The sequence below is a fragment of the Herbaspirillum huttiense genome, from assembly GCF_047300815.1.
GTDB classification, from domain to species: domain Bacteria; phylum Pseudomonadota; class Gammaproteobacteria; order Burkholderiales; family Burkholderiaceae_D; genus Herbaspirillum; species Herbaspirillum huttiense_A.
Genome location: NZ_CP178608.1, coordinates 568,384 through 680,954, shown reverse-complemented (window position 1 = coordinate 680,954; position 112,571 = coordinate 568,384). Strand labels below are relative to the sequence as shown.

Genomic DNA, 112,571 nt, shown 5'->3' with positions numbered 1-112,571 from the left:
GTCTTGCATTCCTGAATTACCTCCAACAAATCAATGATTTACGTGCGTGCGGCAGCCTGATGTGCAGGGCCGTGCGCCAAGGGATGCGGCACAAGTAGGGCATGTCCCTGCTTTTTCAAGGGCTTTTTGGCACTTTCCGGCGACTTTTTGCCTATTTCTGCGATTTCAAGAAAAAAATGTTACGCGCACTGACAGAAATTACGGGGTCTGACTTCAAGTTAATTCGAGCCCGACCTAAACTGAATTCGAGTTCCTGCCCCTTGGGGCTGACTCGTCCGGCAACATTCCGGCTTCCTCTCATCGCTTGTCGCGCCAACAAGGTGTCATCATGAAACTGCCACTGATTGCGGCCATTATCTTCGTCGCCCTGTACAGCCTGCTGGCAACCGCCTGGATCAGCTATACGCATCTGGTGAGCGAATACACGCTCTGAGCGACGCTACCCCCCGGTTTTTTTCTTGTATGAACGATTTGGTCGCACTGCACCAGGCAAGACCATTGCCCGACAGACAACATCAGCGACAGTAAAGGCGTTCAGCCCGCTATTCTAGCAGGCCGAGGGGGGCTGACCGCCCTGGATCGGCGGTCGATATGAAGCTTCCGGAAAAATCAGCGATCCGCGCCCAGCGCCTTGGCCCGCTCTGCGGCGATCGCCTGCTGGCGCGCCATCTCCTCGCGGGCGGCCGCATTGCTCATGGTCGGCCAGCCGGCCAGATGCTGCTCGACGATCTCCACCATGCCGTTGATCCAGGCCGGTGATTCATTCAGGCAAGGGATGAAGTGAAACTCCTTGCCGCCTGCGTGCAGGAAGTCTTCCTTCACTTCCATGGCGATTTCTTCCAGGGTTTCCAGGCAGTCGCTGGTGAAGCCGGGGCACATCACGTCGATGCGGCGCACGCCCTGGCGGCCCAGTTCCTGAGCGGTGGGCGCGGTGTAAGGCTGCAGCCATTCGGCCTTGCCGAAGCGCGACTGGAAGGTCACCTGGTATTGCTCGTCGGTCAGCCCCAGCGACTGCGCCAGCAGGCGGGCGGTCTTGTAGCACTCGCAATGGTAAGGGTCGCCCAGCATCAGTGTGCGCTTGGGCACGCCGTGGAAACTCATCAGCAGCTTGTCCGGCCGGCCGTGCAGGTCCCAGTGATCCAGCACCGACTGGCGCAGCGCCTGGATGTAGGCATCCTGGTCGTGATAGTTGCGGATCAGGCGCAGCTCGGGAATGTTGCGCACCTGGCGGTAATGATCGAAGACGGCATCGAAGATGGAGGCCGTGGTCGTGCCCGAATACTGCGGATAGGCCGGCAGCACCAGGATGCGCGTGCACCCCTGTTGCTTCAGCTGGTCCAGCACCTCGGGCAGCGACGGCGTGCCATAGCGCATGGCATGCACCACCTGCAACTGATGATGGCCGCGCCCGGCCAGCTGCACCGCCAGTGCAGCAGCCTGGCGCTGGGTATGCACGCGCAGCGGCGAGCCTTCCTCGGTCCAGATGCTGGCGTATTTCTCGGCCGACTTGGAGGAGCGGAAGGGCAGGATGATACCGTTGAGAATGAACCACCACACGGCGCGCGGGATTTCCACTACACGCGGGTCCGACAGGAACTGCTTGAGGTAGCGCCGCAATGCGCCCGCAGTGGGCGCATCGGGCGTGCCGAGATTGACCAGCACCACGGCGGTCGAGGCCGGGCTGCCATGGGTGTAGGGTGGTTCTTTGCGGAAGGGCATGGTCGTTGAGCTTGGGTTTCTTGATGTTCTTGGTGTGAAGGCGATCAGGAAGCCAGCAGCTCGCGCGCATGCTTGCGCGTGGTGGCCGTGATTTCCAGTCCGCCCAGCATGCGGGCGATTTCTTCCACGCGCGCCTTGGGGTCCAGCCCGTCGATATCGGAGAGGGTCTTGCCGCCCTCGCTGCGCTTCTTGACCTGATAGTGCTGGTTGGCCTGGCTGGCCACCTGCGGCAAGTGGGTCACGCACAGCACTTGCCGTTCCTGGCCGAGGCGCTTCAAGAGCCGTCCGACCACTTCGGCCACGGCACCGCCGATGCCACTGTCGACTTCATCGAAGATCAGGGTCGGCACCGTGGTGGCGGCCGAGGCGATCACCGAGATGGCCAGCGAGATGCGCGCCAGCTCACCGCCCGAGGCCACCTTGGCCAGGGCGCGCGGCGCCACGCCGGCGTGGCCGGCCACCAGGAATTCCACCTGCTCCAGTCCGTACGCGGCCGGTTCAACTTCATTGAGCGCGATCTCGAAGCGCCCACCGGCCATCGACAGATCCTGCATGGCGGCCGTGACTGCCTCGCCCAATGCGGCAGCGGCCTTGGCGCGGGCCTTGGAGAGTTTCTGCGCCTGAGTCAGATAAATTTCCTTGAGCTTGTCTTCCTGCGCGCGCAGGGCGTCGAGATCGCTGGCATCGGCCAGTTGCTTCAATTCTTCGGAGAGCTTGCGATATTCCTCCGGCAGCTCATCGGGCTGCACGTGGAATTTGCGGGCGGTCGAATGGATGGCTTCGAGGCGCTCTTCCACTTCCTGCAGGCGCGCGGGGTCGAGTTCCACGCGGCCGAGATAATCATTCAAGGCATAGACCGCTTCCTGCAGCTGGATCTGCGCCGGTTCCAGCGCATCGAGCACCGGCTTCAGAGCAGTATCGACATCGACCAGCTTGGTCAGCTTCTGCGTGATCGAGGAGAGCTGCGAGAGGATGGGCGACTCCGATTCCGAGATCACGCCCAGCGCCTCCTGCGCGCCACCGATGAGCGCGGCGGCATGCGACAGGCGGCTGTGCTCGGTACTGATGTCAGCCCATTCGCCGGGCTTGACAGCCAGCTTGTGCAGTTCGGCCACCTGCCACTCCAGGCGCTCGCGCTCCAGCAGCACATTGCGCGCATCCTGCTCGAACTGCTCACGCTGGCGCGCCAGGGCGCGCCAGGTTTTGTAAGCGGCAGCCACTTCACGGGCAGGCTCCAGCAGACCGGCCTGGCTGTCCAGCAACTGGCGCTGGGCATCGGCCTTCATGAGCGACTGGTGCGCGTGCTGGCCGTGGATGTCCACCAGCATCTCGCCGACTTCGCGCAATTGTGCAGCGGTGGCGGCGCTGCCGTTGATGTAGGCCTTGCTGCGGCCGGCATTGTCGATCACCCGGCGCAGCAGCACGCCGTCGTGCTCGCCGCTGAATTCGTGTTCGTCCAGCCAGGCCATCACTTCCGGCGTGGCGGTGAAGTCGGCGCTCACATCCGCCTTGGCCGCGCCCTCGCGCACCACGCTGGGATCGCCCCGTCCGCCCATGGCCAGCGCCAGGGCATCGATGAGGATGGATTTGCCGGCGCCGGTTTCGCCGGTGAAGACGGAAAATCCGCGCGCGAATTCGAGCTCGATGGCATCGACAATCACGAAGTCGCGAATCGTTAAGGTACGCAGCATGGTGGTCTCGCAGCGGGTTGGACGGACAGGCCATTAGGCTCAAGCGGGCCGGCACGCCATGGCCGGGCTTGATGCGCGCTTATTGTAATCGGCCTTCTATGGAGGGGTATTCATTCCAGTGCAGCTTCTCGCGCAGGGTATCGAAATAACTCCAGCCCTCGGGATGCAGGAAAGTGATCTTGTGCGCCGATCGGCGGATCACGATGCGGTCGCCATGCAGCACGCTGGTCAAGGACTGCATGTCGAAGTTGGCGCTGACCTCGCGCCCGGCCACCACCTGGATCACGATCTCGCAGGAATCCGACAGCGTGATGGGACGGTTCGACAGCGAATGCGGAGAAATCGGCACCATCACGATCCCGTGCAGGCTGGGATGCAGGATGGGGCCGCCGGCCGACAAGGCATAGGCGGTGGAACCGGTGGGCGTGGCCACGATGAGGCCATCAGAACGCTGGTTGTACATGAAGCGGCCATCGACCTCCACCCGCAGCTCGACCATGCCGGAGGTGGAGCCGCGCGCCACCACCACATCGTTCAAGGCCAGCGCGCGGAAGATCTCGCTGCCCTCGCGGTAGACCCGCGCTTCCAGCAGCGAACGCGACTCGGCTTCGACCTTGCCTTCCAGCATGTCGGCCAGAGCCGGTATCATGCGGTCTTGGGCGATATCGGTGATGAAACCCAGGCGGCCCTGGTTGATGCCGATCAGCGGCACGTTGTAGGGTGCCAGCTGGCGCGCAATGCCGAGCATGGTGCCGTCGCCGCCGACCACGATGGCCACGTCGGCGTGATGTCCGATCTGCTCGGGCGTCATGCTGTCATAGCCTTGAAGGGCGATGTTCTCGGCGGTCTCGGACTCGAAGACCACGGTGTGGCCGTGCGACTCCAGGAACACCGCGATGTCCGACAAGATCTGCGCGATGCCGACGGCCTGGAACTTGCCGACGATGGCGACGGTTTTGGGTACGGCTGCCTGAACGGGTAATTTGATGGGCCACATGCTGCGGATTAGACCATAATTTGAGATGACATTGTAATGAAACCAAGCGCTTCCTCCCTGCCCTCCTCGCTCGCCCCTTCCCCCATCGAGGCGGTCCTGTTCGATCTCGACGATACCTTGTGGGCCATCGAACCGGTGCTGGTGCGTGCCGAAGGCCTGCTCTACGACTGGCTGCGCGAGCATGCGCCCGCCGTGGTGGCGGCCCATACCATTGCCAGCCTGCGCGAACGCCGCATGGCCCTGATGCAGACCGATCCCATGTACCGCATCGACCTCTGGAAGCTGCGCCACACGGCGCTCTCCGAGGTCTTCCGTGAACATGACGTGGACCTGGCGCTGGTCGATCCGGCCATGGCCCTGTTCTCCGAAGCGCGCAGCACGGTGGCGCTGTTCGATGACGTCGAACCGGCGCTGCTGCGCATGAAGGGCCGACTCACCCTGGGTTCGGTCTCCAACGGTTTTGCCGACCTGGAGCGCATCGGCCTGGCCGGGCACTTCGGGGTCTCGATTGCGGCGCATCGCTTCGGCCGCGCCAAACCGGACCCGGCCATCTTCCACGCCGCCTGCGAGGCACTGCAGGTCGCCCCGGCGGCTACCGTCTATGTGGGCGACGATCCGCTGCTGGACGTGCAAGGTGCGCAGCGGGCCGGTTTGCGGGCGGTGTGGATGAACCGTTTCGACCGCACCCTGCCCGCAGGCATCACGCCCGACGCCATCTGCCGCGACCTGCATGAGCTGCACGACTGGCTGCAAGCGCAAGCCTGACCCTTTGTTCAATTTTTGGAAGAACTGACGCGGCCGTCACATTTACCGGATATGCCGCTAGAATATGCCCCATGCAACTCGATAACCGCGCCCGCACACTCCTGAAGGCCCTGGTCGAACGGTACATCGCCGACGGCCAGCCAGTGGGCTCGCGCGCCCTGTCGAAACTGTCGGGCCTGGAACTGTCGCCGGCGACCATCCGCAACATCATGGCCGATCTCGAAGAGATGGGCTTCGTCGCCAGCCCGCACACCTCGGCCGGCCGCGTACCCACGCCGCGCGGCTATCGCATGTTCGTCGACACGCTGCTGACCGTCGAGGCCATCGACGAGAGCGCCCTCGAAGGCCGCCTGCAGGCGCGCTTGCAGCACAGCGGTTCGCCCCAGAAGATCATCACCAACGCAGCCCAGGTGCTGTCTTCGCTGTCGCAGTTCGCCGGGGTGGTGATGACGCCCAAGCGCGAATCGATGTTCCAGCAGATCGAGTTCCTGCGGCTGTCGGAAAAGCGCATCCTGCTGGTCATCGTCGACCAGGGCGGCGACGTGCAGAACCGCATGCTCCTGACCGACGTCGACTACACCCCGAGCCAGCTGACCCAGGCCGCCAACTACATCAACCAGCATTACGCCGGCCAGTCCTTCGACCAGGTGCGCATCCACCTGCAGGGCGAACTGCGCCAGCTGCGCGACGACATGACCGTGCTCATGCAGGCCGCCGTCGAAGCCGGCAGCGACGCCATGAACGAAGAGGCCGACAACAACGTGGTCATCTCCGGCGAACGCAACCTGCTGTCGGTGACCGACCTGTCCTCCAACATGAATTCGCTGCGCCGCCTGTTCGACATGTTCGAGCAGAAGACCGGGCTCCTGCAGCTGCTCGATGTGTCCAGCAAGGCGACCGGCGTACAGATCTTCATCGGCGGCGAATCCCAGCTGGTGCCGATGGATGACATGAGCATCGTCACCGCCCCCTACGAGGTCAACGGCCGCATCGTCGGCACCCTGGGCGTGATCGGGCCGACCCGCATGGCCTACGAGCGCGTCATTCCCATCGTCGACATCACCGCCAAGCTGCTCTCCAGCGCGCTGAGCCAGCACTGAACGCGGCACTTCTGCCAGCACGCAAAAAAGCCACGTGGTAGCACACGTGGCTTTTTGCTTTTTCCTTCACGCTGCCTTGCTCAAACCGAGCCAGGAAGCGATGGCGGACTTACTTCTTCACTTTCTTGCAGTTTTTGCAATGACCGTAGAGCGCCAGGGCGTGGTCGGCGATCTCGAAACCGTGCTCCTGGGCAATCTTCAACTGGCGCTTTTCGATTTCAGCGTCGAAGAATTCCTCGACCTTGCCGCAATCCAGGCAGACCAGGTGATCGTGGTGCGAGCCTTCGTTGAGTTCGAAGACGGCCTTGCCGGTCTCGAAGTGATTGCGCTGGAGCAGGCCGGCCTGTTCGAACTGGGTCAGCACGCGGTAGACGGTGGCCAGGCCCACGTCAAGGTTGTCGGACAGCAATTGTTTGTAGACGTCTTCGGCGCTGAGGTGGCGCACGGAGGTGTTCTGGAAGATTTCGAGGATCTTCAGGCGCGGCAGGGTCGCCTTCAGGCCGCTGGCCTTCAGTTCGGATGGATTGTTCGGCATGGTAGAGTGGGTTCCCGGGGTTTACTGGTCTCGAACAGGCGCGGCGGTCCACTGGGAAGACCTGGCGGACCATTCCGGCGGGGCGGTGGGGAACACCCTTTTACACCCGGAACGCACTCATGCCTATTTAAGAAGTAAGTTCTAGCTTATCATATAGTGCTTTAGGCTCATGGCTCAACCCGGTTGAAATCTTTATGCGCATGCTTTCCCGAATGAAGTCCCGTCATCACACCACCGCCGTCGGCGTCCTGGCTGCACTGGCCGTCACGCTGGCCGGCTGCTCCTCGACCAAGGCACCGGAACAGGCAGCACCCACCGAGTCCTCGGGCGTGAAGGTGACCGGCAAGAGCAACAGCCTGTTCGGCTTCTTCAAGCCCTACCGCATCGACATCCAGCAAGGCAACTTCGTCTCCAAGGAAATGGTGGCGCAACTGCGTCCCGGCCTGACCCGCGACCAGGTGCGCTTCGTGCTGGGCACGCCGCTGCTGACCGACATGTTCCACGCCAATCGCTGGGACTACGATTTCCGCCTGGCCAAGGGCAACGGCGAGATCATGACCAGCCGCGTGTCGGTGTTCTTCAAGGATGACCTGCTGGATCACGTCGAAGGCGGCCAGAACCTGCCCACCGAAAGCGAATACCTGACCCTGATCACTGACGCCAAGGTCGGCGCCAAGGCCGGCATCAGCGACAAACCCAAGGACGACAGCGAGATCAAACCGGCCTCGCCGGTGGCGCCTTCCTCGGCCACCAGCAAGTAAGCCAGGCCCGACCTGTCCGTCGCACTTCTTCCTTCCGAGTTTTACATGACTGCATTGAATATCGCGGTGACCGGCGCCTCCGGGCGCATGGGCCGCATGCTGATCGAAGCCATCCTCAACGCCGAGGGCCTGCAACTCTCCGGCGCCCTGGATACGCCCGCCTCCCCCGCCATCGGGACGGACGCCGGCCTGTTCCTGGGCAAGACCACCGGCGTGGTCATCGAGTCCGACCTGGCGCGCGGCCTGGCCGGTGCTGACGTGCTCATCGACTTCACCCGTCCGGAAGGTACCTTGAAACACCTGGAATACTGCGCTGCCCACGGTGTGAAGGTCGTCATCGGCACCACCGGTTTCGAGCCCGAAGGCAAAGCCGCCATCGCCGAATTCGCCAAGCGCACCGCCGTCATGGCCGCGCCCAACATGAGCGTGGGTGTCAACGTCACCTTGAAGCTGCTGGAACTGGCCGCCAAGAATTTCTCGCACGGCTACGACATCGAGATCATCGAAGCCCACCACCGCCACAAGGTCGACGCTCCCTCGGGCACTGCGCTGAAGATGGGTGAAGTCATCGCCGATGCGCTGGGCAAGAAGCTCGACGACGTCGCCGTCTACGCCCGCGAAGGCGTCACCGGTGAACGCGATCCGTCCTCCATCGGCTTTGCCACCGTACGCGGCGGCGACATCATCGGCGACCACACGGTCCTGTTTGCCGGTATCGGCGAGCGCATCGAGATTTCGCACAAGTCCTCCAGCCGTGTCTCGTACGCCATGGGCAGCCTGCGTGCCGCACGCTTCCTGGCCGACAAGGACACCGGCCTGTATGACATGCAGGATGTGCTGGGCTTCAAGTAAGCCGAGCCCGCCGCCACAGGAAATGCCCGACGCTGCCGCGCCCCACCAGGTCCGGCAGCGAATTTTTTTGGGGGCCGCCGCTCCAAGCGACTCTCCCCCAGCCAACCGTCATTGACTCCCTGCCGCGTGCGCGCGGCGTCTTTCCCGAAAGCACCTACCATGGAACAGAATGTTGGATTTGCCCACTACTGGGCCCAAGGCGATGCCGTTTCCCACTCGGTGGCCTATCTGCTGTTGCTGATGTCGATTGCCAGCTGGTTCTACATCCTCTCCAAGGCCTGGGCCGCCTGGCGCATCCGCCGTGGCAGCAATGCCCTGGAACAATTCTGGCAAGCCCCCACCCTGGCCGACGCCACCGCCGCCATGCAGCGCCTGGACAGCGAACAGATCTACACCCCCATGGCCGAGCGTGCCGCCGAAGCGGCCGACATCGGCACCCGCCAGCAGGGCACGCCCTCGCTCAACGCCGCGACCGATCCGGGCGAGCTGATCACGCGCACCCTGCGCCGCGAAATCAACCGCGTCTCGGCGCGCCTGGAACGCGGCCTGACGCTCTTGGCCTCGGTCGGCTCGACCGCGCCCTTCGTGGGCCTGTTTGGTACCGTCTGGGGCATCTACCATGCGCTGGTGGCGGTCTCGGCCAGCGGCACGGTGCAGATCGACAAGGTCGCCGGCCCCGTGGGCGAGGCGCTGATCATGACCGCGCTGGGCCTGCTGGTAGCGATCCCTGCCGTGCTGGCCTACAACGCCTTCACCCGCATCAACCGCGTGGTGCTGGCCGAACTGGATGGCTTCGCACATGACCTGCATGCCTACCTGACCACCGGCGAGCGCGTCGGCGGCATGCGCAAATAATTTTTTCGACACCCGATCCGAGAGGAGTCCCACATGAGTTTCGGCGGATTCAACGACAACCAGAACTCGGCCCCGATGGCCGACATCAACGTCACCCCGATGGTGGACGTGATGCTGGTCCTGCTGGTGATCTTCATCATCACCGCGCCCATGTTCACCCACGCCCTGAAGCTGGACCTGCCCACGGCGCAGTCCAACCCGGCTCCGGAAAAGCCGGAGACCATCACCCTGGGCATCGATGCGGCCGGCAAGCTGTACTGGAACGACCAGCCGGTGAACGAAGCGGACATGGATGCGCGTCTGGCGGCTGCTGCGGCCAAGAAACCGCAGCCCGAGCTGCAACTGCGCGCCGACAAGTCGACCCGTTATGAAATGATCGCCGAAGTGATGTCAGCCGCGCAGGGTGCGGGGCTGACCAAGCTGGGCTTCGTCACCGACCCCAAGGGCGGCGGCAAGAGCAACAGACAAGCAAACTGAAAGAGAGCAGGCATGGCCACCGTACAACTGGCGGGCGACCGCATCACCGACTGGGACAGTTTCCATACCGAGAGCGCAGCCGCCTTCGGCTTCCCGGATTTCTACGGCCGCAACATGAATGCTTGGGTCGATTGCCTGTCCTACCTGCGCGATGACGCCGGCATGTGCAAGTTCAGGCTCAAGCCCGAGGAAGTGCTGACCATCGAGATCAGCCACAGCGCCGACCTGCACCAGCGCCTGCCAGACCTGGTGGAAGACGTGGAATTCTGCTGCACGGCCATCAATGACCGCTGCGAGGATTACGACGAGCCGCCGGTCATTGCGCTGGTGTGGAAGTGATCCTGGCGTTTTCCATTCATCTCCCCCATCGCTGCGGCGGCCCTGATTGATCTCTCAAAGAGATCAATCAATCAACCAAGCGATCGATCGTTCAATCGATCAATCAATCAACTCATCCCCATCATAAAACGGATACGGCCCATCGAATTCCCCGATGAAGGCCGTATGGCTGACCAGGCTCTGCGCAGCCGCATCCCACCAGTGCAACTGGAATCCCGGCGGCTCCATGACGAAGCAGGAAGGTGCCTGCGGATCCAGGTCCAGTTGCACCTGATGTGACACGCCCGGACAAGTCGTCGCCAGCGTCCCGCCAAAGCGGCGCTGGATGGAGCGATGCAGGTGGCCGCACAGGATGCGTTCAACCTGCGGGTGCTTGCGCACCACCGCTTCGAGTGCCTGCGGATCGGCCAGCCCCATGTCATCCATGTGCCCGATGCAGGTGGTAAAGGGCGGGTGATGCATGGCGATCACGGTCGGACGTTCCGGCTGCTGGGCCAGCACCTCATCCAGCCACAGCAGGCTGGCCGCCGCCAGTTCGCCGCCGCTGGCGCGCGGGATCACGGTATCGAGCGCAATGATGCGCACCGGATGATCCTCGATCACATACTCGATGCGCTCACCGCCCTGCTGCAGATAGGCGTGCTCCGGGAAGGCCGCGCGCAGCGCATTGCGCTCGTCATGGTTGCCCGGCAACAGGTAATACGGCATGGTCAGCGGCGCCAGCAAGTCACGCAAGCAGGCGTATTCGGAGGGCTTGCCGAAGTCCACCAGGTCGCCGGTGATGACCAGCGCGTCCGGCTTCTGCTTCAAGGCATTGACTTGCCGCACGCAGCGGCGCAGTGCGTCGGCGGTATCCACCACGCGATAGGATTTCTTGCCATCGGTCTTGATGTGCAGGTCGGAAATCTGTCCCAGGATCATGCGGTCTCCTTCTCGGCGCCCGGCGCCAGTTTTACCAGTGCCTCGGCCGGCACGCGGATGGCGATCTGCTGGCCGGCTTCCCACCAGCCACGGCGGCTGGTCTCGGCGATGACCGGCCGCTCCGTGCCGATCTCGATTTCAAAGCGGGTACGGTCACCCAGGAAAAACGTGTTGAGCAGCTTGCCGCGCACGCACTGGCCATCGGCTTCGGTGATGTCCACCACCTGCACATCCTCGGGACGGAACATGGCGCAAGCCTGCTGGCCCTGGCGGGCAGCATCGAGCCTGTCGAGTAGCGGCAGGCTGCCGGTGGGCAACAGCAATCTATCTCCCGAAACGATACCTTGCACGCGATTCATCGCGCCGATGAAATCAGCCACGAAGTCATTGGCAGGATGATAGTAGATCTCCTGGGGGGTGCCGATCTGCGAGATCTTGCCGCGCTCCATGACCACGATGCGGTCGCCCAGCGCCATGGCCTCGCCCTGGTCGTGGGTGACATAGATGGCGGTGATGCCGAGGCTGCGCAGCAGCTTGTTGAGGTCGCTGCGCACGGCTTCGCGCAGCTTGGCGTCCAGTGCCGTGAGCGGCTCGTCCAGCAGCAGCACGCGCGGCTCCATCGCCAGTGCGCGCGCCAGGGCCACACGCTGCTTCTGGCCGCCCGAGAGCTGGTCCACGCGGCGATGCGAAAGGCCTTGCAGGTGCACCATCTCCAGCAGCCGTTCGACGCGCTCGGCGCGTTCGCCGGCCGGGATCTTGCGGATCTTTATGCCATAGGCGATGTTCTCGCCCACGCTCATGTTGGGGAACAGCGCATAGTTCTGGAACACCATGCCCACGCCGCGCTTTTCGATGGGCAGCGCCGTCACGTCTTCGTCGCCGAAGAACACGCGTCCGCCTTCATCGGGAAACTCCAGCCCGGCGATCATGCGCAGCGTGGTGGTCTTGCCGCAGCCCGAGGGTCCCAGCAGGACCAGGGTTTCACCGGGATGGATATCGAGGTCCAGCGGCAGCAGCGCGCGGGTGCCATTGGCAAAGGATTTGGCGCATTGCTGCAGGCGGATGGAAACGGCTTCTTGCTTGGGCTTCATAGACTGACTTTCTTGCGTGTTGCCTGGGTCGCCCACTGCATGCCGATCAGGAGCGGAATGATCATGAAAAAGAAGATCAGCGTATAGGCCGATCCCACCTCCAGCCGCATCGATGCATAGGCATCGGCCAGGCCCACCGGCAGGGTCTGGGTCAGCGGCGTGTGAAGCATCCAGGTGATGTTGAATTCGCCGATGGAGAGTGTGACCACCATCAGCGCCCCGGCCAGGATGCCCGAGGCTGCATTGGGAATGACGATGCCGAAGAAGCGGCGCATCCGCCCCGCGCCCAGGCTGGCAGCGGCTTCTTCGAGCTGGGCCAGCTGCGAGGACTGCATCACCGCCAGCACCGGGCGCACCATGAAGGGCAGCGTGAAGATCACGTGGCCGACCAGGATGAAGAGAATGCTGGCGCGGAACCCGCGCAACTGGCCGTAAGCCATGATCAGCGCCAGTGCGGTGGCCAGGCCCGGCACGGCCACCGGCATCATGAGCAGCTCTTCGATCACGCGCGCCAGGCGGCTGTGGCCGCCGCGATAGCGCGCCAGCATGTAGGCCAGCGGCACGCCGGCCATCAGCGTCACCGCCAAGCAGGCCAGCGCGATGATGAGCGAGCGCCAGATGGTGGGCTGGTACATCTCCCATACCTGCGCCACCCAGCGCAAGGTGAGTCCGCTGGAGAGGCCGACGAAGAAATTCTCGGTCACGCCGGCCAGCATCGACAGCACCACCGGCACCACCAGGAAGGCGCACACCAGCAGCGTGAAACCCAGCTGTACGTAAAAACGGAAACGATTTTGCATGGCCCTTCCTTATGCCGCTGCGGCCACGCCGCTGCCGGTCAACGAACGCGCCAGTGCCAGCACCGCCCAGGTGATCAGGCCCAGCACGATGGACAGCGAGGCCGCCGTGGCGAAGTTGGCGTAGCCGGTAAATTCGTTGTAGATGGTCATGGGCAGCACATCGATATTGGCCGCCAGCGTGAAGGCGGTCCCGAAGGCACCGACGCTGGTGGCAAAGCAGATCGCGCCCGATGAAATGAGCGCCGGCAGCAGTGCGGGCAGCACCACGTGCAGCAGCACCTGCCAGGGCTTGGCCCCCAGCGAGCGTGCGGCTTCCTCCAGCGAGGGATCGAGTTTTTCAGCGGCAGCCACGACGGTAAGGATCACGCGCGGAATCGAGAAATACAGGTACCCCAGGAACAGCCCCGCCAGCGAATACGCAAACACCAGCGACTCGCCGAAGAGCCAGGTGGTGAAGGCGCCGATCAAGCCCTGGCGCCCCGCCAGCATGATGACCATGAAGCCGACCACCACGCCGGGAAACGCCAGCGGGAAGGTCAGCATGGCCAGCAATACCGACTGACCAGGAAAACGATTACGTTGCAGGAACAAGCCGACGAACACCGAGATGGCCAAGGTGGCGAACGTGACCACCGCCGACAGCGCCAGCGTGGACACCAGGCTGGTGAAGTAATGGCGGTTGGTCAGCACCGACAGGTAGGCCATCGCCCCGTCCGGCCCCGAGGCGCCCACGCCGACCAGCCGCACCATGGGCAGCAGCCAGAAGGCGCAGAACAGGGTCAGGCCGGGAACGGCGAACCACAGCCACACGCCATTGCCCGCCGTGCGAGGACGCGCAGGCGCTGGCTTGACCGGGACGGAGGGGATCATGCTCTTCATGCTTGCTCCTGCGATCTGCATTTAGCGCACTTCGGCCAGGTAGCGCTCGCCGAACTTGCGCTGGGCTTCAGCCATCTTGCCGTAGTCCACCGACTTGGCACGGGCGTATTCGGCAGCCGGCAGGAAGCGGGCTTCCGCTTCCTTGGACATGGCCGAGGCACGCACCGGACGCAGGTAGGCATTGGCCCAGATGGCCTGGCCCTGGTCGGACAGCAGGAAGTCCAGCACCTTCTTCGCTTCTGCCTGGTGCGGACCGTTCTTCACCAGCGAGACCACGTAGGGCACGGTGACGGTGCCTTCCGAAGGAATCACGAAGGCCACGTTGGCGTGGTCCTTGTACTTGGCGCGATAGGCGTCGAAGTCATAGCCCAGCAGGATGGGGATCTCACCCGAGATCAGGCGCGCGTAAGACGTCTGCTTGGGAACGATGGGCTGGTTCTTCTGCAGGTTCTTGAAGTAGGTGATGGCCGGCGAGAAATCGTCGAGGGTGCCGCCCATGGCCTGGTTGATCGCCACCGCACCGACATAGCCGACGAAGGCCGAGGCCGGGTCGAGGTAGCCGATGAGGCCCTTGTATTCGGGCTTCTGCAGGTCAGCCCAGGACTTGGGCACGGGCTTGCCCTTCAAGGCATCGACGTTGACCATGATGCCCATGGTGCCGGAGTGGATGGTGACCCAGTAGCCCTCAGGATCCTTCAGTCCGTTGGGAATGTCGTTCCAGTTGGCCGGCTTGTAGGCGGCCACCAGGTCCTTGTTCTTCGCTTCGATGCCGAAGGACACGCCCAGGTAGGTGAAATCGGCCACCGGGCTGGCCTTCTCGGCCGTCAGCTGGGCCAGGGCCTGGCCGCTGTTCTTGTTGTCGGGCGGCACGGTGATGCCGGTTTTGTCCTTGATGGCCTTGATCTGTGCGGCCCAGTCAGCCCATTCGGGCGGACAGTTGTAGCAGATCGCGGTCTGGGCCGAAGCGGCCAGGGAAGCCGACAGCAACAGCGCGCCGGCAGCGGTTTGAATAACACGTTTCAGGAACATGTCTGATCCTTTCCTAAGGGTTGAACAACGAGGGCACAACAAATTTTTTGACGACGTCAGCATCAACATCAGCATCAGCATCAGCAAGAGGCCGGTGCGGGCGGCGCTACCGATCCGCCTGCGCGCAGCGCATGCGGGAGGATGTGGCGCACCCCGGCGATGACCGGCACCGGTGCCTCCTCGACCGCCGCGGCGGCAGCCGCAGGCAGCGCACGCTCGATGGCATCGACCAGCGTGCGCAGGGCGACGTCGCCGATCTGCTCGGAGGGCTGCACCACGCTGGCCAGCACCGGCTCGATGAGCGCGCCCACGGGAATGCCGTCGAAGCCCATCACCGAGATGTCGCCGGGCACCTGCAAGCCCAGCGCGCGCAGGTCGCGCATGGCGCTCAGGGCCAGCAGGTCGTTGGAACAGAACAGGGCCGTAGGGCGATGCCGCGGATCGGCCATCATCTGCTGGTAATCGGTGGCGGCGGTGAGCGTGTGGCGCTCGACCTCGATGGCCGGCAGCGGCGCCAGGCCGGCCGCTTGCATGGCATCGAGATAGCCGCAGTAACGCTGCATGGCGCGGTCGGACGCATTGAAGCGGCCGGAGAGCATCTGGATGCGGCGATGCCCCAGCCCGATCAGGTGGGTGACGGCATCGCAGGCGGCGGCGCGGTTGTCCACCGACACCGAGGCGCGATGGCTCGCCGTCCCGGCATCGGCCGCCGCCAGCTGGTTGTAGGCCAGCACGAAGGGAATGCGCTCGCGTTCCAGCAGGTCCAGCGTGGCATTGGCGCCGGCGTCGGCCACCGTCAGGATCACGCCATCGACGCGATGGCCCAGCAGCAGCTCCACGGCCGCCGATTCATCCTCGGGCAGGTATTCGGTGGTGGTGAACATGACCGAGTAGTCCAGCGCGCGCGCGGCCAGCTCGATGCCTTGCAGGCACTGGGCGAAGACCGTGTTGGACAGGGTCGGCACGACCACCCCGACCGTGCGCGAATTGCCGGCCCGCAAGTTGCGGCCGGTGAAATTGGGGCGGAAGCCCAGCTCGGCAATGCTGCGGTGGATCTTCTCGGCGGTTTCCGCACTGACCGAGCCCGGCTTGTTGAGCAGGCGGGACACGGTGGCAATGGAGACGCCAGCCAGATGGGCAACTTGTTTGATGGACGGACGCACGGGGTTTCCGGGGCAAATGAAAACGATTTCATGATGCCGCCCGATTGTTACGCCCTCATGACCATCAAACCGTGCGGGATGTGAACAAAAACCTCACAAATGCTGGGTTCCGGCGACTTTCACTCTCCCTCCAAACGAAGCGGCCAAATTCAAGCCAACCTCAATAAAAAATTGCTTTTTCACAATTTTTCGAGAATTTACAAGAAGTCTTTCGAGATCACGCCACACCGCCGCTGCCGGTGGTTTCATACGACACGCCAGCCTTCATGCTGGCCGGCACACCATTCCAGTCCGTCGCCCCCTCGCTGGCGGGAACCGTGTAGCTGCTACTCCTGTGGCCGCCTGCTCTGGCCCAGGGGTCTTGGCCCGCCTCTTCGCCGAGGCGGGCTTTTTTTGGCCGGGGCTGCGCGGGGCCGGGCAAGGGCGGGCCGGAATGCCGCGCCGGGGCAGTGAGCCGGTATAATGCAGGGTTTCGAATTGCAATCCGAAGTGCAATCCCTTCCCAACCGAATTCCATCCGTACCAGCCCGTCATGCAAGATAAATACAGCCCAGCCGAAGTCGAACAGTCCGCACAGCAGCACTGGAACGCCATCGACGCCTACAAGACCGTCGAAAACGCCCGTGACAAGGAAGGCCGCGACAAGAAGAAGTTCTACGCCTGCTCGATGCTGCCCTATCCCTCCGGCAAGCTGCACATGGGCCACGTGCGCAACTACACCATCAACGACGTGATGTACCGCTATCTGCGCATGAACGGCTACAACGTCCTGATGCCCATGGGCTGGGACGCCTTCGGCATGCCCGCTGAAAACGCTGCCATGGCCAATGGCGTACCGCCGGCGCAGTGGACTTATTCCAATATCGAATATATGAAGTCGCAGATGCAGTCGATGGGCCTGGCCATCGACTGGTCGCGCGAGATGACGGCCTGCCGTCCCGAGTACTACAAGTGGAACCAGTGGATGTTCCTGAAGATGCTGGAGAAGGGCATCATCTACAAGAAGACCGGGACCGTGAACTGGGATCCGATCGACCAGACCGTGCTGGCCAACGAGCAGGTCATCGACGGCCGTGGCTGGCGCTCGGGTGCCGTGATCGAAAAGCGCGAGATCCCGATGTACTACGCCAAGATCACCGACTACGCCGACGAACTGCTGGAGCACGTCGAGACCAAGCTGCCCGGCTGGCCCGAGCGCGTGCGCCTGATGCAGGCCAACTGGATCGGCAAGTCCACCGGCGTGCGCTTCGCCTTCCCGCACCAGATCAAGGGCGCAGATGGCCAGCTGATCAACGACGGCAAGCTGTTCGTCTTCACCACCCGCGCTGACACCATCATGGGCGTGACCTTCTGCGCCGTGGCCCCGGAACACCCGCTGGCCACGCTGGCCGCAGAAAACAACCCGGCCCTGCAAGCCTTCATCGCAGAATGCAAGCAAGGCAGCGTGATCGAAGCCGACATGGCGACGATGGAAAAGAAGGGCATGGCCACGGGCCTCTACGTCACCCATCCGCTGACCGGCGAGCAGGTCGAAGTCTGGGTCGGCAACTATGTGCTCATCACCTACGGCGACGGCGCCGTGATGGGTGTGCCGGCGCATGACGAGCGCGACTTCGCCTTCGCCCGCAAATACGATCTGCCGATCAAGCAGGTCATCGCCGTGGAAGGCAAGACCTACTCCACCGAGGCCTGGGAAGAATGGTACGGCGACAAGGAAGCCGGCAAGACCATCGCTTCCGGCAAGTACGATGGCCTGGTTTATCAGGCCGCCGTCGATGCGGTTGCCGCCGACCTGGCAGCACAGGGCCTGGGCGAGAAGAAGGTGACCTTCCGCCTGCGCGACTGGGGCATCTCGCGCCAGCGCTACTGGGGCACCCCCATCCCCATCATCCACTGCCCGGATTGCGGCGACGTGCCGGTGCCCGAAAAGGACCTGCCGGTGGTGCTGCCGGAAGACTGCGTGCCGGACGGCAGCGGCAATCCGTTGAACAAGCATGAGCAATTCCTCAAGGTCGACTGCCCCTGCTGCGGCAAGCCGGCCCGCCGCGAAACCGATACCATGGACACCTTCGTCGATTCGTCTTGGTACTACATGCGCTATACCTCGCCGGGCAGCAACGAGGCGATGGTGGACTCCCGCAACGATTACTGGATGCCCATGGACCAGTACATCGGCGGCATCGAACACGCCGTGCTGCACCTGCTGTACGCGCGCTTCTGGACCAAGGTCATGCGCGACTTCGGCCTGGTCAAGTTCGACGAGCCCTTCACCAACCTGCTGACGCAAGGCATGGTCTTGAACGAGACCTACTATCGCGAAGACGCCGCCGGCAAGAAGACCTGGTACAACCCGGCCGATGTGGACCTGTCCTTCGACGACAAGGGCCGTCCGGTCTCGGCCGTGTTGAAGGAAGACGGCCAGCCGGTGATGATCGGCGGCACCGAGAAGATGTCCAAGTCCAAGAACAACGGCATTGACCCGCAAGCGCAGATCGACCAGTACGGTGCCGATACGGCCCGCCTGTTCACCATGTTCGCCTCGCCGCCGGAACAGACCCTGGAGTGGTCCGGTGCCGGTGTGGAAGGCGCCAACCGCTTCCTGCGCCGCGTCTGGGCCTTCGGCTACAACAACGCCGCGCGCATCACCGCCGCCGGCGCACTCGAAGCCGCCCAGCTTGACGATGGCCTGAAGACGCTGCGCCGCGAAGTGCACAAGGTCCTGCAGCAAGCCGACAACGACTTCAAGCGCATCCAGTACAACACCGTGGTCTCGGCCTGCATGAAGATGCTCAACACGCTGGAAGCGGCCAAGCCCGCGGCCGGTGCGGCCGGTGACGCGGTGATTGCGGAGTGCTTCTCGATCTTCCTGCGCGTGCTGAACCCGGTGGCCCCGCACATCACCCACGTGCTGTGGCAGCAGCTGGGCTATGCCCAGGCGCAGGGCGACATCCTCGACGCGGCCTGGCCGCAGGTCGATGCGGCCGCGCTGGAACAGAGCGAGCTCAAACTGGTGGTGCAGGTCAACGGCAAGCTGCGCGGTGAAGTGACCGTGCCGAAGGATGCCGACAAGGCCGCCATCGAAGCCGCTGCGCTGGCCAACGAAGACGTCAAGAAATTCCTGACCGGCGCACCGAAGAAGGTGATCGTGGTGCCGGGCAAGCTGGTCAACATCGTTGCCTGATCCGGCCCAACCTCAACGACGGAACTCCATGCACGCTCAAGTCCAACTCAAGCGTTTCTCGCAATGGCTGCTGCTGGTGGCGGCGGCCGTGATGCTCACGGCCTGCGGCTTCCACCTGCGCGGCGCAGCTGACCTGCCCTTCAAGACCATCTACCTGGGCTTTGGGCCCAATTCGGCGGTCGGGGTGGAACTCAAGCGCAACATCGAGGCCAGCGGTGCCAAGGTGGTGTCCGATACCAAGGACGCCGAAGCCAACCTGAAAGTGCTGGCCGATTCCCGCGACCGCCAGGTGCTGACCCTGAACACCAACGGCCGCGTGCGTGAATTCGCGCTGTTCCAGCGCTTTACCTTTTCGGTCACCGATGCCAAGGGCGTGACCGTGATCCCGCCGACGGCCATCACCCTGCGCCGCGTCATCACCTATGACGAGAACCAGGAACTGGCCAAGCAGGCCGAAGAAGTGCTGCTCTACCGCGACATGCAGTCCGACCTGGTGCAGCAGATCCTGCGCCGCCTGGCGGCCTCCAAGACGGCCATCAAGAACGAGAAGGAGGCGGCCGAGTCGGATTCCTGACCGGCTCGCGCCATCGCCATGCAACTGCGCCACGACTCCCTGGACGCCCATCTCGGCAAATCGCTGGCGTCACTCTACGTGATCGCCAGCGACGAGCACCTGCTGGCACTGGAAGCGGCCGACAAGATCCGCCGCAGTGCCCGCGCCAACGGCTATACCGAGCGCGAGGTGCTGGTGGTGGAGCGCAGCTTCAAGTGGGGCGAACTGCTGGCGGCCAACCAGTCGCAATCGCTGTTCGGCGACAAGAAGCTCATCGAACTGCGCATCCCCACCGGCAAGCCCGGCAAGGATGGCGGTCAGGCCCTGCAGGATTACGCCGCCCATCTCTCGCCCGACAATCTGACCATCATCAGCCTGCCCAAGCTGGACTGGGCCACGCAGAAGGCGGCCTGGGTCGGCGCCCTGCAGCAGGCGGCCGTCTACATCGACATCCCGCTGGTGGAACGCGCGCAGTTGCCGGCCTGGATCGGCAACCGCCTGGCGGCCCAGCAGCAGAGCGCCGACCGGCCCTGCCTGGATTTCATCGCCGACCGCGTGGAGGGCAACCTCCTGGCCGCGCACCAGGAAATCCAGAAGCTGGCGCTGCTGCATCCGCCCGGCAAGCTCAGTTTCGAACAGGTCCAGGACGCGGTGTTGAACGTAGCGCGTTATGACGTCTTCAAGCTCAACGAGGCCATGCTCTCGGGCGACATCGCGCGCCTGACGCGCATGATGGACGGCTTGAAGGGTGAAGGCGAGGCGCTGCCGCTGGTGCTGTGGGCGGTCACCGAAGAAATCCGCACCCTGCTCAAGCTCAAATCCGGCATGGCCCAGGGCAAGCCGGTGGGCGCGCTGTTGAAGGAATACCGCATCTGGGGCCCGCGCGAACGCCTGATGGAACCGGCCCTGCGCCGCATCAGCCTGGCCGCGCTGGAACAGGCGCTGCAGGAAGCGGCCCTGGTGGACCGCATGGTCAAGGGCCTGCGTGCCCGCAGCTTTGCCGGCGATCCGTGGGACGCCCTGCTGCAACTGGGCCTGAAGCTGGCACGTGGACGCTGATCCGGCCGCACGCAGCACGACGAACACCGTACAACGAACATCGAACCCGACGCGCTGAGCGCCCCGGAGAAAACTGCATGGAAAACATCGACCTCTACATGAACCGCATCGGCCAGCAGGCCCGTGCCGCCTCGCGCGCCATGGCGCGTGCCGATACCGCTGCCAAGAACCAGGCGCTGCTGCTGATCGCCGCCGCCATCCGCCGCGACGCTGACGTCCTGCGTGCAGCCAATGCACTGGACCTGGACGCGGCCCGCGCCAACGGCCTGGCCGAGGCCATGCTGGACCGCCTGACCTTGTCCGACAAGGCCATCGCCACCATGGCCGAGGGCCTGGAGCAAATCGCCTCCCTGCCCGACCCCATCGGCGAGATCAGCAACATGAAATATCGCCCCACCGGCATCCAGGTCGGCCAGATGCGCGTGCCGCTGGGCGTGATCGGGATCATTTATGAAGCCCGTCCGAACGTGACGGTCGATGCCGCCGGCCTGTGCATCAAGAGCGGCAACGCCACCATCCTGCGCGGCGGTTCCGAAGCCATCCACTGCAACCAGGCCCTGGCCAAGCTGGTCAAGGAAGGTCTGGCCGGTGCCGGCCTGCCGGAACAGGCGGTGCAGGTGGTGGAGACCACCGACCGCGCCGCCGTGGGTGCGCTCATCACCATGCAGGAATATGTGGACGTGATCGTCCCGCGCGGTGGCAAGGGCTTGATCGAGCGCCTCATGAAAGAAGCCAAGGTGCCGATGATCAAGCACCTCGACGGCATCTGCCACGTCTACATCGACGACCGTGCCGACACCCGCAAGGCGCTGGACGTGGCCTTCAATGCCAAGTGCCATCGCTACGGCACCTGCAACACCATGGAAACCCTGCTGGTGTCGCGCAACATCGCCGCCGCCATCCTGCCGCCGCTGTCCGAACTGTATCGCGTCAAGGAAGTGGAACTGCGCTGCGATCCGGAAGCCGCCGAGATCCTGGCCGGCTACCCGCTGCTCAAGGCGGCCACCGAAGAGGATTGGGACACCGAATACCTGGCCCCCATCCTGGCCGTGAAAGTGGTGGCCGACATGGAGGAGGCCATCGATCACATCAACCGCCATTCTTCGCAGCACACCGACAGCATCATCACCGAGGACTACACGCGCGCCATGCGTTTCCTGCGCGAGGTGGATTCGGCCTCGGTCATGGTCAATGCCTCGACCCGCTTTGCCGATGGCTTCGAATACGGCCTCGGTGCGGAGATCGGCATCTCCAACGACAAGCTGCATGCACGCGGCCCGGTGGGACTGGAAGGACTGACCTCGCTGAAATACGTGGTGCTGGGCCAGGGGCAGGTCCGCCAGTAAGACACCCGCGCGCCCCCCCCACGCCATCACGCACCACAAGGATAGCCATGCTCTGGATCAAAGCCCTGCACATCGTCTTCATCGCCTCCTGGTTCGCCGGCCTGTTCTACCTGCCGCGCATCTTCGTGAACCTGGCCCAGGAGACCGACCTGGTCGCGCGCGAACGCCTGCTGGGCATGGCGCGCCGCCTGTACCGCTTCACCGGCATGATCTCGCTGGTGGCGCTGGTGCTGGGCGTGTGGCTGCTGGCCCTGACCTGGTCGTTCTGGAAGGGGCCCGGCAATGGCTGGCTGCATGCCAAACTGTTCCTGGTGGTGCTGGTGATCGGCTACCAGCACGCCTGCGGCTCGCTGCTCAAGAAATTCGAACACGGCAAGAACGTACGCAGCCACCTCTGGTATCGCTGGTTCAACGAAGTGCCGGTGCTGCTGATGCTGGCCATCGTGATCCTGGTGGTGGTCAAGCCGTTCTGATCATTCTGCAACTATCCCAGCAAGTCTTCGTCCGCTGCATTCCACACTCATCCTTCCGGAGCCGGTCATGAGCAAAACCTGTGAGTACTTCTTCGCGCCGCATTCCCCCTTCGCCTACCTGGGCCACGATCGCTTCGTCGCCCTGGCCGAAAAATACCAGGTGCAGATCCTGCCCAAGCCCTTCGACCTGTCCAAGATCTTCGGTGTCTCCGGTGGCCTGCCGCTGGCCAAGCGCGCACCGCAGCGCCAGGCTTATCGCCTCAAGGAACTGGCGCGCTGGAGCGAATTCCTGGGCAAGCCCATGGTGCTGCAGCCGACTTATTTCCCGGTCAACAGCGACAATGCGGCGCGCCTGATCATCGCCACCCAGCTGGCCCACGGTACCGCCGCATCACTGCGCCTGACCGGCGCCATCATGCGCGCCGTGTGGGAAGAACAACGCAACATCGCCGACCACGATACCCTGGTGGCCATCGCCAATGCCCATGACCACGATGGCGCGGCCCTGCTGAAGTCGGCTGAAACGGCCAGCGTGCAGGCCGAATTCGACCGCTTCACCGATGAAGCCAATGCCGCCAGCGTCTTCGGTGCGCCGTGGTACGTCTACGAGGGCGAGGGCTACTGGGGCCAGGATCGCCTGGACTTCATCGAGCGCGCCTTCGCGAAAGGCTGAGCGGCCAGCGTACAATGACGCCGGACTGCGCAGCGAGACGCGCAGTCCGGCTTTTTTCATTTTTGTTACTTTGTTTTCCAACGGATAAAAGGTACTCCCATGCAAGCTCCCGACACCCACTACTCTTACTTCTGTCCCTGCCCGCGCGGCCTGGAAGCGGCCCTGGCCGAGGAACTCAACGAGATCGCCCAGCACGCCGGCCCTGCCGCCAACCTCAAGGTGCACAACCAGGTGCCCGGTGGCGTGCACTGCTCCGGCACCCTGCTGGCGGCCTACCAGATGAACCTGCACTCGCGCATCGCCAGCCGCGTGCTGCTGCGCATGGGCCATGGTTCCTACAAGAACGAGAACGACATCTACGACCTCACCCTGGCGCAAGCCTGGGAAGACTGGTTCAAGGTCTCCCACACCATCCGCGTGGACCTGACAGCCGTGAAGTCGCCGCTGCGCAGCCTGGAATTCAGCACCCTCAAGATCAAGGATGCGATCTGCGACCGCTTCCTGGACCAGTTCAAGCTGCGCCCCTCGGTGAACACGCGCACGCCTGACATGCGCATCGCCGGTTTCGTCGATGCCCACAATTTCACGGTCTATCTCGATACTTCCGGCGAGGCGCTCTTCAAGCGCGGCTGGCGCGAAGAAACCGGTGACGCACCGCTGCGCGAAAACCTGGCGGCCGGCCTCTTGCGCACCGCCGGCTGGAAGCCGGGCGTGCCGCTGTTCGATCCCATGTGCGGTTCCGGCACCATCCTGGCCGAGGCCGCGCAGATCATCGCCGGCGTACCGCCGGGTGCGCGCCGCCGCTTCGCCTTCGAGAAGTTCAGCAACTTCGATGCCGATGCCTGGTTCGCCATCAAGGGCGATTTCAAACCCAATCCGATTCCGACCACGCCCACGCTCTTCGGCAGCGACATTTCCGGCGACATGGTGGAACTGACCCGCAAGAACCTGGTGCGCGCCGGTGTACATTTCGAGGTGCCGTTGAAGCAGATCGAGGCGCAGGAAATCAAGCCGCCGGTCGATGCCGAGGGCAAGCCGCTGGTGGGCATCATCCTCTCCAATCCGCCCTACGGTGAGCGTATCGGCGTGCGCGGCGACCGTGCCTTGCCGACCGAGGAATTGTTCGCCCAGTTCTTCAGCGCCTTCTCCAGCACCCTGAAGCAGCGCTTCGCCGGCTGGAGCGTGTTCCTGTTCTCGGCCGACCTCGGCCTGCCCAAGCTGATGCGCCTCAAGGAAGCCCGCAAGACCCCGTTCTTCAACGGCGCCCTGGAATGCCGCCTGTTCCGCTTCGATATGGTGGCCGGCTACAACCGCCGCGAGGAAGCCAAGCCGGTCCCGCGCGACAGCGAGGACTGATCCCCTGCGGCGCGGGTGGATTGTCAACTTCTCCAAGACAATCCATCCCGCCGCCACCGGTTTATCCGGCCCGCATTCTTCCCTACAGTGTGGACTTGGCCACTGCCGTTGCACGCGCATAAAAAGCGCAGCGCTCGCTATCCGTCATGCACGTCATTGTGTTCCTGCCGGGCGATGGCGCTTTCAGCTGCCAATATCCCGCAGGATCAGCGAGCCACAAAGTTTCAAAACGCATCAAAGCGGCCAATGTTTTATATCCTTTATAGCGATTCACAAGGAAACGATCATGTCCACCGTGTCCACTCTCTCCAGCACCGTCGATAGCCTTGCCCTGCCCTCGCTGTTCGTCTCGCACGGCTCGCCCATGCTGGCCGTGGAACCGGGCCGCACCGGGCCGCTGCTGGCCAGTATCGGTGCGGCGCTGCCGCGTCCGCGTGGCATCGTGATGGTATCGCCGCACTGGGAGAGTTTCACCCCGCGCGTGGGCAACCAGGCCAAGCCGCGCGTGATCCATGACTTCGGCGGCTTCCCGCAGGCGCTCTATGAACTGGACTATCCCGCCCCCGGTGCACCGGCGCTGGCCGAGCATGTGGCGCAACGCCTGCGCGACGGCGGCCTGACGGCCAATACCGATGGCGGCTGGGGGCTGGACCACGGCGCCTGGGTGCCGCTGCGCTATCTCTATCCGCAAGCCGATGTGCCGGTGATCCAGCTCTCGCTGCAATCGCAGCAGCCACCTCAGTATCACTATCAGGTCGGCCGCCTGCTGGCCCCCCTGGCCAAGGAAGGCATCCTGCTGGTCGGCTCGGGCAGCTTCACGCACAACCTGCGCGAACTGCGCCGCAATGAGATCGAAGGTGGCGATGCGCCGCATACGCTGGAATTCCTGCGCTGGTTCCTGGACCGCATGCAGGCCGGTGACCTGCAGGCCTTGTTCGGCTACCGGACCACGGCCCCGCATGCGGTGCGCACGCATCCCAGCGACGAACACCTGCTGAGCCTGTTCTTCGCCATGGGCGCGGCCGATGACTGGACCCGACTGGTTCACCTCGACAGCGGTTCGACGTATCATAGCCTGCGCATGGACGCCTTCGCCTTCGGCACCGGCTCCCGCCTGCTGGCACAACTTCCGGCAGCTGCCTGAGCCACCGTCTTTCCGGAGGGCGCCAGCGCGGCGCCGTCTCGGGGAAAGACGATTTGAACAAACTGCGCGAAATCGAATGTTTCATCGCCGTGGCCGACCTCGGCAGCTTCGTCAAGGCGGCCGATGCGCTGGGCATTTCCAAGGCCGCCGTCTCGCGCACGGTACTGGAACTGGAAGCGCGCCTGGGTTCGCGCCTGATGCAGCGGACCACGCGCCGGCTCTCGCTGACCGAAGCCGGCAGCCTCTATCTGGAACGCTGCAAGCAGATAGTTGCAGCATTGGAAGAAGCCGATGAGTTGCTCCTGGCCGGCAGCGCCAAACCCGCCGGCCTGCTGCGCATCAATGCCCCGGTCACCTTCGGCATCCTGCACCTGGCGCCGCTCTGGCCGATCTTCCTGGAACGCCATCCGGAGGTGGAGCTCGACATCACCCTGTCGGACCGCATCGTGGACATCATCGACGAGGGCTACGACCTGGCCATCCGCATCGCCAGGCTCTCGGATTCGACGCTGGTCCATCGCAAGCTCACCAGCACCGCCCTGCCCGTCTGCGCCTCGCCGGCCTATCTGGAAGCGCATGGCACGCCGCGCCATCCGCACGACCTGGCGCAGCACCAGGTCATCAGCTACAGCTACAACCACGGCAAGGACGAGTGGCAGTTCAGCGGCCCGGAAGGCCCGGTGAGCGTGCGCGTGACGGCGCGTATGCACGTCAACAATGGCGACAGCTGCGTGCAGGCCGCACTGGGCGGCATCGGCATCACGCGCCAGCCGACCTTCATGATCGACCAGTACCTGCGCAGCGGGCAGCTGGTCCCGCTGCTCACCGATTACACCGTGCCGGACCTGGGCATCTATGCGGTCTACCCCAGCCGCGCCCACCTGCCGGCCAAAGTGCGCGCGATGCTGGACTTTCTTTCCGAGGCCTTCTCCCAGGTGCACTGGTCCGGACCGGCCGCGGCCTGATCGCCTGATCCCACGGCGGTAGCGCCACAGGCGTTCTCGCGGGACGCCCATCCTCTCCCGCAGACTGGCTTGAACGGCAGCCATGCATAATTTTCATGCATCCTCACCAAAGCTCGCTGGCTCGTCTTGACCTGCGTGCTCTTTACCGTGCGCGCTTGCTGAACCCCTGACGAACCGCTCCCCAGCTCGCTTTTTCTCCGGGCACCCGTGGCCTGACCCGCCATTGACACATCGACGTCTATAGTCGACATTGACCATATGGCGAACGCATTGTCCATATTGCGGACAAGAGTCAAATTCAGCAAAACAACATCAGGAGACCCCATGAGCACCGTTGGCACCCTTGGCACCCCCATGCCCGCCGATCTGAAGATGAAGCCCTACCAGCTCCCCAACCCGAAGGAAGCGCCGCTGGAAATCGTGGTCAATCCGGCCGTGCCGGAGGACGAACGCATCTGGGTGCCGCAGGCGGAGAACGTGTGGTTCCGTCCGCTGTGCCTCAATGTCTCGCAGGGCTACTGGACCAACCTGCTGCGCGTGCGCAAGTCGGGCGTGCTCTCGCGCCACCGCCATCCGGCGCCGGTGCACGGCATGGTGCTCAAGGGCCGCTGGCGCTATCTGGAACACAACTGGATCGCCGAACAGGGCAGCTATGTTTTCGAGCCGCCCGGCGAGACCCACACCCTCTACGTGCCCGAAGACGTGGAAGAGATGATCACGTACTTCCACATCACCGGCGTGATGTTCTATTGCGACCCCTGGGGCAAGTTCGAAGGCTACGAGGATGTCTTCACCAAGCTCGACATGTGCCGCAAGCACTATGAATCGGTGGGACTGGGCAGCGACTATGTCGATCGCTTCGTTCGCTGAGGATGACTGCAATGACTTATTCCCGCGCATCCCATGACTTTGGAGGCTGCGTGGCCGTGGTCACCGGCGGCCATGGCGGCATCGGCGCGGCCATCAGCGCACGGCTGGCCGCTGGCGGCGCGCAGGTGGTCGTCTGGGACCAGCAGCACGACGCGGCCTCGCCCTATCGGCAGGAAAGCCTCGACATCACCGACGCCGCTGCGGTCATGCAGGCCGCACAGCGACTGCTGGCCGATACCGGCCGCATCGATTTCCTCATCAACAACGCCGGTTACGCCGGCCCCACCGTCCCGCTGGACGAGTACGACGTCGGCCAATGGCATCGCATCGTGCAGGTCAACCTGCTGGGCGTCTTCCATGCCTGCCGCAGCGTGACGCCGGCCATGCGCGCAGCCGGGCGCGGACGCATCGTCAACATCGCCTCGCTGGCCGGCAAGGAAGGCACGCCCAATGCCTCGGCCTACAGCGCCGCCAAGGCGGGCGTACTGGCGCTGACCAAGTCCCTGGGCAAGGAGCTGGCCGAGACCGGCGTGCTGGTCAACGCCATTGCGCCGGCGGCCGTCAAGACCGCGCTGCTGGAGCAGATGTCGCCGGCCCATGTAGAGACCATGATCGCCAAGAGCCCCATGCATCGCCTGGGCACGGTCGACGAGGTCGCCGACATGTGCGCATGGCTGTGCTCCGGTTCCTGCAGCTTCAACACTGGCGCCGTGTTCGATCTTTCGGGCGGGCGCGCAACTTACTGAGCGGCTCGCCGCTCGGCCACCAGAATCATCCGGGCAAGCAAGGATCGCATGCCGGGGCAGGCACAAGCAGCCCAGGCAGCGCCGGAAGAGCAACACGCAAGGACGGACTCCACACCGTCCTTGCGACCGCATCCTTGCATGACGCTTCGAACCTGTCACCGACAGCGAGCTGCGCGACAGACGCAGCCGGTACGAAGCACGCCAATGGCAGCACATCATTCACACTGGAGACCTAACCCATGGAAGTCCAAAAGGAAAAGAGCCCCCGGCTCAAACGCATACAGCTCGTGGCACTGAGCTTCCTGATGCTGGCCGGCATCGTCAACTACCTGGACCGCAGCACGCTGTCCATTGCCAATCATTCGGTGAGCCAGGAGCTCAATCTCTCGGCCTCGCAGATGGGCCTGTTGCTGTCAGCCTTCTCGCTGGCCTACGCCTTCTCGCAATTGCCCATCGGCGCCATGCTCGACAAGTTCGGCGCGCGCGTGATGCTGGGCGCGGGCATGTTCGTGTGGTCGGTGGCGCAGCTGGCGGGCGGCTTCGTGAGCAGCCTGCAGCAGTTTCTGGTGGCGCGGGTGTTCCTCGGCCTGGGTGAGGCGCCACAATTCCCGGCCGGTGCCAAGGTGGTCTCGGAATGGTTTGCCATGCGCGAGCGCGGCGGGCCCACCGGCATCTTCGTGGCCTCCTCCACCATCGGTCCGGCCCTGGCGCCGCCCATCCTCACGATCCTGATGCTCTCCTTCGGCTGGCGCATGATGTTCGTCATCATGGGCGTGATGGGTATCGCGGTGTCGGTGGGCTGGTACCTGTTTTACCGGAATCGCAACGAAGTCCAGCTCACGCCTTCCGAAGTGCTGTATCTCGCCGATGACCACGACCAGGATCCCAACGCCAATGCCAAGCTGAGCTGGGCCGAATGGAAGAGCCTCTTCACCTACCGCACCACCTGGGGCATGCTGTTCGGCTTCATGGGCGTGATCTACATGGTGTGGCTGTACCTCACCTGGCTGCCGGCCTACCTGGAACATGAACGCCATCTCTCCATTGCCCGCACCGGCTGGGTGGTGGTGATCCCCTACATCTTCGGCACGCTCGGCATGCTCTCCTCGGGCTACATCGCCGATGGCCTGATGAAGCGCGGCATGCCTGCCATCCGCAGCCGCAAGTGGCCGATCTGCGCGGGCCTGATCGGCGCCGGTGCCTTCACCATTCCGGCCGCCTACACGCCCAGCACCACCATGGCCATCGTCTACATCTCGCTGGCCATGGCCTTCGTGAACATGGCTTCCGGTGGCGCATGGGCACTGGTGTCGGTAGCCATTCCGCGCCGCCTGGTGGCCTCCCTGGGCAGCATGCAGAACTTCGGCGGCTATCTCGGCGGCTCGCTGGCGCCGGTCATCACCGGCGTGGTGGTGGACCAGACCCACTCCTTCGTCAATGCTCTGCTCATCAGTGCCGCCGTGGCCTTTGCCGCCGCGCTGGTCTACATGTTCGTGGTGGACAAGCCGATCGAGGCCCACGCCGCTTGAGGCAAAACTTCACCCGCCAGTAGCCTGACCCGATGCCGCCGTCCGCGGGTAGCGGCATCCAGCCAGTCTCCTGCCACTCACCAGAAGGAATTTTCATGAGCTTCATTCCCGACCTGCTCGCGGGCAAGACCGCCCTCGTTACCGGCGGTACGCAAGGCATCGGCGCGGCCGTTGCGCGCCAGCTCGCCGCACTGGGCGCACGCGTCATCGCTGCCGGCCTGCCGCCGTTTGCGCATGCGCAATTCGAGGGCAGCGGCATCACCCTGGCGGAGATGAACGTGGCCAGCGAGGACAGCGTGCGCGCGGTGCTGAGCGGTCTCACGCAACTCGATATCGTAGTCAACTGCGCCGGCATCATCAAGCGCGGCGAGGAACTGGAAACGAATGTCTTCGAGCAGGTCATCGCCGTGAACCTCACCGGTACCATGCGCGTCTGCGCTGCCAGCCGCGCATTGCTCAAGCAATCCGGAGGCTGCATCGTCAATACCGCGTCCATGCTCAGCTTCTTCGGCGGCGGACTGGTGCCGGGTTACAGCGCCAGCAAGGGCGGCGTGGCGCAGCTGACCAAGTCGCTGGCCATCGCCTATGCGGCCGACGGCATCCGCGTCAATGCGGTGGCCCCCGGCTGGATCGCCACGCCGCTGACCCAGGCACTGCAGGATGACCCGGTGCGTGCCGGCCCCATCCTCGCGCGTACGCCGCTGGGCCGCTGGGGCAAGCCGGAAGACATCGGCAATGTCGTGGCCTTCCTGTGTTCGCCGGCGGCCTCCTTCATGACCGGCGCCATCGTGCCGGTCGATGGCGGCTATCTGGTGGCCTGAGGCCAACGCAATCTTTTCACGTGCAATGCCATTTGCCCGCGCCGGCTCCAGACGGCGCGGGATTTTTTGCAAAAGGGCTCGGCTATAATCTGGCCCGAATCCGGCAACCTGTTCCGACCCGCCATGTGGTCCGTTTTCTGGACCGTTTTCTGGCCCGATTCCCGTACTGATTCCTGCACCGCTCATGCCCGACCACGACCCACCACCCGACGACGCCAACAAGATTGCCGGCACGGCTGCCTTCTCCAAGTTCATGGCGGTGCTGCAGCTGATCGCCGACCAGGAGGCGCCGCTGTCCATCGCGCAGCTGGCGATGCTGTCGGGCTATCCGCGCCCCACGGTCTATCGCATCCTGGGCGCGCTCATGGCCGAGGGCATGGTGGTGGAGAATCCGCGCAGCAAGCAGTATGAAGTCGGCCCGCGCCTGATCCATCTGGCCAGCCGCGCCTGGGACCGCAGCGACATCCGCACCACGGCCATCGAGCCGCTGCGCCAGCTGCGCGACATCACCCGCGAGACCGTGCACCTGGCCGTGCCCAGCGACCACAGCATGGTCTACATCGAGAAACTGGAAAGCCCGCAAGCCGTGCGCATGGATTCGCGCATCGGGACCCGCGTGACCTTGTATTCGAGTTCCGTGGGCAAAGCCTACCTGGCCGGATTGGAACAAGCGCCGCGCGAACGCCTGATGCGCGCGCTGCACCTGGAAGCCTTCACGGCCAATACGCACACCACGCTGGCGGCCCTGCGCGCCGATGTCGAGGAGACCCGCACGCGCGGCTACGCCGAAGACCGCGAAGAGAACGAAGCCCAGATTTTTTGTTACGGCGCCGCCATCGTCGGTGCCGACGGCGTGCCGGTGGCGTGCGTGAGCGCGAGCATTCCGCTCTATCGCCGCCTGCCCGATGCGCAGCAGGCGTATGTGACACCGCTGCTGCAAGCCTGCGCGAGCATCTCGCGCAAGCTGGCCGGACCGGGCTGAGTCCGGTCCGTTTCTGCCCTCACTGCCCGTACTCCCTGCAGGCCATCAGGCCTCGGGCGGCAATTCCACCTTGTAGATTTCCTTGCCGTCGGTATTGTGCAGCGTGACGGTGAGGGTCTTGCTCCTGGCGTCGATCTTGCCGATGCCGAAGAACTGCAGCAGCTCTGCCGGTGAGCGGTTCTGCTTCATGTCCGCCGGGATGCTGACGAAGCGCACGTCCGGACCGAAGGTGCGATCGATCTCGCCCGGGCCGAAGGTCCCCGCATTGATGGGGCCGCCGACGAACTCCCAGAAGGGCTTGAAGTCGGTGAACTGCGCGCGCTCCGGTGCGTAGTGCGTGGCCGAGGCGTAGTGCACATCGGCCGTCACCCACACCACGTTCTTGATGTCGTGCTGCTTGATGAAGCGCAGCAGTTCGGCCACTTCCAGTTCGCGCCCGGAGGGCTTGCCATTGTCGGCATTGGCCCAGGCCTCGAAGGTTCCCTTGGGCACATCCGGGTTGAGGTCCGGCACCACGATGGAGAGCGGCATGTCGCTGGCGATGAGCTTCCAGGTCGAGCGCGAACGCAGCAGCGCCTGCTTGATCCAGCGCATCTGTTCGGGGCCGAGGAAGTCGGCGTCGTGGCCGCCCTTCTGGCGGTTGGGAGAATTGCGGCCGCGATAGCTGCGCTCGTCCAGCATGAACACTTCCAGCAGCGGACCGTGATTGAAGGCGCGATAGATGCGGAAAGGATCGGCGCTGTCGATGCGGAAGGGATTGTGTTCGAACATGGCCTGGCGCGCACGGGCGGCCAGCACGTCGATGTTGCGCTCGTCGTAGCGCTTTTCGGCCGCACCGATCACCTGGCCGGGATACCAGTTGTTGCGCACCTCGTGGTCATCCCACTGCACCAGGAAGGGCACCTCGGCGGCGAAGCGGCGCTTGTTGGCGTCCAGCATGTTGTAGGCGAAGTTGCCGCGATAATCGTCCAGCGTCTGCGCCACCTTGGACTTGGCTTCGGTGACCACGTTGCGCCACAGCGTGCCATCCTCCAGCTTCACTTCGGCCTGGATGGGACCATCGGCATAGATCTGGTCGCCCGAGTGGATGAAGAAATCCGGACGGAAGCGGCGCATGCTTTCATACACCCGGTAACCGCCCCACTGTTCGTTGATGCCCCAGCCCTGGCCGGCTTCATCGCCCGAGAAGGCGAAGGTGATGTCGCGCGCCTGGGCAGTCGTGGCGGCGGGCACCATGAGGCTGCCGGTCAGCGGTTCGCTCAGGGCCGATTCATGCACCAGGTCCTGGAAGCGCACGCGGTAGTAGAGACGCTGGCCGGCCGGCAGGCCGCGCAGGTCGACGCGGGCGGTGTAGTCTTCGCGCGCCAGTGCGGTGGGGCCGGCCATGCGCACGGGGTTGCTGAAATCCTCACGGGTGGAATACTCGACCAGCATGCGCGCATTGCGGTCGGCGCGGGCCCAGATCATGGCGCTGTCGCGGGTGACGTCGCCGCTCATGATGCCACCGGGGAATTGCGGGCGCAGGCGCTCCGAGGTGACGATGGCAGGGGCGGCCAGGGTGGTGGTGGCGGCCACTGTCGTGACGGCGCTGTCGCGCAGGAAGCGGCGGCGGCTGTGGTCGGCTGGCGGGTTGCGGTCTGGCATGGCGACTCCTGTGAGGGTGAGAGTGAGGGGAAACGGTGACGAAGATAACGGGGGCTTGCAATCTAGCAACCCAATATGACCGTCCGATGAAACCCTGCTGACCAATCCTGACCGCAGAAAAAACGCAGCGCTCTTCTTGTAAAAAATGCGGCCCTCGGGCCGCATGGTCTTGCCTCGTTCCGGTGAACGGTGTCGGCACCGAACCCTGCCTCACACCCTCTCAACGACCTCGGACTCTCGTGCAAGATCGTTCAACGGAAATCGGTCGACGCCGAGATCGTTTCCCATGCATCGATTTCCGCACCCATCTGCGCCAGCTTCTCGCGCACCAGCTTGACGGCATCGCTGCCCAGCAGGAGATGGACCGGTGCGTCGGCCTCGCCGGCCATGTCGAGAATCGCCTGCGCCGCCTTGGCCGGGTCGCCGAGCTGGTGTCCGCTCTTGGCCTGGCGTGCCGCGCGGATGGGATCGATCACGGCATCGTAATCGGCAATGCTGCGGGGCGAGCGCACCATGGAGCGCCCTGCCCAGTCGGTACGGAAGGAACCGGGCGCCACGGCGGTGACCTTGATGCCGAAGGCCGCCACTTCCTTGGCCAGGGTCTCGGAGATGCCTTCCAGGGCGAACTTGCTGCCGCAGTAATAGGCGATGCCCGGCATGGTGATGAATCCGCCCATGGAGGTGATGTTGATGATGTGGCCGCTGCGCCGTGCGCGCATGGAGGGCAGCACGGCCTTCATCATGGCCACGGCACCGAACACGTTGACATCGAACTGGTGCCGCATCTCTTCAAGCGAGGATTCTTCGAGCGCGCCTTCATGTCCGTAGCCGGCGTTGTTGACCAGCACATCCACCGGAGCCAGGTGCCCGACGACATCATCAATGGCGGAGAAATCGGTCACGTCGAGGACGATGGCCGTCGCGCGTCCGGGAGCAAGCTGCTCGAATTGATCTTTGGCGGCCTGGCTGCGCACCGTGCCTGTTACTGAATGGCCGGCCTGCAGGGCGGCATCGGCCAGCGCCCGGCCAAAGCCCGAGCTTACGCCCGTAATCAGGAAATGCAATGTCTTGGAATTTTTCATGAGAATCCTTGTAGTCCTTGATGGGGGCCTCTCCGGGAGGCTGGAGCAGCTTCCTGACGGAGAGGACGATGGCTGCCATCATAGACAGGCCCCCACGAATCCACCATGTCGGTTAGCATGCGGTGTTTGCCTAAAACTATGAGATCGCTCATGTCAGGAAGCACGAAGAAATCCGGGAAGAAAAATCCGAATGCCCATCAACGCATGGTGAAGCTGCTCACCGAGCTCGCCCCTGACGAGGGCTACAACCTGTCGCTGCTACCGGATGTGCGTTTCCTCAGGTCCAATCGCGCACTGAGTGAAACGCCGGTCCTCTACGAGCCGGGCATTGTCGTGGTCGTACAGGGACGCAAGCGCGGATTCCTGGGCGGGCAAACCTATCTCTATGATGCCCGGCACTACCTGGCGGTCTCGGTGCCTGTGCCCTTCACGATGGAAACCGATGCCAGCGCGAAGGCGCCCTTGCTGGCGATCTATTTCCGCCTGGATTTTCAACTGCTGGCGGAAGTGCTGGTGCAGATGGATGACGCCGATCTCTCCGCCCATCCGCAGACCATGTTCGCCACCAGGATGGATGGCCGGATGTCAGCCTCGGTGCTGCGTTTTCTGGAAGCCATGCGGGTGCCGATGGAAGCCCGGATTTTGGGCCGGTCGCTGGTCAAGGAAATCTATCTGCGCGTGCTCACGGGCCGGCAGGGAGCCTCCATGCGCGCGGCGCTGCGCAATGACGGACAGGTTGGAAAAGTGGCCAGGGCCATCCGGAAGATCCATGCCGCCTACGCCGACAAACTGGATGTGGAACAGCTCGCGCAAGAAGCGGCAATGAGTCCGCCCTCCTTTCATGCGCACTTCAAGGCAGTCACCGCCACCTCGCCGATGCAATACCTGAAATCGACCCGCCTGCACCAGGCGCGCCTGCTGATGTTGCGCAATGGCCTGACCGTAGCCGAGGCCAGCGCCCGGGTCGGCTATGAAAGCGCCTCCCAGTTCAGCCGGGAATTCAGGCGCCTCTTCGGTCTGCCGCCGACGCAAGAGGTGGCGCGGATGAAAGAGGCCTATGCGCTGCCCGATCCGGAACCATCGGCAATGTTCGTGTCATCGCACTAGGTTTTGGACGGACGCCTTGACGGCGCTGCTGCGTCCTGCAATTCCCATGGCGGATGAGCGCCGAAGTCCTCGGCAAGATAATCGACGAAGCGGCGGACCTTGAGCGGAATGGCGCGCGCGCTCGGATAGACGGCCTGGATGGTCAATTCCGTGGCGCGGTAATCAGGCAGCAGTGCAAGCAAGCGCCCCTGCCTGATGTGCTCGCCGAAGACGAAGGCTGGCCCGTAGGCCACGCCCGCCCCCGCCAGCACGCAGGCCAGGAGCATCTGCATGTTGTTGGCCGTGAGGCGGCAAGGACCATCGAGGCGATGCGCTTGTCCGGCGGCATCGATGAAGGTCCAGTCGCCGGCAGAGACTGCGTCACTGAAGGCCAGACGGGGCAGGCACGCCAAGGCTTGCGGCGTGGCCGGCAGGCCATGCTGCGCGATCAGTTCGGGAGAGGCACAGGCGATCATGCTGCAGGGTGCCAGCCGGCGCGTGACCAGCCCGGGATCGTCGAGCTTGCCGATGCGAATGGCCACATCCACGCCGGCATCGATCAGATCGATATAGCGGTCGCCGAGCACGACCTCGACGTTGACCTCCGGGTGATCCGCCAGATAGCGTGCAATGACCGGCCCCAGATGCATGGCGCCGAAGGTCACCGGCACCGCCACGCGCAGCGCGCCCCGTGCGGTCCCTTGCGCCGCAGTCGCTTCGCGGTTGGCCTCATCGAATGCAGCGAGAATCTGGCGGCAACGCTCGTAATAGGTCCGGCCCACATCGGTAAGACTCAGGCGGCGCGTGGTGCGCTGAAACAGACGCGCGCCGAGCTCCGCTTCGATCTGGCTGACGTGCTTGCCCGCCATCGCCGGCGACAGCGAGAAGCGCCGTGCCGCCCCGGCAAAACTGCCCTCCTCCACTGCGGCCACGAAGACATTGAGGCTCATGAGTTTGTCCATGTCGCTTCCTATTCGATCATCCGAGTGTCGACTGTGACTAACAATTTGCCAATTATAAATTTTTCGCATGGAATCTACCATTGACTCTCCCCCATCACAAAGGAGCAGACACATGCATATCGAAACCAACGGAACGCGCATCCACGTAGCCCAGCAGGGCAGCGGCGAACTGGCGCTGGTGTTCCTGCATTACTACGGCGGCTCGTCGCGGACCTGGGATGCGGTAGCGGCGCCACTGGCGCAGCGATGCCGCATCGTCGCCACCGACCATCGCGGCTGGGGCCGTTCTGATGCGCCGGCCGAGGGCTACCGGATTGCCGACCTGGCCGCCGATGCCGAGGGAGTCATTGCCGCCCTGGGACTGCAGCGCTATGTCCTGGTCGGCCACTCCATGGGTGGCAAGGTGGCACAGCTGATGGCCTCGCGCCGGCCGCACGGGCTCGAAGGGCTGATCCTGGTCGCGCCGTCCCCGCCCTCGCCCATGCTGTTGCCCGAAGAACAGCGCGCCGTGCTGGCGGGCGCATACCAGACGCGCGAATCGGTGGAGTTCGTGCTCGACCATGTGCTCACCGCCAAACCCCTGACGGCGGCCCGCCGGGCACAGGCCATCGAGGACAGCCTGCAGGCTGCGCCCCAGGCCAAGCTGGCCTGGCCCAACGTGGCGATGGCCGAGGACATCTCGGCCGACGTCGCCGCCATCGAAGTCCCGACGCTGGTCATCTCGGGCGAGCACGACCAGGTGGACCGGATCGCGACGCTGCAGGCAGAGCTTTTGCCGCGCATTCCCCAGGCCGCCCTGCACATCCTGCCGGGCGTGGGCCACTTGTCGCCACTGGAAGACCCGGAGGCGGTGGCGTTGCAGATCGCGAGCTTCATCGACGCGCTGACCAAGCCGAAGCAGCCATAAGCGACGATGGGCAGACTGGGCCTGGCAGCCGACGCACCAAAATGCAGCCCACCTCCGCCATCCGGCGCCGATATGCACGGAGTTCGTGCATATCGGCGCTTGACATTGTCCCGACGCACTGAAAAAGTCGTTTCAAATCAAAGTGCTGCGAATTTTTCACCAAAATGGAACGGAAATTGCTTTAGTCGTGGCTTTCACGCATTTCCTTGCACACTTTTTGGGAGATTTTCTGGTGGACGATCACAAAAACGGCGCAGACGCCCTCTTCATTTTGCTGGGGGCGATCATGATCCTGGCCATGCATGCCGGCTTTGCCTTCCTGGAACTGGGGACGGTGCGCAAGAAGAACCAGGTCAATGCCCTGGTGAAGATCCTGGCCGACTTTGCGGTGTCGACCATCGTCTATTTCTTCATCGGCTATTACGTGGCTTACGGCGTGACTTTCTTTGCCGGCGCCGAGACGCTGGCCGAGCGCAGCGGCTTCGAGCTGGTGAAATTTTTCTTCCTGCTCACCTTTGCGGCGGCCATCCCGGCGATCATCTCCGGCGGCATTGCCGAGCGCTCCAAATTCAATCCGCAGCTGATTGCCACGGCCGTACTGGTGGGCCTGGTCTATCCCTTCTTCGAGGGCATCGCGTGGAACCAGCACCTGGGCGTGCAAGCCTGGCTGGCGGCCACCTTCGGTGCGGAGTTCCATGACTTCGCCGGTTCCATCGTGGTCCATGCCGTGGGTGGCTGGATCGCGCTGCCGGCAGTCCTGCTGCTGGGCGCACGCCGTGGCCGCTACAGCAAGGAAGGCGCGGTGGCGGCGCATCCGCCGTCCAACATTCCTTTCCTGGCGTTGGGTGCGTGGATCCTGACGGTGGGCTGGTTCGGCTTCAACGTGATGAGCGCGCAGACCCTGGACAAGATGAATGGCCTGGTCGCCATGAATTCGCTCATGGCCATGGCCGGCGGCACGCTGGTAGCGCTGCTGATGGGCCGCAACGATCCCGGCTTCGCCTACAACGGCCCGCTGGCCGGCCTGGTGGCGGTGTGCGCGGGCTCGGATCTGATGCATCCGCTGGGTGCGCTGGTCACCGGTGGCATTGCGGGGGCGATTTTCGTGTGGATGTTCACCCGCACCCAGAACAAGTGGAAGATCGACGATGTGCTGGGCGTGTGGCCGCTGCATGGCTTGTGCGGCCTGTGGGGCGGGCTGGCGGCGGGCATCTTCGGCTTGCAGGCGCTGGGTGGACGTGGCGGCGTGTCGTTCATGTCGCAGCTCATCGGCAGCGTCATGGGGATCGCCATTGCGGCAGCGGGTGGATGGATCGTCTATGGCGTGCTGAAGAAGGCGGTGGGGATACGGCTGGATCCGGAGCAGGAATTTGAAGGGGCCGATCTGGCCATTCACAAGATTTCTTCTACGGCGGAGAGGGAGACCAGCTGGTGACGATGAGGTGATAATTAACAATAAAGTCTGTTTGAATGCGCAAAGTCTGTAAAAGAGTTTGAGACCCTGCTGATTTCTTTGTCGCAAAATAAGTGTTCCAAGAGCAAAAGCCACCTTCTCTGGTGGCTTTTGCTCTTGGTTGTTGATTTGCTCGCAGATTTGACCCTCTCCATTTGACCCACCTTCCATTGCCTGCTGAAGGCAGCCACCCGGTCATACGACCCCTCGTATCCCAGCTCTCTTAAGTCCAGGAACATCTGTTTCAGGGTCCTTCTTTGCTTCCGAGATTTGACCGCCTCTGCGCTGAGCCAAGCGGAGAGCCTGGCGGTGAAGTCATCGAGCGAGCTTGGCGAACGCCTTGCTGGATAAGCAGGTTCGCTGACATCGGATCGGATGTAGCGGCGAACTGTGTTGCGGGATATGTCGAGCCTGCGGGCGATTTCCCGAATTGAGATGCGGTCTCTGATGTACCAGCGTCGAATAATTCCAAGTAGGGCCACGTCTATCACTCCGTTCTCCCGCTCGCTGTCATGAGCAGGATTGTGGTCTAAACATGGGTCAACTTTGGATGCAAATTTCCTGGGAAAGTGGGTCAGTTTTCAATGCAAATCAACAATGAGTTCCGCACAGGGGCAAAAAACGCATTGGAAGCTGGCATGGACGGTGTCGAGATCCACGCAGCCAATGGCTATTTACCCCAACAATTCCTGTCGTCACACGTCAACCGCCGCGACGACGAATTCGGAGGCAGTCTCGACAACCGCGCTCGCTTCCTGCGACTGGTCATCGAGGCTGTGCTCAAGGAAATGCCTGCGACACAGATCGGCGTGCGCCTCTCCCCGTTCGCGCTTTACAACAATGCCGTTGACGCTGATACCTACGCCACCTACGCATACGTCACCAAGATGCTCGATGGATACGGCATCGGCTATATCCACGCCGCCGATACCAACGCATGGGGTGGCAACAAGGATATGAGCCGCATGCTCGAGATCATCAGGCCCAATTTCGCCGGCATGCTCATCGCCAACGCCGGGCTATCGTTTGAAGAGGCCGAGCAACTCATCGTATCGGGCAAAGCAGACATGGCCGCGTTCGGTCGCCAATTCATCGCCAACCCGGACCTCGTCGCCCGTATCGCCCAAGGGGGACCATTCAACGAACCAGATCCCTTCACTTTCTACGGTGGTGACGAAATAGGCTATACGGATTATCCGGCATTGGCCTGATACCAGGCATCGCAGCACACATGCTCTTTCCACCTTGCTGGAGATGAATCGATGAATCGAACTGTACGCTGGCTCCTGCCAGCCCACATCACGCTAGATCGACCAGCTTACGCAAGTGCCTCTGGCAGCGGCCCCAACGTGGCGAGCAAGCTGCGCTGGCCACGGGCAAGACCGTTGCTGCGCAAGCTTGGCAGGACGAACTCCAAACCTGTTCCGGCCAGTGGAAAGACCGAGGCGTCTGCTGCAGCAACATCGTCGCAGCGCAATTCTCTGGAGAGCCTGCAGATCGCGCTTCAACAATTCGATCACCTGCACCCGCAACTTGCGCTCGCAAAAAACGATGATTTCCGCGGCTACCTGCAAGCACTCCTGCCCGGCATCGGAAAGAAACTGATGCGCGAGAACAGCAGCCCGATCGAATTCCTGAATGCGCTGCTGACGCATGCATTTCATGACGCCGCAAAAATTCTGGACGCTCACCTCTGCGCTGAGAGACGCCTGCTCGACCGTTATCGAAACTATTCCGAGCACATCTTCAGCTACACCCCCAACGGCCTGCTGGTCATGGACGCACAGTGCCGGATCCGTGCCGCCAATCCAGTCATGCGGCGCATCCTGGGCTTAAGCTCGGACGAGGATGCGGAGGGCGTTCCCCTGAGCAGCTTGTTCAACGTCCCGGCGCTGTATAGCGCAGCCAGCGATGTCATCGGCACCGGCATCCCGCACCAGGGTATCAATCTGGTCGGCGAAGACGGACGGGAGCGCTGCGGCCACTATCAGTTCGGCCTATCGCGCTTCGACAACGGCGACGAGTACCTGCTGCTGCTGGTCGCACACGACATCTCCAGAGTACTCGAAGCAAAAGCAGCGCTTGCCGACAGCGAAGAGCGGTTTCGACTGTCCTTCCACCAGGCGGCGGTAGGCCTCGTGCACTTCGACGCCGCAGGCCGAATCCTGCGCAGCAATCAGAAACTGCAGCGTGTCCTGGGCTACGACGCACAGGAAATGCAGGCGATGAACCTGTGTGACCTCGCCGACCCGGCTCAGCGCTGCGACCACGACCGGATGACACAGCGCATCCTGGCGGGAGAAATTCAGGACTACGTCAGCGAAAAGCGCTATATCCGGAAAGATGGCCAGCACATATGGGGACAGGTGACGGTGTCGTCGATGCGAGAAAGCCATGGTGATATCCACTTCATTGCGGCCATAGAAGACATCACTGAACGAAAGACAGCGGAATCGATGATGCGGCATCTGGCCAGTCACGATGTTCTGACTGGCCTGCCAAACCGGGCACTGATGATGGACCGCCTGGCCACGGCAATCCATCACGCAAAGCGCACACGCCATAGCTTGGCAGTATTGTTCATTGACCTGGATCGTTTCAAGACCATCAACGACAGCCTCGGTCATGACGTAGGTGACCAGGTCATTGTCGAAGTAGCGCACCGGTTGCAACACTCCGTACGCGCAGGCGACACGGTAGCGCGGCTGGGGGGCGACGAATTCGTTGTTCTGCTGGTGGACGCCGGACAGCAGCAACACATTGGCGTCATTGCCGACAAGATTCTCTTTGCCATCTGCGAGCCCATGCTTCTGAGCGGCCACGAGCTCTTCTTGAGCGGCAGTATCGGAATCAGCATGTACGACCGCGATGGCGCCGACGGCATCACCCTGCTGAAGAACGCCGACACTGCCATGTACCAGGCAAAAAAGGGGGGAAAGCGTCGTTACACCTTCTACGTCAATGAGATGAGCCAGGATGCGTTGCACTTCCTGCGCATGGAAACATCACTGCGCCGCGCACTCGAACGGCGGGAGTTCCATCTGGTGTATCAACCGCAAGTCAATATCGCCAATGGCCAGATCATCGGCTTCGAAGCGCTGATTCGTTGGCAGCCCCCAGGTGAGCAGGTGATATCGCCGACAAATTCATCGCGCTGGCCGAAGAGACCGGGCTGATCGTTCCGATTGGCGAGTGGGTGCTCGACACAGCGTGCCGTCAACTCGTCGCCTGGCAGCAGGAGGGCTTGTGCCCGCAAGAGATCAAAATGTCGGTCAACCTCTCCGCCGTACAGTTCAGGCAAGCGGACATGGCAGAGACCGTGACCCGCGTTCTGGCATCCACAGGATGCCCTGCGCAATGCCTGGTTCTGGAGATTACCGAGAGCGTCATCATGGACTCTCCGGAATCCACCGTCATCATCCTGCATGCGCTCAGTGCGAAGGGGGTGAGGCTGGCCATGGATGACTTCGGCACCGGCTTCTCAAGTCTCAGCTATCTCAAACGATTCCCCATCCATACGCTCAAGATCGACCGCAGCTTCATCAGAGATATCTCGAGTGATTGCGACGATGCTGAAATCGTCAAGGCAGTCATCGCGATGGCGCATGCAATGAACAGGAACATCGTGGCAGAGGGCGTAGAGGATCGCGTTCAGCTGGATTTCTTGAGGAATCACGGCTGCGACCAGGCTCAGGGCTTCTATTTCGGCAAAGGGATGTCCGTGACAGAAGCAGCCGATCTGCTCGCGCGCCAACAGACACTTGCAACTACGGTGGCCCACAAGCGTCTTTGCATCGCTTGAACATTCACAGCCGCTCTGCTCGATGAGACCGGCTCACTCTGTCAATTCAATTTTTCCGGGAGTCATCATGGCCTTGCTTACCTTTCAACGAAAACTCTGGCTTCCACTGGTGGCCAGCCTCACCTGCATCTGCGCCATCTCGGTAGTCAACATTTTCGAAACAAGGACACTGCGCTATGAAGAGCGCCAGGCCGATCTTGCCAACGTCGACCAGGCAGCACTGAAAATCGTCGAAGGATTCGCACGAGATGCCGGGGCAGGCAAGATGACCCTCGAAGAGGCAAAGCTGCGGGCAAAATCGGTGTTGAATGACATCCGCTATGGCGAAGACGGCTACGTCGCCATCCTGGGCATGGATGCAACTGCCATCCAAAACCCTGGCGCGCCCCAAAATGACGGAAAAGACATGAGCGGATTCAAGGACCCTGCCGGTTTTCCGGTCTTCCAGGAGGTCGCCCGCATGGCGGGCTCCCCATCTGGCGAGGGCTTCATGCGATACCTTTGGGTCCGCCCTGGAAAAGACAGCGCCTCGGCAAAACTGAGCCGCATCGTCAGCTTCAAACCGTGGGGCTGGGCGTTGGTAGCGGGTCTTTATGTCGATGATATTGAGGAAGCGTTCTACTCATCGCTCAAGAGGACTGCCGGCATCATGGCCATCGTCAGTCTGCTGCTGTCGGCGATCATCATTGCGGTCAATCGCAGCCTCAACAAGGCACTGGGCGGCAGTCCCGAATATGCGGTGGCGGTAGCCATGAAAATTGCCGAGCAAGATCTCAGTCAAAAAGTATTGCTCCGTGACGGAGATTCCAGCAGCCTCCTTTATGCCATGTCGGTAATGCAAAGCAGTTTGGCGAAGATGATTGCCGCCGTCAGGAAAAGCACGGACACCATTGCCGCGGCCTCATCGCAAATCGCAACAGGGAATATGGACCTCTCGTCGAGAACAGAGACACAGGCCAGTTCCCTTGAGGAGACCGCAGCCTCCATGGAACAACTCACGCAAACGGTGTCGCAGAATGCTCAGCATGCACTGGACGCGAATTCTCTGGCAGTCACGGCCGCAGACATTGCACGGCGCGGAGGAGAGGCGATGCAAAAAGTCCATGGAACGATGCACGCAATCAACGCCAGCGCGACACGAATCGAAGCCATCATCTCTTCCATTGATGGCATCGCATTTCAGACCAACATATTGGCACTCAATGCTGCGGTAGAGGCCGCCCGAGCCGGTGAGCAGGGACGAGGATTCGCCGTAGTCGCCTCGGAAGTGCGCGTCCTGGCACAGCGTAGCGCTGCCGCTGCCAGAGAGATAAAAGGACTGATCGATGAGTCATCTACCAACATTGAGGCGGGTACAAAAATCGTTGACGAGGCCGGGAACACCATCAACGACGTCGTCCAGAGCGTCAATGAGGTCGCCGCAATGATGTCGGCCATCAGCAATTCGTCCAACGAACAGAAGACCGGAATCCACCACATCAACACGGCCGTCACGGAGATGGACTCAGTGACTCAGCAGAATGCTGCACTGGTTGAAGAGGCGGCCGCAGCAGCGGCGAGTCTGCGAGATCAGGCGTCTTCCTTGGCCGACATGGTCAGCCGATTCCAACTCGATGAATTCAGTGAAGCCGCACCGGCATCGTCTGGTGTGCGCAAGATCAAGATGCGAATGGAGCGAACTCTTGCGCACAACATGGCCTTGGCGACCCGTTGATCCGAATTGCCCGCGGCGGCTATTGCATCGTTGGCAGCGCGCCGTCGAGGACCTTCTTCAACACGGAGATGAAAGCCTGAACCTTCATGGCTTCGTCTCGATTGGGCTGATACATGGCATAGATACCCACCTCCATCGCCCCGGGGTTGGCCTCATAGTTCTGAAGAGCCCACACCAGACTCCCCTGCTCCACATCCCGCATCACCAACCAGTCCGGGAGCAGCGCAATACCCTGCCCTGACAGACAAGCCTGCCGCAGGAGCGCGGAATTGTTGACCGTCAGAGAGCCCTTGACGTCCACCACTTCCGGATCGGCCATGGGATCATCTTTGTGGACGAATCGCCATTGCTGCTGCTGAGCACCGTAGGCAAACATCAAGCAATCATGTTGTTGCAACTGGTCCGGCCTGATCAGCTCTCCAGCCGCAGCGAAATACGCCGGACTGGCGCAAAGTATGCGTCGGTGGCCGGCAAGGCGGCGGGCAGTGAGATTGGCGTAGTGACGCGGATCCCCTATGCGAATGGCGATATCGATGGATTCTTCCGCCAAGTCGCTGATGCCGTCGCTCAAGTGCAGATGGACCGATAATTTCGGGTACGTACTTTGCAATTCGAACAGCGCCGGCGCAAGGTAAGTGGTGCCAAAGGTGACTGGCGCAGAGATTTTGAGTCGCCCCTGTGGAACGCCCTGATGCGAGGTTGAATTCTCGGCCTCTTCTATCTGCTCCAAGAGGCTCACTACGTTATCGAAATAGAGACGTCCGCTATCTGTCAGCGTCACCGTGCGCGTTGAGCGATTGACCAGCTTGGTTCCTATGCGCGCTTCCAACGCATCGATCAGGCGAACCACTGAGGAAGGTGCCATGCCCAGATTGCGTGCTGCCGCAGAGAAGCCCCCTGTGCTCGCAACAACGGAAAAAGCTTTCAGCTCGGAGAACCTGTCCATAGTTGAGGCGTCGTCATGGTTTGAAATTCAATGCATTCAAGCAGGAGCAGCGCAGGCGTCAGCCTGTCTGCATGCCTGTTTGCAATATTCTAACGCCAAGCAGGCGCGGCCCGCAGTCGGCGTGGAAGAGCAGAAAGCCCGCATGCGCGAGCTTTCTGTTTCCTGATCAGGGGGAAGGCGTCAGGGATGATGAAACAGGAGCAGGTTTCCAGCCTCTATGCCTTGGCGGCGTAGCTGTTGGCCAAATTCAACCTGCGGCACTTCCCATTTTCCCAGCGCGGCATCGATGTCCGTGGGCGCAGCTTGCAATTGGTCAGCCAGGCTCAATGCGTTGGCGGCTGCCTTGAGCGTGCTTGCAGCAGTGTGCGGCCGCGGCAGGGATGCGGCATCGCCCAGCAGCACCACTCGCCCTGCAACCATCTTGCGCACTGCCAAATCGCGAATGGCCTGGACAAACGGCTCTCTGGTGACCTGGACAGCCTTTGCGAATGCCGGCGGGAGCAGGACCCCGGCCTCTTTCATCAAATGCTGCGTCCACTTCGGCGAAAGCTTTCCCTCAGGCACTGAATATGCTCGCCGCCTGCCCTCTCTATCGGTCATGACATCGGCCAGCGTACCGGCGCTGACGACCCGGTACCACACCCAGTTGTACAGTCTGTGTCCGGGCCATACGCTGTTGCCTTCCCCTGGAACGAGGTATCCGAGAATGTGGGACCCGGTGTTATTGGCAAATCCGAAATCCCCGTGCAGAAATTCACGCGTCGTCTCCGGCATCGATAGCTCAGGAATCAAACCTCGCCAGGCGACATATCCTGCATAGACGGGGATCTCGTCTGGCCAGAACTGGCGGCGCACGGTCGAATCGCCGCCATCGGCCCCCACCAACAGATCACCCGTTTCTTTCGTGCCGTCCGTGAATACCGCTGTCACCTTGCTTGAATTCTCATCCTGCTCGACGTGGGAGAGAACTTTTCCTTGATGATAATGCGCAAGTCCAAAGGCCGTCTTCAGGGTCACGTAGATGAATGACCAGGAGGTTTGAACCTGGGGAGCATAACGCTTGACCCGAACCGCACCATCCGGTTGCAACACAATTCTGTTGGTGGAACGAACACCCAAGGCAGCGGTCTCGATGTTCACGCCGATGCGTTTGAAGACTTCCACAACCTCAGGCTGGAGCACGATACCTCCGCCGCGACTGTCCAGGTCGCTCTCGGAGCGTTCATAGATATCAACGTCCCAACCGATATGCCGCAAGGTACTGGCGGCGAAAAGCCCGCCAAGGGAGCCGCCGATGACAATGGCACGGGGACGGGAGAAGGAACTGCCTGCTACCGGAAGAGATGGCTTGGTCATGATGTGGGTCCGCTGCTGGAAGGGGCCCACTATGACGGCATTATCTTGGGGTGAGAATACGGTCAATATCGCAAAGGCCTTTGCGCGCCGCGCAATGATTGGACGGCCCCACAGGCCATCCCCTGGCAACGATCGTTGCAGGAATGCCCCAGGTTCTCCGCCTTGCGCAAAACATTCCCCCCGTGGCTGCCAACCATGTCGTTTGCGATAGAATCGATTGCCATCCAGGGGGACTGGCGCGGGCGGCAACGAATCTGAAAATCTCGTTGCAACATCAACAGGGAAGCAGCAGCCGACATCGGGGGGATGACTTGAAACACGGCACCATCAGCTTGCTGGCGATATTGTTTTGCGTGACCGTCCACTCCGCGTTCGCCGGAGAAAACCCGCCACTACCGGCGACGATGGAAAACGCCATCGGCATGCAATTGGTCCTGATCCCGGCGGGAGAATTCATGATGGGCACCGATGAATCCCTCGCGTCGCTCAAACAAGCCTATCCGGATTTTGAAGAGCGCCGCCTGCGCGATCTCGACGATGAGCGGCCGCGACACAAGGTGCGCATCAGCCGTCCCTTTTATCTCGGCAAGCACCTGGTCACCGTTGGCCAGTTCGCCAGATTCGTGGCGCAGTCGGCTATGTTCCCGAATCCATCCGCGACCAGACGGGTGGCTATGGCTACAACCCCGCCTATGACCCTGAGAAGAACGAGCGCAAAGACGCCTTCGAGGGTCGCAACCCGCAATACAGCTGGAAGAATCCCGGCTTTCCCCAGGGCGACGACCACCCGGTGCTCAACGTCACCTGGAATGATGCACAAGCCCTGGCCGCATGGCTGAGCGAAAAAGAGAAGGCGCACTATCGTCTGCCCACGGAAGCCGAATGGGAATACGCCTGCCGCGCAGGCACTACCACGCGCTATCCCAATGGCGATGATCCCGAGGGCCTCAGCTTCATCGCCAATACCTTCGATGCCGACGCAGCGCCCAATTGGCCGCGCCTGGCGGGCCATGCGCTCAAGGGCCATGATGGTTTCGCCTTCACCTCCCCGGTCGGCAGTTTCCCGCCAAACGCCTTCGGGCTGCACGACATGGTAGGCAATGCATGGGAGTGGACCGCAGACTGGTATGGCGAAGACACCTACGCACGCTCGACAGCGGCTGACCCGCAGGGGCCGGCCAACGGTGAAACCAAAGTGCGGCGCGGGGGCTCCTGGCATACCTGGGCGCTGTATGCGCGATGTGCATACCGTAACTGGAATACCACCACTACGCGCTACACCCTGGTCGGGATCAGGCTGGTGAGGGATGCGGACGCCTCCCGCTGAACGACGCGTGCCTTCCTCGCAGACACTCTTCTGGTTGATACCGCGCGGAACACCGCGCAGCAAGGCACACCATCGAAAACAATGACCACCGCTTCAGGTGGTCATTTTGCTTTCAGCAGGTAAGGTTCACGTTGCAACTATCCCTGCAACTATCCCTGCAACTCACGCCGCACAATCTCCGCCCCCGCACTCAAGGCATTGAGCTTGCCCCGCGCCACTTCACGCGGCAGCGGCGCCATCCCGCAATTGGTACTCGGATAGAGCTGGTCCGCCGCCACGAACTGCAAAGCCCGGCGCAAGGTCGCTGCCACTTCCTCGGGCGTCTCGATGGCGTGATTGGCCACGTCGATGGCACCGACCATCACCTTCTTGCCGCGGATGAGTTCGATGAGGTCCATGGGCACGCGCGCGTTGTGGCATTCCAGCGAGACGATATCGATGTTGGATGCCTGCAGCTTCGGGAACGTCTCCTCATACTGGCGCCACTCGGAACCCAGCGTCTTCTTCCAGTCGGTGTTGGCCTTGATGCCGTAGCCATAGCAGATGTGCACGGCGGTCTCGCACTTGAGTCCCTCGATGGCACGCTCCAGCGTGGCCACACCCCAGTCGTTGACCTCGTCGAAGAAGACATTGAAGGCCGGCTCATCGAACTGGATGATGTCCACGCCCGCCGCCTCCAGCTCGCGTGCCTCCTGGTTGAGGATCACGGCAAACTCCCAGGCCAGTTTCTCGCGGCTCTTGTAGTGGCTGTCGTAGAGCGTGTCGATCATGGTCATGGGGCCGGGCAGCGCCCACTTGATCGGCTGATCGGTCTGGCTGCGCAGGAAGCGCGCATCCTCCACGAACACCGGCTTCTGGCGCGACACCGCTCCCACCACCGTGGGCACGCTGGCGTCATAGCGGTTGCGGATGCGCACCGTCTCGCGCCTGGCAAAATCCACGCCGTCGAGATGCTCGATGAAGGTGGTCACGAAATGCTGACGCGTCTGCTCGCCATCACTGACGATATCGATGCCGGCATGCTGCTGCTCCTGCAACGACAGGCGCAGCGCATCGCGCTTGGCATCGTACAGCTCCTCGCCTTGCAGCTTCCAGGGCGACCAGAGTTTTTCAGGCTCGGCCAGCCAGGCGGGTTTCGGCAGGCTGCCGGCGGTGGAGGTAGGCAAAAGTTTTTTCACGGTGGAGAACCTTGTGGGGTAAAAATTCAGTGGGCACCAGCGGCCGACCACTGCTCAAGAACGGCGCGGTACGGCTTGATGAAATGTTCTTCGGCGAAGCGTCCCTGCTGGACCGCCAGGCGGCTGCGTTCCTCGCGGTCATAGACGATGCGCGTGGTGGAATAGTCCTCGTTCTGCAGGCTGGGCTGGTAAGTTTTACCGGCAGCAGAATTGGCGTTGTAGATCTCCGGACGATAAATTTTCTGGAAAGTCTCCATCGTGCTGATGGTGCTGATCAACTCCAGGTTCGTGTAGTCGCGCAACAGGTCGCCGCTGAAGTAAAAGGCCAGCGGTGCGGCACTGTCGGGCGGCATGAAGTAGCGCACCGTCAGCCCCATCTTGGCGAAGTAGGCATCGGTGAGCGAGCTTTCATTCTGGAGATACTCCGCACCCAGCACCGGATGGACATTGCCGGTACGGTGGTAAATCTTGCTGCTGGCCACGCTCAGGCAGATCACGGGCGGCTTGCTGAAGTGCGCACGGTAGGCGTCCGAGGCCACAAAACGCTTGAACAGATTGCCATGCAGCTCGCCGAAATGGGGGGGCACGCTGAAGCCCGATTGCTGCCGGGTGTGTTCCAGCAGTACCACGCTGAAATCGTAATCGCGTACGTACGAAGAGAAATTGTTGCCCACGATCCCCTCGATGCGCTCGCCGGTCTGGCGATCGAGGATGCGGGTCTTGAGTACCTCGATGAGCGGCAGGGCCTGTGCGGTGTCCTGGCCCTCGATGCCCATCTCCACCGAAATGATCTCCAGCTCCACGGCGTAGCGGTCGGCCTTGGGATTGTCCCAGTGCGCCAGCGCATTGAAGCGGTTGTTGATCATGCGGAAGGTGTTGCGCAGGTTTGCCTGGCGCTCGGCACCTCGGGCCAGGTTGGCGAAGTTGGTGGTGATGCGCGTGTTGTCGGCGGGACGGTAGTCCTCGTCGAAACAGATGCTCTTGATGGCGAATGAGAAATCGTTGCTCATGATGTGTCGGCGCCCTTTGCGGTCAATGTTCTGGCCGAATTCTATGACGGACGATCCATGAATAAAAATGATTTGATCTCATCAATCAATGAGATTGACTCATACACGATCCATCCCTGCGCTGCGAGCAGGTAAAAAAAAGCCCCGCTTCTTGCGAAGCGGGGCTAACGCCTTCTCGGGGGGATGAGAAGGCGGGACAGCGATCCGGCGCGCCGATGCGCCGGAGCAGTTGCGTTCTATTCCTTGCCAGCCTCAGGCAGCAGGCCGAAAAAGTCGGCCATGTTGCCCTCGGTCCAATCCTTCACCAATGCGCCATCGCACCAGACCCGGTAGGCGTACCTGCGTTGCTCGTGGGCCGCGCCCAGCGGGCGGCTCTCGACGACGTAGGTCTTGCCGGCGACACAAATTTTCATTTGATGAGAAGGCGTCGCCACTTTTTCTCGCTTGCCCATGGCTTCCCTGGTGTTGCTTGCCCGACCGCCGCCGTGCCCGGTTTTCTGCGACGCATCAGGCCTTGCGGCTTGACCCAAGTCAGCTTCCCGTCAGAACAGCGGCACTTGTCCGACATCATTTCGCAATGGGCACTACAATGCCCGCTTGGTACAAACGCCAATACCTTCAACACAACGATGCCCACTTCCCGCAGCACGAGAAGCCATCGACAACAAGGATGGCGTAAGCTCCCCTCGCTACCGTACGGATATCTGCCTATTTCATATTTTGCACAGAGCAGCGCTAACGAAAAGTGAAAGATATTAAAAATGCTGACTTTCGTTGCATTTCTGCCATCTTTAAAATATTAAATATGTGAAATATAAAAATTTGTCCGCGCGCAGTTATACTTTTACAAGGATCAATCAAATGGGTCGCGCAGTACCCTCTGATGACAACCAAACACCCCCCAGCGACCCGGCGATGACCTCGCGGGAAGCAGCCCGGCTGCTGGGCGTGTCGATCACCACCGCCCAGATGTGGATGGAGAGCGGCATGCTGGCCTCCTGGAAGGCCCCGGGTGGCCACCGGCGCACCCGGCTGAGTTCGGTCATGACCTTGCTCGGCCATCGTGAAGTGAAACAACCCGAGCCCACGGCCGGCCCCGTCGTGCCCCAGATCGAAGTGCCTTATCCGGTCAGCGCGAATGAAGCCGAACGTGCCCGCTTCGTTGAACAGACAATGGAAGACACACATTCCGAGGCCCGCTTTCATCGCCTGACATGGCTCGCCAGCGAATTGCTGGACGTCCCCATTGCCCTGGTCACCTTCCTGACCTCGGAGCTGCAGATCTTCCGTGCGGCACATGGCCTGAACATCAGCTCCACGCCGCGCTCGTGGGCCTTCTGCAACTACGCCGTGATGCAGGAAGAGATCTTCACCGTCTCCGACGCCACCAAGGATCCGCGTTTCGTCAACAATCCCATGGTCACGGGCACGCCCTTCATCCGTTTCTATGCCGGCATCCGCCTGATGTACCAGGGCCGTGCTTTCGGCTCCCTGTGCGTCATCGATACCGAACCGCGCATCCTGCGCGCCCACGAACGGCAGGCACTCGAGGAGCTGGCGGCCCTGGCCACCGATATGCTCTCGCTGCAACTGCTGGAATCGGACCGGCCGTAAGCCCCGCGCCCCGGGCTGCCCGCAGACAGCCCGGCGCAGCACTACTGCGCGCGCGGGCCTCATGGGGCCATTCCCAGCCACGGCTCCGGCCCTCTGTCCCAGCAGCACGAATCAGCCCATCACCTGCGCCGACGGCGCCAGCTTGAAAGTCGAGACCAGCCGCGCCAGCGCGGCGGCCTGCGAGGTCAGTGCCTCGGCCGCAGCAGCGGCCTGCTCCACCAGCGCCGAGTTCTGCTGGGTGGCTTCATCCATGTGACCGATGGCATCGTTGACCTGCTCGATGCCCTCGCTCTGCTCGCGGCTGGACAGGCTGATTTCTGCAATCACGTCGGTCACCTTGCGCACGCTGGCCACGATCTCTTCCATGGTCTGCCCTGCGCCCTTGACCTGGCCGCTGCCGCTCTGAACCTTGGCCACCGAGGCGCCGATCAGCTCCTTGATCTCCTTGGCCGCTGCCGCGCTGCGCTGGGCCAGCGTGCGCACTTCCGAGGCCACCACCGCGAAGCCGCGGCCGCCCTCGCCGGCGCGCGCCGCTTCGACGGCCGCGTTCAAAGCCAGGATGTTGGTCTGGAAAGCGATGCCGTCGATCACGCTGATGATGTCCACGATCTTCACCGAGGATTGATGGATGTCTTCCATCGTTGCGACCACCTCGCCCATCATGTGGCCGCCCTTGACTGCGATACCCGAGGCCGAGGCCGCCAGCTCATTGGCCTGGGCGGCATTGGCCGCGCTCTGGCGCACGGCCGAGGTGATCTCTTCCATGGCGCTGGCGGTTTCTTCGAGCGAACTGGCCTGGCGTTCGGTGCGGGCCGACAGGTCGACATTGCCGGAGGCAATTTCCGACGAGGCGCGTTCGATCGCATCGGTCCCCTGGCGCACCTGTCCGACGATGACGGCCAGGCTGTCGCGCATCATGCGCAGGGCATGCAGCAGGCTGCTCTGGTCACCGCGGCGGGTGGCAACCTCCACGGCCAGGTCGCCATGCGCGATGCGCTGGGCGATGGCCATCGCATAGGCCGGCTCGCCGCCGAGCTGGCGCAGCAGGCCGCGCGTGATGGTGAAAGCCACCGCAACCGCAATGACGATCGCCACGGCAGCCAGCAAGGCGATGAGCCGCAAGGCGGCAGTGGCCGAATGCTCAGCGGCCACGCCGGCCTCGGTGCTCTGGCCGGCGATGTCGCCGATGAGCAGGTTGATGTCGGCCACGATCTTGCGGCGCAGGGGACTGCAGTCATTGACCAGGAAGTTGCGATAGGCCTCCATCGCCCCGCTCTCCCGGTATTGCCGCGGGCGCTTGAGTTCATCGGCCATCTGCAGCAGGCCCGTGCGCACCGGGGTGAAATGGGGATTGCCCGCCAGGCGCGATTCCAGCTTTTGCAGCTCGGCGAGATAGAGCGCCTTCTGTTCATCGACGATCTTCAGCTCGGTTTGCGCATCGGCGTCGCTGAGGAAGACGTAGGCATTGCGCGCCGCGATACCGGTCTGGTCCAGCGCCTCGCGGGCCACGTAGAGCGGCGCCAGGCTTTCGTTCTGGACTTCGTTGGCACGTTCGATGGAGTGGCGCAGGCCATTGATCCCGTACATGGCTACCGCCACCAACACCAGCATCATTACCAGCAAACTGGCGAACCCCAAGCTCAGCTTCACGCCGATCTTCATGTCTGACAAGGCCTTCATTGGTTTCCCCGTGGCGTGCATGACGAAAATATAAAAAATATACAAATAATTATGAGATATCACGGACTTTAGGTCATATATTTCATAAATTTTGCAGTATTTACGCACACAAAGATCTTACCAGCAAAATGAAACTTGCAGCATTGTCGTTTTTGTATCACGGCGTGACTGTTTCACCACAAGTATGCGAGCCGGTACTCGCCACTTTTCCCTCAATCCGGTACTGCACGCGTGAAATGCTCTCCAGCCTTGCCCGGCCAGCGCTCCGCGAGGCATGGCGCTCCGAAAGAAAGATGAGCAAAAAATCAGTCGCCGCGAGAGACGGAAGAGCCTCCCTTCTTTGTGATGACAAAAAAAAGCGACCGGCATCACCGGTCGCTTCTGTCTTCAGCACCACGCCCTCAAGCTCAGGCCGTGAGCACCACCTTGCGGCATTCCTCGCGTTTTTCATTGAAGATCCGGTAACCCTCGGCGGCCTCCTCCAGGGGCAGGCGGTGGGTGATGATGGCCTCCGGACGCAGCCAGCCATCCTCGATGCTGGCCAGCAGCTCCGGCATGTAATGCTGCACATGGGTCTGGCCGGTCTTGATGGTGAGCCCTTTCTCGAAGATGTCGCCGAACAGGAAACCGTGGATGAAGCCGGCATATACCCCCGGCACGCTCACGGTGCCGCCGCGCCTGACCGAAGCGATGCAGTGGCGCAGTGCCTGGCCGCTGCTGCCTTCGAGCTTGAGGTTGGTCATCGCGGTTTCGAGCACGCTGCCCTTGGCCTCGAAGCCGACCGCATCGATCACCGCATCCACACCCCGGCCGGCGGTGTTGGCGATGATGGTTTCGCCCGGATCGGTCTGGTCGAAATTGATCGGAATCGCATGGTATTGCTCGGCTGCGAAACGCAGCCGGCAGTCATGATGATCGACGATGAAAATCTTTTCCGCACCCAGCATGCGGGCGCACGCGGCTGCCATCTGGCCCACCGGACCGGCGCCGTAAATGGCCACGCTGGACCCTTCCCGCACACCCGCATTCTTCACCGCTTGGTAACCGGTGGGCAGGATATCGCTCAGGAACAGCACCTGCTCATCGGCCAGCGGCGAATCGATGCGGATGGGGCCGACGTCGGCCTTGGGCACGCGCACATACTCGGCCTGTCCGCCCGGCATGCCGCCATACAGATGGCTGTAGCCGAACATGGCGGCCCCCGAGCGGATGCCCTTGCCGTTCATGATCGCGCCGCGATCGGGGTTGGTGGTCTCACAAGCGGCGTAGAGATGCTGGTCGCAGAAGAAGCACTGGCCACAGGCGATGACGAAGGGCACCACCACGCGGTCGCCCTTCTTGAGGCGCTTCACGCCCGGTCCCGCTTCCACCACGACGCCCATGAATTCATGGCCGAGGATGTCCCCCGCCTTGGTGGCGGGAATCTTGCCGCGATAGAGGTGCAGGTCGGAGCCGCAGATGGCGGTGGCAGTGACCTTGAGGATGATGTCATCGGCTTCCTGGATGATGGGGTCGGGGACGGTCTCGACCCGCACGTCATGGGCAGAATGGTAGAGCAATGCGCGCATGGGAACTCCTTGAATGGGCTGGTCTGGGCGTCATGAAATGAACTGCGTACCGGAAAGCTGAGCACACTCAGCGCGGTGCGCGGGCGTCGTCCTGCACGATGTCGAACTCGGGCTTGGCGATTTCCTTGTTGGCGGTGTCGGTGCTGGTTTCGCGCGCTTCCACGTGGTCGCTGCGGGCGGCACGGCTGGTGGCGTCGCCGCTGGACTGGCCGGGACTGGGGTTGGCACGGGTGGGCAGTTTGGATTCGATGGCCATGCGGTTCTCCTTGGAAAGGCTGAGGGGGAAAGGACCTGAGCTTCCACCCTAACGAGAGCACGGACGATCCGCCATCAGCGGCCCCCGCCTGACCCTGTGGGGCGAGGCTGTCGGACGCGTCAGCGGGGCTTGATGAGCGTGCGCGAAGCAGCCCCTGTCAGCAGCGTGGAGCCCGCTTTGGCGGCGCCGGCCGACATACACGGCGTGCGTGCGGCATTAGCATCCATGAGCAGCTGCAGAATCCATTCATCCAAGGACAAGGAGAGCATCATGACCGACGCCCTGAACAAGCACACCCATCCCCCCGACACGTCCGGCCCGCAAGACCTGCAGACCGAGGGCAATCCGCGCAGCGGCACCAACGAGCGCGACATGCTCGACCGCGGCAAGGAGTACGCGCCGGGCGACAGCGACAAGCCGGCCTCCCGCAACAAGCCGGAAGGCGACAATTATTCGGAGCAGGACATGCGGGAGAACAGCCCGCAGCTGTAAAGACCGGCCTATCCCCCTGCCGGGGTGGCGCAGATTCATCTCCCCGGCAGATCAATCCGCCTCAAGCGATCAACGGCAGAGATCAATCTTCACGGTCGAATTCGGCCAGCACCATTTCCACCTGCAGGCACTGCAGTTTCAATTCCTTGATGGCACGGCGATAGCGGCGAAAGTCGCGGCGCTCGGGCAAGCCCTCCGCCCCTTTGCTCACCCGCACCACGTCATGCACGATGTTCTGCAGGATGGCGGCCGCCTGCTCGTGCGAGGCCTTGAGCCGGTTCACTCCCTCGATCAGCGCTTGTTTCTTCTTCATGGTGGGTTCCAGGTTTTGCCGGCATCGCCGGCCATGTGCAGGCGATGCCTCGAACAAGCCATGGAGTCCCGCGGGCGGTGTTGGTTCCTGATCGCATGTGTCGACTTATCTGCGCTGTAGATGGCAGGGTTGTCATTGATCTGATCCGCAGATGAAAACGATGAGCTGTCCTCGCTTGCCCCCCTGCGGAAGAGCGCATGGCAGAGCAGCAACTCTTCTTCAGTGATGCTGGCAAGACTGACAGTCCGCGCCGCCCCCTCATCGGGGAACACGCCGATATCACGGCGGCGGGCACCTGCCTAAGATGAAGACTCGTAGGGAAGACAAAGCCCTGCGGATTTTTTCCACCCCCCTCATGACGCAAGGAGAAACATCATGGCAAACCAGAACCAAGGCTCGACCAGCAACCGCGGCTTCGCTTCGATGGATGAAAACAAGCAGCGTGAAATCGCCAGCCAGGGCGGCAAGGCCGCTCACGAAAAGGGCACCGCGCACGAGTTCAGTTCGGAAGAAGCACGGGAAGCCGGCCGCAAGGGCGGCCAGAACAGCCACGGCGGTGGCAACCAGGGCAACAACCGCTAAGCGCGGTGGCTTGCTGAAGGCAGAGGGCCCTGCGGGGCCCTCTTTTTTGCTGCGCATTTCCCTTCGATGCAATCCGCTTCTTTTGTGATCACTTCCCCGTTCCAAGGAGACCAGCATGACCGTCAAAACCCTGAAAGATCTTTTCATCCACAGCCTCTCGGACGTCTACAGCGCCGAGAAGCAGCTCACGCGCGCCCTGCCCCGACTGGCGCGCGCGGCCACCACGCCAGAGCTGCGCCAGGCCTTCGAACAGCATCTGGAGGAAACCCAGGGCCAGATCGAGCGCATCGACCGGCTGGTGGAAAATGCCGAACTGCGCCTCAAGCGCATCAAGTGCGTGGCCATGGAAGGGCTGGTGGAAGAAGGCCGCGAGCAGATCGATGAAATCGAAAAAGGTCCGGTGCTGGACGCTGCCCTGATCGGTGCGGCGCAAAAGGTGGAGCACTACGAGATTGCCACCTACGGCACCCTGTGCGCGCTGGCCAGGCAACTGGGGCTGGACGACGCGGCAAAACTGCTCGATGAAACGTTGCAGGAAGAAAAGGCTACCGACGAAAAGCTCAGCCAGCTGGCGCTGCAGAAGGTCAACCAGCAGCTGGCCGCCTGATTCGCAAGCCAGTATCAGCCAGGATGGAATGCAGGCCGCACCCGGGTTTCGGGTGCGGCCTGTACCGTATGGAAGAGCAGGATGCCGATCACTTCACGGTGATGTTGATGCCGTGCGCCATCATGTGGCCATAGGAACGGTGTTCACCATCGGCAAACTGGTCCGTGAGCTTGTACTTGCCGGGCGGCAGCGTGACCATGACTTCCGTCTCGCCCTTGTCCAGATGGAGATGGGTGTCATCGTTTGGAATGACGTCCCCCTTGCCCACGGCACCATGATTGATGAGCAGATGGTGATGCCCCGTCCCTTCCACCACCTTGCCGGCCGGGCGCGTGGTCATGGAATGCGCAGCCAGCCGCACACGGAAGGGACTGGTCACGGTCTGGCCGGTCTTGGGTTCGAGGATGCTCACGGTGGGCTCATCGGCATGGGCCGGCAGCGCATGCATGGCCAGCATCAACAGGCCGCCGTAGCTAGCGCGCAACAGGGCAGGACGGGAAAGCGGATTGAACATGGAGACTCCTGTAGTGAAGAAAAAATGAAGGTCGCCTTGGGCAGGCCAGTGCCGGATGGCAAATGTTCAGATCGACAGCGGGCCGCGTCCTTGCTGTGGCAACCCTGCATGCAGCTTGGCCAGCAGGCTACGTAGCTGGGTCCGGTACTCCAGCACCACGTTGCGCTCGCAATAAGGACTCCATGCCGGATCGAGCGCCAGCTCGGCGGGGTCCGATGCGCTGTCGGGAGGCAGGGGGCGCCGCGCGGTGGTTTCACCGGGCGCCGACAGCCGTACCTGGGTAGCCTGGCCCAGGCTCTCGCGCAGCTCCAGCAGGGTCAGCGCGACGGTGCGGTATTTGTAGGGCGCTTCCAGTTTCACTGCGCAGGCAGCACACACCAGGCGCAGCCTGGCCTTGACATCCTTGTTGCTGTGCGCCTGCCGTCCTTCATTCCAGGCCGCGCCGAACAGCAGGGGACCGGCATGGTTGAGATAGGCTTCCAGACAGAATGAGAGCAGCATCAGCACCGAGAGGAACACCCAGCGCGAACCGGACTGCTCTTCGCCCGCCTTCCTGATGAGCAGCTCGGCGCCGCGCCACAGTTCCACATAGGTCAGCGCCGATGGCGCAATGGCCGGATCCTCGTCAGGAGCAGGACGGGTCATGGTCCTGTCCCTCATGACAGCGCCGTATCCATCACCATCATCAGCACGAAACCGATGATGAGGCAGCACGTCGCAGCCAGGGAATCGCGCCGGCGATGCGGATCCGGGATCACTTCGTGGGCCAGCACGAAGAGCATGGCACCGGCCGCACCACCCAGGGCCCACGGCAGCATCGCGGCCGACAGCGACACCAGCGCCGCGCCGCCTACCGCAGCCAACGGTTCCACCAATCCCGAGAGGATGCCGCAGCCGATGGCGTCGGCGCGGGAATAGCCGATGCCGCGCAAGGCGGTGGCCACGATCATGCCTTCCGGGATGTCCTGCAGCGCGATGCCGAAGGTCAGCACCGAGGCCTGCTCGGGCGCCACGCCGCCATAGGCTACCCCGACCGCCAGTCCTTCCGGCAGGTTGTGCAACCCGACCGTCAGCACGAAAAGCCATACCCGGCGCAGTGCCGCCTGACGTGCCAGTTCGTCGTGGCCCTGCCCGGCACGCTGCAGTGCCAGCACCAGCAGCGCACCGCACAGTACGCTGGCCCCGGTGATGAGGCTAGCCATTTGCTTGGCACTGCCGCCCTGCTCCAGGCTCTGCAAGGCCGGGAGGATGAGCGAAAAGACGGAGGCGGCCAGCATCACGCCAGCACCGAAACCGGTGCAGCAATCGGCCATGCGCGGCGAGAAACGGCGCGAGAAGAACAGCGGCAGCGTCCCCGCCGCAGTGGCTGCAGCGGCCGCCATGCCGCCCAGGTAGGCGCGCCAGATACGCTCATCCTGGGCACTCCACCAGCCGATGGCAGCGGCCAGCAGGACCACGCCGACGGCAACCATTGGCCAGCTCAGCCGCATGGCGTCGGGGGCCGCCGTAGCAGCGGAAGTGGCCTCGGCAGGCATCGCCGTGGCGCTGGCCGGCTCCGGCTGCAACAGCGTGAGCGCGGTCACGGAGGGCTCGACTTTCTTGAGCATGTTGTCCTTGCGTGAGCGGAGAGGAAATCGAAACGGAAGTGACCGCAATCAAGCTTGCACGGTCATGCAAGCCTCCGAGTCTAGTGGCGAGTGCGCCTGCGCTCCATCGGACTAACACTGATTGTCGGACCTGTGGTCGTCCGACGGCGCCTGCTGCCGCGCTAAGGATCTCCGACACGTTTCATCGTTACCGCGCACCGGATGTTTTCCGCTCACGCCGATGGTATGGCTGAGCACTCGCCTCCTAGCATGAAGGCTCTGTTGAACGTATCGCTTCAGCGCCACGCGGCGAGGCGATTGCGTCCAGCATCTTTGCCCGTTCAATCCCTCGACCTCAACAAGGAGACCGACATGTTCGCTCACAACAAGCGCCTGCAATACACGGTACGCGTCGCCGGCCCCAATCCCGGGCTGGCCAACCTGATGCTGGAACAATTCGGCGGCCCGCAAGGCGAACTCGCCGCTGCCTGCCGCTATTTCACCCAGGCCATCGCTGAAGACGATCCCGGCCGCAAGGACATGCTCTTCGACATCGCCACCGAAGAATTGAGCCATCTGGAAGTGATCGGCAACATCGTGGTCATGCTCAACAAGGGCGCCAAGGGCAAGCTGGCCGAAGGCGTGGAAGAAGAAGGCATCCTCTACAAGGAAATCACCGGTGCCGGCAACGACAGCCATATCACCCAAGTGCTCTACGGTGCCGGCGCGCCGCTGGTGAACTCGGCCGGTGTGCCGTGGAGTGCCGCCTATATCGACACCATTGGCGAGCCCACTGCCGACCTGCGTTCGAACATCGCCGCCGAGGCGCGTGCCAAGATCGTTTATGAACGCCTCATCAACCTCACCGACGATCCGGGCGTCAAAGAAGCGCTGGGTTTCCTGATGACGCGCGAGATCGCCCACCAGAAGTCGTTTGAAAAAGCGCTTTATTCCATCCGCCCAAACTTCCCGCCAGGAAAAATGCCTGGCGATCCGCGCTTCTCGAAGGTCTACGTCAATCTCTCGCAAGGCCTGGGCGAACAGACCGGCCCATGGAATGACGGCAAGCAGTGGGAACGCCTCGATGGCGCGGATGCACTGACTCCGGTCGATGGCGGCGACGGCCAGGCCAGCGTGGAACTCGGCGCCGAAGAGCAGGCCATGCTGGACCAGATGGCGGCCCGCACCGCCTCCGCGCAGGATGGCGAACCGCTGACCGGCGCCGAGATCGGTTCGGCCGATCCGGACATGAACCTCAAGGCCAAGAAGCCCTGAACCCCGGCACTGCAGAGGTGGCGCTTTGTCCAAGACAATGCGCCGCCTCAGTCCCGGAACCCGACAAGGAGAATGCCATGACCACCGACGTCAACGAAAACCTGCTGGCCTGGCTCAAGGATGCCCACGCCATGGAACAGCAGGCCGAACACATGCTCAAGGCCCAAGCCAGCCGCATTGATCACTACCCTGAACTGAAAGCGCGGCTGGAGTCACACCTGCAGGAAACCCTCGGCCAGCAGGAACTGGTGGAGGGATGCATCAAGCGGCTCAACGGCAGCGCCTCTCTCTTCAAGGACATGGCGGGGCGCATGACCGCCTTCGCACAAGCTGCAGGCGGCATGACCCAGCACGACGAAATCGTCAAGGGCGCCATCGCCGGCTACGTATTCGAGAATCTGGAAATCGCCTGCTACACCTCGCTCATCGCGGCCGCGCGTGAAGCCGGTGACAGCGAGACCGAGCGCATCTGCCAACAGATCCTGGAACAGGAAAAAGCCATGAGCAGCTGGATGCTCAATCACCTGCCCACAGTCACCCGTGACTTCCTGGTGCGCTCGGCCACCCCGGGCCAGAAGGCCAAGGTCTAGCGCATTGGCCGGATGCGGCGCCGACCGCGCCGGCATCGCCACCGCAACAGCAGCCCAAGGAGAATCCGATGACGACGCAGGAACCGACCGTGGCCGCATTCCCTTTCCCCACCTTGGCCAGCGCGCAGCGCGCCTACGACGCCCTGCGCGAACGCGGCCTCACGCCAGAGCAGATGGAATTGCGGGTGATGGACGATGAAGCCGGACCGTCCAGCGGCAACTTCATCCTCGAATACAAGGAGACCGACGTCCACTTCGACAGCAGCTGGATGGACATGCTGGGCAGCCGCGACGATCCCAACGTGGGAGCAGGCCGGCAGGAAGTCTTCTGGTCTTGCGAAGCACTGCTGCTGGTGAGCACGCGCGACCCGCACCTCCTCAACGCCTTGCAGGAGGTCTATCGCGCCAGCGGCATGGACTTCGATGCGGCGCGTCAGCGCAGGGAGGGCGCGTCCTGAGGCGAATTGGCTGGCTATCCCTCCAGCCATGCCTGCACCTGCCCCGCCGCCAGCGGCACCGAGAACAGGTAGCCCTGTCCATACATTGCCCCAAGCTCACGCAGGCTGTGCAGATGCGCGGGCGTTTCCACCCCTTCCACCACACAGGCCAGTTGCATGTCATGCGTGAGGGCCAGCAAGGACTTGACGATCTTGTGGCTCACCGCATTGTGCTCGATGTCGGCTACGAAGCTCTTGTCGATCTTGATGCGCGTCAGCGGCAGCGCGTGCAGATGACTCAGGCTGGCATAGCCGGTACCGAAATCATCGAGCGTGATGCCGCAGCCCAGCCGGCGCAAGGCGCTCACCAGCTGGCGGGATTTCTGCAGGTCCTGCAGCACTGCCGTTTCGGTGATCTCCAGATCCAGCCGCGTGGGACACAGCCCTGACTGGCTGATGACCTGCACGATCTGCGCCATCCCTTCGCTGGTGTTGATGTCATTGGCCGAGAGGTTGAAGGACAGGCGGATCCCGGGCGGCCAGGCCGCAGCGGCCTGCAGCGCCTTCTTCAAGAGGATCACGCTCAACTGGTTGATGATGCCCATGCGCTCGGCCGCCGGGATGAACTCCATGGGCGCCACCGCGCCCTTGACCGCGCTGTGCCAGCGCGCCAGGGCTTCGAAGGCGATCGGCTGGCAATCCTCCAGGCGCACGATGGGCTGGAAGAACACCGATAGTTCACGATCAAAGTCGGCCAGGCGCAAGGCTTGTTCGATGTTGGCGTTGCGCTGGATCTGGGCCTTGTCCTTTTCGGAGAACAGGGTCACGGTCCCGCGACGCTCGCGCTTGCCCTGGTACAGCGCATAGTCGGCGTGTTCATAAAGCGAACTGGCATCCACGGCCATGTCCGGGAACGTGGCCACGCCCACCGAGGCGGCGATCTGTACCGTCGCCTTGTAGAGCACGAAGGGCCGGCGCAAGGCATCGCAGATGCGGCCGCCGAATTGCTGCAGGGCCTCGTCACTGAGGTTGGCATCGATGATGATGGAAAACTCGTCGCCGCCCAGGCGCGCCAGGTGGAAATGATCGTCCAGGCAAACGGCGGTAAGGCGCTGGCCCACTTCCACCAGCAGCTGGTCGCCATGGGTGTGGCCATACAGGTCATTGACGGCCTTGAAGCCGTCGAGGTCGAGGATGGCGACCGCAAAGCGCTGGCCGCGCGCGGTGGCCCGGGTACAGATTTCGTTGAGCTGGGCAAAGAATTTGCGCCGGTTCGGAATCTGCGTGAGCGAATCGAGATTGGCCAGCCGCAGGTTCTCGTTGCCCAGCAGCGTGGTCTTGACCTGGGCATCGATGAGCCGGACGAAATCGTTGTAATGGCTGTTGACGATGGCCAGCATGCCGATGGTCACCAGCACCACGTTCAGGGCCGCGGCCACGAAGGTGGGAATGTGGGTGGAGAGGAAGAAGACCGTGAAAATGCCATTGACGATCAACGCCACCGACAGCGCCGCCGAGCGCAGGTACATCAGGCAGAAGATGCAGCAGATGACGGTGATGCCCATGTAGAAGGCGACATGGGCCTGGGCATAACTGTCGCCGTAGGGAAACAGCATCACCGACCACAGCGAGAAACTGAGCGCAATGGGTGCTGCCAGGAAACTGGTGCGCTTGAGCGCCCTGGCGGCCATGCCGGGCGTGGGATCGACCAGGCGGCCGCGCCACCAGAACGTCAGGCGCGTCACGCACAGTACCGTCAGCATCGCGGGGAAATACAGGCTCAGCCAATACGGTGCCAGCGGGTAATAGGTCTGCGCCAATGCCCAGCTGTTGATCAGCAGGATCAGGTACATCATCGGCATCTTGCCGGAGAACGCGCGGTACTGCGCGATGAGCAGCTCGGGCTGATCGTAGTCCACGCGCCAGTAACGGCGCACCATGCTCATCAATGAAGAAGCAGACATCCTGTGCTCTGTGCCTTTTCTACTTTTACGCCGCAGCCAGGGAGCCATGAGGGGCCGGCATCAGCCTATGCAACTGTTTGTGGTCCGGGCATAGATTATAGGGGCGTACGCCCTTTCCCAAACTCAGGAAAAGCCTGATGTATTCCCGCTTTCCGGGCGATGGGGTAGTCCACGGCGAGCTGCCGGAACGGCGCGTTCAGCCTGGCCACCTGCATCGCGCAGGAAAGGATGAGCTTGGGCAATATCTTGGCGCGCCATCCGCAAATAGCGCACTTGTCCTACAGCATCCTCACGAAGGCTCATCTACAATCAGGCGTAATCAGAAATCAAGGTCCGCCATGCCCGAGTTTCCCCCTCGTGCTGATCCCTTGCCGCTCGCTGCCGGATCAGCCGTTCCCGCTATCCCTGTGGCCGCCTGTTTCGCAGTCGATGCCCGCTGGCAACTGGTCTACCTGGATGATGCCGCAGCAAGCTTGCTGGGCCAGCGCCAGGAGGGCGCGCATGCGCTCCTGGGCGCATCGCTGTGGGAGTCTTTTCCGGCGATGGTCGGCAGCGTACTTGAGTTGCAACTGCGCGCGGCCCTGGCCGACGGCCAATGCCGACAGTGCGTTTATTCACCACCCGGCCTGGCCAATTCCTTTGACGTGATCTGCAGCCCGCAAGCACAGGGCGTCTCGGCCAACCTGCGCGAGCGCTTGCCTGCCGCCGCGCCGATTCCGGAGCTTCCCTCCGAGCGCACGTTGCACGAACAACGACGGCGTTTCTACGAAACCTTCCTCTCCACCACGCCTGACCTGGCCTATGCCTGGGACCTGGATCACCGTTTCACCTACGCCAACCGCGTACTGCTGCAGATGTGGGGCAAGACCTGGGACGAAGCCATCGGCAAGACCTGCCTGGAGCTGGGCTATGAGCCCTGGCATGCCGAAATGCACAGCCGCGAGATCGAACAGGTGCGTGCCACCAAGCGCCCGGTGCGCGGCGATGTGCCCTTCAACGGTACCTTCGGCCGGCGCATCTATGACTACATCATCTTCCCCGTGCTCGGCCCCGATGGCGAAGTCGAGACCGTGGCCGGCACCACCCGCGACGTCACCGAGCGCAAGAACAGCGAGGCGCGCCAGCACGCCCTGTTCCGCCTGGCCGAAGCGATCCGCGCGGCCGGCTCGCTCACCGAGGTAGCCAGCGCAGCCGCCCATGTGATCGGCGATGCCCTCACCGCGCGCTGGGTCAGCTACAAGACGCTCGGGCCGCAGCAGCAGGTACTGGAACTGGGCCAATGGAGTTTCCACCCCGACGGGAACGATGCCACCGCACTGGCCCTGCACGATGAGCGGCGCCTGTCGCAGACGCTGCGCAGCGGCAGCGTGGTACTGGTCGGCAATGTCGCTGATGACGCCCGCGCCGCCGGCGTGCGGCAGGCGCATCTGGCGCACGGTGCGGCCTCCTACATGGATGTACCGATCATTGAAGGCGGCGAGCTGGTCGGCGTGGTGCATGTGAGCAGCAACGTGCCCCGCACCTGGACCGACAATGAACTGGCCATCGTGCGTGACGTGAGCGAGCAGACACGGGCGGCCTTTGAACGCATCCGCAACCAGCAGGCGCTGGCCGCCAGCGAGGCGCGGCTGCGCGAGATCAACGAGTCGCTGGAAGCCGAGGTCAGCGCACGCACCAAAGAACTGATGGCCACCGAAGAAGCGCTGCGCCATTCACAGAAGATCGAGGCCATCGGCCAGCTCACCGGCGGCCTGGCGCATGACTTCAACAACCTCCTGGGCGGCATCACCGGCAGCCTGGACCTGATGCGGGTAAGGCTGGTGCAAGGGCGTGGCGATGAACTGTTCCGCTACATCGACCTGGCCGCGCGCAGCGCGCAACGTGCGGCCTCCCTCACGCAGCGGCTGCTGGCCTTCGCGCGCCGGCAGACGCTGGCACCGAGCCCGACCAGCGTCAACGCCCTCATCGGCGGCATGGAAGAACTGATCCGCCGCACCATCGGCCCGGCCATCACCCTGGAAGTGGTGACCGCCGTGGCGCTGTGGCCGACCTTCGTCGATGGCCCGCAACTGGAAAGCGCCCTGCTGAACCTGTGCATCAATGCCCGCGACGCCATGCCCGATGGCGGCCGCCTGACCATTGAAACCGCCAACAAATGGCTGGACGACAAATGGGCGCAGGAACGCGATCTCCCGGCCGGGCAGTATGTCTGCATCGCTGTCACCGACAACGGGACCGGCATGGCGCCCGATGTCCTGGCACGGGCCTTCGATCCGTTCTTTACCACCAAGCCCATCGGTGAAGGCACCGGGCTGGGCCTGTCCATGGTCTATGGCTTTGCGCGCCAGTCAGGCGGACAGGTGCGGCTCTATTCGGAAGTCGGCCAGGGCAGCACGGTGTCGCTCTACCTGCCGCGCCACCTGAAGGAGGCACAAGCCGAGGAAATTGAACCTGCCAGTGCGCCAGCAGCCGCCGGCAGTGGCGAAGTGGTGCTGGTGGTGGATGATGAAGCGCCGATTCGCCTGCTGGTGGCCGAAGTCCTCACCGAGGCCGGCTATACGGCCCTGCAGGCCGAGGATGGACCGGCTGCGCTGCGCATCCTGCACTCGGCTGCGCGCATCGATCTGCTCATCACCGACGTGGGATTGCCGGGCGGGCTCAATGGCCGCCAGGTGGCCGACGCCGCGTGCGCTGCGCGGCCGGAACTGCAGGTGCTCTTCATCACCGGCTATGCGGAAAACGCCGCCTTCGGCAATGGCCACCTCCCCACGGGCATGCAGTTGCTGACCAAGCCGTTCAAGATGGATGCGCTCATGCAACGGGTCCAGGCCATCCTGGAGAGCCGCAGCACGGCCAGCTGAATATCCTATAAACGATATAAACGATATAAACGATATAAACGAGTTCGGCGATCATTCGCGCGCGGCCAGCGTGGCCGGCTCGACTGCGCCCAGCCGCCACGATACCGACTGCGCCGCTGCCCGCAGCAGCAGCGCCGCCTCACCGTCAAGGGCGGTATCGAAACTGCCGCTGCTGCCCATGATGGCCATGACCAGCGCCAATTGCCCCGCGTGATTGAACACCGGTGCGGCCAGGGTATGGATGCCCGGTACCGGCCGGCCCAGCGCCTGGTCCATCGCCTGCTCGCGGATCTTGCGCAGCCGTTCAGCATAGTCGTGACGCAAGCTGCCATCGGCATGGGCAACGCTGTCAGGCTGGGCGCCTTCCATGCGGATCGCATCCATGGCCAGGGCCCCGGCCAGCATGTCCGGCGGCAAATGCGCCGCGCAGACCCGGCCGATGGCGGTATGCACCATCGATAGCACGGTGCCGATGCGCAGGCTCACGTGCTGCGGCCGGGAGGATTCCTCCAGCCGCACCACGGTGGGCCCCAGCGGACCGACCACGGCCAGCGCTACCGACAGGCCGGTCTCCTGCGCCAGGGTCGCCACCTCGGCCTCGGCCTCGCGCAGCGGCGAGAGCCGTTGCAAGGCCGCCAGGCCCAGGTCGAGACTGAGTGCACCGGGGAAGAAATTGCCCTGCGCATCACGCGCCAGCACACCGATCTTCTGCAGGCTCACCAGATGCGGGAAGGCCTTGGCCGCCGGCATGCCGGCCAGCCGCGCCAGGTCGCCCAGGGGCAGCGGCCGGCCCGCCGCCAGCAAGGCGTCCAGCAGTGCACCGGTGCTGTCCAATGACTGGATACCGCGCTGGTTGCGCGTGCCGTCCTGGTCGGCGTCTTCCGGCAGGGGCAAGGGGGGAGCGGTCTTCATGCGGCGTCCTCTTCGGTCTCGGGCAGGGTGGCTGCGATGGCCTCGATGCAGCCACGCAACTGGCGCGCAACCGTGCCGCGCCAGCCGGCATCGATCACGCCGCTGCTGCCGATCACGGTGACCAGCAACAGCAGTTGCTCTTGCGCATCGAGCAGGGGCATGCACAGGCTGGTCACACCCGGGCTGGGCAGGTCGACCGCGCGCTCCATGCCGCGCTTGCGGATGGCATCGAGTTCTTCATGGAAATGCCTGAGCTGGCTCTTGGCGACGCCCGGATGCTGCACTTCCCACAAATCCTGCCAGCCGGCTAATGGGGCATAGGCGCAATAGGTGCGCCCGGTGGCGGTGTCCGACAAGGCCATCACGGTGCCTACATGCAAGTTCACATGCAGGGGCTTTCCGGCATGGGCGTAGTGCACGATGGTCGGTCCGGCCGATGTGGGCAAGGTGATCGCCACGCTGAGGCCCGTGTCCTGGCTCAGTTGCTGCACCTGCGGCAGGGCCAGGCGGTATGCGGGTTCCTGCGCCAGGCGCGCCATGCCCAGGCGCAAGGCCAGCGGACCAGGCTCGTAGTGGCCATCGCCGGGAGTGCGCTTGATCAGGCCCAGCCGCAGCAGGCTCACCAGGTAGGTGTGGGCTTGCGCCGAGGACAATTCGGCTGCGGCCGCCAGCGCCACCAGCGGCAAGGGCTGGCGCGCCAGGGCCAGCGCCTGCAACAGGCGGCCGGCCACTTCCACGCTCTGGATGCCACGTTGTGTTTTTGCGGGAGATGCACTCATCCGGGAATTCCAAGATTGACGATTTGCGTTGCTGCCAATGCACAGCAGCAGTGCCGCATGCTGCATGCGGCGTCACACCCGGATTCTAATCGAACTGGCTTGCAGCGCAGCAAGAAAAGGCCTTGGTGCAGAAAACGTCAATTAATCTCTGACAAGCACATTTGCCATTGACTAATCAAAAGACGCTCACTAAGATGCCATCAACCTGCTCAAAGCAGGTATCAACAACAAGATTTGACCCGCATTGATCCATGACGGGTTGGACGGAGACCTCCCCCGATGGCGCAAGCCATGTCCAGCCGCGTCCCCACCCACCTGTTATTGAACGAGGCAGACATGGCCAAGGCTTTTGCATCCCAGGCGGATCTCGACGCCAAGAAGATCACCTTTGAACGCATCTCGGAAAACGCCTACGCGTACACCGCCGAGGGCGATCCCAATTCCGGCGTCATCATCGGCGACGACGGCGTGATGGTCATCGACACCACCGCCACCCCGGCCATGGCGCAGGATTTGATCGCGCGCATCCGCAGCGTCACCGACCTGCCCATCAAATACGTGGTGCTGACCCACTATCACGCCGTGCGCGTGCTGGGGGCGTCGGCCTATTTCAAGGAAGGCGGCGAGCAGGTCATCGCCAGCCGCGGCACTTACGAAATGATCGTCGAGCGCGGCGAGGCCGACATGAAGTCCGAGATCGAGCGTTTCCCGCGCCTCTTCGCCGGGGTGGAGACGGTACCCGGCCTGACCTGGCCGACCCTGGTGTTCGAGAAGGAAATGACGCTCTTCATGGGCAAGCTCGAAGTGAAGATCGCCCACCTGGGCGCCGGCCACACCAAGGGGGATACGGTGGTGTGGCTGCCCGGCCAGAAGGTGCTGTTCTCGGGCGACCTGGTCGAATACGACGCCGCCTGCTACTGCGGCGACGCCCAGCTCGAACCTTGGCCGGCCACCCTCGATGCCCTGGCGGCCCTGCAGCCGGAAGCCCTGGTGCCTGGCCGCGGACCAGCGCTGCGCGGACGCGCGCAGGTCGAGCAGGGCATCGCCTATACCAAGGATTTCGTGTCCACCCTGCTGCGTGCCGGCCGCGAAGCGGTGGCCGCCAGGATGGGCCTGAAGGAAGCCATGGCCCATGCCCGCCAGTTGATGGATCCCAAGTTCGGCCAGGTCTTCATCTACGAGCATTGCCTGCCCTTCGACGTCACGCGGGCCTATGACGAAGCCTCCGGCATCGTCCATCCGCGCATCTGGACCGCCGAGCGCGACAAGGAAATGTGGGCCGCATTGCAAGCCTGATCTCAACAACCCGACAGAGGATAGCGAGGAGACAACCCATGAATGACACCCCAGCCATCGATTACCAGCAGCAACGCTTCGCCTTCCGGCCCTGCCTGGAACAAACCCAAAGCGCCGCCGCGCCCGTGCATCCGGTGGTGGTCATCGGTGCCGGCCCGGTCGGCCTGGTGAGCGCCATCGACCTGGCCCGGCAAGGCATCCCCGTGGTGGTGGTGGACGACGACGACATGCTCTCCGTCGGTTCGCGCGCGATCTGCTTTGCCAAGCGCACGCTGGACATCCTTGACCGCATCGGCTGCGGCCAGCGCATGGTAGACAAGGGCGTGGGATGGAATCGCGGCAAGGTCTTCCTGCGCGACGAAGCCATCTTCGAATTCGACCTGCTGCCCGAAACCGGCCATGCCCGGCCTGCCTTCATCAACCTGCAGCAGTACTACCTGGAAGGCTACCTGCTGGAGCAGGCCAGCCAGTATCCACAGATCGAACTGCGCTGGAAGAGCAAGGTCAGCGGCATCAGCCACCTGGGCGAGCACGAGGCGCTGACGGTCGATACCCCCGCAGGCAGCTATACCCTCAAGGCGCGCTACGTGGTGGCCGCCGACGGCTCACGCAGTCCGCTACGCAAGATGATGGGACTGGAGAGCGTGGGCCACACCTTCCGCGACCGCTTCCTCATCGCCGACGTCAAGATGGAGGCGCCCTTCCCGGCCGAACGCTGGTTCTGGTTCGATCCGCCCTTCCATCCCAACCAGTCGGTGCTGCTGCATCGCCAGCCAGACGATGTGTGGCGCATCGATTTCCAGCTCGGCTGGGATGCCGACCCGGTGCTGGAGAAGACGCCCGAACGCGTGATCCCGCGCGTGCAGGCGCTGCTGGGCAAGGACGTGCAATTTTCGCTGGAGTGGGTCAGCGTCTATACCTTCTCCTGCGTGCGCATGGACCGCTTCCGCCATGGCCGCGTGCTGTTCGTGGGCGATGCCGCGCATTGCGTCTCGCCCTTCGGTGCACGCGGCGCCAACAGTGGCGTGCAGGATGCGGAGAACCTGGCCTGGAAGCTGGCCTACGTCCTGCAGGGCAAGGCCCCGGACAGCCTGCTGGACAGCTACGCCAGCGAGCGCGAAGTTGCCGCCGACGAAAACCTGCTCAATTCCACCCGCGCCACCGACTTCATCACCCCCAAGAGTGCGGTGAGCAAATGCTTCCGCGATGCCGTGCTGGCCCTGGCGCGCGAACATGACTTTGCGCGCCGGCTGGTCAACAGCGGCCGCCTGTCCCTGCCGGCCACGCTGCATGGCTCGCCCCTGAACACTCCCGCCAGTGCGCCCTTCAGCGGTGCCATGCAGGCGGGTGCCCCCTGCACCGATGCGCCGGTGCTGACCAGTAATGGTCCGGGTTGGCTGCTGTCCCAGCAGGGCGACCAGTTCGTGGCCATGATGTTTGCCGCGCCCGCCGAACTGTCCGAGGCACAGCGACAGGCACTGCAATCATTGTGCGAAGGCAGCGTACCGCTGCGCCTGCTCTTCGTCAGCCGTGCCGACGCCACGGCCGAGGATCGCGCCGCGCTTTCGGCACTGGGGCAGGACGCACGCCAGGTGCAGGACATCGACGGCCTGGCCGCACAACGCTACGACGCGCAGCCGCAGACCTGCTACCTGATCCGTCCCGACCAGCACGTCTGCGCCGCCTGGCGCGAAGTCGACGCCGTGGCATTGGACGAGGCCCTGCAGCGGGCGACCGGACACCGGCAGGACGCACTGGCCGCGCCCGTGCTGGACGCAGCCTGACACGCTCGCGCCACAAAGACCGATATCAAGGAGACCCCATGAACCTGAACACCGCGCCCAACCTGGACCGTCCGGACGACTTCTACGAAGCCCTGATCGACATGCATCGCGGCCTGGATGATGCCGCCAGCCAGGACGTCAATGCGCGCCTGATCCTGCTGCTGTGCAATCACATCGGCGGCCATGACCTGCTGATCGAGGCCATGCAGCGCGCCCGCGCCGGCATCACGCCAGCCGCCCTGGCGGACGCGGCCTGAGCCAGCCCCCTTCACCCACATCCACGTCAACAAGAGCGCTGCCCAAGGCGCCTATCCAACGGAGACATTCATGATGACCCCATCCGAGGGCGCCAGCACGCTGGCGGCCCCTTCTTCACCCGACCTGAGCGTGGTAGCCGAAGACGCCATCTATCGCAAGGTCTGGCTGCGCATCATTCCCTTCCTTTTCATCTGCTACGTGGTCTCTTTCCTGGACCGCATCAACATCGGCTTCGCGCAGTTGCAGATGAAGCAGGACCTCGGCTTCAGCGACGCCATGTATGGCCTGGGCGCGGCCGTCTTCTACGTCGGCTACGTGCTCTGCGAAGTGCCCAGCAACATGCTGCTGGCACGCTATGGCGCACGCCGCACCTTCTCGCGCATCATGGTGCTGTGGGGCCTGGCCTCGGTGGGGATGATGGCGGTGAGCGATGCGACGCACTTCTATGTACTGCGCTTCCTGCTGGGCGTGTTCGAGGCCGGCTTCTTCCCCGGCATCGTGCTCTATCTCAGCTACTGGTTCCCGGCGCGGCGCCGCGCGGCGGTGATGGCCATCTTCTTTGCCGGGGTAGCGGTGGCTGGGGTGCTGGGTGGCCTGGTCTCGGGCTGGATCATGCGCGACATGGGCGGCGTCATGGGGCTCTACGGCTGGCAGTGGATGTTTGCCATCGAAGGGGCACCGGCGGTGGTGCTGGGCTTGCTGGTGATCTTCCTGCTGGCCGACGGGCCGGCGCAGGCCAGCTGGCTGACGCCCCAGGAGCGCAGTTTCCTGCTGAACCGCCAGAGCCAGGAAGCGCTGCGTACCCATCACGTGAGCGCCCACTCGCTGGCGGCGCTCAAGCAGGCGCTGTCGCATCGGCCGACCTACCTGTTCGCCTTCATCTACTTTGCGCTCACTTGCGGTTCGCTCACCCTGAACTTCTGGATGCCGCTGATGATCCGCGACTTCGGCATCAAGGATGTGGTGCAGGTCTCACTCTACACGGTCATCCCCAACGCCATCGGCGCCATCGGCCTGATCCTCATTGCGCGCCGCTCGGATCGCCGCAACGAGCGCCACGGCCACTTCCTGGTCTGCACCACCGGCGGCGCGCTGGCGCTGGCGGCGCTGACCCTGCATCCGTCCAGCCTGGCGGTGTCGCTGGGCTTGCTGTCGATCGCGGCGGTGCTGATCTTTGCGGCCTTGCCGATCTTCTGGTCGCTGCCGCCGGGCCTGCTGCCGGCCCAGACCATCGCGCCGGGCATCGCCTTCATCTCCAGCGTGGGCATCACCAGCGGCATCGTCAGCCCCTGGTTGATCGGGCTGGTCAAGACACGCACCGGCAATATCGATATTGCGCTGTATATCCTGGCGGGCTTGCTGTTGCTCAGCGGGTTGACGATGTGGACGATGATTCCACGGAAGGGGCCGCAGGAAGGGCAGCGTCTTCCGCACTGAAACGATCTCCTCCTCTCGGATGAAAGAAGCCGTCCTGCAAAAACAGGACGGTTTTTTTATTGCAGATTCCACGATACGTTGCGGATCGCATGTTGCCGGGTCAGCCGAAATCAACCTCCATGCGTTAAGCCTCCACTCCGCTGCGACAGGGCCTGGTCAAGAAACTGTCAGAATACCTTGCTACAGTTGCGCCGCCGGTCTCGGGGGCCGCCTGTTGCACGCAATCAAACCGTTGACCGATCAGATTGATCGCACACGAGCGATCCCGGCACCCCTGAACGCCTTGCCCAGCTACCACCGCCAACACCGCCACTACCGCCAAACCCGCCATCCAGCCTCGCCGCCATGACAATGAAGACCACCTCGCCGCAACTGACGGCCTATGAAGAAGTCAAGCCTGGCTTCGGCTGGATCGATGCGCTGGTGCTGGCGGTGCTGTTCGGCCTGCTGTGGAGCGCCCTGCACTTCGGCAAAGGCATGCTGGTGCACTTCGATCCGTCCGACCAGCTCGAAGTCGACAGCTCGCCCGCCATGATCCCCTATTACGCCGGCCGCACGCTGCTGCGCATGTGGATCGCCTTCGCGTTTTCGTTATTCTTCGCCATCGGCACCGGCTACCTGGCCGCCAAGAGCCGCCGCGCGCGCGCCCTGATCCTGCCGGCGCTGGACATCCTGCAATCGGTGCCGGTGCTGGGTTTCCTCTCGGCCACCGTGGCCGGCTTCATGGCGCTGTTCCCGGGCAGCTTGATGGGCGTGGAATGCGCGGCCATCTTCGCCATCTTCACCGGCCAGGTGTGGAACATGGCCTTCGGCTTCTATCACTCCATGGTCACCATCCCGACCGACATGCAGGAAGCCGCCACCACCTATCGCCTGACCGCCTGGCAGCGCTTCCGCACGGTCGAGCTGCCGGCCTCGGCCCACAGCCTGATCTGGAACTCGATGATGTCCTTCGGCGGCGGCTGGTTCTTCGTGGCGCAAAGCGAAGCCATCAGCGTCATGAACAAGGACCTGAAGCTGCCCGGCCTCGGCTCCTACATGGCCCAGGCCATCGACCAGGGCGATCATACGGCCGCACTGTGGGCGGTCATTGCCATGCTGGCGCTGATCCTGGTGAGCGACCAATTGGTCTGGCGGCCGCTGCTGGCCTGGGCCGACAAGTTCAAGATCGAACTGACCGAATCGACCTCGCCGCCGACCTCCTGGGTCTATGACCTGCTGCGCGGCTCCTACGTCTTTACCTGGCTTGATGAAAAATTGTGGCTGCCGCTGGGCGACTGGCTGGCGCGCCGTCGTCCGGCCACCTCCGCCGCCCCCACGCCGGCCCGCATCACCCGCGAACGCTGGACCAAGCGCGTCATCACCGGCGCGATCTGCGGCCTGCTGATCTTCGAAGCCCTGCGCGGGCTGGTGGCGGCCATCGACGCCTTGCACGGGGCGATGAGCTGGAGCCTCTTCGGCCATATCGTCTGGCTGGGTTTCCTGACCATGCTGCGGGTGCTGGCCATGACGGTCATTGCCACCCTGATCTGGACCCCGGTAGGCGTGTGGATCGGCTCCAAGCCGCACATCGCCCGCTTCGCCCAGCCGCTGGCGCAGATCGGGGCATCCTTCCCGGTCAACATGACCTTCCCGCTGGTGGTGGGCTGGTTCGTGGCCGCCAACGTGAGCATGAACTGGGGCAGCATCCTGTTGATCGCCATGGGCACGCAGTGGTACATCCTCTTCAACGTGATCGCCGGCGCCATGGCCATTCCCAATGACCTGAAGGAAGCGGCCCGCATGTATGGCCTGTCGCGCTGGAACTTGTGGAAGACCCTGATCCTGCCGGCCATCTTCCCGTTCTGGGTGACCGGTGCCTGTACCGCTGCCGGTGGCGCATGGAATGCCTCCATCGTGGCCGAGCTGGCCAGCTGGGGCGATGTCTCGCTCAAGGCCGATGGCCTGGGAGCTTATATTTCGGCGGTCACCAAGTCCGGTGATACGCCTCTCATCATCGCCAGCATCGGCGTGATGTCGATGTTCGTCGTGTTGATGAACAAGTTTGTCTGGCGTCGCCTGTATGCCTTCGCCGAACGCCGTTTCCGCCTCGATTGACCTTGAGCCACGCCATGACCATGACTTCTCCGCAACAACGCCCCGCCGTCGCTGAACTGTGCGCCGTCAGCAAATCCTACAACACCGCCGGCGGCCACGAGCTCAAGGTGCTGGACAACATCGACCTGGCCGTCCACGAGGGCGAACTGCTGGCCCTGCTGGGCCAGTCCGGCTCGGGCAAGTCCACCATCCTGCGCTGCCTGACCGGCCTGGTCGAACCCAGCTCGGGCCACACCATGGCCGCCGGCAAGCAGCTCAATGGTGTCAACCGGGATGCCTCGGTGGTGTTCCAGACCTTTGCGCTCTACCCGTGGCTGACGGTGGAACAGAACGTGGCCGTGGGCCTGATGTCGCACAACCCGACCCGCGAGGAACGTGATGCGGCCGTCGACCGCGCCATCGAACTGATCGGCCTGGGCAACTACCACAGCGCCTATCCGCGCGAACTCTCGGGCGGCATGCGCCAGCGGGTGGGCATTGCGCGTGCGCTGGTGTCCAAGCCCAAGCTCTTGTGCCTGGACGAAGCCTTCAGCGCGCTGGACGTACTGACTGCAGAAAACCTGCGCCAGGAACTGATCAGCCTGTGGCGTGCGCCGGACAGCGGCCTGACCTCCATCTTCATGGTCACCCACAACATCGAGGAAGCAGTGGAAATGGCCACCCGCATCGTGGTGGTGTTCCCGCGTCCGGGCCGCCTGGGCCTGGTGCTGGAGAACCCGCTGCCCTATCCGCGCGACTCCAAGAGCCCGGAATTCCAGCGCCTGGTCAACATCATCCACGAAGCCATCACCACGCTCTCCCTGCCCGACCTGCCGCCGGAAACGCACGTGCCGGGCGAGCCGATCTCGCGCGGACGCAAGCGCATGGAATCCATCCCGCTGATCCCGGTCGGCCAGATCCTGGGCCTGATGAGCCTGCTGCACGACGAGCCGGAACTGAACAACATCTACGACATCTCGGACGAGATCGGCAAGGAATTCGGCGAGACCATCGCCACCGTGAAAGCCGCCGAGATCCTGGAACTGGTGGATACGCCCAAGCAGGAGGTCTACCTGACCGACCTGGGCCGCCGCTTCGTGGCCGCCGACCGCCAGGGCCAGCGCGCCATCTTCGCCGAGCAGGTCTACAAGCTGCGTATCTTCCACATCATCCTGGCGGTGCTGGGCGAGGCCGAAGAAATCGAGGCTGAACGCGTATTGAAGGACATCGGCAGCGCCCTGCCCTACGACAATCCCGAAAAGACGTTCGAGACCATGATCGCCTGGGGCCGTTATGCCGGTCTCATGGATTACAACGCCAAGACCGGCATGGTCTTTGTTCCCAAGGACGAAGACGAGGAAGACGGCGGCCAGGGCTGATGCCTGCAGGGCCGGCAAGCGCCGGCCTGCCGTCGTATTGCGAAGTCAGTCTCAGTGCAGGGCCGCCAGCGGCGCACCCTGCAAGCCCGGTGCAGCATGTGCTGCATGGCCGCTGCCGGGCATGGTCGAGGCATCCTGGCGGATCTTGAAGATCGACACCACCTTCAGCAAGCCCATGGCCTGCTGCGACAGCGACTGCGCTGCCGCACTGGCTTCTTCCACCAGCGCCGCATTCTGCTGGGTCACCTGATCCATCTGGACAATGGCGGTGTTGATCTGTTCGATGCCGCTGCCCTGTTCCTGGGTGGCGGTGGCGATCTCGTTCATGATCTCGCCGAAGCGCTGCACCGAGGCCACGATGCCGCTCATCTGCTGGCCGGCGCTGGCCACCAGTTGCGAGCCCGCGCCCACATGCGCCATCGATTCCCCGATCAGGTCCTTGATTTCCTTGGAGGCCACCGCACTGCGCTGCGCCAGCGAGCGCACTTCCGAGGCCACCACCGCAAAGCCGCGTCCCTGCTCGCCGGCGCGGGCCGCTTCCACCGCTGCGTTGAGGGCGAGGATGTTGGTCTGGAAGGCGATGCCTTCAATCACGCCGATGATGTCGGCCATCTTGCCCGAGCTGGCCGAGATCTTGTCCATGGTCGAGACGACGCGATCAAAGGCCTCGCTGCCACTGGCGGCCGTCTCGGCCGCACCACCCGACAGGCGCAGCGCCTCGGCGGCGTGCGTGGTGTTCTGGCGCACGGTAGTAGTCAGTTCTTCCATGCTGGCGGCGGTTTCTTCCAGCGAGGCGGCTTGTTCTTCGGTGCGTTGCGAGAGGTCGAAATTGCCCTGCGCGATCTGGCCACTGGCCACCGAAATGGTCTCGGCCGCCGACTTGATGCCGTGCGCGATCACGTTCAACTGGTAACGCATCTGCTCGATGGAAGCCATCAGGCTGGAGCCGTCGCCTTCCCGCAGGCGCACGGTGGCGGTGAGATCGCCGGCCGCGATCTCGCGCGCGATGGCTTGCGCTTCCGACGGTTCGGCACCGAGCTGGCGCAGGATGCTGCGCGCAATCATGGCCGAGGCGGCCACGCCCACCAGCAGGGCCAGCGCGACGGCGCTGAGCATCACCATGCGCAGCCAGGTGTAGGTCGTGCGTGCATCGGCGGCAGCTTCCTCATTGAGCTGGTCTTCAAAGTCGCCCAGCTCGGTCAGCGATTTGATCCAGGCCTGCTGCCTGGGGCGAACTTCGGTGAGCAACACCTTCACGGCGTCGAGCGGCTTGTTGTCCAGACCCAGCTGCAGCGCCTTGGCCATCAGCGGCACGGTGGCCGCTTCATCGGCCTTGATCTGGGCCAGCAGCTGCTTCTCGCGCCCGGTGGTGGCGGCTTCGGTACTGAACATCTTGTCCAGGGCGAGCAGGGCATCGGCGTAGATCTTCTCCTGGCGGGCAAGGGTCTGCGCCTCCACGCGCATGCTTTCCTGATCTTCCAGCAAAGCAATGTTGCGAATGGCGAGGGCGCGCTGGCTCAAGGCATTGCGCAAGACGGTGACCAGTCTGGTTTCGGCATTGTTGACGGCGGTGATGTCGGTGAGCGCATCATTGATGCGCGACATGCCCACCATGCCCAGCACGGAAATGCCCAGCAGAAACACGAGAATCAGGCCGAAGCCCAACGCCAGCCTGGTCACGACTTTCAATTTGCCCATGGTATTGCCCCCTTTTGCGGTATCCCCCGGCCGATGGAAGATGAGGCCGGAGAGAGTTTGACGGAGCTTGCCCGGGAAGGACTGCGGGACCTGAACGCTTGATTGGGGCGAGGAGGGTGAAACTGGACGCTGTTGTGATTGTTTTCGCCCTGATGCAGTCAGTACGCCGGCAAGCAGAAGCAGTCTATGCTCCCACCAGCCGGGACAAAGCGAGAATCAGCGAGGATTTAACGGCTCACTAAAAAGTTACCAATTTGGGTACATTTCAGTCAATGATGAGTTTGGCGCGCGTTGACGTTTTCTGCGCCATGGCCCGCCCGGGTAGATCAGGCGGGCGATTGCGCCTTGCGCCGCAGGCGGCTGGCGCTGACCGCCGTCGCCAGCGCCGTGGCCAATACCGCGATCCACAGTGCGAGACGAATCGCCTCGCCATCCTGGGCCGCGCTCATGCGCACTTCCCCTTGCGCGACCGCACCGGCGGTGTAAATCGCCAGGACCGTGCCCAGCAAGGCGGCGCCCAGGCACTGGCCGAAGGTGCGCATGATGGCCAGCACGCCGGAGGCATTGCCGCTGCGTTCGCGGGCAACGTTGGAGAGCATCTCGCGATTGTTGGGGCTTTGGAAGAAACCGAAACCCATGCCGCATACCAGCGCACGCCAGCCGATGTCCCAGGCCTGGGCGTGATCCGGCAGCAGCGCCAGCAACGCCAGGCCGACCGTGAAGAGCGCCAGGCCCAGGCTCGACAGCAAGGCCGGTGAATGGCGGTCCGCCAGTTTGCCCGCATGCGGCGCCACCAGGACGATGCCCAACGGCCAGGGCGTGAACAGCGCCGCCGATTCAAACGCGGTATAGCCATAGCCGTTCTGGAACAGGAAGGGCAAGGCCACGAAGGCGATGCCCTGCCCCACGAAGGACGCCAGCGAGGTCAGTGCGGCCAGCGAGAAGCGCGCATTGGCGAAGATGTCCAGCGGCAACAGCGGCTCCGGCGCCCGGCGCTGTCCGCGCACGAAGGCGGCACCGGCCAGCAGCGCCACCAGCGCGTAGGCTGCCGCCTCCAGCATGGCATGGGTGCCCTGGCCCGGTTCGGCAAAGCGGGCACAGGTATCAGCGGCCATGATGATGGCGCCCATGGCCAGCGCCGACAACAGCGCACCGGCGACATCGAAGGGGGCTTGCGCCGGCTTGCGCGTTTCTGGAATGGCGCTCCACGACAGCAGCACGGCCACGATGCCCAGCGGCACGTTGATGAGGAAGATCCACTCCCAGCCCAGCGCGGCCAGCAAGGTGCCGCCCAGTACCGGTCCGACGGCAGTACTGGCGGCCACCAGCACGGCATTCAGGCCAAGGATGCGGCCCAGCAGGCGATTGGGAAAGACGGTGCGATGGATGGCCGGCGCAATGCTCAACATGGCCGCGCCCCCCAGCCCTTGCAACACGCGCATGGCAATGAGCAGGTCCACCGAGCGCGACAGGGCGCACCCTAGCGAAGCCAGCGTGAAGACCGCCAGCCCGGCCGTGAACTGGGTGCGAAAGCCCAGCCGTGAGGACAGGGCCGCAAACGCGGCCAGCGTCATTGCGGTGGCCAGCAGGTAGGCATTGGCCACCCACACGGAAGCCGCGGCCGAGGTCTGCAGGGCCAGGCTGATCTGCGGCAGGGCGACGTTGATGATGGTGCCGTCGAAGACGGCCATGGTGGTGGCCATCATGACAGCCAGCATGGCGCGGCGGCGCTGCACGCCCGGCAGGCCTTCGTCGCCGGGCAGGTCGGTAAAGAGTGACATGGGGATCGCCTGGAAAGATCGAATCAGGTCTTCACTATAGCCAGCCATGAGACAAGGCGGAAGACGCATGGCTTGCATTGGATCATTGCACGGAACGCCATGTCATCGGTCGCATGCTAGGATGCCGCCATGCCCGATACCGACCTCAACCTCCTCATCGCCCTGGATGCCCTCATCGCCGAAGCCAGCGTGGCCGGGGCTGCGCGCCGCCTGGGCCTGAGCGCCTCGGCCATGAGCCGCACCCTGACGCGCCTGCGCCAGGCTACCGGCGACCCGTTGCTGGTGCGGGCCGGACGGCAGATGGTGCTCACCCCCTGCGCCGAAGCCCTGCAGGAGCGCGTGCGCAATGTGGTGCATGAAGCGCGCTCCGTCTTGCGGCCTTCGGTACCGGAACTGGATGTGGCGCGGCTGGAGCGCGACTTCACCATCCGTGCCAACGAGGGCTTCATCGAAGCCTGTGGCGCCGCGCTCATCAGTGCCGTCACCCGCGAGGCGCCGCTGGTGCGCTTGCGCTTCGCGCCCAAGGTGGAGCGCAGTCCCCTGCCCCTGCGCGAAGGCAGTGCCGATCTCGAGATCGGCGTGGCCAGCGAGATGGGGCCGGAGGTGCGCCTGCAGACCCTGTTCCGTGACCGTTTCGTGGGCGCAGTCCGGATCGGCCATCCCCTGGCGACCCTGCGGCGCGTGAGTGCCGAACGCTATTGTGCCTACGAGCACGTGAGCGCTTCGCCGCGCGGCGACCGCGCCAGTCCGCTCGATGCCGCGCTGGCCGAGCGCGGCCTGGTGCGCAAGGTGGTGGCGGTGGTGCCGAGCTTTCCCGGTGCGCTGGCGGTGGTGCGCACCTCCGACCTGGTGGCCAGGGTGCCCCGCTCCTTCCTGACCACGGCCGGCGCGCCGCGCAAGGATGGCAGCGCGTCCGGCATCCATCTGTTCGAATTGCCGGTCGCGACCGATCCCATCATCGTCTCGCTGATGTGGCATCCGCGCGTGGAGCTGGACCCGGCGCACCGCTGGCTGCGCGACAAGGTGCGCGCGGTCTGTGCCGGGCTGGCGCAGCACGGTCCGGGTGCCAAGGGCCGTCCCGGCTGAACCCTTTACCTGAAAGCATTCCATGCAACTGCAAGGCATTCATCATGTGGCCGTCATCTGTTCCGACTATGCCGTCTCCAAGGCCTTCTACGTGGACCTGCTGGGTCTGCGCGTGATTGCCGAGCATTACCGCCAGGCGCGCGACTCCTGGAAGCTGGACCTGGGCCTGCCCGATGGCAGCCAGATCGAGCTGTTTTCCTTCCCTGCACCGCCGCCCCGTCCTTCGCGCCCCGAGGCCTGCGGCCTGCGCCATCTCTGCTTTGCCGTGGCCGATGTGGCCGCCAGCAAGGCTGAGCTGGAGGCCAAGGGGGTGGCAGTGGAAGAGATCCGCGTCGACGAATATACGGGGCGGCGCTTTACTTTCTTCGCTGACCCGGATGGGCTCCCGCTGGAACTGTATGAAGTGATGCGCTGACCCCACCCGCCCGCAAGCCGCGCCAACCGTGTGCTTGCGAGGCATGGTGCAGAAAACGTCAAGCCGCCATGCGCGCACCGCCAGGGCAACGGCTATACTCGCGCTGCACTCCTGACCGGCCTGCCTTCCTGCCCACCTCCACGCCATGCAAAACCTCAAGACTTCCGCCTTCTCGCGCCTGAGCTCCACCACCCTGCTGGGGGCTGCCGTGGTACTGGGCATGCTCTACTTCGGCCGCGACATCCTGGCCCCGCTGGCGGTCGCCGGCATCGCCAGCCTGATCATCCTGCCGCTGGTAAGGAAACTCGACGCCCTGGGCCTGAACCGGGCGGCCGCGGCCATGGTCTCGGTGCTGCTGGTCGGTGGCTGCCTGGTGGCACTGGCGGTGGTGCTGACCTTCCAGCTGGTGAGCGTGACCAGCGACCTGCCGCAGTACCGCGACGCCATCCAGGACAAGGTGGAAAGCGTGCGCGCCATGGCCGAGCGCCCCTTCGCCCGGCTGGAAGCCGAACTGAGCGCCGTCATCCCGCAGCCGGTGCCGGAGAGCGCACGCAGCGGCAAGAAGAACAGCCGTACTGCCGCAGCCGCCGCTGCAGCAGCGGCCACGCCCGAAGCCGATACCCGCATGTCGGTGCGCGGTGCCTTGCGGCGCCTCTTTGCGCTGGCCTGGGGGCCGATCGGCCAGGCCGGCATCGTGCTGGTGCTGCTGGTGTTCATCCTGCTGGAACAGGAATCCCTGCGTGAGCGCCTGATCCGCCTGGCCGGGCTGACCGAGATGAGCCGCACCATGCAGGCGCTGGGCGATGCTGCCGAGGGCGTGTCGCGTTTCTTCTTTTCGCAATTCGTGGTCAACCTGGTGTTCGGACTCATCATGGGCGCGGTGCTGGCCGCCGGCGGCGTGCCGCATGCGGTGCTGTGGGGTGCGCTGGCCGGGGTGCTGCGTTTCGTGCCTTACCTGGGCGCGCTGGCCTCCGGACTGATGATTTCGGTCTTCATCGCCGCCATCGATCCGGGCTGGTGGCTGGCACTGTCCTTCCTGGCTTTCTATGTGGGGCTGGAAGTGATCGTGGCCAATTTCATCGAGCCGCGCGTCTATGGTCACAGCTCCGGCCTCTCTCCCCTGGCGGTGATCGTCTCGGCGCTGTTCTGGGGCACGCTGTGGGGCCCCATCGGCCTGCTGCTTTCCACCCCGTTGACGCTGTGCCTGGTGGTGGCCGGACGTCACGTGGCCGCACTGGAACCGATCACCATCCTGCTGGGCGAAGCGCCCGACATGACGCATGCCGAACGCTTTTACCAGCGCGCCCTGGCCGGTGAATCGGAGGCCATCATCCGCGATGCACGCGGCCATCTGCAGAAGCAGAGCTTCGCCAAGTATTGCGACCAGATCCTGCTGCCCGGCCTGGCCCTGGCGGCATTGGACCTGCGCCACGGCCGCATTGAGGGTGCGCAGCAAGAACGGCTGCTGCATTCGGTCTCGCAGCTCACCGAAGTGCTCACGCAGAGCCCGGGCGCCCCGCGCAGCCTGCGTCGCCGACGCGAAGTGCCGCTGCTCAACAGCGGCGTGGGTGCGCACCTGCGCGAACTGCGCCAGGCGCGCCTGGGCCGCTGGCAGGGTTCGCTGGATGTGCCGCAGGGCTCGGTGGTGCTGTGCGGCGGCTTGCGCGGTGAGCGCGATGACCTGCTTTCCGAATTGCTGGTGCATGCCCTGCGCGTGACAGGCATCGATGCCCGCAGCATCACGCTGGACCAGCCCGGGGAAGAACAGCCCGATACCAGCAAGGCCGAACTGGTGTCCATCGTGTTCCTGGTCTATCCGGTGCGCGAGAAGCTGGAGGCGTGGATGACGGTGGTGCATGACCTGCGCCAGAACCTGCCGCATGCGCTGCTGGTCACGATCCGTCCCTCATTCTTCAACGAAGAGGTAGAGGCCACGACCGTGAAAGAACAGGTGGACATGGTGCTGTCGTCCTTCGAAGAAGGGCTGGCGTTTGCGTCTACGCATATGCGGCCGGCCATCAAGGCGTAAGACCGCACAGCCTCTGTACGCAAGACAAAAAAAACCGCCCGGCTTGCACCGGGCGGTTTTGCTTTTGCAGCGTGGTTTCGTCACGGTCTGTGACGGTCCGCATTAACGCTTCAACTGCGACAGATCACGCACGGCACCACGATCAGCCGACGTGGTCAGCGCCGCATAAGCCTGCAGTGCTTGCGACACCACGCGCTGGCGGTTGCCCGGCTGCCACGCGGCATCGCCACGGGCTTCCATTTCGGCGCGGCGCTTGGCCAGCTCTTCACCGGAGATGCGCAGGTTGATGGTGCGGTTGGGGATGTCGATATCGATCATGTCGCCCTCTTCCACCAGGCCGATGGCACCGCCTTCGGCCGCTTCCGGCGAAGCGTGGCCGATCACCAGGCCCGAGGAACCGCCGGAGAAGCGGCCATCGGTGAACAGCGCGCAGGCCTTGCCCAGGCCCTTGGACTTGATGTACGAAGTCGGGTACAGCATTTCCTGCATGCCGGGGCCGCCCTTGGGGCCTTCATAACGCACGATGACGACATCACCGGCCTTGACCTTGTCGCCCAGGATGCCTTCCACAGCCGCGTCCTGGCTCTCGAAGACGCGCGCGGTGCCGGAGAACTTCAGGATGCTTTCATCCACGCCTGCGGTCTTGACGATGCAACCCTTCTCGGCGATGTTGCCGTACAGGACCGCCAGGCCGCCGTCTTGCGAGTAGGCGTGTTCGCGATCGCGGATGCAGCCGTTGGCGCGGTCCAGGTCGCTGTCTTCAAAACGCTCTTCCTGCGAGAAGGCCGTCTGCGTGGGCACGCCACCGGGGGCGGCGCGGAACAGTTTGTGCACGGCCGGGTCGCTGGTGAGGCGGATGTCGAATTTCTCGATGGCTTCGCCCAGGGTCTTGCTGTGCACGGTCGGACGCGAGGTGTCCAGCAGGCCGGCACGGGCCAGCTCACCCAGGATGGCGATGATGCCGCCGGCGCGGTGCACGTCTTCGATGTGGTACTTGTTGGTCATCGGCGCGACCTTGCACAGGCAGGGGACCTTGCGCGAGATGCGGTCGATGTCGGCCATGGTGAATTCCACCTTGGCTTCGTGGGCTGCGGCCAAGAGGTGCAGCACGGTGTTGGTGGAGCCGCCCATGGAGACGTCCAGGGCCATGGCGTTTTCCCAGGTTTCCTTGGTGCAGATGTTGCGCGGCAGGATGCTGTAGTCGTCCTGTTCGTAGTGGCGCTTGGCCAGTTCGACGATCAGGCGGCCGGCGCGCAGGAACAGTTCCTTGCGGTCGGCGTGGGTGGCGAGAACGGTGCCATTGCCCGGCAGCGACAGGCCCAGCACTTCGGTGAGGCAGTTCATCGAGTTGGCGGTGAACATGCCCGAGCAGGAACCGCAGGTCGGACAGGCCGAGCGTTCCACTTCGGCCACGTCGGCATCCGAGATGTTCTTGTCGCCGGCCTGGATCATGGCGTCGACCAGGTCGAGCTTGATGACCTTCTTGTCGGTGTTGACGGTCTTGATGACCTTGCCGGCTTCCATCGGGCCGCCGGAGACGAAGACCACGGGGATGTTCAGGCGCATGGCGGCCATCAGCATGCCCGGGGTGATCTTGTCGCAGTTGGAGATGCAGACCATGGCGTCGGCACAGTGGGCGTTGACCATGTATTCCACCGAGTCGGCGATCAGGTCGCGCGAGGGCAGCGAATACAGCATGCCGTCGTGGCCCATGGCGATGCCGTCATCCACGGCGATGGTGTTGAATTCCTTGGCCACGCCGCCGGCCGCCTCGATCTCGCGCGCTACCAGCTGGCCCAGGTCCTTCAGGTGCACGTGGCCGGGCACGAACTGGGTGAAGGAGTTCACGACCGCAATGATGGGCTTGCTGAAATCGCCATCCTTCATGCCGGTGGCACGCCACAGCGCACGGGCGCCAGCCATGTTGCGGCCTTGGGTGGTGGTATAGGAACGGTAGGTCGGCATGATGGGTGTCTCCTCAGGGCTGCTTAGGGAAAAAGGGAGCACAAGAGTGCCTTCGGGGGGAGTGTTTGTCCAATATATAATTCGATGACTATTAATATCCAATAGATATTATTCCAAAACAACATCAATCGACGCTGCAGGCAGGCAAAAGGCCCGCACCATGGCGGGCCCCTCCGAACATTCAAGGCGGTGAGAAGGCTCAGGCTTCCTCTCCGGCCTTTCTCACGGTGATCGGTTCCACCACGCTCAGCAGCAGCACCAGGCACAGCAGCGAGGTGCCGACCATGTAGAGGAAGACACTGGTCCAGTCATAGCGATCCAGCAGCATGCCCACCGCCAGGGGCGCGCAGGCGCCACCGATCTGGCCCAGCGAATTGACGATGCCGAACGCGGTCGGATAGGTGGACTTGGTCGCCAGCCCCATCGGATAGGCCGAATACCCGGCAAAGCCGATGCCCAGCATCAGGCCCGACAGCATCAGCATGGCCCCGAGATAGAGCACGCTGTCCGGCGCTTGCACCAGCATCAGCGTCATCACGGCCGTGCCCAGCGCACCCAGCAGCATCATGGGCTTGCGGCGGCCACCGAGCAGGCGATCCGAGATGATCCCGCCCAGCATGTTGCCGGCCACCGCCCCGATGAAGGGAGCCGAGGCCAGGAAACCCATCTTCACCGAGGCAAAACCCTTGACCGTGACCAGGTAGGTCGGGATCCACGACATGAAGATGTTGCTGATGCCGATCATGCAGCCATAACCGATGGCCACGCCGATCACGTTCCAGGAGGTGAAGACCTGGCGCAGCGTTTCCAGGCGCGGCACGCGGCGGGTGCGGTTGATGCCGTCCAGCCAGGGCATCGGTGCCACTTGCGCGCCCTGGGCCGGGCGTGCGCCGCCGCTGGCAGGACCGGCCGGCAGGTCCTGCGTGATGTAGCGGCGTTCGGCCTCGTTGCAGAAACGATTTTCGGCCGGCGAGTTGGTCACCAGGAAGAACCACAGGATGGCCAGGAAAATGCCCGGCACCGCAAATACGTAAAAGATTTCGCGCCAGCCCCAGAGCTGGATGACGATGATGCAGACCGTCGGCACGATCAGCGGGCCGAGCTTGGAGGCGGCAATCCAGAGCCCGGTGGCGGTGCCCTTTTCCTCGGGCGGGAACCAGCGATTGATGACGTTGGTACAGCCGATGCCCAGCGGTCCTTCCGACAAACCCAGGCCCACGCGGTAGAGCTGCAACAGCAGCACCGAGGAGGTCGTGCCCATGAGGCCGGTGAATAGCGATGTCAGCAGCATGAAGACCGAAAAGAGAATGCCGGTGGTCTTTTCGCTCAGGCGCTTGTACATCAGCCCGACCGGAATCTGCACGATGCCGTAGGCAAACGAAAACAGGCTCACGATCAGCCCGGCTTCGGTATTGGAGATGCCGTACTCCTTCTTCATGTAGGGCAAGGCGATGCCGAAATTGGCGCGGTCGGCGCAGGCAATGGCCCAGATCATGAAGATCAGGCCCATCACCACCCAGCGATAGCGGGTCGGTTTCTGCTGGGCCAGGGGTGCGGCCACACTGGCGGCCGGGGCGGCGGATGAGGCGGATGCGGAGGAACTGCGGCGGCCGACCGGGTCGGCGGCGTCGACATGATTCATCGTCGGACTCCTTGGGCGTGTCTCGTGTTTATCGTTATGGATGGCGGCAATGGCGTGGCACTGCCGCGCTTACGACGGCAGCGCGCGGCCGGTCCGGGGTGATCCCAGGTTCATGCTTGTCTCCTGTGCGGGTGGCGGGCTTTGTTGTGTGTGCCTTGAGGGATCTGTGGACGCCCGGCATTCATTGCGGCCCCTGCGTGTCTCGGTGGCCGACGCTGGGAATCATGGCCGCGGCCCTGCAGCGCGTCCAATCTTTTCTGGCTATCAAGTGATGTGCGGATTGAATCGATACTGATACCGAACCAGCCACCATTTCGTGAATCAATTGATAGCCTTTTCGGATTGGACGCCCTGCCGGAATGCCCGCATCATCCGCCGGCATTGCCACCGAACGAGAAGGAGTCCCCCCATGAAACGCCACGTGCTGCAGCTCAATCCCATCCTGGTCCCGGCCATCAACGACAAGCTGGAAAGCCTCTACCACATGCACCGCCTGTTCGAGCAAGAGGACAAGGAAGCCTATATCGAGCGCCATGGTGCGGTGATCGAAGGCGTCATCACCGGCGGCCACACCGGCATCAGCAATGCGCTCATGGATCGCCTGCCGGCGTTGAAGGTGGTGGCGGTCAATGGTGTGGGCACCGATGCGGTGGACCTCAACCATGCGCGCAGCAAGGGGCTGCCGGTGACCGGCACCTTCGGCGCGCTGACCGAGGATGTGGCTGACCTGGCCTTGGGACTGATGCTGGCGGTGAGCCGGCAGCTCTGTCCGGGCCATGCTTTCGTGCAGCGCGGTGACTGGGTGCGCCATCCTTCACCGACAGCCATTCCACTGTCGCGCCGCCTGAGCGGCAAGCGCGTGGGCATCGTCGGCATGGGCAAGGTGGGCCGCGCCATCGCACAACGCGCAGCGGCCTTCGGCTGCCCGATCGCCTATACCGACCTGCGCGCCATGGAGGACCTGCCCTACAGCTTCCAGGCCGAGCTGCTGCCACTGGCGCGTGAGAGCGATGTGCTGGTCCTGGCGGCCGCCGCCGACAAGGCGCAAGGCATCATCAATGCCGCCGTGCTCGATGCGCTCGGGCGCGAGGGCATCCTCATCAACATCGCGCGCGGCAAGCTGGTGGTGGAAGAGGATCTGGTGGATGCCTTGCAGCGCGGCGTCATCGCCGGTGCGGGACTGGATGTGTTCGTCGATGAACCCAACGTGCCGGTAGCCTTGCTGGAGATGGACCAGGTGGTATTGCAGGCGCACCGCGCCAGCGCTACCGTGGAGTCCCGCACGGCCATGGGCGAGATGGTGCTGGCCAGCCTGGCGCAAGCTCTGGCCGGACAGCGGCCAGAGGGCAGCCTCACTACCTGAAGAGGATCATGGCCGTGGCCGGGAGCGGACCTGCCTATAATGCACGCTCCCCTTACCGGCGAATCCCCATGCTCGATCTGGCTCAAGTCCGTTGTTTCGTGGTCGCTGCGACCGAACTCAATTTCCGTCGTGCAGCGGTGCTGCTGAACATGACGCAGCCGCCCCTGTCGCGGCAGATCCATCTGCTCGAACACAGGCTGGGCGTGCAATTGTTTGAACGGGTCGGGCGCACCGTGCGCCTGACCACCGAAGGCCGGGTCTTCCTGGCCGATGCGTCACGCCTGCTGCAATTGTCGGAACAGGCCGAAAGCACGGTACGCCGCGCCAGCCAGGGCAAGACCGGGCGCGTGCGGGTCGGCTTCACCGGTGCGGCCGGCTATGAGCTGATTCCGGAACTGCTGATGCAGGCGCGCAAGAGCCTGCCCGAGATCGACGTGGTGCTGTTCGAACTGATTTCGGTGTCGCAACTGGAAGCCTTCACCGCCAACACCATCGACATCGGCTTCCTGCGACCGGTCTCATCACGCCAGCCGCTGGAGTTGCAGCTGGTAGATGACGAGCCCCTGGTCCTGGCCATGCCGCAAGGCCATGCACTGGCCGCCCATGAGCGCATCGCCACGAGCCAGCTCGATGGCCAGCCCTTCATCATGCATTCGCCCACGCATGGAAAATATTTCTACGAACGCATCATGGCCATGCTGGGTGCGGCGGACGTCAAACCCGATTTCACGCAATACATCGACCAGAGCCACACCATCCTGTCGCTGGTGCGCGCCGGGCTGGGCGTAGGCATCTTGCCGGCCTCGGCCCAGCGCTTCCATTACGACCGGGTGGAATTCCGTCCGCTGGCCGGCGACGTGCCGCGCGCCGAGATGAGCATGGCCTGGCGCGCGGACCAGGACAACCCGGCGGTCACGGCCTTCCGCCTGATGGCTGCCCAATACTGTGCCGAGCGCGCAGCCAGGCTGCGTCACGCGGCACCAGTCTGAATCAGCCGCCCGTGCGGCTCAGGTGTTCATAGAGGATCGCCGCCCCCACGCCAATCAACACCACGCCACCGATGATCTCGGCGCGCTTGCCGATCAGGTGGCCCAGCACGCGGCCGACCATCACGCCGATGGTGACCATGGTGGTGGTGGCCAGGCCGATCAGGAGCGCGGCTTCGAGGATGTTGACGTCGATGAAGGCCAGGCCCACGCCCACGGCCATGGCGTCGATGCTGGTGGCCACCGCAGTGAGGGCCAGCATGAGGACGGATTGCTTCTGCGGGGTGGCGCCGGCGTCTTCTTCCTCGTCATCATCGCTCAAGCCTTCGCGGATCATGCGGGCACCCAGCACCAGCAGCAGCACGAAGGCGATCCAGTGATCCCATTCCGAAACCCATTTGGTCGCGACAGAACCGGCGAACCAGCCGATCAGGGGAGTGATGGCTTCGATCACGCCGAACAGCAGGCCGATGCGCAAAGCCTGCAGGAAGCGTGGCTTCTGCATGGCGGCACCTTTGCCGATGGCGGCCGCAAAGGCGTCGGTAGACATCGCCAGCGCGAGGAGAAGGAGAGCAGGGAAATTCATGAGCGGGGATTCCTTGGCCGGGCGAAAAGTCCATGGACGTGCCTGCGCGCCCAGCCTGGCCGCAGGATACGTCTATGGTCTCGCCTACCTGGATGGCTACCCGCGCCACGGCATCGATGCTGCCGAGAATGTTGACACGGGCTCTTCCGGATGACCCGGAAGCTGGCTACTCCCCAAAGAGAAGCCCGGATTTTAAACGAAGACGGCCGCGCTAGACAAGTTGTCGTGCCGGGTTCGTCAGAATGATGCGGCGTACGCTACACATTGTATTGCCAGGCAGACATTGTGACGATCAGTGCGCATCACCCTGCTCTGGCGCATCGACCGCATCGACCGGATCCACATGCGTCATCACATCCAGTACAGGATGCGCCGCCAGCACCCGGCGCCGCGCGTCGATGGCAATGGCATGGCCTTCGGTGACGGTGAGGCCGCCATCGATTTCCAGATGCACATCGACCAGCGTGAGATCGCCCATGCGCCGCGTGCGCAAGTCGTGCAAGCCCTGCACGCCGGGCGTGGCGAGGATGGTGGCGCGAATGGCCTGGGCCTCTTCAGCGGACACGGCGCGGTCCATCAGGTCATGCAGCGCGCTCCAGAAAAATCCCCAGCCGGTGCGCACCACCATCAAGCCCACCACCGCCGCGGCCACCGGATCCAGCAAAGTGAAGCCGGCCAGGCTGCCAACGATACCCAGTGCTACTACCAGCGAGGAGGCCGCATCCGAACGCGCATGCCAGGCATTGGCCACCAGCATGCTGGAGCGCACGCGCTCGGCGATGCGCAGCATGTAGCGAAACAGCAGTTCCTTGGCCAGCAAGGCTGCCAGGGCCACCCACAAGGCCGCCACATGGGCCGGCGGCGTCTGGCCATAGTGCTGGATCTTCTGCGCCGCCGACACCAGCATGCCCAGGCCCACGGCCAGCAGCAATGCACCCAGCGCCAGCGAGGCCGCCGTTTCGTAACGCTGGTGACCATATTGGTGATCGTCGTCGGCCTGCTTGCGGCTGTGATGGCCGGCCAGCAGCACCACGAAATCGGCAATGAGATCGGACAAGGAATGAATGCCGTCCGCAATCAGGGCCTGCGATCCGGAGAACACGCCGGCCGTCACCTGCAGCATCACCAGCGCGATGTTGACCACGATGCTCACCAGCGTACTGGTGCGCCCGGCCCGATATCGGGCCGCATTCAATGCATCATCGCGAGGATCTTCCCCCTTGAAGTCTTCTATTTGGGTACTTAACATAAAACCAACGATAAGAGCCTAATCTAGAGCCAAAAATGGCAAAACTTGTGCTATCGAACAAATTACTGGATCATCTTGCCACATTACAATGTCATCCGTATTGCGTCAGGGGGACTGCCGCCGCCTTTTTGCCGGTGCAGTCAGCAACGCGCCGGATCACGGCCCGCACCTCCATAGCAGGACCAGACATCCCCGCGTCACTGGCTTGTGCCATGCCACGCGAGCGATCCTAGACAGACCCGGTGCAGCCTTACATCGAGGAACAGCATGAACCAAGCAACCCCGCAACCGCTGTCGTTTGCGTTCGACAGGGCCAGCGGCGAACTGAGCGCCACCTGGCAACCCGTGCAGGGCTTCCCGCCGCTGACGCTGGCCTTCCTGAAACAGGCCATGACCGATCATGGGCTGACCAAACTGTTTTTCCAGGATTCGGTCCTCAATGGCTTCGTGCGCAAGGCCGAGGATGCCAAGGAACCCATCACCCAGGTCATCGCCGAACGGCGCGATGGCGAGTTCTCGCTCGATGTGGCCGATGACCTGATGACGGCCTCGCTGACCTTGGTGCCGCCCTACGGTGGCCGCGCCAAGAGCGTGGAAGTGGTCAACGCCATCCGCGCCGCCGGCATCACCTACGGCATCCTGCACGAGCAGCTGCGCGGGGCGCTCTCGGCGGGATTCTGCAACAAGCTGGTGGTGGCACAGGGCCTCATGCCCACGCCTGCCGAGCCGGCCCGTTTCGAGAGCCTGCTGGAAGAAAAGGAAGAAGAGCTGGCCGACATCGACGAAGACGCCGTGGTCTCCTACGCCGACATGGGCCACATTCTGCTGGTCAAGGTCGGTGATCCGCTGATGCGCCGCACGCCACCGGTGCCGGGCCAGGATGGCATCGACATCCGTGGCGGCAAGGTGCCGGCACGGCCGATTGCCGACGTCCCCTTCTCCAAGGAATGCATCGGTGCCGAACCCAGTGAAGAAGACCCCGACCTGCTGGTGGCCATCGTGCCGGGCCAGCCCACGGTCATCAAGAATGGCGTGAAGGTCAACCCGGTGCTGGATGTGGAAAACGTCGACCTCTCCACCGGCAACCTCAGCTTCGAAGGCACGGTGCGCGTCTCCGGCGACGTGCTCACCGGCATGAAGATGAATGTGGGCGGCGACGTGGTCATCAACGGCACCGTGGAAGCGGCCGAGATCGTGGCCGGCGGCAGCGTCACGGTCAAGGGCGGCGTGATCGGCCACAGCGAAGGCGTCACCGCGCAAGCCGGCACGACTGCCATTGCCTCGCGCATCAGTTCGCAGAAATCGGTGCAGGTGATGTTCGCCGAGAGCGCCCACATCGAAGCCGCCGAAGACATCCTGGTGCTGGGCAACGCCCGTCACTGCGAGCTGCTGGCCGGCAACGAGATCACCGTCGGCAAGGGCAATCCGCGCACCGGCCACATCATCGGCGGCCGCGTGGAAGCGACCAACCTGATCCGTGCCAATGTGATCGGTGCGTCCACCACCACGCATACGCGCATCCAGGTCGGCCTCGATCCGTATCTGGAAGAGAAGATCGCCATCAAGGAACAGGAATACACCCGCAAGGTGGCCGAGCTGGATCGCACCATCAAGCAGCAGAGCTACTACAAGCTCAATCCCGAAAAGGCCACCCCGGAAATCCTCCATGAGACCAGCGACAAGCGCAAGGCGCTGGCCTATGAGGTCAAGGTGCTGCTGGAAGAAGTGAGCCAGATGAAGGACGGCATGGTCGCGGCCGAAGACGCACGCATCATCGTGGCCAAGGCCGTCTACGAAGGTACGGAGTTGCGCATCGGGCATGAAGTGTGGCCGGTGCAATCGGACCTGGGGGGCGGCACCGCACAGCTGTTCGAAGGCGATATTCGCTACAACCCGAAAAAATAGTTTTCTCTGTTTTTTCTTGTTTTCGGCCAGCCTGTGGATAAATCGTTTATAGCATTTGCACTTCGCTTATCCACAGGCAATTGCGCGTTCGCGCACTGATTGACTCCGCTCATGCAAGACCTGCTCCCCCATCCGGACCTGGCGCAACTGCGCACCCTGGCAGCCGACAGTGCGGCCATCACCATGGATTGTAATTGCCGCGCGGCCGACAGCAGCGGCTGGATCAGCCTGCCGCTGTCGCTGCCGGAAACGCAACTGGTGGACGTGGCCACGCTCATTGCCGATCCCTACGACGAACCGACCTTCACCGAATATCATCCGCAGGGCACCCGCTACGCCTCGCCCGAGGCTCCCGTCGCGCCGGCATGGTATCCGTACAACCGCTGCAATATCGCGCGCTGCACGCAATGTGGACGCCACTACCTGCGCTACATGGAAGCCGGTGGCTATTTCGTGGATCGCCGCATCCGTTCCCTGAACGCTCCGGCGCTGATTGTCGAGGCGGCCTGAAACCCGCCCCCGCCGGGCTCTTCAGCCGCGGCTCAAGCGGCTGGCCATCAGGATCTGGTACAGCGTATCGGCCGGCCGCGACAAGCGCCGCGCCGTGAGCGCCACATATTCCACATCCGGCAGGCGCGGCAGCGCCGCATGATTCAACGGCACCACCAGGTCCCGCGAGGCCAGATGCTGCGGCAACGCCGCCAGCCCCAGCCCGCCGCGCGCCGCCGCCATGCAGCCCGCATGGCTGCCGCTGGTGCAGACGATGCGCCAGTGATGCCCCGACTTGCCCAGCGCCTGCAAGGTCGCCGCACGTGTGATGCTGGGCTCAGGCAGCAGGATCAGGGGCAAGGGTTCGGTGAGGTCGACCAGGGTATCGGGCCGCGTGAGCCACTGCATGGGCGTGGAGAACATGCTGTGCCCGCGCGATTCTCCGGCGCGCCGCTTGCCGACCAGCAAGTCCAGCTTGCCCTGGTCCAGCGAGGCATAGAGCTCGCTGGTGAGGCCGATGGTGATTTCCAGTTCGACTTCGGGATGCTGGCTGCGAAAGGCCGCCAGCATGTCCGGCAGCGGGCCCATGGCGAGGTCGTCGGAGGTGCCGAAGCGCACCCGGCCACGCAGGCGCGGGGCGCTGAATTGCGCCTCGGCGCGGGCATGCGCCTGCAAGATCAGGCGTGCATGGACCAGCAGGCTTTCGCCATCGGCGGTCAGCGCGAGGGAGTGTGTATCGCGCACGAAGAGGCGGCGGCCCAGGCTCTCTTCCAGGCGGCGGATGTGGTCGCTCACCGTCGATTGCGTGAGCCCGAGCTGGCGCCCGGCCTCGGTGAAGCTGGACGAGGTCGCGGCCGTGGCGAAGGTCTGGAGCCAGAGGGGATTGAGCATGCGGCCATTATCATCGGACTTTCCGATGACAGTCAACGCGATCAGAGGGGTTCCCGATGGCCGTTGGCTTTCCTATCATGAGGGCAAACCCGAATCATCCCTTCATTTTTTCCGCGAGCGCGCCATGAACCGCTTTCTCCCCGACCGCTTCACCCAGTTGCTCATCGGCACCGTGCTGCTGGCCACCTTCTTCCCGGCCACCGGCAGCTTCGAGCACTTCATGCACATCGCCAGCAATGCGGCCATCTCGCTGCTGTTCTTCCTGCATGGGGCCAAGCTCTCGCGCGAGGCGGCGCTCTCCGGACTGAAGCAGCCGCGCCTGCATCTGCTGACGCTGGCCTCGACCTTCCTGCTGTTCCCGCTGCTGGGCCTGGCCCTGAAGAGCGCCGTGCCCGACCTGCTGACACCGCAACTGTGGATGGGCGTGCTGTTCGTCTGCACGCTCTCCTCCACCGTGCAATCCTCGATCGGCTTTACCTCCATTGCACGCGGCAACGTGCCGGCGGCGATCTGCGGCGCCACGGCTTCCAACCTGCTGGGCATCGTCATCACGCCGCTGCTGGTGACCTTGCTGCTGCATCGTCATCATGAAGCCAACGGCATGTCGCAGGTGCTGAGCATCCTGCTGCAACTGCTGCTGCCCTTCGTGCTGGGCAACCTGATGCGTCCGTGGATCGGGGACTGGATCAATCGCCACAAGGTCATCGTCAATGTCGTCGATCGCGGCGGCATCCTGCTGTCGGTCTATGCCGCCTTCAGCGTGGCCGTGGCGCAGGGCGTGTGGCACCTGTTCCCGCCGGGCCAGCTGGCCTTGCTGGTACTGGTCAATGCGGTGCTGCTGGGCACCGTGCTGCTGGTGACCACCTACGGCGCGCGCGCCCTGAAAATGCCGCGTGGCGATGAAATCGTGCTGGTCTTCTGCGGCTCCAAGAAGTCGCTAGCCTCGGGCATCCCCATCGCTTCGGTGCTGTTTGCCGGCAGTGGTGCGGCAGTGGTGCTGCTGCCGATCATGCTGTTCCACCAGATGCAGCTGATGCTGTGCGCGGTGCTGGCCCGCCGCTATGCCGCTGGCCACGAAGATGAACACATTGGCGGGCAGCCGCAGCAGGAGGGCGTTGCAGCGGTGGCCACGCGCTGATTGCTGACCAATTCTTCCCCGGGCGCGAGGGCTACTGACAGGACGGTGTCAGTAGCCCTCGCGCATGATGCGTTCCATGCCAGCCGGCATAGACAACGCTCCCCTCCCAAGAAAAGGAAGAACATCATGCAAACCCAAGTCAACTGGTTCGAGATCGCCACCAAGGACCTGCAGCGCGCCACCCGCTTCTACGAAGCCGTCTTTGCCACCACGCTGCGCCAGGAGCAATTGTCCGAAGAAGGTCCGATGGCCATCTTCGTGCGCAATGACGGCCAGTCCATCGGCTGCCTGACCGGCCCCGGCTGGCTGGAGCCGACCCGCCAGGGCACGCTGATCTACCTCGATGCCGGCCCCTCGATCCAGGCCGTGCTCGACCGCGTCAAGGCGGCCGGTGGTGAAGTCACTATGGAACGCTTCCAGCTGCCCAACGATATCGGCTACATCGCCCAGTTCATCGACAGCGAAGGCAATCGCCTGGCCTTGCACGCGATGCATTGACGAGCCGGATCGGCTCGCCATGCCACGCCATGCGCGCATCTTGCACAGCAGCATCGAAGTTCGTGGCGGGCCAGGGGTATGCGTGCCAGAATGGCGCGCATCATTTTTCACTGCCCCTGCCATGCGCCGAGCCGATCGCCTGTTCCAGATCACCCAGTACCTGCGCGGACGCCGTCTCACCACGGCGCGCCAGCTGGCGCAATGGCTGTCGGTGTCGGAGCGCACGGTCTATCGCGACATCCGCGACCTGTCGCTCTCGGGCGTGCCAGTGGATGGCGAAGCCGGAGTCGGCTATCGCATCAAGCCAGGTTATGACCTGCCGCCGCTGATGTTCAACGCCGATGAAATCGATGCGCTGGTGATCGGCATGCGCATGGTGCAAGCCTGGGGCGGCCCGCAGCTGGGCGCCTCGGCGGCCTCGGCGCTGGCCAAGGTGGTGCTGGCCCTGCCCAAGGAAAAACGCGATTTCGTCGAGGCCACGCCGCTCTTCGCACCGGCCATGCAGGACGACTGCAGCCAGGGCGAGCGGCTCGAAGCCATCCGCCAGGCCATCAACAGCCGCCACAAACTGCTGCTGCACTATACCGATGCGCAGCAGCGCAGCAGCCAGCGAGTGGTGTGGCCGCTGGCGCTGGCCTTCTTTGGCGGCACCTGGCTCTTGGCTGCCTGGTGCGAGACGCGCGACGATTTCCGTTCCTTCCGCCTGGATCGCGTGCGCCAGATGAGCGAGCACGGCCATTATCCGGACCGCAATGGCCGCCGCCTGCCCGACTTCGTACGGGCCATGCAGCGCCAGGTGCGCGCACAGCAATCCTCGGCGGCCGCTCCGCCAATACCACCGGCGTCTGCCGCTCCACCGCCCGCTGCCTGATCGGCCGGGGCGCTGCGCCAACGCAAAGCGCATATGCTGCTGCAAATTGATTCGTTCGCAAGCGGCACTACAGCAGTTAGGCTGGGACCGTCACTGACTTCCTGCGAGTCCCCTCATGCGTGCTGCTGCCTCCGCTTCTGCCTCCACTGCTGCCCCCATCGCCTTGTCGCTCGGCGACCGCTGTGTGCTCTGCGTAGGCGGCCTGACCGGCGCGCGCAATCACTACCGGACGGAGATCGAAACCCGCGCCGGGCGCTTCCTGCATCACGATGGCGGACGCGAAGACAACCTGCACCGGCTCACGCCCATGCTGGCCGCCGCCGACATCGTCATCTGCGCCTCCGGCAACATCAGCCACAACGCCTATCACCTGGTCAAGAGCACCTGCAAGAAGCTGGGCAAGCCTTGCGTACTGGTCAAGGGCACCGGCATCGCCTCCTTCCTCGATGGCCTCGGGCACCTGGCCGCCATCGAAGCACCGCAGGAAGGCCGCTCGGCGCGCGGCGACCGGGTGTTGCGCGGCAAGCGCTAGGAGATCCTCCACAGCAAAAAAAGACTGCTGTTTGGAAAAAATCTCAAATCCCCCCTACAATCGACTCCCCGGCCCGCCCTGCGTGCCGTACCGACAACATGCCAAGACGGCAATTTCCGGGAGTCCGTTTGAAGATCGCATCTCGCCTGTGCACCTGCCTGCGCCCGCGCCTGTGCGCGCTGGTGCTGACGCTGGCCGGTGCCGTGGCCGCCGCACCCGCTGCGCAGGCCGCGCCGCAACCCAGTTTTGGCATCGAGGTCGGCAATGCCCTGCTGTGCCTGAACCAGCTCAACAGCAAGTATTTCTACGATTACCTGGTGGCCGCCTTCGGGCCGCCCTACAAGACCGAAGGGGGGGCCTACTGGTTCAAGGCCACCAACATCTCGCTGTGGGGCATGCAGGCCACCGATTTCCTGGTCAATGACAGCAACAGCCAGGCCGATTTCATCGGTGCCTACTTCAACACCACCCCGGTCAAGCTGACCGATGCCATCAAGGGCGCGCTGGGCATCCGCTTCACGCCCGAGGATGACTCGGCCTATCCGGTGCGGCAATCGCAAGCCGGCAGCAAGATCGTCTACAACGATACCAACGCCAAGATGTATTGCGCCAAGTCCAAGTTCCTGGTGCCGGGGCCTGAGCAGCCCTGATCCAGACGGCCAGAGGACCATGAAAAATGCCGCGCGGTGGGTGACCACCGGGCGGCATTGTCGTGATGGCGCGGCCTTGAGGGGGTGGCTCAGGCCTTCTTGAGGTCCTCGGCAGTGCGGATGCAATCGCGCCCGGAAGCCTTGGCCAGCGCCAGGGCCTGTTCCGATTCGCGCAGCACGGTCTCGGGTTCGTCGACCTGGCGCTGCGGGGCGATGGACGCGATGCCGATGCTGATGGTCACGCGCCCGGTCGGGCTGGCGCTGTGTTCGATGTTGAGCTGCTCGATCGACTTGCGGATACGCTCGGCCACGATCAGTGCGCCGTCCAGGCGCGAACCCGGCAGCAGCACGGCGATCTCCTGGGTACCGAAGCGCGAGAGCAGGTCTTCCGGACGCACGTTGGTATCGCGGATGGCGCTGCCGACCCGGCGCAAGACCTTGTCACCGGCCATGCGGCCGTAGCTGGCGTTGTACTCATCGAAGAGATCGATGTCGATCATGATGATGGCCAGCGACAGGTTGGTACGGGCCGCACGGTTGAATTCTTCCAGCAGGCCGCGCTCGAACTGGCGGCGATTGGCCAGGCCGGTCAGCGCGTCTTCCAGGCCCACGCGGGCCAGGGTCTTTTCCATTTCTTCCAGGTGGGTGCGGGCGTCATCGCGCTGTTCCACCAGCTGCTTGTGTTCTTCCTGCAGCTGCTGCATGCCCGCCTCCACGGCCGACAGCGGTTGCAGCCATTGCCGCGCCAGCAGCCAGGACAGCAAGGCCGACAGCAGGACCAGCACCACGGCGGCAATGACCAGGCCCTGCGTGCTGCCGCTGATGGCCATGGCGCTGAGCACGACGGCGGTGAGGAGCGCGGCAGCGGTGCCGGAGAGGGTCAGGCGTGTTTGGAGTTGACGAGACAGGGACATAAGCTGGAGACCGACTTTCCTTAAAGAGAGGCACGGCAGTGATGGCCGGCAATACGGCCACGCGAAATGCTACAGGCTAGTGCGCTGCGATGCAACGCGATTGCAGAGCGGTGGCACGATCGCGCTGCCTTGTCAGGGTGCTGTCATGCGGCTGGCAGGCCGGGCGTGAGGATCGCCCGAAAGATCACCGGCTGCAAGCTCATCCGTAGCGCTGCATGGCGAGCTCAGGCCACCTGCAAGGCGCGCAGCAAGGGCAGCCGGGTGCGTGCGAAGAGCCGTGCCTGGGTCGCCAGTTCGGCCAGGTTTTCCTCTTCCCCTTCCAGCCGCACGCCATCGCGCACCAGCCGCTTGCCCTGGGCGGCGATGTGCTGCCAGGCCTGGGCCGGCCAGGCTTCCACGTCGTCGCCGCAGATCTCGCGCGCCAGCAGGAACAACTGCTCCACCCGCTCCACCTTCACCCCGCCCCCGGTCAGGGGACTGGCCAGATGGCTGATGTCGCCCTCCTGGCTGTCCGGCAGCACCATGGCCGCACGTTGCAGCAGGTGGGCATTGAGGTCGGCGGTACGGCGGGCGATCTGCGCCGAGGTGGCGGCATCGGGTTCGGGCGGCAGCGGAGCAGCGTGGCCGGTGCCGATCAGCATGAGGGCCGAGTCGATCACCTGCGACAGGTTCAGGTTGCGATGCGCCAGCGAGGCTGCCAGGTCCACCAGCGTGTGCGGCTGGTAGTCCGAGAGCGCTTGCAGGATGGGTTCGTAGATGAGGCGGTTGAGCGTGATCTCGGAGGCCACGTTCTGGATCGTCAGGGGCACCTTGTCGGGTTCGGTCAGCAGCACCACGCTTTGCAGCGCCAGCGCCTGCACGCGCTGGCGCTCATCGAGCACCTGGCCGCCACGCACCCAGTAGTCGCGCCGGAAGGTCTGGTTGACCATGAAGTCGCGCGTGCTCTGGTACAGCACCGGATCCTCGATCTCGGCCAGGCACTGGCGCTGCGCGGGCGTGAAGTTGGCCATGTCGAGATGGTCGATGTAGTGTGCCGGGCAGGCGAACTGCAGACCCGCTTGCGAGAAGCGGCGATGGATCTCGGCGAAGGGCTCGGCATGCCAGTCGCGGTTGAAGTATTCGTGCGCCAGATAGCTGCGTGGCTGTTGCAGCAGCATCTTGAGGCGGTCCCGCATGAAGGGGTTGGCCTGGGCATAGACCGGATCGGTCTCGAAGAGGCGTGTGGCAAAGGCCAGCGCGGCTTCGATGCGGGCGGCGGTGGGCAGGCCGCGCTCCTCGTTGCCGGCCAGTTGCGTGTGCTGCACCAGCAGGTCGCGCAGCGGCATGAAGGCCGACCAGCCAGGCTGGGTGTTGTAGCTCAGGTAGAGCACGCCGCCCGGCTTGAGCTTGCGGTCGATGAAATCGAGGATGATCTGGCGGTTGTCTTCGGAGACCCAGCTCCAGATGCCATGCAGGGCGATGAAATCGAAATCCGGCAGATCATCGCGGCGGCAGAAATGCGAAAAGCTGGAATCCTCCAGCTGCGCACCACTGCCACTGGCCGCCGCCAGTTCCTGGGCGAAGGCCGCCTGCAGGGGATTGAAATCATTGCCCCACCAGCGCGTGGTGGAGGCTGCAGCGTGGAAGTTGGTCGACAGGCCCTGCCCGAAACCCAGTTCGCAAGCGGTGTGGATGGCCGGTGCCTGCAGACCGTGGAAGGCAAAGGCCAGCGGCAGGCGCGCCGGATTCATGCCGGGGTAGTAGCCATAGGTGTAGGCGATGTCGACGACGTAACCGTCATTCCAGTTGGTCAAGGCAGGCTCCGGGCAGCGAACTTGTGAGGGGGACAAGCAAGGATGAGGCCTGCGTCAGCGGGCATCGGACTCAGTGTCGGCATCGGTAGCCGGGCCGGACAGGGCGCTGTATTTGCGCGCATTGCCCCGGGCCAGTTCGACCGGATACTTGCGGCGATTCAGTTCCATCTTTTCCAGCACGGCGCTGCGCAGGTCCACGCCGGTGTGGTCGGCCAGCTGGATCAGGTAGACCAGCACATCGGCCATCTCATGACGGATGCCCTCGCGTGCGGCCTCATCGAGTTCATGATCGGCGCCCGTGGGCAGCCACTGGAAGTGCTCCACCAGCTCGGCCACCTCCACCGAGAGGGCCATGGCGAGATTCTTGGGCGTATGGAAACGCAGCCAGTCGCGCTCGCTGGAGAAGCGGCGGATGATCTCGCGCAGTTCGTGCAGATCGGACTGGACGGCGGCAGCGGGCTGGCCGGAGGGGGAGGCTGTCATGGCTTGGCGTCGGTTCGGATGTTGTCGTATTGCCTTGTTGTCAGCCAGGTACTTTATCACCAACCCACACAAACCGGCCTGCGCGCTTGATCTGCGACAGGTTCAAGCGCCCCGTAAATGATGCACAATGTAGCGAAACACGCGACATTCTGACGAACATGCTGACACTTTTACGATCCCCGCTGCGTCTCTTGTCCTGCGCCCTGCTGGCCGCTTCCTTGCTGGCCGCCGGCTGCGACCGCCACATCGACCAGGAACTGGCGGCCCACGAAGCGGCGCAGACCACGCTGGGTCTCACGCCCAAGCAGTTCGCCGATCGCTTCAACAACCGGCTGGCTGACGTGCTCAAGGACATGAAAGTGGAAGAGCCGGAGCACATGGCCCACCTCTACATGCTGGACCCGTCGCGCCTGCATCCGGGCAAATATGAATACGTGCTCGACACCCAGGTCGGCCCGGCCCAGACCACGCTCATCGGCACGCTCAACAAGAAGGGCGAGCTGCGCAATGTGGGCGTGATGATGACCAACAAGGTCCCTGGCGCCCGCGAGGAATTCCTGATCTGCGCCTCCAGTGCCGCGCGCAGCTTCATCTCCGGCAGCGAGGACAAGCTGCTGCCCCTCATTACCCGCCTCACCACGGTCGCCCTGGACAATCCCGGCCAGCGCATGACCGAGGTCGTGGCCGACCAATTGCTCTCGGTCGAGCTGGTGCCGCAGGGCGTGCTGTTCCAGGTACAGCCTCGCCAGTAGATGCGAGACTGTACTGCCAGTACCGATGATGCGGGGAAAGATTTCCGCACATCAAAAACGCCGCCCGCTAACGTAAGCATCAGCGCTCGCTGTTGCGCTTGATTGATGTAATTGCCCGCCTTTTTGATGGATTGAAATTGCGGGCCAGCATTTAGATTCACGACTTGGTGGTAGCCGCGCTACGCTGACCACGCCGAGACAGGCTGGCGGCGAGCATCCCTCACGGACATGCCACGGATCGCCTTTACACCGACTTGGAATTCCAATGCCGGGCCCCTGAGCCTGGCTTGAAAAACGGGGCCGCGGCGCTTGGGGACGAAGCACCGCAGCTTTCTTCAACAGCGGCAGGACCATCGATCCGGCAGGGTCAGCGATGGTCAGGGCAACGGGGGGACAAGCATGCGCACGAATCTACCGATCACCACCACCGAACGGTTGCTGGAGGATGGCAAGTCCATCGTTTCCAAGACCGACCTGCAGGGCAACATCACTTACGTCAATCCGTACTTCGTGGAAATCAGCGGCTTCGACGAAGCCGAGCTGATCGGGGCCCCGCAGAACATCGTGCGCCATCCCGAGATGCCGCGCGAAGCCTTCGCCGACATGTGGGCCACGCTCAAGGAGGGCCTGCCCTGGAACGGCCTGGTCAAGAACCGCTGCAAGAATGGCGATTACTACTGGGTCCAGGCCAACGTCACCCCGGTGCGCGAGAACGGCCGCGCGGTCGGCTACATGTCGGTGCGCACACGCCCTTCGCGGGAGCAGGTGCAGGCGGCCGACAGCGCCTATCGCGCCTTCGTCGGCGGCCAGGCGCGCGGCCTGCGCATCCGTCGCGGCGCAGTGGCGCGCACTGGCCTCATGGGTTGGCTGCAAGGCCTGCGCGATCTGCCGGTGGCCAAGCGGCTCGCTTGGATGATGAGCGCACTCACGCTCATGTTCATCCTCGGCGGAGCGGTAGCGGGCAATGCCGTGCAAACGGCTGGCGGCAGCCCCTATGCGGTATGGCTGGGTACCCTCGCCGGTGCCGCCCTGCTGCTGGGATCGTGGGCAGTGCTGCATGCGAGCATCGTGGCGCCCTTGCAGCGGGCCATCAAGTCCGTGCATGGGCTGGCCGGCGGCGACCTCGACCTGCATATCGATACCGATGCGCGCGGCGACATGGGCCTGCTGCTGCAAGCGCTGCAACAGCTCAACGTCAACCTGCGCGCTATCATCGGCGACGTGCGCCGCAACGTCGAATCGATGACGATTTCCACCGGCGAGATCGCCAGCGGCAACATGGATCTTTCAAGCCGTACCGAATCGCAAGCCTCGGCACTGGAAGAGACGGCCTCCAGCGTCGAGCAGTTTGCCGCTACCGTGCGCCAGAATGCGGACTCGGCGGCCAACGCCGACCGCCAGGCGCAATCGGCCTCGTCCATCGCCCAGCGCGGCAGCCACTCGGTGCAGCGCATGGGCAAAACCATGGAAGAGATCGACGCGGCTTCGCACAAGATCGTGGACATCATCGGACTGATCGACGGCATCTCCTTCCAGACCAACATCCTGGCGCTCAACGCCGCCGTGGAAGCGGCACGTGCCGGCGAACAGGGACGCGGATTTGCGGTGGTGGCCTCGGAAGTGCGCACGCTGGCGCAACGCTCGGCGGCCGCCGCCAAGGACATCAAGGGCCTCATCGACGACTCGCGTGCGAAGGTCGAAAGCGGCAACCAGCTGGTACGCGAAACCGCGCAAGCCATGGGCGACCTCGGTGGCGCGGTGGAAAACATGGCGGTGACCATGGCCGAAATCACGGTCGCCAGCAACGAGCAGAGCGGTGGCATCGAACAGTTGAACCAGGCCGTCAACGCCATCGACGAGACCACGCAGCAGAATGCGGCGCTGGTGGAGCAGGCCGCGGCCGCGGCCGAGAACCTGCGCGACCAGTCCATCAAACTGAGCCAGGCCATGTCGGTGTTCAAGATCACCCATGGCGGCCCGCGCTCGCCTGCTGCGGTGACAGCCATCAGCACCACGCGCCAGAAGGAAACGGCGCTGGCGCTGGCCCAGTAAGGCCCGGCGGCATGCCGCGCAAGCGGCATGCCTACACCGCTTTACAAGGCATTGCATTTCTTTACCCGATAAGCGGGTGTGTGCATCTTTGCACAGCCATTGCGCTTGCCTATGATGAACTCCTGTCCGCATCTCCCTCATCAGAGGGGGATGCCGGCTGCCTACCACTACAAGGGAGTTTCACATGAGCGTATCTTCGGTCTCCTCCGGCAACAGCAGCTTCTACAACACCATCATCCAGCCCATCAAGAATGTCGCCTCCGAAGTCGGCGACGAGATTGAAAGCGCCTACGACACCACGGTCGATGCCGTTTCATCGGCCGCGCACTCGGTGGCTGACAGCGTGAGCTCGGGCGTGAAGGCCATCGGCAATATCATCGACACCTCCGCCTGATCTTGGGTGTCGCAGCATGGCGTCGGGACCGCGCCATGCAATAATCCGGGCTTCGCGACTACCGCCAGCCCGGACCCTGCCATGCTGCTGCATACCATCTACCTCATCGCCATCTGCGCCGAAGCCGTCTCGGGCGCGCTCATGGGCATCCGCAAGGACATGGACATCTTCGGCATCTGCCTCATCGGGACGGTGGCGGCACTCGGTGGCGGTACCGTGCGCGACATCCTGATCGGCCACTATCCGCTGGGCTGGGTGGCGCATCCGCAATACCTAGCTTTCACCATCTGCGCGGCCATCGTCGCGGCCGTGGCCGCACGTGCCCTGCATCATTTCAAGTCTGCCTTCCTGGTGGTGGATGCGCTGGGACTGGTGGCCTTCACCATCATCGGCTGCGACATCGCGCGCAGCTTCGACAACTTCCATCCGGCCATCGTGGTGATGCTGGGCATGGTCACGGGCGTGTTTGGCGGCTTGCTGCGCGATGTGCTGTGCAACGAGATTCCGCTGGTCCTGCGGCGCGAGATCTATGCCAGCGTGTCGCTGCTGACGGGCACCCTGTATGTGTTGATCCTGCACTGGCAGATCGATGGCCGCATTGCCACGCTCGCCTCGCTGCTGCTGGGCTTTGCGGTGCGCCTGCTGGCGATCCGCTTCCATTGGGAATTGCCGCGCATGGACAAGGAGCGCGTGCGCGGCTTTGACTGAGCCCGCGCACGGCGCACGGCAGCCCTCGTGATCAGCGAGGCGCCTCAGCCGAGCGCGCCAACGCTGCTCTCCAGCAGTTTCCAGGCCTCCTCGCCGAACTTGGCGCGCATGTCCTTGTAGAAATTGGCCTGGGCCAGCGCTTGCTTGAAGGAATCCTTGTCGGCATCGACGATCTGCAACCCCTTGCCGGCCAGGTCATTGCGCGCCATGCCGGAGAAACTGGCGATGTCGGCACGTTCATCAGTGGCCGCCTGGTCCAGTTCGCGGCGCACGATTTCCTGGATGTCCTTGGGCAGCTTGTCGAAGGCACGGCGGTTGCCCAGGATCCAGTACGCATCCCACACGTGGTTGGAGAGCGTGCAGAATTTCTGCACTTCGTACAGGCGCGCGGTGCTGATGATGGCCAGCGGATTTTCCTGGCCTTCCACCAGCTTGGTCTGCAGTGACGAATAAACCTCGTTGAAGTTGATCGGCGTGGGGCTGGCGCCCAGGGCGGAAAACAGCGAGGTCAGCATCGGCGCGGCAGGCACCCGCAGCTTCAGTCCCTTGACGTCGGCGGCGCTCTTGACGGGCTTGGTCGAGGTCGTGATCTGGCGGAAGCCGTTGTCCCACGGTTTGGACATGGTCAGCAGTCCGACCTTCTCGATCTGCGCGCGTACGTGCGCACCCAGCGGGCCGTCCATGGCCTTCCATACGGCCGTGTAATCCTGGAAGGCAAAGCCGGTGTTGACGATCCCGGCGGCCGGCACCAGCGTGGAGAGTACGGTATTGGCTTGGTTGAAGAATTCCACACCGCCATTGCGGATCTGCGACATCAGGTCGGTATCGGAACCCAGCTGGTTGGCCGGGAACAGCTTGATCTCCATGCGTCCGTTGGTGGCGTTGCGGATACGGTCGATGGCTTCCTGCGCCCGCTTGTTGACCGGGTGCGAGGGATCCTGGCCGGTGGCGAATTTATAAGTAAATTCGGCCGCATTGGCGGGCCGCGTGAGAATGGAAAACAGCGGCAGTGCAGCCCCCACAGCGCCTGCCTTCAGGACCTGGCGGCGGGTGATCTTCTTGGATACGGTTTCGTCTTTCATCTTTTGTCTCCTGGGTTTTTTTATGGTGGAAATCGATGAAGCCGCACCGGCCTGCCGGCCGGCGCATGAACAACTCAATGGATCAGCATGCCGCCGTTGACATCCAGCGTGATGCCCGTGCAGTACTGCGACAGGTCGCTGGCCAGGAAGACACACACGCCGCCCACGTCGTCCGGTCCGCCCAGGCGGCCCAGGGGAATGGTCTGGGCGATCTCGGCTTTCTTCTCGGCGCTGAGGATGTCCTTGTTGATGTCGGTCGAGATGAGACCGGGCGTGACACAATTGACGCGGATGCCTTCCGGCCCGAACTCCCGCGCCATGGCCCGTGCCAGGCCCAGCACGCCAGCCTTGGCCGCCGAATAGTGCGGACCGCCCAGGATGCCGCCGCCGCGCTGGGCCGACACCGAAGAAATGCAGACGATGGAACCGCCCTGCTGCGCACGCATGGCCGGCAGCACCGCCTGCGACATGTAGAGCGTGCCGCGCAGGCTGACATCGAGGATGCGGTCGTAGTCACGTCCGCTGATGTCGAGGAATTTGGCGGGCTGGGTGATGCCGGCATTGTTGACCAGGATGTCGATGCGGCCGAACTGCTGCAGGATTGCCTGCGCTGCGGCCTCACAGGAGGCCTTGTCGGTAACGTCAGCGACCAGGCCGAGATGGCCCTCGCCCAGGCGGGCCGCAGCGGTGGAAGGCTCGGCGCGTTCCAGGTCGAGGATGACGACGCGCGCGCCTTGCGCGGCCATCAGGCGCGCGGTGGAAAATCCCAGGCCATTGAGGCCGGCACCGCCGGTAATGACGGCGACTTTGTTCTTGAGCAGCATGGTGTGGTCTCCTGAAGGTGGCATGCGAACGGGCAACGGCGAAGACCTCCGCGCAGTGCGCCGACCGGCCGATGCCGGGCGGGATGGCGCGCATGGATGGATGTCTGCCTGTTGTTCTGGCGGCGATCTTCGAACTTTCATCCGGCCGCGACAAGTGATGCTTTGTCATGGAAATGTGACGAAGCTTCATCTGCCGGATCGATGCGCTAAAATCGGCCGCGAGCCCGCGCCCGCGCATGCCGTGACGCAGCAGGAACTTTCACAAGACCAAAAACCGAGACACCATGATTCCTCCACTGACCTCTCTGATGGCCTTCGAGGCGATCGCGCGCAGGAAGAGTTTCAATCTTGCTGCAGCTGAATTGCATCTCACGCCGTCGGCCATCAGCCACCAGGTGGCGCGTCTGGAAAAGCTGCTGGGGCTGCGCCTGTTCGAGCGTTCCACCAAGGGCGTGGAGCTTACGCCCGCAGGACAGAGCTATCTCAACCGCGTGGCCGGTGCGCTCGGGGCGATCAATTCGGCCACCGACGATTTGCGGCATGGCGTGGAGAATTCGCTGCAGATCCATTCCAGCCCCAGCTTCGCAAGCCTGTGGCTGATGCCGCGCATTGGACGTTTTACGCAGCGTTATCCGGAGATCGCCTTCGGCTTGTCGGCCTCGCCGGAAATCTCCGACTTCGAGATCGGGCAGGTGGATCTGGACATCCGCTGCGGCGTGCCGCACTGGCCGGACCTGGAAATCGAACCGGTGTTGTCGGAGCAGGTGATCCCGATGGCCAGCCCGGATTTTCTCGCGCGCCATCGCATCGAGACCCCGGAAGACCTGGTGCTGGCCCCGCTGATCCAGTCGCGCGGCAGCCTGCTGCAATGGCCGGAATGGTTTGCCCGCTACGCGCCGGACCTGCGTCCGGAACGCATCGCGCTGCGCTTCGACCGCGCGATGATGAGCATCGAAGCCGCCGTGCAGGGATTGGGGGTGGTCTTCGAGAGCAATGCCTTCGGGGCCGGACATCTGGCCAGTGGGCGGCTGCAGCCGGTGTTTGCGCAAGGGATGACGCTGGAGATCACGCAGCACTTTGCGGTTTGCCCGGCACGCAACAAGTCGCGGCCGGAGGTGGTGGTGTTCCTGCAGTGGTTGCGTGAAGAGAGCGGGAAACTTGCGCTTACTTGACGCCAATTCAGCCAAGCCTGAATTTTCATCGCTTGCCTGCACCCGTACCGACCGCCAAGAATAAGTCTCCACCATTACAACGGAGACTGACGCATCGCCCTCCTCCGCCGGGCAGATGCGTCTTGCTGTCATGACCCCACATCCCCTGCAGCCGCTGGCGCATGCCATCCGCTTTCTTTCCATCGACGCCATCGTGCGCGCTACCGAAGGCCATCAGGGCGTGCCGCTGGGCATGGCCGAGATCGCCACCGCACTCTACGCCCGCCACCTGCGCTTTCACGCCGCCGATCCGGCCTGGCCGGACCGCGACCGCGTAGTGCTCTCCAATGGCCATGGCTCGATGCTGCTCTACAGCCTGCTCTACCTCACCGGCTATGAACACATCACGCTGGAGCAGGTGCGCAACTTCCGCGAATTCGGTTCGCACTGTGCCGGCCACCCGGAATACGATCCACAACTCGGCATCGAAGTGACCACCGGCCCGCTCGGCCAGGGCATCGCCAATGCCTTCGGCATGGCCGTCGCCGAGGCTTACCTGAATGCGCGCTTCGGCGACGGCATCGTCAATCACCGCACCTACGCCTTCGTCGGCGATGGCTGCCTGCAGGAGGGCATCGGGCAGGAAATGATTTCGCTGGCCGGCCATCTGCGCCTGGCCAAACTGACCATGCTGTGGGATGACAACCAGATCACCGATGACGGCGCCACCGGACTCTCCATCAGCGAAAACGTGCCCGAGCGTTTCCGCGTGGCCGGCTGGCATGTCGTAGAGGTGGACGGCCATGATATCGAGGCGGTCTCCCGCGCACTCGATGCTGCACGCGCCTCGGACCGGCCCTCGATGATCGCCTGCCGCACCATCATCGGCCGCGGCATCCCGCGTGTGCAGGGCCAGCGCGGCGGGCACAGCGCGCGGCTCTACGCGGAAGATGCGCAAGCCGCCCGCGAGCTGCTGCAATGGCCGCATGCGCCCTTCGAGATCCCGCAGGACATCCTCACGCCCTGGCGCCACTTCGGTCAACGCAATCGCGACGAACACGCCGCCTGGCATCAGCGACTGCAGGCGCTGACACCCGCGCAGCGCGCCGAATTCGACCGCGTCCTGCGCGGCGACTTGCCCGACGGATGGCAGAACGTGTTGCTGCAATTCAAGCGGACTGCGCACGAACCCGCACAGGCGCAGGGCGGCATCCTGATCTCGGCCGCGCTCAACCAGTTGCTGGCCGAGGTGATCCCGGAACGCATGGTGGGGTGCGCCGATCTGGAAGCACCCACTGCGCACAAGGGCTCACTGAAGGCCTTCACCGCCAGCGACCGCAGCGGCGCCTACGTGCACTGCGGTGTGCGCGAGCACGTCATGGGCGCGATGGCCAATGGCATGGCCGCGCATGGCGGCGTGATCCCGCTGGCCGTGACCTATCTGGCTTTCTCGGACTATGAACGCCCGGCCATGCGCATGGCCGCGCTGATGGGCTTGCCGGTGAAATTCGTGTTCAGCCATGACTCGATTGGCATCGGCAAAAACGGTCCGACACACCAGCCGGTGGAAATCCTGGCCTCGCTGCGCGCCATGCCCAACATGCTGGTGATGCGTCCGGCCGATGCCAGCGAGGCGGTGGAATGCTGGGAAGTCGCCATGCAGCACCGCAGCGGTCCGGTCAGCCTGGTCTTCGCACGACAGAGCCTGCCGCCGGTACGCAAGCGCTTCGAGGTGAGCAATCTCAGTGCGCGCGGGGGATATGTGCTGGCAGAGGCGCAATGCGGGCCGCGCCAGGTGAGCTTGCTGGCCACCGGCTCGGAAGTGGCCATCGCCTGTGCTGCGCGCGACCTGCTGGAAGCGCGGGGCGTGGCCACCGCCGTGGTGTCGCTGCCGTGCTGGGAATTGTTCGACCAGCAGGACAGCGCCTATCGCGACGCCGTGCTGGGCAAGGACACGATCCGTATCGGGGTGGAAGCTGCGGTGCGCTTTGGATGGGACCGCTACCTGGGCGCGCGCGGCGGCTTCGTCGGCATGGCGGGCTTCGGTGCGCCGGGGCCAGCGGAAGTGCTGTACCGGCATTTCGGCATCACGCCGGAGGCGGTGGTGGCGCAGGCTTTGCAGCTGCTGGACAGTCCGCACAGCCAGACGACATAAACCATTTATATGATTTATATCGGTTCCAGAACGCAAAAAGCCCATCTGAAACCAGATGGGCCGTTCATTGATTAACGCTGGATTCCCTCATGGCCCTGGCGATCTGCCAGGTGCTGCGAGAGTGTCCTGCCCGGTCTATCTGGCCGGTGCGGTCGCAATCCAGGTGTTCGTGTTGTGGTCCGGAGGCCGCCGTTGGTGCGGGCCGGTGTCACGCTCTACGAGCGATTAATTAACTATTTGCTACACGGCTTGCGCCGTGACTGACGCGCCCCTGCCGTCAAAGTTCACCTGCCCGCGCCATCTGCACGGCCACAGGTGAGTCTCTGGCAGGGGCGGCGCCCTGCGCTGCCCTTTCCTTCGGTACCGGCCCTCCCTGGCTATCTGCCAGGTGAGAGTCTGCGAAAAAATCGCGCCGACATGAAAGGACTGCGGAGTCTGCCGGCCTGGCCCCTGGAGCGTATGGAATTCCGGAGGCATTCAGGCGCGGACAGCGAGGATGTTCTGCTTCGCTTGCGCGAATATCGCGGTCTTAGATGACCTTGATGTTGGTGGCCTTTTCACCCTTGGGGCCGACACCGCGGTCGAAGGACACGCGCTGGTTTTCCGACAGGCTGCGGAAGCCGTTGGACTGGATGTCCTGGAAGTGCGCGAAGACGTCAGCGCCGCCAGCATCAGGAGTGATGAAGCCGAAGCCCTTGGCATCGTTGAACCATTTGACTACGCCAGTTTGAGTGCTCATGTTTGTTTCCTTTGGAAAGTTTGGGACGAATGAAGGCAGATGCCTGATAGGCACTTGAAACCAAGAACTGAAACCGAAGGAAAGAAAACAGAACGACCGAGGAGGGAACGACAGTCAGGCGGAATTGGAACCAACAAGAATACAACTTGATGCAAGTACAGGGCACATTGTACACCACTTGCCACACAATGCCTGCATCTATTGACAAATGTGTGGTTTTTACGTTGCCGTCGCCGCGCAGCCCGCTCTGCGGGCGGGCTGCAGCTTGACTTGCCAGGCAGCGCCAATGCCGGCCGCGCATGCCTGCATGCAACGGCCCGGCAGCTTCTCGATCAACGTGACTGCTTTTTGCTGGTGCCACGTAATTCCGGTATATTGGCTCGGACAAAAAAGAGGCCGTGTCCCGTTGTGCGCCGTGGTGGGCGGCGCCGATGGCATCGCGGGTCCCGTTGCAGGTCACCCGGTCGCTGCGAGCTCAATGCCCCTTCCCGAACGCCCTTTGTTTGATCCGTCCGACGACGACGCCAACGTACCTGGCTTGCCGGTGCGCTTCGGTATTTCCGGCCTGGTGATGGCCGGCATGATCCTGCTGGCGGCGGTGCTGGTGTCGGTCGGCTGGTGGGGCGCGCGCCAGGTGCTGCTGGACATGGCCGAGCGCTCGGCCGAAGACGCCGGCCGCATCATGACCGAGCGCTCCCGCCGCATCATCGATCCTGCCGTGGCCACCCTGCGCCAGCTGGCCTTCGATCCGATCACCCAAGCCACCCGACTCGATGACCGCCTTGCGCGCATCGCCGCCTTCTCCATCGACCTGGTGGCCAATCCGCTGGTGTCGGCCGTCTATGTGGGCTACCCCAATGGCGACTTCCTGCTGGTGCGTTCGCTGCGCGGCGCCGAGCAGCGCGACTTCTTTACCGCACCGGCCAATGCGGCCTTCCTGGTACAAAGCATCGTGCGCGACGGCGCCGGTGCGCAGCACGGTCAATACCGGTTCTACGACGGCGAACTGAAGCTGCTGTCCCAGCGGGATGAAGCAGGCTACCGCTTCGATCCGCGCACGCGTCCCTGGTATGCCACGGCAGACCGTTCGCTGGCGCCCGCGATATCTGCGCCCTACGTTTTCTTCACCACGCGCCAGATCGGCATCAGTCTCTCGCAGCGCGCCCGCAACAGCGACGCCGTGGTGGCCATCGACATGACGCTCGATGACCTCGCGGCCAGCCTGGGCAACCTGCGCCTGACCCCGCACAGCGAACTGGCGCTGGTGGACGAGCAGCGCAAGGTCATCGCCTACAGCGACATGGCGCGGGTGCTGGAACAGGACGGGGAGAGCTTCCGTTTCCGCAGCCTG

At 63.6% G+C, this 112,571-nt stretch carries 105 protein-coding genes, 2 pseudogenes and 1 riboswitch (2 of these 108 only partly in view); of the genes and pseudogenes, 62 read left to right on the top strand and 45 right to left on the bottom strand.

What is annotated here, in order from left to right; translation table 11 throughout:
* From grpE to ACLRDN_RS03180, 4 genes are all read right to left on the bottom strand, one after another.
* Positions 1-9, bottom strand: partial view of a nucleotide exchange factor GrpE gene (grpE, locus tag ACLRDN_RS03195; RefSeq protein ID WP_413458946.1) — the beginning only. Its footprint begins 555 nt before the window's first position; 9 of the gene's 564 nt are visible here — the first part of the coding sequence; the start codon lies at positions 7-9; the stop codon falls past the left edge of the window.
* A 600-nt stretch (positions 10-609) separates the two neighbouring features.
* Positions 610-1,719: a ferrochelatase gene (gene hemH, locus ACLRDN_RS03190; protein ID WP_413458945.1), complete on the bottom strand. Its 1,110-nt coding sequence runs from the start codon at positions 1,717-1,719 to the stop codon at positions 610-612.
* A 44-nt stretch (positions 1,720-1,763) separates the two neighbouring features.
* Entirely contained in the window at positions 1,764-3,410 is a 1,647-nt protein-coding gene (gene recN, locus ACLRDN_RS03185) for a DNA repair protein RecN (RefSeq protein ID WP_413458944.1), read from the bottom strand.
* A gap of 79 nt (positions 3,411-3,489) precedes the next feature.
* A complete protein-coding gene (locus ACLRDN_RS03180; protein ID WP_039785185.1) occupies positions 3,490-4,407 on the bottom strand; it encodes an NAD kinase in 918 nt (305 codons plus the stop codon).
* A gap of 36 nt (positions 4,408-4,443) precedes the next feature.
* On the opposite strand from ACLRDN_RS03180, the gene ACLRDN_RS03175 reads away from it, so the two are divergent.
* Positions 4,444-5,172: an HAD family hydrolase gene (locus ACLRDN_RS03175; RefSeq protein ID WP_413458943.1), complete on the top strand. Its 729-nt coding sequence runs from the start codon at positions 4,444-4,446 to the stop codon at positions 5,170-5,172.
* Between the two features lie 71 nt (positions 5,173-5,243).
* Positions 5,244-6,272, top strand: a complete 1,029-nt coding sequence (gene hrcA / locus ACLRDN_RS03170) for a heat-inducible transcriptional repressor HrcA (protein ID WP_413458942.1) — start codon at positions 5,244-5,246, stop codon at positions 6,270-6,272.
* A 109-nt stretch (positions 6,273-6,381) separates the two neighbouring features.
* Here the strand turns inward: hrcA and fur are convergent, their stop codons facing one another.
* Positions 6,382-6,807: a ferric iron uptake transcriptional regulator gene (gene fur, locus ACLRDN_RS03165; protein ID WP_034341048.1), complete on the bottom strand. Its 426-nt coding sequence runs from the start codon at positions 6,805-6,807 to the stop codon at positions 6,382-6,384.
* A 212-nt stretch (positions 6,808-7,019) separates the two neighbouring features.
* Here fur and ACLRDN_RS03160 point away from each other — a divergent pair, with 212 nt between their 5' ends.
* The 5 genes from ACLRDN_RS03160 to ACLRDN_RS03140 all read left to right on the top strand — a co-directional run bounded on the left by ACLRDN_RS03160 (position 7,020) and on the right by ACLRDN_RS03140 (position 10,091).
* Entirely contained in the window at positions 7,020-7,568 is a 549-nt protein-coding gene (locus tag ACLRDN_RS03160) for an outer membrane protein assembly factor BamE (RefSeq protein WP_413458941.1), read from the top strand.
* 45 nt (positions 7,569-7,613) lie between these two features.
* Entirely contained in the window at positions 7,614-8,420 is an 807-nt protein-coding gene (gene dapB, locus ACLRDN_RS03155; RefSeq protein ID WP_413458940.1) for a 4-hydroxy-tetrahydrodipicolinate reductase, read from the top strand.
* A 159-nt stretch (positions 8,421-8,579) separates the two neighbouring features.
* Entirely contained in the window at positions 8,580-9,275 is a 696-nt protein-coding gene (locus ACLRDN_RS03150) for a MotA/TolQ/ExbB proton channel family protein (RefSeq protein ID WP_034341031.1), read from the top strand.
* Positions 9,276-9,308: 33 nt separating this feature from the next.
* Entirely contained in the window at positions 9,309-9,752 is a 444-nt protein-coding gene (locus tag ACLRDN_RS03145) for an ExbD/TolR family protein (protein WP_413458939.1), read from the top strand.
* Between the two features lie 12 nt (positions 9,753-9,764).
* Positions 9,765-10,091: a barstar family protein gene (locus tag ACLRDN_RS03140; protein ID WP_276837777.1), complete on the top strand. Its 327-nt coding sequence runs from the start codon at positions 9,765-9,767 to the stop codon at positions 10,089-10,091.
* A gap of 99 nt (positions 10,092-10,190) precedes the next feature.
* On the opposite strand, the gene ACLRDN_RS03135 is transcribed toward ACLRDN_RS03140, so the two are convergent.
* From ACLRDN_RS03135 to ACLRDN_RS03105, 7 genes are all read right to left on the bottom strand, one after another.
* Positions 10,191-11,012: a phosphodiesterase gene (locus ACLRDN_RS03135; protein WP_413458938.1), complete on the bottom strand. Its 822-nt coding sequence runs from the start codon at positions 11,010-11,012 to the stop codon at positions 10,191-10,193.
* Positions 11,009-12,103 carry an ABC transporter ATP-binding protein gene (locus tag ACLRDN_RS03130; RefSeq protein WP_413458937.1) on the bottom strand — a complete coding sequence of 365 codons (1,095 nt, stop codon included), beginning with the start codon at positions 12,101-12,103 and terminating at the stop codon, positions 11,009-11,011. The genes ACLRDN_RS03135 and ACLRDN_RS03130 overlap by 4 nt, the downstream gene beginning before the upstream one ends.
* Positions 12,100-12,903 carry an ABC transporter permease gene (locus ACLRDN_RS03125; protein WP_413458936.1) on the bottom strand — a complete coding sequence of 268 codons (804 nt, stop codon included), beginning with the start codon at positions 12,901-12,903 and terminating at the stop codon, positions 12,100-12,102. The genes ACLRDN_RS03130 and ACLRDN_RS03125 overlap by 4 nt, the downstream gene beginning before the upstream one ends.
* 9 nt (positions 12,904-12,912) lie before the next feature.
* Positions 12,913-13,782 (bottom strand): ABC transporter permease, encoded by an 870-nt coding sequence (locus tag ACLRDN_RS03120; RefSeq protein ID WP_413458935.1) that lies wholly within the window; start codon positions 13,780-13,782, stop codon positions 12,913-12,915.
* Positions 13,783-13,803: 21 nt separating this feature from the next.
* Positions 13,804-14,811: an ABC transporter substrate-binding protein gene (locus tag ACLRDN_RS03115; protein WP_413458934.1), complete on the bottom strand. Its 1,008-nt coding sequence runs from the start codon at positions 14,809-14,811 to the stop codon at positions 13,804-13,806.
* Between the two features lie 80 nt (positions 14,812-14,891).
* Positions 14,892-15,974 carry a LacI family DNA-binding transcriptional regulator gene (locus tag ACLRDN_RS03110; protein WP_413458933.1) on the bottom strand — a complete coding sequence of 361 codons (1,083 nt, stop codon included), beginning with the start codon at positions 15,972-15,974 and terminating at the stop codon, positions 14,892-14,894.
* A 93-nt stretch (positions 15,975-16,067) separates the two neighbouring features.
* Positions 16,068-16,223, bottom strand: coding sequence for a hypothetical protein (locus tag ACLRDN_RS03105; RefSeq protein ID WP_413458932.1), 156 nt, complete (start codon positions 16,221-16,223; stop codon positions 16,068-16,070).
* A gap of 283 nt (positions 16,224-16,506) precedes the next feature.
* Between ACLRDN_RS03105 and leuS the strand changes: the two genes are divergently transcribed.
* The 14 genes from leuS (at position 16,507) to ACLRDN_RS03035 (ending at position 31,672) form a co-directional block, all read left to right on the top strand.
* A complete protein-coding gene (gene leuS / locus ACLRDN_RS03100; RefSeq protein WP_413458931.1) occupies positions 16,507-19,155 on the top strand; it encodes a leucine--tRNA ligase in 2,649 nt (882 codons plus the stop codon).
* A 28-nt stretch (positions 19,156-19,183) separates the two neighbouring features.
* The gene (lptE, locus tag ACLRDN_RS03095; protein ID WP_413458930.1) at positions 19,184-19,729 is read left to right on the top strand and encodes an LPS assembly lipoprotein LptE; all 546 of its coding nucleotides are present in this window, start codon (positions 19,184-19,186) and stop codon (positions 19,727-19,729) included.
* A gap of 18 nt (positions 19,730-19,747) precedes the next feature.
* Positions 19,748-20,767, top strand: a complete 1,020-nt coding sequence (gene holA, locus ACLRDN_RS03090) for a DNA polymerase III subunit delta (protein ID WP_413458929.1) — start codon at positions 19,748-19,750, stop codon at positions 20,765-20,767.
* A gap of 77 nt (positions 20,768-20,844) precedes the next feature.
* Positions 20,845-22,113, top strand: a complete 1,269-nt coding sequence (locus ACLRDN_RS03085) for a glutamate-5-semialdehyde dehydrogenase (RefSeq protein ID WP_413458928.1) — start codon at positions 20,845-20,847, stop codon at positions 22,111-22,113.
* A 47-nt stretch (positions 22,114-22,160) separates the two neighbouring features.
* Positions 22,161-22,586, top strand: coding sequence for a CopD family protein (locus ACLRDN_RS03080; protein ID WP_413458927.1), 426 nt, complete (start codon positions 22,161-22,163; stop codon positions 22,584-22,586).
* A gap of 67 nt (positions 22,587-22,653) precedes the next feature.
* Positions 22,654-23,259, top strand: a complete 606-nt coding sequence (locus tag ACLRDN_RS03075) for a 2-hydroxychromene-2-carboxylate isomerase (RefSeq protein ID WP_413458926.1) — start codon at positions 22,654-22,656, stop codon at positions 23,257-23,259.
* Between the two features lie 99 nt (positions 23,260-23,358).
* Positions 23,359-24,615, top strand: coding sequence for a THUMP domain-containing class I SAM-dependent RNA methyltransferase (locus ACLRDN_RS03070; RefSeq protein WP_413458925.1), 1,257 nt, complete (start codon positions 23,359-23,361; stop codon positions 24,613-24,615).
* 286 nt (positions 24,616-24,901) lie between these two features.
* Complete coding sequence (locus ACLRDN_RS03065; RefSeq protein WP_413458924.1) at positions 24,902-25,759, top strand: dioxygenase; 858 nt, start codon at positions 24,902-24,904, stop codon at positions 25,757-25,759.
* Positions 25,760-25,812: 53 nt separating this feature from the next.
* The gene (locus tag ACLRDN_RS03060) at positions 25,813-26,724 is read left to right on the top strand and encodes a LysR substrate-binding domain-containing protein (protein WP_413458923.1); all 912 of its coding nucleotides are present in this window, start codon (positions 25,813-25,815) and stop codon (positions 26,722-26,724) included.
* A gap of 324 nt (positions 26,725-27,048) precedes the next feature.
* Positions 27,049-27,594, top strand: a complete 546-nt coding sequence (locus tag ACLRDN_RS03055; protein WP_413458922.1) for a 2,4'-dihydroxyacetophenone dioxygenase family protein — start codon at positions 27,049-27,051, stop codon at positions 27,592-27,594.
* An 11-nt stretch (positions 27,595-27,605) separates the two neighbouring features.
* A complete protein-coding gene (locus ACLRDN_RS03050; protein ID WP_413458921.1) occupies positions 27,606-28,340 on the top strand; it encodes an SDR family NAD(P)-dependent oxidoreductase in 735 nt (244 codons plus the stop codon).
* A gap of 239 nt (positions 28,341-28,579) precedes the next feature.
* Positions 28,580-29,869, top strand: a complete 1,290-nt coding sequence (locus tag ACLRDN_RS03045) for an MFS transporter (protein ID WP_413458920.1) — start codon at positions 28,580-28,582, stop codon at positions 29,867-29,869.
* 95 nt (positions 29,870-29,964) lie between these two features.
* On the top strand, positions 29,965-30,690 hold the full coding sequence (locus tag ACLRDN_RS03040; protein WP_413458919.1) for an SDR family NAD(P)-dependent oxidoreductase: 726 nt from the start codon (positions 29,965-29,967) through the stop codon (positions 30,688-30,690).
* Between the two features lie 184 nt (positions 30,691-30,874).
* Entirely contained in the window at positions 30,875-31,672 is a 798-nt protein-coding gene (locus tag ACLRDN_RS03035; protein ID WP_413458918.1) for an IclR family transcriptional regulator, read from the top strand.
* A 45-nt stretch (positions 31,673-31,717) separates the two neighbouring features.
* On the opposite strand, the gene ACLRDN_RS03030 is transcribed toward ACLRDN_RS03035, so the two are convergent.
* Positions 31,718-33,316, bottom strand: a complete 1,599-nt coding sequence (locus ACLRDN_RS03030; protein ID WP_413458917.1) for an alkaline phosphatase D family protein — start codon at positions 33,314-33,316, stop codon at positions 31,718-31,720.
* A gap of 251 nt (positions 33,317-33,567) precedes the next feature.
* Positions 33,568-34,398 carry an oxidoreductase gene (locus tag ACLRDN_RS03025; RefSeq protein ID WP_413458916.1) on the bottom strand — a complete coding sequence of 277 codons (831 nt, stop codon included), beginning with the start codon at positions 34,396-34,398 and terminating at the stop codon, positions 33,568-33,570.
* Between the two features lie 204 nt (positions 34,399-34,602).
* Here ACLRDN_RS03025 and ACLRDN_RS03020 point away from each other — a divergent pair, with 204 nt between their 5' ends.
* A complete protein-coding gene (locus ACLRDN_RS03020; RefSeq protein ID WP_413458915.1) occupies positions 34,603-35,505 on the top strand; it encodes an AraC family transcriptional regulator N-terminal domain-containing protein in 903 nt (300 codons plus the stop codon).
* On the opposite strand, the gene ACLRDN_RS03015 is transcribed toward ACLRDN_RS03020, so the two are convergent.
* Positions 35,502-36,446 (bottom strand): LysR substrate-binding domain-containing protein, encoded by a 945-nt coding sequence (locus tag ACLRDN_RS03015; RefSeq protein ID WP_413458914.1) that lies wholly within the window; start codon positions 36,444-36,446, stop codon positions 35,502-35,504. The genes ACLRDN_RS03020 and ACLRDN_RS03015 overlap by 4 nt on opposite strands.
* A gap of 112 nt (positions 36,447-36,558) precedes the next feature.
* Between ACLRDN_RS03015 and ACLRDN_RS03010 the strand changes: the two genes are divergently transcribed.
* Positions 36,559-37,353 carry an alpha/beta fold hydrolase gene (locus tag ACLRDN_RS03010; RefSeq protein ID WP_413458913.1) on the top strand — a complete coding sequence of 265 codons (795 nt, stop codon included), beginning with the start codon at positions 36,559-36,561 and terminating at the stop codon, positions 37,351-37,353.
* Positions 37,354-37,585: 232 nt separating this feature from the next.
* Positions 37,586-38,788, top strand: coding sequence for an ammonium transporter (locus tag ACLRDN_RS03005; RefSeq protein WP_413458912.1), 1,203 nt, complete (start codon positions 37,586-37,588; stop codon positions 38,786-38,788).
* A 14-nt stretch (positions 38,789-38,802) separates the two neighbouring features.
* Here ACLRDN_RS03005 and ACLRDN_RS03000 read toward each other — a convergent pair whose 3' ends face one another.
* Positions 38,803-39,288, bottom strand: coding sequence for a winged helix-turn-helix transcriptional regulator (locus tag ACLRDN_RS03000; protein WP_413460336.1), 486 nt, complete (start codon positions 39,286-39,288; stop codon positions 38,803-38,805).
* A gap of 102 nt (positions 39,289-39,390) precedes the next feature.
* Here ACLRDN_RS03000 and ACLRDN_RS02995 point away from each other — a divergent pair, with 102 nt between their 5' ends.
* From ACLRDN_RS02995 to ACLRDN_RS02985, 3 genes and pseudogenes are all read left to right on the top strand, one after another.
* Complete coding sequence (locus tag ACLRDN_RS02995) at positions 39,391-40,017, top strand: hypothetical protein (RefSeq protein WP_413458911.1); 627 nt, start codon at positions 39,391-39,393, stop codon at positions 40,015-40,017.
* A 51-nt stretch (positions 40,018-40,068) separates the two neighbouring features.
* Positions 40,069-42,608, top strand: a pseudogene (locus ACLRDN_RS02990) (putative bifunctional diguanylate cyclase/phosphodiesterase).
* A 67-nt stretch (positions 42,609-42,675) separates the two neighbouring features.
* Positions 42,676-44,322 (top strand): methyl-accepting chemotaxis protein, encoded by a 1,647-nt coding sequence (locus ACLRDN_RS02985; protein ID WP_413458910.1) that lies wholly within the window; start codon positions 42,676-42,678, stop codon positions 44,320-44,322.
* 19 nt (positions 44,323-44,341) lie between these two features.
* Here ACLRDN_RS02985 and ACLRDN_RS02980 read toward each other — a convergent pair whose 3' ends face one another.
* Positions 44,342-45,268: a LysR family transcriptional regulator gene (locus tag ACLRDN_RS02980; protein ID WP_413458909.1), complete on the bottom strand. Its 927-nt coding sequence runs from the start codon at positions 45,266-45,268 to the stop codon at positions 44,342-44,344.
* Between ACLRDN_RS02980 and ACLRDN_RS02975 the strand changes: the two genes are divergently transcribed.
* Entirely contained in the window at positions 45,186-45,434 is a 249-nt protein-coding gene (locus ACLRDN_RS02975) for a hypothetical protein (protein ID WP_413460456.1), read from the top strand. The genes ACLRDN_RS02980 and ACLRDN_RS02975 overlap by 83 nt on opposite strands.
* A 14-nt stretch (positions 45,435-45,448) precedes the next feature.
* Here ACLRDN_RS02975 and ACLRDN_RS02970 read toward each other — a convergent pair whose 3' ends face one another.
* Positions 45,449-46,624, bottom strand: a complete 1,176-nt coding sequence (locus ACLRDN_RS02970) for an FAD binding domain-containing protein (RefSeq protein ID WP_413458908.1) — start codon at positions 46,622-46,624, stop codon at positions 45,449-45,451.
* A gap of 404 nt (positions 46,625-47,028) precedes the next feature.
* Here ACLRDN_RS02970 and ACLRDN_RS02965 point away from each other — a divergent pair.
* A pseudogene (locus ACLRDN_RS02965) lies at positions 47,029-47,951 on the top strand (formylglycine-generating enzyme family protein).
* A gap of 149 nt (positions 47,952-48,100) precedes the next feature.
* On the opposite strand, the gene ACLRDN_RS02960 reads toward ACLRDN_RS02965, so the two are convergent.
* From ACLRDN_RS02960 to ACLRDN_RS02950, 3 genes are all read right to left on the bottom strand, one after another.
* Positions 48,101-49,129, bottom strand: a complete 1,029-nt coding sequence (locus ACLRDN_RS02960; RefSeq protein WP_413458907.1) for a methionine synthase — start codon at positions 49,127-49,129, stop codon at positions 48,101-48,103.
* 26 nt (positions 49,130-49,155) lie between these two features.
* Positions 49,156-50,139 (bottom strand): DUF1852 domain-containing protein, encoded by a 984-nt coding sequence (locus tag ACLRDN_RS02955; RefSeq protein ID WP_413458906.1) that lies wholly within the window; start codon positions 50,137-50,139, stop codon positions 49,156-49,158.
* Positions 50,140-50,375: 236 nt separating this feature from the next.
* Positions 50,376-50,591: a hypothetical protein gene (locus ACLRDN_RS02950; protein ID WP_413458905.1), complete on the bottom strand. Its 216-nt coding sequence runs from the start codon at positions 50,589-50,591 to the stop codon at positions 50,376-50,378.
* 409 nt (positions 50,592-51,000) lie between these two features.
* Here ACLRDN_RS02950 and ACLRDN_RS02945 point away from each other — a divergent pair, with 409 nt between their 5' ends.
* Complete coding sequence (locus ACLRDN_RS02945; protein WP_413458904.1) at positions 51,001-51,753, top strand: GAF domain-containing protein; 753 nt, start codon at positions 51,001-51,003, stop codon at positions 51,751-51,753.
* Between the two features lie 111 nt (positions 51,754-51,864).
* On the opposite strand, the gene ACLRDN_RS02940 is transcribed toward ACLRDN_RS02945, so the two are convergent.
* The 4 genes from ACLRDN_RS02940 to ACLRDN_RS02925 all read right to left on the bottom strand — a co-directional run bounded on the left by ACLRDN_RS02940 (position 51,865) and on the right by ACLRDN_RS02925 (position 55,529).
* Positions 51,865-53,433, bottom strand: coding sequence for a methyl-accepting chemotaxis protein (locus tag ACLRDN_RS02940; RefSeq protein ID WP_413458903.1), 1,569 nt, complete (start codon positions 53,431-53,433; stop codon positions 51,865-51,867).
* Positions 53,434-53,840: 407 nt separating this feature from the next.
* Positions 53,841-55,001, bottom strand: coding sequence for a zinc-dependent alcohol dehydrogenase (locus tag ACLRDN_RS02935; RefSeq protein ID WP_413458902.1), 1,161 nt, complete (start codon positions 54,999-55,001; stop codon positions 53,841-53,843).
* Positions 55,002-55,068: 67 nt separating this feature from the next.
* Positions 55,069-55,257, bottom strand: a complete 189-nt coding sequence (locus ACLRDN_RS02930) for a hypothetical protein (protein ID WP_413458901.1) — start codon at positions 55,255-55,257, stop codon at positions 55,069-55,071.
* A 119-nt stretch (positions 55,258-55,376) separates the two neighbouring features.
* Positions 55,377-55,529: a hypothetical protein gene (locus ACLRDN_RS02925; RefSeq protein WP_413458900.1), complete on the bottom strand. Its 153-nt coding sequence runs from the start codon at positions 55,527-55,529 to the stop codon at positions 55,377-55,379.
* On the opposite strand from ACLRDN_RS02925, the gene ACLRDN_RS02920 reads away from it, so the two are divergent.
* Entirely contained in the window at positions 55,528-55,749 is a 222-nt protein-coding gene (locus ACLRDN_RS02920) for a hypothetical protein (protein ID WP_413458899.1), read from the top strand. The genes ACLRDN_RS02925 and ACLRDN_RS02920 overlap by 2 nt on opposite strands.
* Positions 55,750-55,831: 82 nt before the next feature.
* Here ACLRDN_RS02920 and ACLRDN_RS02915 read toward each other — a convergent pair whose 3' ends face one another.
* Positions 55,832-56,062 (bottom strand): hypothetical protein, encoded by a 231-nt coding sequence (locus ACLRDN_RS02915; RefSeq protein WP_145606999.1) that lies wholly within the window; start codon positions 56,060-56,062, stop codon positions 55,832-55,834.
* A gap of 375 nt (positions 56,063-56,437) precedes the next feature.
* Here ACLRDN_RS02915 and ACLRDN_RS02910 point away from each other — a divergent pair, with 375 nt between their 5' ends.
* A complete protein-coding gene (locus ACLRDN_RS02910; RefSeq protein WP_145606995.1) occupies positions 56,438-56,644 on the top strand; it encodes a KGG domain-containing protein in 207 nt (68 codons plus the stop codon).
* A 115-nt stretch (positions 56,645-56,759) separates the two neighbouring features.
* Positions 56,760-57,251 (top strand): ferritin-like domain-containing protein, encoded by a 492-nt coding sequence (locus ACLRDN_RS02905; RefSeq protein WP_413458898.1) that lies wholly within the window; start codon positions 56,760-56,762, stop codon positions 57,249-57,251.
* A gap of 88 nt (positions 57,252-57,339) precedes the next feature.
* Here the strand turns inward: ACLRDN_RS02905 and ACLRDN_RS02900 are convergent, their stop codons facing one another.
* The 3 genes from ACLRDN_RS02900 to ACLRDN_RS02890 all read right to left on the bottom strand — a co-directional run bounded on the left by ACLRDN_RS02900 (position 57,340) and on the right by ACLRDN_RS02890 (position 59,300).
* Positions 57,340-57,765, bottom strand: coding sequence for a DUF4399 domain-containing protein (locus ACLRDN_RS02900; RefSeq protein ID WP_413458897.1), 426 nt, complete (start codon positions 57,763-57,765; stop codon positions 57,340-57,342).
* Positions 57,766-57,831: 66 nt separating this feature from the next.
* Positions 57,832-58,410, bottom strand: coding sequence for a hypothetical protein (locus ACLRDN_RS02895; protein WP_413458896.1), 579 nt, complete (start codon positions 58,408-58,410; stop codon positions 57,832-57,834).
* Between the two features lie 11 nt (positions 58,411-58,421).
* Positions 58,422-59,300, bottom strand: coding sequence for a ZIP family metal transporter (locus ACLRDN_RS02890; protein WP_413460335.1), 879 nt, complete (start codon positions 59,298-59,300; stop codon positions 58,422-58,424).
* A 423-nt stretch (positions 59,301-59,723) separates the two neighbouring features.
* Between ACLRDN_RS02890 and ACLRDN_RS02885 the strand changes: the two genes are divergently transcribed.
* The 3 genes from ACLRDN_RS02885 (at position 59,724) to ACLRDN_RS02875 (ending at position 61,674) form a co-directional block, all read left to right on the top strand.
* Positions 59,724-60,626 carry a manganese catalase family protein gene (locus ACLRDN_RS02885; protein WP_413458895.1) on the top strand — a complete coding sequence of 301 codons (903 nt, stop codon included), beginning with the start codon at positions 59,724-59,726 and terminating at the stop codon, positions 60,624-60,626.
* A 77-nt stretch (positions 60,627-60,703) separates the two neighbouring features.
* Entirely contained in the window at positions 60,704-61,216 is a 513-nt protein-coding gene (locus ACLRDN_RS02880) for a ferritin-like domain-containing protein (protein WP_413458894.1), read from the top strand.
* A gap of 68 nt (positions 61,217-61,284) precedes the next feature.
* Positions 61,285-61,674, top strand: a complete 390-nt coding sequence (locus ACLRDN_RS02875; protein WP_413458893.1) for a hypothetical protein — start codon at positions 61,285-61,287, stop codon at positions 61,672-61,674.
* A gap of 14 nt (positions 61,675-61,688) precedes the next feature.
* Here ACLRDN_RS02875 and ACLRDN_RS02870 read toward each other — a convergent pair whose 3' ends face one another.
* Positions 61,689-63,617 carry a putative bifunctional diguanylate cyclase/phosphodiesterase gene (locus ACLRDN_RS02870; protein WP_413458892.1) on the bottom strand — a complete coding sequence of 643 codons (1,929 nt, stop codon included), beginning with the start codon at positions 63,615-63,617 and terminating at the stop codon, positions 61,689-61,691.
* Between the two features lie 338 nt (positions 63,618-63,955).
* Between ACLRDN_RS02870 and ACLRDN_RS02865 the strand changes: the two genes are divergently transcribed.
* Positions 63,956-66,478 carry an ATP-binding protein gene (locus ACLRDN_RS02865; protein ID WP_413458891.1) on the top strand — a complete coding sequence of 841 codons (2,523 nt, stop codon included), beginning with the start codon at positions 63,956-63,958 and terminating at the stop codon, positions 66,476-66,478.
* A gap of 51 nt (positions 66,479-66,529) precedes the next feature.
* On the opposite strand, the gene ACLRDN_RS02860 is transcribed toward ACLRDN_RS02865, so the two are convergent.
* Entirely contained in the window at positions 66,530-67,390 is an 861-nt protein-coding gene (locus ACLRDN_RS02860) for an IclR family transcriptional regulator (protein ID WP_413458890.1), read from the bottom strand.
* Positions 67,387-68,169 (bottom strand): IclR family transcriptional regulator, encoded by a 783-nt coding sequence (locus ACLRDN_RS02855; protein WP_413458889.1) that lies wholly within the window; start codon positions 68,167-68,169, stop codon positions 67,387-67,389. Before ACLRDN_RS02855 ends, ACLRDN_RS02860 begins: the two co-directional genes overlap by 4 nt.
* Before the next feature lie 336 nt (positions 68,170-68,505).
* On the opposite strand from ACLRDN_RS02855, the gene ACLRDN_RS02850 reads away from it, so the two are divergent.
* The 6 genes from ACLRDN_RS02850 to ACLRDN_RS02825 all read left to right on the top strand — a co-directional run bounded on the left by ACLRDN_RS02850 (position 68,506) and on the right by ACLRDN_RS02825 (position 76,399).
* The gene (locus ACLRDN_RS02850) at positions 68,506-69,465 is read left to right on the top strand and encodes an MBL fold metallo-hydrolase (protein ID WP_413460334.1); all 960 of its coding nucleotides are present in this window, start codon (positions 68,506-68,508) and stop codon (positions 69,463-69,465) included.
* Between the two features lie 38 nt (positions 69,466-69,503).
* Positions 69,504-71,249, top strand: a complete 1,746-nt coding sequence (locus tag ACLRDN_RS02845; protein WP_413458888.1) for an FAD-dependent oxidoreductase — start codon at positions 69,504-69,506, stop codon at positions 71,247-71,249.
* Between the two features lie 38 nt (positions 71,250-71,287).
* On the top strand, positions 71,288-71,506 hold the full coding sequence (locus ACLRDN_RS02840) for a DUF2783 domain-containing protein (protein WP_413458887.1): 219 nt from the start codon (positions 71,288-71,290) through the stop codon (positions 71,504-71,506).
* A 70-nt stretch (positions 71,507-71,576) separates the two neighbouring features.
* Positions 71,577-72,944, top strand: a complete 1,368-nt coding sequence (locus ACLRDN_RS02835) for an MFS transporter (RefSeq protein ID WP_413458886.1) — start codon at positions 71,577-71,579, stop codon at positions 72,942-72,944.
* A 351-nt stretch (positions 72,945-73,295) separates the two neighbouring features.
* Complete coding sequence (locus tag ACLRDN_RS02830; protein WP_413460333.1) at positions 73,296-75,041, top strand: ABC transporter permease; 1,746 nt, start codon at positions 73,296-73,298, stop codon at positions 75,039-75,041.
* Between the two features lie 14 nt (positions 75,042-75,055).
* Positions 75,056-76,399: a nitrate/sulfonate/bicarbonate ABC transporter ATP-binding protein gene (locus ACLRDN_RS02825; protein ID WP_413458885.1), complete on the top strand. Its 1,344-nt coding sequence runs from the start codon at positions 75,056-75,058 to the stop codon at positions 76,397-76,399.
* A gap of 51 nt (positions 76,400-76,450) precedes the next feature.
* On the opposite strand, the gene ACLRDN_RS02820 is transcribed toward ACLRDN_RS02825, so the two are convergent.
* Together ACLRDN_RS02820 and ACLRDN_RS02815 are read right to left on the bottom strand one after the other, a co-directional pair.
* A complete protein-coding gene (locus tag ACLRDN_RS02820) occupies positions 76,451-78,097 on the bottom strand; it encodes a methyl-accepting chemotaxis protein (RefSeq protein ID WP_413458884.1) in 1,647 nt (548 codons plus the stop codon).
* Positions 78,098-78,423: 326 nt separating this feature from the next.
* Entirely contained in the window at positions 78,424-79,878 is a 1,455-nt protein-coding gene (locus tag ACLRDN_RS02815; RefSeq protein ID WP_413458883.1) for an MFS transporter, read from the bottom strand.
* 129 nt (positions 79,879-80,007) lie between these two features.
* On the opposite strand from ACLRDN_RS02815, the gene ACLRDN_RS02810 reads away from it, so the two are divergent.
* From ACLRDN_RS02810 to ACLRDN_RS02800, 3 genes are all read left to right on the top strand, one after another.
* The gene (locus ACLRDN_RS02810) at positions 80,008-80,964 is read left to right on the top strand and encodes a LysR family transcriptional regulator (RefSeq protein ID WP_413458882.1); all 957 of its coding nucleotides are present in this window, start codon (positions 80,008-80,010) and stop codon (positions 80,962-80,964) included.
* Positions 80,965-80,986: 22 nt separating this feature from the next.
* The gene (locus tag ACLRDN_RS02805) at positions 80,987-81,379 is read left to right on the top strand and encodes a VOC family protein (protein WP_413458881.1); all 393 of its coding nucleotides are present in this window, start codon (positions 80,987-80,989) and stop codon (positions 81,377-81,379) included.
* A 145-nt stretch (positions 81,380-81,524) separates the two neighbouring features.
* Positions 81,525-83,408, top strand: a complete 1,884-nt coding sequence (locus ACLRDN_RS02800) for an AI-2E family transporter (RefSeq protein WP_413458880.1) — start codon at positions 81,525-81,527, stop codon at positions 83,406-83,408.
* A 102-nt stretch (positions 83,409-83,510) separates the two neighbouring features.
* Here the strand turns inward: ACLRDN_RS02800 and ilvD are convergent, their stop codons facing one another.
* Both ilvD and ACLRDN_RS02790 read right to left on the bottom strand, forming a co-directional pair.
* Positions 83,511-85,373, bottom strand: a complete 1,863-nt coding sequence (gene ilvD, locus ACLRDN_RS02795; protein WP_413458879.1) for a dihydroxy-acid dehydratase — start codon at positions 85,371-85,373, stop codon at positions 83,511-83,513.
* 199 nt (positions 85,374-85,572) lie between these two features.
* Positions 85,573-87,015: an MFS transporter gene (locus ACLRDN_RS02790; RefSeq protein ID WP_413458878.1), complete on the bottom strand. Its 1,443-nt coding sequence runs from the start codon at positions 87,013-87,015 to the stop codon at positions 85,573-85,575.
* Between the two features lie 409 nt (positions 87,016-87,424).
* Between ACLRDN_RS02790 and ACLRDN_RS02785 the strand changes: the two genes are divergently transcribed.
* Both ACLRDN_RS02785 and ACLRDN_RS02780 read left to right on the top strand, forming a co-directional pair.
* Positions 87,425-88,378: a 2-hydroxyacid dehydrogenase gene (locus ACLRDN_RS02785; protein WP_413458877.1), complete on the top strand. Its 954-nt coding sequence runs from the start codon at positions 87,425-87,427 to the stop codon at positions 88,376-88,378.
* A 68-nt stretch (positions 88,379-88,446) separates the two neighbouring features.
* Complete coding sequence (locus ACLRDN_RS02780) at positions 88,447-89,367, top strand: LysR family transcriptional regulator (protein ID WP_413458876.1); 921 nt, start codon at positions 88,447-88,449, stop codon at positions 89,365-89,367.
* 1 nt (position 89,368) lies between these two features.
* Here ACLRDN_RS02780 and mntP read toward each other — a convergent pair whose 3' ends face one another.
* Positions 89,369-89,950 carry a manganese efflux pump MntP gene (mntP, locus tag ACLRDN_RS02775; protein WP_413458875.1) on the bottom strand — a complete coding sequence of 194 codons (582 nt, stop codon included), beginning with the start codon at positions 89,948-89,950 and terminating at the stop codon, positions 89,369-89,371.
* 8 nt (positions 89,951-89,958) lie between these two features.
* A riboswitch (yybP-ykoY riboswitch) is annotated at positions 89,959-90,139 on the bottom strand.
* 103 nt (positions 90,140-90,242) lie between these two features.
* Positions 90,243-91,199, bottom strand: coding sequence for a cation diffusion facilitator family transporter (locus ACLRDN_RS02770; RefSeq protein WP_413458874.1), 957 nt, complete (start codon positions 91,197-91,199; stop codon positions 90,243-90,245).
* A gap of 267 nt (positions 91,200-91,466) precedes the next feature.
* On the opposite strand from ACLRDN_RS02770, the gene ACLRDN_RS02765 reads away from it, so the two are divergent.
* Both ACLRDN_RS02765 and ACLRDN_RS02760 read left to right on the top strand, forming a co-directional pair.
* Positions 91,467-93,104, top strand: coding sequence for a DUF342 domain-containing protein (locus ACLRDN_RS02765; RefSeq protein WP_413458873.1), 1,638 nt, complete (start codon positions 91,467-91,469; stop codon positions 93,102-93,104).
* A 111-nt stretch (positions 93,105-93,215) separates the two neighbouring features.
* Positions 93,216-93,614 carry a hypothetical protein gene (locus ACLRDN_RS02760; protein WP_413458872.1) on the top strand — a complete coding sequence of 133 codons (399 nt, stop codon included), beginning with the start codon at positions 93,216-93,218 and terminating at the stop codon, positions 93,612-93,614.
* Between the two features lie 21 nt (positions 93,615-93,635).
* Here ACLRDN_RS02760 and ACLRDN_RS02755 read toward each other — a convergent pair whose 3' ends face one another.
* A complete protein-coding gene (locus ACLRDN_RS02755) occupies positions 93,636-94,484 on the bottom strand; it encodes a LysR family transcriptional regulator (RefSeq protein WP_034331884.1) in 849 nt (282 codons plus the stop codon).
* Between the two features lie 124 nt (positions 94,485-94,608).
* Here ACLRDN_RS02755 and ACLRDN_RS02750 point away from each other — a divergent pair, with 124 nt between their 5' ends.
* The 5 genes from ACLRDN_RS02750 (at position 94,609) to ACLRDN_RS02730 (ending at position 98,173) form a co-directional block, all read left to right on the top strand.
* Positions 94,609-95,622, top strand: coding sequence for a bile acid:sodium symporter family protein (locus tag ACLRDN_RS02750; protein ID WP_413458871.1), 1,014 nt, complete (start codon positions 94,609-94,611; stop codon positions 95,620-95,622).
* Between the two features lie 126 nt (positions 95,623-95,748).
* Complete coding sequence (locus ACLRDN_RS02745; protein ID WP_413458870.1) at positions 95,749-96,120, top strand: VOC family protein; 372 nt, start codon at positions 95,749-95,751, stop codon at positions 96,118-96,120.
* A gap of 121 nt (positions 96,121-96,241) precedes the next feature.
* Complete coding sequence (locus ACLRDN_RS02740; RefSeq protein WP_413458869.1) at positions 96,242-96,991, top strand: helix-turn-helix transcriptional regulator; 750 nt, start codon at positions 96,242-96,244, stop codon at positions 96,989-96,991.
* A 115-nt stretch (positions 96,992-97,106) separates the two neighbouring features.
* Complete coding sequence (locus tag ACLRDN_RS02735) at positions 97,107-97,523, top strand: DUF2325 domain-containing protein (RefSeq protein ID WP_413458868.1); 417 nt, start codon at positions 97,107-97,109, stop codon at positions 97,521-97,523.
* Between the two features lie 128 nt (positions 97,524-97,651).
* The gene (locus ACLRDN_RS02730; RefSeq protein ID WP_413458867.1) at positions 97,652-98,173 is read left to right on the top strand and encodes a hypothetical protein; all 522 of its coding nucleotides are present in this window, start codon (positions 97,652-97,654) and stop codon (positions 98,171-98,173) included.
* An 89-nt stretch (positions 98,174-98,262) separates the two neighbouring features.
* On the opposite strand, the gene ACLRDN_RS02725 is transcribed toward ACLRDN_RS02730, so the two are convergent.
* The 3 genes from ACLRDN_RS02725 to ACLRDN_RS02715 form a co-directional block, all read right to left on the bottom strand.
* Positions 98,263-99,087, bottom strand: coding sequence for a GGDEF domain-containing protein (locus ACLRDN_RS02725; protein ID WP_413458866.1), 825 nt, complete (start codon positions 99,085-99,087; stop codon positions 98,263-98,265).
* Positions 99,088-99,311: 224 nt separating this feature from the next.
* Entirely contained in the window at positions 99,312-100,880 is a 1,569-nt protein-coding gene (locus ACLRDN_RS02720) for a class I SAM-dependent methyltransferase (protein WP_413458865.1), read from the bottom strand.
* A 54-nt stretch (positions 100,881-100,934) separates the two neighbouring features.
* Positions 100,935-101,363: a nucleotide pyrophosphohydrolase gene (locus ACLRDN_RS02715; RefSeq protein ID WP_413458864.1), complete on the bottom strand. Its 429-nt coding sequence runs from the start codon at positions 101,361-101,363 to the stop codon at positions 100,935-100,937.
* 158 nt (positions 101,364-101,521) lie between these two features.
* Between ACLRDN_RS02715 and ACLRDN_RS02710 the strand changes: the two genes are divergently transcribed.
* From ACLRDN_RS02710 to ACLRDN_RS02695, 4 genes are all read left to right on the top strand, one after another.
* Positions 101,522-102,115, top strand: coding sequence for an attG domain containing protein (locus ACLRDN_RS02710; RefSeq protein WP_413458863.1), 594 nt, complete (start codon positions 101,522-101,524; stop codon positions 102,113-102,115).
* Between the two features lie 399 nt (positions 102,116-102,514).
* Complete coding sequence (locus tag ACLRDN_RS02705) at positions 102,515-104,167, top strand: methyl-accepting chemotaxis protein (protein WP_413458862.1); 1,653 nt, start codon at positions 102,515-102,517, stop codon at positions 104,165-104,167.
* Positions 104,168-104,351: 184 nt separating this feature from the next.
* Positions 104,352-104,561, top strand: coding sequence for a protamine P1 domain containing protein (locus ACLRDN_RS02700; protein WP_413458861.1), 210 nt, complete (start codon positions 104,352-104,354; stop codon positions 104,559-104,561).
* 81 nt (positions 104,562-104,642) lie between these two features.
* Positions 104,643-105,269 carry a trimeric intracellular cation channel family protein gene (locus ACLRDN_RS02695; protein WP_413458860.1) on the top strand — a complete coding sequence of 209 codons (627 nt, stop codon included), beginning with the start codon at positions 104,643-104,645 and terminating at the stop codon, positions 105,267-105,269.
* Positions 105,270-105,313: 44 nt separating this feature from the next.
* Here ACLRDN_RS02695 and ACLRDN_RS02690 read toward each other — a convergent pair whose 3' ends face one another.
* Positions 105,314-106,351, bottom strand: a complete 1,038-nt coding sequence (locus tag ACLRDN_RS02690; RefSeq protein ID WP_413458859.1) for a TRAP transporter substrate-binding protein — start codon at positions 106,349-106,351, stop codon at positions 105,314-105,316.
* A gap of 74 nt (positions 106,352-106,425) precedes the next feature.
* Positions 106,426-107,175, bottom strand: coding sequence for an SDR family NAD(P)-dependent oxidoreductase (locus ACLRDN_RS02685; protein ID WP_413458858.1), 750 nt, complete (start codon positions 107,173-107,175; stop codon positions 106,426-106,428).
* A 284-nt stretch (positions 107,176-107,459) separates the two neighbouring features.
* Between ACLRDN_RS02685 and ACLRDN_RS02680 the strand changes: the two genes are divergently transcribed.
* Together ACLRDN_RS02680 and ACLRDN_RS02675 are read left to right on the top strand one after the other, a co-directional pair.
* Positions 107,460-108,347: a LysR substrate-binding domain-containing protein gene (locus ACLRDN_RS02680; RefSeq protein WP_413458857.1), complete on the top strand. Its 888-nt coding sequence runs from the start codon at positions 107,460-107,462 to the stop codon at positions 108,345-108,347.
* A gap of 130 nt (positions 108,348-108,477) precedes the next feature.
* The gene (locus tag ACLRDN_RS02675) at positions 108,478-110,481 is read left to right on the top strand and encodes a transketolase family protein (RefSeq protein ID WP_413458856.1); all 2,004 of its coding nucleotides are present in this window, start codon (positions 108,478-108,480) and stop codon (positions 110,479-110,481) included.
* A 529-nt stretch (positions 110,482-111,010) separates the two neighbouring features.
* On the opposite strand, the gene ACLRDN_RS02670 is transcribed toward ACLRDN_RS02675, so the two are convergent.
* Positions 111,011-111,220: a cold-shock protein gene (locus tag ACLRDN_RS02670; RefSeq protein WP_006461922.1), complete on the bottom strand. Its 210-nt coding sequence runs from the start codon at positions 111,218-111,220 to the stop codon at positions 111,011-111,013.
* A gap of 478 nt (positions 111,221-111,698) precedes the next feature.
* Here ACLRDN_RS02670 and ACLRDN_RS02665 point away from each other — a divergent pair, with 478 nt between their 5' ends.
* A protein-coding gene (locus ACLRDN_RS02665) for an HD domain-containing phosphohydrolase (RefSeq protein WP_413458855.1) crosses the window boundary here: on the top strand, positions 111,699-112,571 show its beginning. Its footprint extends 2,049 nt past the window's final position; the window shows 873 of its 2,922 coding nt (coding positions 1-873); it begins with the start codon at positions 111,699-111,701; the stop codon falls past the right edge of the window.

What these genes read in the sequence shown, in the direction of transcription:
- ACLRDN_RS02710 (WP_413458863.1), top strand. Translation starts at nt 101,522, where the DNA reads ATGCTGACACTTTTACGATCCCCGCTGCGTCTCTTGTCCTGCGCCCTG.
- ACLRDN_RS02740 (WP_413458869.1), top strand. Translation starts at nt 96,242, where the DNA reads ATGCGCCGAGCCGATCGCCTGTTCCAGATCACCCAGTACCTGCGCGGA.
- fur (WP_034341048.1), bottom strand. Translation starts at nt 6,807, where the DNA reads ATGCCGAACAATCCATCCGAACTGAAGGCCAGCGGCCTGAAGGCGACC.
- ACLRDN_RS03140 (WP_276837777.1), top strand. Translation starts at nt 9,765, where the DNA reads ATGGCCACCGTACAACTGGCGGGCGACCGCATCACCGACTGGGACAGT.
- ACLRDN_RS03020 (WP_413458915.1), top strand. Translation starts at nt 34,603, where the DNA reads ATGGTGAAGCTGCTCACCGAGCTCGCCCCTGACGAGGGCTACAACCTG.
- ACLRDN_RS03105 (WP_413458932.1), bottom strand. Translation starts at nt 16,223, where the DNA reads ATGAAACCACCGGCAGCGGCGGTGTGGCGTGATCTCGAAAGACTTCTT.
- ACLRDN_RS02685 (WP_413458858.1), bottom strand. Translation starts at nt 107,175, where the DNA reads ATGCTGCTCAAGAACAAAGTCGCCGTCATTACCGGCGGTGCCGGCCTC.
- ACLRDN_RS02800 (WP_413458880.1), top strand. Translation starts at nt 81,525, where the DNA reads ATGCAAAACCTCAAGACTTCCGCCTTCTCGCGCCTGAGCTCCACCACC.
- dapB (WP_413458940.1), top strand. Translation starts at nt 7,614, where the DNA reads ATGACTGCATTGAATATCGCGGTGACCGGCGCCTCCGGGCGCATGGGC.
- ACLRDN_RS02815 (WP_413458883.1), bottom strand. Translation starts at nt 79,878, where the DNA reads ATGTCACTCTTTACCGACCTGCCCGGCGACGAAGGCCTGCCGGGCGTG.
- ACLRDN_RS02745 (WP_413458870.1), top strand. Translation starts at nt 95,749, where the DNA reads ATGCAAACCCAAGTCAACTGGTTCGAGATCGCCACCAAGGACCTGCAG.
- ACLRDN_RS02770 (WP_413458874.1), bottom strand. Translation starts at nt 91,199, where the DNA reads ATGTTAAGTACCCAAATAGAAGACTTCAAGGGGGAAGATCCTCGCGAT.
- ACLRDN_RS03015 (WP_413458914.1), bottom strand. Translation starts at nt 36,446, where the DNA reads ATGGACAAACTCATGAGCCTCAATGTCTTCGTGGCCGCAGTGGAGGAG.
- ACLRDN_RS02860 (WP_413458890.1), bottom strand. Translation starts at nt 67,390, where the DNA reads ATGAAGACCGCTCCCCCCTTGCCCCTGCCGGAAGACGCCGACCAGGAC.
- ACLRDN_RS02780 (WP_413458876.1), top strand. Translation starts at nt 88,447, where the DNA reads ATGCTCGATCTGGCTCAAGTCCGTTGTTTCGTGGTCGCTGCGACCGAA.
- ACLRDN_RS03120 (WP_413458935.1), bottom strand. Translation starts at nt 13,782, where the DNA reads ATGAAGAGCATGATCCCCTCCGTCCCGGTCAAGCCAGCGCCTGCGCGT.
- ACLRDN_RS02755 (WP_034331884.1), bottom strand. Translation starts at nt 94,484, where the DNA reads ATGCTCAATCCCCTCTGGCTCCAGACCTTCGCCACGGCCGCGACCTCG.
- ACLRDN_RS03070 (WP_413458925.1), top strand. Translation starts at nt 23,359, where the DNA reads ATGCAAGCTCCCGACACCCACTACTCTTACTTCTGTCCCTGCCCGCGC.
- ACLRDN_RS03160 (WP_413458941.1), top strand. Translation starts at nt 7,020, where the DNA reads ATGAAGTCCCGTCATCACACCACCGCCGTCGGCGTCCTGGCTGCACTG.
- ACLRDN_RS02760 (WP_413458872.1), top strand. Translation starts at nt 93,216, where the DNA reads ATGCAAGACCTGCTCCCCCATCCGGACCTGGCGCAACTGCGCACCCTG.
- ACLRDN_RS02675 (WP_413458856.1), top strand. Translation starts at nt 108,478, where the DNA reads ATGACCCCACATCCCCTGCAGCCGCTGGCGCATGCCATCCGCTTTCTT.
- ACLRDN_RS03175 (WP_413458943.1), top strand. Translation starts at nt 4,444, where the DNA reads ATGAAACCAAGCGCTTCCTCCCTGCCCTCCTCGCTCGCCCCTTCCCCC.
- ACLRDN_RS03145 (WP_413458939.1), top strand. Translation starts at nt 9,309, where the DNA reads ATGAGTTTCGGCGGATTCAACGACAACCAGAACTCGGCCCCGATGGCC.
- ACLRDN_RS02765 (WP_413458873.1), top strand. Translation starts at nt 91,467, where the DNA reads ATGAACCAAGCAACCCCGCAACCGCTGTCGTTTGCGTTCGACAGGGCC.
- ACLRDN_RS02890 (WP_413460335.1), bottom strand. Translation starts at nt 59,300, where the DNA reads ATGCCTGCCGAGGCCACTTCCGCTGCTACGGCGGCCCCCGACGCCATG.
- ACLRDN_RS03115 (WP_413458934.1), bottom strand. Translation starts at nt 14,811, where the DNA reads ATGTTCCTGAAACGTGTTATTCAAACCGCTGCCGGCGCGCTGTTGCTG.
- ACLRDN_RS02880 (WP_413458894.1), top strand. Translation starts at nt 60,704, where the DNA reads ATGACCACCGACGTCAACGAAAACCTGCTGGCCTGGCTCAAGGATGCC.
- mntP (WP_413458875.1), bottom strand. Translation starts at nt 89,950, where the DNA reads ATGAATTTCCCTGCTCTCCTTCTCCTCGCGCTGGCGATGTCTACCGAC.
- ACLRDN_RS03135 (WP_413458938.1), bottom strand. Translation starts at nt 11,012, where the DNA reads ATGATCCTGGGACAGATTTCCGACCTGCACATCAAGACCGATGGCAAG.
- ACLRDN_RS02930 (WP_413458901.1), bottom strand. Translation starts at nt 55,257, where the DNA reads ATGGCCATCGAATCCAAACTGCCCACCCGTGCCAACCCCAGTCCCGGC.
- ACLRDN_RS02875 (WP_413458893.1), top strand. Translation starts at nt 61,285, where the DNA reads ATGACGACGCAGGAACCGACCGTGGCCGCATTCCCTTTCCCCACCTTG.
- ACLRDN_RS03075 (WP_413458926.1), top strand. Translation starts at nt 22,654, where the DNA reads ATGAGCAAAACCTGTGAGTACTTCTTCGCGCCGCATTCCCCCTTCGCC.
- ACLRDN_RS02945 (WP_413458904.1), top strand. Translation starts at nt 51,001, where the DNA reads ATGGGTCGCGCAGTACCCTCTGATGACAACCAAACACCCCCCAGCGAC.
- ACLRDN_RS02850 (WP_413460334.1), top strand. Translation starts at nt 68,506, where the DNA reads ATGGCCAAGGCTTTTGCATCCCAGGCGGATCTCGACGCCAAGAAGATC.
- ACLRDN_RS02940 (WP_413458903.1), bottom strand. Translation starts at nt 53,433, where the DNA reads ATGAAGGCCTTGTCAGACATGAAGATCGGCGTGAAGCTGAGCTTGGGG.
- ACLRDN_RS02925 (WP_413458900.1), bottom strand. Translation starts at nt 55,529, where the DNA reads ATGATGCTCTCCTTGTCCTTGGATGAATGGATTCTGCAGCTGCTCATG.
- ACLRDN_RS02920 (WP_413458899.1), top strand. Translation starts at nt 55,528, where the DNA reads ATGACCGACGCCCTGAACAAGCACACCCATCCCCCCGACACGTCCGGC.
- ACLRDN_RS03130 (WP_413458937.1), bottom strand. Translation starts at nt 12,103, where the DNA reads ATGAAGCCCAAGCAAGAAGCCGTTTCCATCCGCCTGCAGCAATGCGCC.
- ACLRDN_RS02865 (WP_413458891.1), top strand. Translation starts at nt 63,956, where the DNA reads ATGCCCGAGTTTCCCCCTCGTGCTGATCCCTTGCCGCTCGCTGCCGGA.
- ACLRDN_RS03040 (WP_413458919.1), top strand. Translation starts at nt 29,965, where the DNA reads ATGAGCTTCATTCCCGACCTGCTCGCGGGCAAGACCGCCCTCGTTACC.
- ACLRDN_RS02895 (WP_413458896.1), bottom strand. Translation starts at nt 58,410, where the DNA reads ATGACCCGTCCTGCTCCTGACGAGGATCCGGCCATTGCGCCATCGGCG.
- ilvD (WP_413458879.1), bottom strand. Translation starts at nt 85,373, where the DNA reads ATGCCGACCTACCGTTCCTATACCACCACCCAAGGCCGCAACATGGCT.
- ACLRDN_RS03030 (WP_413458917.1), bottom strand. Translation starts at nt 33,316, where the DNA reads ATGCCAGACCGCAACCCGCCAGCCGACCACAGCCGCCGCCGCTTCCTG.
- ACLRDN_RS02690 (WP_413458859.1), bottom strand. Translation starts at nt 106,351, where the DNA reads ATGAAAGACGAAACCGTATCCAAGAAGATCACCCGCCGCCAGGTCCTG.
- ACLRDN_RS02830 (WP_413460333.1), top strand. Translation starts at nt 73,296, where the DNA reads ATGAAGACCACCTCGCCGCAACTGACGGCCTATGAAGAAGTCAAGCCT.
- ACLRDN_RS03180 (WP_039785185.1), bottom strand. Translation starts at nt 4,407, where the DNA reads ATGTGGCCCATCAAATTACCCGTTCAGGCAGCCGTACCCAAAACCGTC.
- ACLRDN_RS02735 (WP_413458868.1), top strand. Translation starts at nt 97,107, where the DNA reads ATGCGTGCTGCTGCCTCCGCTTCTGCCTCCACTGCTGCCCCCATCGCC.
- ACLRDN_RS03080 (WP_413458927.1), top strand. Translation starts at nt 22,161, where the DNA reads ATGCTCTGGATCAAAGCCCTGCACATCGTCTTCATCGCCTCCTGGTTC.
- ACLRDN_RS02995 (WP_413458911.1), top strand. Translation starts at nt 39,391, where the DNA reads ATGCAAATCAACAATGAGTTCCGCACAGGGGCAAAAAACGCATTGGAA.
- ACLRDN_RS03010 (WP_413458913.1), top strand. Translation starts at nt 36,559, where the DNA reads ATGCATATCGAAACCAACGGAACGCGCATCCACGTAGCCCAGCAGGGC.
- ACLRDN_RS02855 (WP_413458889.1), bottom strand. Translation starts at nt 68,169, where the DNA reads ATGAGTGCATCTCCCGCAAAAACACAACGTGGCATCCAGAGCGTGGAA.
- ACLRDN_RS03045 (WP_413458920.1), top strand. Translation starts at nt 28,580, where the DNA reads ATGGAAGTCCAAAAGGAAAAGAGCCCCCGGCTCAAACGCATACAGCTC.
- ACLRDN_RS02700 (WP_413458861.1), top strand. Translation starts at nt 104,352, where the DNA reads ATGAGCGTATCTTCGGTCTCCTCCGGCAACAGCAGCTTCTACAACACC.
- ACLRDN_RS02885 (WP_413458895.1), top strand. Translation starts at nt 59,724, where the DNA reads ATGTTCGCTCACAACAAGCGCCTGCAATACACGGTACGCGTCGCCGGC.
- ACLRDN_RS02820 (WP_413458884.1), bottom strand. Translation starts at nt 78,097, where the DNA reads ATGGGCAAATTGAAAGTCGTGACCAGGCTGGCGTTGGGCTTCGGCCTG.
- ACLRDN_RS02970 (WP_413458908.1), bottom strand. Translation starts at nt 46,624, where the DNA reads ATGACCAAGCCATCTCTTCCGGTAGCAGGCAGTTCCTTCTCCCGTCCC.
- ACLRDN_RS03025 (WP_413458916.1), bottom strand. Translation starts at nt 34,398, where the DNA reads ATGAAAAATTCCAAGACATTGCATTTCCTGATTACGGGCGTAAGCTCG.
- ACLRDN_RS02725 (WP_413458866.1), bottom strand. Translation starts at nt 99,087, where the DNA reads ATGTCCCTGTCTCGTCAACTCCAAACACGCCTGACCCTCTCCGGCACC.
- ACLRDN_RS02715 (WP_413458864.1), bottom strand. Translation starts at nt 101,363, where the DNA reads ATGACAGCCTCCCCCTCCGGCCAGCCCGCTGCCGCCGTCCAGTCCGAT.
- leuS (WP_413458931.1), top strand. Translation starts at nt 16,507, where the DNA reads ATGCAAGATAAATACAGCCCAGCCGAAGTCGAACAGTCCGCACAGCAG.
- ACLRDN_RS02955 (WP_413458906.1), bottom strand. Translation starts at nt 50,139, where the DNA reads ATGAGCAACGATTTCTCATTCGCCATCAAGAGCATCTGTTTCGACGAG.
- ACLRDN_RS02825 (WP_413458885.1), top strand. Translation starts at nt 75,056, where the DNA reads ATGACCATGACTTCTCCGCAACAACGCCCCGCCGTCGCTGAACTGTGC.
- ACLRDN_RS02935 (WP_413458902.1), bottom strand. Translation starts at nt 55,001, where the DNA reads ATGCGCGCATTGCTCTACCATTCTGCCCATGACGTGCGGGTCGAGACC.
- ACLRDN_RS02670 (WP_006461922.1), bottom strand. Translation starts at nt 111,220, where the DNA reads ATGAGCACTCAAACTGGCGTAGTCAAATGGTTCAACGATGCCAAGGGC.
- ACLRDN_RS03055 (WP_413458922.1), top strand. Translation starts at nt 27,049, where the DNA reads ATGAGCACCGTTGGCACCCTTGGCACCCCCATGCCCGCCGATCTGAAG.
- ACLRDN_RS02845 (WP_413458888.1), top strand. Translation starts at nt 69,504, where the DNA reads ATGAATGACACCCCAGCCATCGATTACCAGCAGCAACGCTTCGCCTTC.
- ACLRDN_RS02950 (WP_413458905.1), bottom strand. Translation starts at nt 50,591, where the DNA reads ATGGGCAAGCGAGAAAAAGTGGCGACGCCTTCTCATCAAATGAAAATT.
- ACLRDN_RS02835 (WP_413458886.1), top strand. Translation starts at nt 71,577, where the DNA reads ATGATGACCCCATCCGAGGGCGCCAGCACGCTGGCGGCCCCTTCTTCA.
- ACLRDN_RS02985 (WP_413458910.1), top strand. Translation starts at nt 42,676, where the DNA reads ATGGCCTTGCTTACCTTTCAACGAAAACTCTGGCTTCCACTGGTGGCC.
- ACLRDN_RS03050 (WP_413458921.1), top strand. Translation starts at nt 27,606, where the DNA reads ATGACTTATTCCCGCGCATCCCATGACTTTGGAGGCTGCGTGGCCGTG.
- ACLRDN_RS02790 (WP_413458878.1), bottom strand. Translation starts at nt 87,015, where the DNA reads ATGAATCATGTCGACGCCGCCGACCCGGTCGGCCGCCGCAGTTCCTCC.
- ACLRDN_RS02810 (WP_413458882.1), top strand. Translation starts at nt 80,008, where the DNA reads ATGCCCGATACCGACCTCAACCTCCTCATCGCCCTGGATGCCCTCATC.
- lptE (WP_413458930.1), top strand. Translation starts at nt 19,184, where the DNA reads ATGCACGCTCAAGTCCAACTCAAGCGTTTCTCGCAATGGCTGCTGCTG.
- hrcA (WP_413458942.1), top strand. Translation starts at nt 5,244, where the DNA reads ATGCAACTCGATAACCGCGCCCGCACACTCCTGAAGGCCCTGGTCGAA.
- ACLRDN_RS02915 (WP_145606999.1), bottom strand. Translation starts at nt 56,062, where the DNA reads ATGAAGAAGAAACAAGCGCTGATCGAGGGAGTGAACCGGCTCAAGGCC.
- ACLRDN_RS02980 (WP_413458909.1), bottom strand. Translation starts at nt 45,268, where the DNA reads ATGGACAGGTTCTCCGAGCTGAAAGCTTTTTCCGTTGTTGCGAGCACA.
- ACLRDN_RS02975 (WP_413460456.1), top strand. Translation starts at nt 45,186, where the DNA reads ATGCCCAGATTGCGTGCTGCCGCAGAGAAGCCCCCTGTGCTCGCAACA.
- ACLRDN_RS03125 (WP_413458936.1), bottom strand. Translation starts at nt 12,903, where the DNA reads ATGCAAAATCGTTTCCGTTTTTACGTACAGCTGGGTTTCACGCTGCTG.
- ACLRDN_RS02805 (WP_413458881.1), top strand. Translation starts at nt 80,987, where the DNA reads ATGCAACTGCAAGGCATTCATCATGTGGCCGTCATCTGTTCCGACTAT.
- hemH (WP_413458945.1), bottom strand. Translation starts at nt 1,719, where the DNA reads ATGCCCTTCCGCAAAGAACCACCCTACACCCATGGCAGCCCGGCCTCG.
- ACLRDN_RS03065 (WP_413458924.1), top strand. Translation starts at nt 24,902, where the DNA reads ATGTCCACCGTGTCCACTCTCTCCAGCACCGTCGATAGCCTTGCCCTG.
- ACLRDN_RS02900 (WP_413458897.1), bottom strand. Translation starts at nt 57,765, where the DNA reads ATGTTCAATCCGCTTTCCCGTCCTGCCCTGTTGCGCGCTAGCTACGGC.
- ACLRDN_RS03150 (WP_034341031.1), top strand. Translation starts at nt 8,580, where the DNA reads ATGGAACAGAATGTTGGATTTGCCCACTACTGGGCCCAAGGCGATGCC.
- ACLRDN_RS02910 (WP_145606995.1), top strand. Translation starts at nt 56,438, where the DNA reads ATGGCAAACCAGAACCAAGGCTCGACCAGCAACCGCGGCTTCGCTTCG.
- ACLRDN_RS02680 (WP_413458857.1), top strand. Translation starts at nt 107,460, where the DNA reads ATGATTCCTCCACTGACCTCTCTGATGGCCTTCGAGGCGATCGCGCGC.
- recN (WP_413458944.1), bottom strand. Translation starts at nt 3,410, where the DNA reads ATGCTGCGTACCTTAACGATTCGCGACTTCGTGATTGTCGATGCCATC.
- holA (WP_413458929.1), top strand. Translation starts at nt 19,748, where the DNA reads ATGCAACTGCGCCACGACTCCCTGGACGCCCATCTCGGCAAATCGCTG.
- ACLRDN_RS02750 (WP_413458871.1), top strand. Translation starts at nt 94,609, where the DNA reads ATGAACCGCTTTCTCCCCGACCGCTTCACCCAGTTGCTCATCGGCACC.
- ACLRDN_RS03035 (WP_413458918.1), top strand. Translation starts at nt 30,875, where the DNA reads ATGCCCGACCACGACCCACCACCCGACGACGCCAACAAGATTGCCGGC.
- ACLRDN_RS02705 (WP_413458862.1), top strand. Translation starts at nt 102,515, where the DNA reads ATGCGCACGAATCTACCGATCACCACCACCGAACGGTTGCTGGAGGAT.
- ACLRDN_RS02785 (WP_413458877.1), top strand. Translation starts at nt 87,425, where the DNA reads ATGAAACGCCACGTGCTGCAGCTCAATCCCATCCTGGTCCCGGCCATC.
- ACLRDN_RS02695 (WP_413458860.1), top strand. Translation starts at nt 104,643, where the DNA reads ATGCTGCTGCATACCATCTACCTCATCGCCATCTGCGCCGAAGCCGTC.
- ACLRDN_RS02870 (WP_413458892.1), bottom strand. Translation starts at nt 63,617, where the DNA reads ATGTCTGCTTCTTCATTGATGAGCATGGTGCGCCGTTACTGGCGCGTG.
- ACLRDN_RS03085 (WP_413458928.1), top strand. Translation starts at nt 20,845, where the DNA reads ATGGAAAACATCGACCTCTACATGAACCGCATCGGCCAGCAGGCCCGT.
- ACLRDN_RS02840 (WP_413458887.1), top strand. Translation starts at nt 71,288, where the DNA reads ATGAACCTGAACACCGCGCCCAACCTGGACCGTCCGGACGACTTCTAC.
- ACLRDN_RS02905 (WP_413458898.1), top strand. Translation starts at nt 56,760, where the DNA reads ATGACCGTCAAAACCCTGAAAGATCTTTTCATCCACAGCCTCTCGGAC.